The following is a 111865-nucleotide window of genomic DNA, read 5'->3' as shown; positions in this document are numbered from 1 at the left end:
CGGGCACGCTGCACGAGCAGCTCGCCGCCGGGAAGCTGGACCTCGTCCTGGCCAAGCGGCGGCCCGAGGATCCGCGCGGCGAGCTGGTCCGGCACGACAGGCTGGTGTGGATCGGCGCGGAGCGCCTCCGGCTCGACCCGGACCGTCCCGTGCCGCTCATCGTCTATCCGCCGCCGGGCATCACCCGCGCGCTCGCCCTGGAGGCACTGGAGCGGCAGGGCCGCGAGTGGCGGGTGGTGTGCACGAGCGGCTCTCTCAACGGCCTCGTCGCGGCGGCCCGGGCGGGGCTCGGCGTGATGGCCCACTCCCGCGGCCTCATCCCCCCGGGCCTGGTCCGGGTCCCGGACCGGGCGGGGCTGCCGGAGCTGGGACAGGTCGACTTCGTCGTCGTCCACGGCCGGCGGCGCCCCTCCGCCCAGGGGGCGGCGGACGCCCTGGCGGCGGCGATCCTGGCGGGCGGCGACCGACTGAACCGGAGTGACGAAATCCGCCTTCGGGGCGCTGACAGGAGAGGTGGCCGGACACCGCGCGCCGGCAGCGTCGGGCCGTAATCGGGTCGTACAGATTCAGTGGAGATTACGGCACCGAAACTTACTCAACCGTCAGGATTCTGTCCGACCCTTCCCCATGTGAGCGCATTTTCCCTCCCTGACCAGCACGGACAAGAGCGCTGCTCGCCTTCGTCGCCCCTCCCGCGGTCTGCCCGGTTGGGGTAGCTTTCACGGCGCTGTGCGGAGCGTCACTCAACCGAAGCGCTGAGGAGCGGGGAGCGGGGTTTGCGCGAGTTCACCAACCCTCCGTTGGCGTTGGCACCTCCGGTGGGCGGTCTGGCCGACGTGGTCTTCCAGCATGCCCAGGAAGACCCGCTGCGCATCGCGCTGGGCCGCAAGGACGAGTCCGGGCAGTGGCGGGACGTCACCAGCGCCGAGTTCCGCGACGAGGTGCTGGCCCTGGCCAAGGGCCTGCTGGCGAGCGGCATCCGGTTCGGCGACCGGGTCGCGATCATGTCCCGTACGCGCTACGAGTGGACGCTGTTCGACTACGCGCTGTGGACGATCGGCGCCCAGGTCGTGCCGGTCTACCCGACGTCCTCGGCCGAGCAGTGCTTCTGGATGCTGTACGACGCCGAGGTGACGGCCGCGGTCGTGGAGCACGAGGACCACGCGATGACGATCGCCACCGTCATCGACCGGCTGCCCCAGCTGCGCCGCCTGTGGCAGCTGGACTCCGGCGCCCTGCACGAGCTGTACGACGCCGGCGCGCACCTCGACGACGAGGTGGTGCACCGCCACCGGCAGGCCGTCACCCCCGACTCGGTCGCCACGATCATCTACACCTCGGGCACCACCGGCCGCCCCAAGGGCTGTGTCATCACGCACGGCAACTTCATGTACGAGGCGGACACCGTCATCGAGCGCTGGGAGCCGGTGTTCCACTCCAAGCGGGGCGACGAGGCCGCCACCCTGCTGTTCCTGCCGCTCGCCCACGTCTTCGGGCGGATGGTCCAGGTCGCCGGGATCCGCGGCAAGGTGAAGTTCGGCCATCAGCCGCAGCTGAACGCGGCGGCCCTGCTGCCCGACCTGGCCGCGTTCAAGCCGACGTTCTTCCTGGCCGTGCCGTACATCTTCGAGAAGGTGTTCAACGCGGCCCGCCGCAAGGCCGAGAAGGAGGGGCGCTCCGGCCCGTTCGAGAAGGCCGTCGACATCGCCATCAAGTACGCGGACGCGATGGAGGCGAAGGCCTGGGGAACCGGCCCCGGCCCCTCCGCGGGCCTGCGCATGCAGCACCAGCTGTTCGACAAGCTCGTCTACACCAAGATCCGCGCCGCGATGGGCGGCCGGATCAAGCACGCCATGTCGGGCGGCTCGGCGATGGACCGGCGGCTCGGCCTGTTCTTCGCCGGGGCGGGCGTGCACATCTACGAGGGCTACGGCCTGACCGAGTCCACGGCCGCCGCGACCGCCAACCCGCCCGGACGCACCCGGTTCGGCACGGTCGGGCAGCCCATCCCCGGCATGACCGTGCACATCGCGGACGACGGCGAGATCTGGCTGCACGGCCAGAACGTCTTCCAGGGGTACCTCAACAACCCCAAGGCGACCGACGAGACCCTGCACGACGGCTGGCTGGCGACCGGCGACCTCGGCGCGCTCGACGAGGACGGCTACCTCACCATCACCGGCCGCAAGAAGGAGATCCTGGTCACATCGGGCGGCAAGAGTGTTTCACCCGGCGTGCTGGAGGAACGCGTCCGTGACCATCCACTGGTCAACCAGTGCATCGTCGTCGGCAACGACCGCCCGTACATCGCCGCCCTCGTGACCCTCGACCAGGAGGCCGTGGAGCACTGGCTGACGATGCGGGGCAAGCCGCGGATGTCCGCGGCGGAGCTGGTGCGCGACGCGGATCTGGAGACGGAGGTGCGGCGCGCGGTGGTCGCGGCCAACACCCTTGTCTCGCAGGCCGAGTCGATCCGCACCTTCCGCATCCTGGCCCAGCCGTTCACGGAGGAGCACGGGTTGCTGACCCCGTCCCTGAAGCTGAAGCGGAAGGCGATCGAAAAGGCGTACGAGAACGAGGTCGAGGCGCTGTACCGGGCGTGAATGGCCGGGTAACGGATGAATCACACCTCTAATTCTCCCGTCAGGAATGCATCACGGCTCGTGATCGTTGACGATGGGAGGTACACCTGACCACAAACCGAAGGATCGAGAGCTCGTGAGCAAGGTCCCCCCGATCATCCTGAACAACGGCGTCGAGATGCCCCAGCTGGGCTTCGGTGTCTGGCAGGTGCCGGACGACGAGGCCGAGTCGGCCGTCACGACGGCGCTGGAGGCCGGGTACCGCAGCATCGACACAGCGGCGATCTACGGCAACGAGGAGGGCACCGGCAAGGCCATCGCCGCGTCCGGTCTGCCCCGCGAGGAGCTCTTCGTCACCACGAAGCTCTGGAACGCCGACCAGGGGTACGACTCCACGCTGCGCGCCTTCGACACGTCGCTGGACAAGCTCGGCCTGGACTTCGTCGACCTGTACCTGATCCACTGGCCGCTGCCGGCCCGGGGTACCTACGTCGACACGTACAAGGCGTTCGAGAAGCTGCACGCCGACGGCCGGATCCGGGCCATCGGTGTCTCCAACTTCCTTCCGGAGCACCTGGAGCGGCTGATCGGCGAGACGTCCGTCATCCCTGCCGTGAACCAGATCGAGCTGCACCCGCACCTCCAGCAGAGCGCCGCCCGTGAGTACCACGCGGAACAGGGCATCGCCACGGAGGCCTGGTCGCCGCTCGGCCAGGGCAAGGGCCTGCTGGAGGTCCCGGCGATCGTGGCCATCGCCCGCAAGCACAACCGGACTCCGGCCCAGGTCGTCCTGCGCTGGCACATCCAGCTGGGCAACGTGGTCATCCCCAAGTCCGTGACGCCGGCGCGGATCAAGGAGAACATCGAGGTCTTCGACTTCAGCCTGGACACGGAGGACCTGGCGGCCATCAGCGCCCTCAACGAGGACCGCCGCCTGGGCCCGGACCCGGCGACGTTCGACGGCGCCTGAGGAAGCCGGCCCCCGGCCATGCGCCCGACGCGCCCTGGTTCCGCCCCTGTGGGGAGTCCCGGAACCAGGGCGCGCTCTGCCTTCTCAGACCGGCTGCCCCACCGGTCGTACGACCACGGTGTTGATGTCGACGCCACTGGGCTGGTGGGTCGCCCAGACGACTGAGTCGGCGATCTGGTCGGGGGTGAGGAGGTGGCCGGGCGGGAGGCTGCCGTAGGTGTCCCAGAAGGGGGTTTCCACCCGGCCCGGGGCGATCAGGGTCACGCCCACGCCCCACTCGGTGACCTGCCGCCGCGTGTTCTCCGCGAGCCCCGTCACCGCCCACTTGGTCGCCCCGTACAGGTTGCCCGGCCCGTGCACGAACCCGGCGACGCTCCCGACGAGCACGATCCGACCCCGCGTCTCCTTCAACGCGTCGATGGACGCCCGTATCAGGAAAGCCGGCCCGAGGACGTTCGTCAGCACCATGTCGGTCCAGCCGGCCGGATCCCCCTCCGCAACCGTGTCGTGTGTGGCGAAACCGGCGTTGGCCACGACCGTGTCCAGCCGCCCGAACTCCTTGACGGTGGCGTCGACCGCCGCCCGGACGTCGTCGTACACGGTGGTGTCACCGACGAGCGTCAACAGCCCGTCGGGCCGCCCGAGTTCTTCGGTGAACCCGCGCAGCCGTTCCTCCCCCCGCCCGGTGACGGCGACCCGCTGCCCCGCGTCCAGCAACCGCCGCGCGACGGCGGCGCCGATTCCACTGCCGCCGCCGGTGATGAGTGCGACCCGAGAGTCGGACATGGATTCCCCCTTGGGATTCGGCCCGGCCCGGGATCCGGCCGGACGGTCGATGCCGGGGAGTCCATCACTTGAAGCACTCTCGAAGTCAAGGGCGAGCCGGGGCTACACGGGACGGACCGCCGTGTGCACCGTGTGCGCCTCCAGGACGAACACGTCCGGCCGACGGTGCAGACTCGCCTCGTCGTCAGGATCGAGCAGCCGGTCGAGAGTCGCGAGGTCTTCCGCGTCGAGCCCTTCCGTGAGCCGCTCCCTCATGTGCGACAGGGAGGCCACGACATAGGCACGGGCCCGCTCCGAGGCGGGTGCGGGGAGGTCGAGCAGGAACGTGTGCGTCCTGGTGTGCTTCAGGCCCGCGGCGGCCAGCAGGGCCGGCCAGTGCTCCGTCTCCGCGACATGGCCCGGCAGCTCCGCACGCATCCGTGTGAACCACTCCGTCTCCACCGCGTCGATCCGTGCCTGGAGCCCGGGCCGGCCGATGCCGATGTCGCGCGGCAGGAACCGCGGGGGCAGTCCGCCCTCCATGAGCGCGAGGGTGCCGCCGGGCGCCAGCCGCGCGGCGAACGCGGTGAGCGCGGCCCGCTGGTCGCCCAGGTGGTGCAGGCTGCGGCTCGCCCAGAGCAGGTCGGCGGGGTAGTCCAGCTCGTCGAGCACCTCCGGGAGTTCACCGGCGATCGTGCCGAAGCGGTCGGCGACGCCCAGCCGCCCGGCCCGTGCCCGCGCCCGCTCCAGCAGCGGCTCGGAGCCGTCCACCGCGACGATCCGCGCGCCCGGGAACGTCTCGGCGAACAGGCAGGACACGACGCCAGGCCCGCTGCCCGCGTCGACGATCAGGCCCGGCTCGGTCACCTCCTGCGCCAGCCAGGCCATGGCCCGCTCGTACAGGGACGCGAACAGCTCCGCCTGGGACTCGAGCCTCGGGCCCATCTCGGCCCAGTCGATGTCCGTCCCGCCGTGGTGGTGGCCATGGCCGTGCCCGGACCCGTGGTCGTGTTCGTGGTCGTGGTCGTGGTGGTGCGCCATGGTGGTCAGCCTCTCCCTCGGATGCTGCCAGCCTGCGCCGACGCACCGGGAGAAGGCCACTGCTCTTGCCGCTCCCGCAAAAATGATCCGCCGGGGCCGGAGCCCCGGCGGATCCGTGGGGACGGGGTGTCAGCGGGTCAGGACAGCGGCGGGTACGCGTTCTGCATCAGCTGCCGGAACTGGGCGGAGAACCAGTCCCCGGACAGCGGCGCGTCCGGCAGGGCACCCGACATGTTGTTGTTGTTGCGGGGGTTGCCCTCGTACGTCGGGTCGCACATCCGGTCGAAGCCCTTGCCGTCGGGGTTCGGGATCACCTTGCTCGCCCCGTCGGACTCGCCCGGGGGCTTCATCCACACGTACGCGTCGATCCCGGCGGCGGGGTTGGCCTGCGGACGCTCGCCGAGGCCGGCTCCGGACTGGTTGCACCAGTTGCCGGGGTTGATACGGCGGTCATAACGGCCCCCGTCGACGTAGGCGTCGACTGAGGTCTGGGGGCCGGGACCGGCGGGCCGGGCCGTGCCGCCCCAGCCGTTGCGGGAGGTGTCGATCAGCATGCCGATGCCGGAGTTGAAGCCGACCGAGATCAGCTGGTTGCGGAACGCCTGGGCGAAGGACAGCTCGTCGACGTAGCGGTTCCAGTCGACCCACTTCGACTCGCGGACGGACTTGCCGGCCACGTTGTCGCTGATGGAGAAGTGGTCCTCCTTCAGGGCGCTGTAGTTCGCCGTGTTGGTGATGAAGCCGTGGACGTCGCCCACGGTCGCGCCCTCGGCGGTCGCCGCCTCCTTGAACAGGGTCGCGGAGGGACCGAAGTTGTCGTCCCAGCCGATCCAGCCGTGGTGGCCGGCATCCACGTAGTTGTAGACGTTCGGCACGTCGCCGAGCTTGTTCAGCGCGTACCCGACGCCCTTGATGTAGTTGCCGTTGGCCTTCATCACGTCGCACTGCGGGGTGGCCGTCGGGCGGCTGCCGGTGTTGGTGACGAGGTTCGGCAGCGAGTCGATCTCGACGGTGGTGACGATCCGCAGCGAGGAGTACTTCGAGTCGGCGAGGATCGCCTTGATCGGGTCGATGTACTCCGTCTTGTAGCGGCCGATCTCGTCGGCCTTCAGCTCGCCGTTGGAGGCGAGGGCGGCGCAGTCACGGCCGGGCAGGTTGTAGATGACGAGCTGGACGACGAGCTGGCCGGAGCCCTTCTGGCGCAGCGCCTCGTCGAGGTGGGCGCGCAGGCCCATCTTGCCGCCCGCACCGTTGATCGCGGCGATCCGGTCCAGCCAGACACCGGTCGGCTGGTTGGAGACCCGGCTGCCGCCCGGCTCGGCCGCGGCCTTCGCGGACCACTCGGGGTTCACGTACACCTTGGCGCCGTCATAGGGGTTGTTGACCCGGTTGGCCGGGCCGCCCGGGTCCGGCGGATCCGTGGGGCCGCCGGGGCCGCCGCCGTCGACGTTGCAGGTCACGCCGTCGAGGGTAAAGGTGGCCGGGATCGCGTTGCTGCCGCTGTAGGAGCCCTGGAAGCCGAAGCTGACCGAACCGCCCGTCGCGAGCTGGGCGTTGTAGCTCTCGTTGGCCGCGGTGACGTCGGTACCGCTCTGGCTGATCTTGGCGTTCCAGCCGCTGGTGACCTTCTGGTTGCCCGCGTAGGACCACTTCAGCGACCACGAGGACTTCGCGGCGCTGTTGTTGGTGATGGTCACGGCGGCGGTGAAGCCGGTGCTCCACTGGTTCTGCACCTTGTAGTCGACGGTGCAGGGGACGGCGGCGGTGCCGATGCCGTCCGGATCGACGGCGAACGCCGTGCCGGTGGCTCCGGCCACCAGGGCCATGGCGGCCAGTAACGCTGTTCTCGTACGGCTCATGAGTGCGGGTTTCCCTTTCGGTGGTGGGGGTGTCAGCCGTTCAGGGCGCGCTCCGACAAGGACATGAGGAACCCGGCACCGGCACTCGCGCAGCCGGGGACGACCGCGAGGGCGGCGGCTCTAAGTACTGAACGCGAGGGGTGTCGCATGAGCGACTCCGTGCAGGTCGGGCCCGCCGTGACGGACGCGTCGACTGATGGAACCGCTCCCACTGGTGTCAAGGAAGGTAGCGCCAAGTGTCGGCAAAGAACAGGGGAGTCACTGACTTTCGCTCAACACACGGTGTCGAATCTTTTCGACTCTTCAAGGACCTTGACCGATACCACACCCGTCCTCACTATGGGAGCGCTCCCACTGGTTCAAGCCTTGACTTCTCCGAGCCGCAAGGAGGAACCAGCACCATGCATCCCCCACCCCGGAGGCGGAGAGCCGTGCGGCGTCTGTGGACCGCCGCACTCGCAGCTCTCGCGCTTCCGTTGACGATGCTCTCCTCAGGGTCGACCACCGCGCAGGCGGCCGCACTTCAGTGCAGTGTCGATTACAAGACCAACGACTGGGGCTCCGGCTTCACCGCGGACCTGACCCTCACCAACCGCGGCACGGACGCCATCGACGGCTGGACGCTGACCTACGCCTACTCCGGCAACCAGAAGCTGGGCAACGGCTGGAACGGCACCTGGTCGCAGTCCGGCCAGAACATCACCGTCAAGAACGCCGCCCACAACGCGCGGGTCGCCGCGGGCGCCGCCGTCTCCACCGGCGCCCAGTTCTCCTACAGCGGCAACAACACCGCGCCCACGTCCTTCGCGGTCAACGGCACGCCCTGCACGGGCGCGCACCAGCCGCCGATCGCCGTGCTGACCAGCCCGGCGGCCGGCGCCGTCTACACCCAGGGCCAGGCGGTCCCGCTGGCCGCCACCGCGGCCGCCGCGGACAACGCCACGATCAGCAAGGTGGAGTTCTACGACGACACCAAGCTGCTGGGCACGGACACCAGCGCGCCCTACGCGCTGTCCGTCTCAGATTTGACCGTGGGCAGTCATTCCCTGGTGGCGAAGGCCTACGACAGCATGGGCGCCTCCGCCGACTCCACCCCGGTCGGCATCACGGTCGCCTCGGGCCCGACTGTCGTCGCCTCGCCGCTCCAACTGGGCGTGCAGTCGGGCAAGTCGGGCACCTACGAGGTGAAGCTGTCCAAGCAGCCCGCGTCCGACGTGACGGTGACGTCGGCCCGCGCGAGCGGCAACTCGGGCCTGTCGGTCACGGGCGGCGCCTCGCTCGTCTTCACCCCGCAGAACTGGAACACCGCGCAGAAGGTGACCGTCACGGCGGCCGACTCCGGTACCGGCTCGGCCGTGTTCGAGTCGACGGCCGCGGGCCACGCCAAGGCCTCGGTCACCGTCACCCAGCTGGCGGCCACCAAGGCGTACGACGCCCGCTTCCTGGAGCTCTACGGGAAGATCACCAACCCGGCGAACGGCTACTTCTCCCCCGAGGGCATTCCCTACCACTCGGTCGAGACGCTGATCGTCGAGGCGCCGGACCACGGTCACGAGACCACCTCGGAGGCGTACAGCTACCTCCTGTGGCTCCAGGCCATGTACGGCAAGGTGACCGGTGACTGGTCCAAGTTCAACGGGGCGTGGGAGCTCATGGAGAAGTACATGATCCCCACCAAGGCCGACCAGCCGACCAACTCCTTCTACAACGCCTCCAAGCCGGCGACCTACGCACCCGAGCTGGACACCCCGGGCGAGTACCCGGCCAAGCTCGACACCGGCGTCTCGGTCGGCCGGGACCCGATCGCGGCCGAGCTGAAGAGCGCGTACGGCACGGACGACGTCTACGGCATGCACTGGCTCCAGGACGTCGACAACGTCTACGGCTACGGCAACTCGCCCGGCAAGTGCGAGGCGGGACCGTCGGACACCGGCCCGTCGTACATCAACACCTTCCAGCGCGGCCCGCAGGAGTCGGTGTGGGAGACGGTGCCGCAGCCGACCTGTGACGCCTTCAAGTACGGCGGCAAGAACGGCTATCTGGACCTGTTCACCGGTGACGCCTCCTACGCCAAGCAGTGGAAGTTCACCAACGCGCCGGACGCCGACGCGCGCGCCGTGCAGGCCGCCTACTGGGCGGACCTGTGGGCCAAGGAGCAGGGCAAGGGCGGGCAGGTCTCCGCGACGGTCGCCAAGGCGGCCAAGATGGGCGACTACCTGCGCTACTCCATGTTCGACAAGTACTTCAAGAAGATCGGCAACTGTGTCGGCCCCTCGGCCTGCCCGGCGGGCACCGGCAAGGACGCCTCGATGTACCTGATGTCCTGGTACTACGCCTGGGGCGGCGCCACCGACACCAGCGCCGGCTGGGCCTGGCGCATCGGCTCCAGCCACGCCCACGGCGGGTACCAGAACCCGCTCGCCGCGTACGCGCTGGCCAACTACGCCCCGCTGAAGCCCAAGTCGGCCACGGGCGCGGCGGACTGGGCCAAGTCCCTCGACCGGCAGCTCGAGTTCTACCGCTGGCTGCAGTCCGACGAGGGCGCCATCGCCGGCGGCGCGACCAACAGCTGGGCGGGCCGGTACGCGACCCCGCCTTCGGGCAAGTCGACGTTCTACGGCATGTACTACGACGAGAAGCCGGTCTACCACGACCCGCCGTCCAACCAGTGGTTCGGCTTCCAGGCGTGGTCCATGGAGCGGGTCGCCGAGCTGTACCAGCAGACGGGGAACGCGCAGGCCAAGACGGTCCTCGACAAGTGGGTCGACTGGGCGCTGTCCAAGACCACGTTCAACCCGGACGGCACGTTCCGTATCCCGTCGACGCTCCAGTGGTCGGGCCAGCCCGACACCTGGAACGCCTCCAGCCCCGGCTCCAACAGCGGGCTGCACGTCACCGTCGCCGACTACACCAACGACGTCGGTGTGGCGGCCTCGTACGCCAAGACGCTGACGTACTACGCCGACCGCTCCGGTGACACGGAGGCCGCGGCGGCCGCGAAGAAGCTGCTGGACGGTATGTGGGCCAACCACCAGGACGACATCGGGGTCGCCGTCCCGGAGAACCGCGCGGACTACAACCGGTTCGACGACTCGGTGTCCATCCCGAGTGGCTGGACGGGCACGATGCCGAACGGTGACGCGATCAACTCGTCGTCGACGTTCGACTCGATCCGGTCCTTCTACGAGGACGACCCGGCCTGGTCGAAGATCGAGAGTTATCTCGCGGGCGGTGCGGTGCCGTCGTTCACGTATCACCGGTTCTGGGCTCAGGCGGATATCGCGTTGGCCATGGGCTCGTACGCGGAGCTTCTCGAATAGTCCCCGCCGGGCGCTCCGCGGGTTGCGCGGTACTTCGACTGCCGGTCCGTTGTGGCTGGTCGCGCAGTTCCCCGCGCCCCTGAAAAACAAGGTGCGTCCGAAGCTCTGCGTTCGTGGTCCCGTCACCTGACGACGGGGCCGACCGGCCGGGCGGTCCCCACCCGCACTGGGGGCCGCCCGGCTCTCGCACGTTCCCCCTCCCACGGAAGGAACCCCACCGTGCGAAGAACCCGTATTCTCACGGCCGTGCTGGCGCTGGCGGCCGGGCTGTTGTCGGGCGCTCCCGCCGCCCTGGCCGCCGATCCGCCGTCGGTGAAGCTCGCCGCCGATACCTACTCCTGGAAGAACGCGCGGATCGACGGCGGCGGATTCGTCCCCGGCATCGTCTTCAACCGGTCCGAGAAGAACCTCGCCTACGCCCGTACCGACATCGGCGGTGCCTACCGGTGGCAGGAGGCCTCGAAGACCTGGACGCCGCTGCTGGACTCCGTCGGCTGGGACGACTGGGGGCACACGGGGGTCGTCAGCATCGCCTCCGACTCCGTCGATCCGGACAAGGTGTACGCGGCGGTCGGTACGTACACCAACAGCTGGGATCCGAAGAACGGTGCGGTCATGCGCTCCTCCAACCGGGGAGCGAGCTGGCAGAAGGCGAATCTGCCGTTCAAGCTGGGCGGCAACATGCCGGGGCGGGGCATGGGCGAGCGGCTGGCCGTCGACCCGAACCGGAACAGCGTGCTGTACCTGGGCGCACCGAGCGGCAAGGGGTTGTGGCGGTCGACGGACTCGGGGGTGACCTGGTCGCAGGTGTCGAACTTCCCCAACGTCGGCAACTACGCGCAGGATCCGAGCGACACGAGCGGCTACGCGTCCGACAACCAGGGCATCGTCTGGGTCACCTTCGACGAGTCCACGGGCACCTCGGGCAACGCCACGAAGACGATCTACGTGGGGGTCGCCGACAAGGACAACGCGGTGTACCGCTCGACGGACGCGGGCGCGACCTGGCAGCGGCTGGCCGGGCAGCCCACCGGCTACCTGGCCCACAAGGGCGTCCTGGACGCGAAGAACGGCCATCTGTACCTCGCCTACAGCGACAAGGGCGGACCGTACGACGGCGGCAAGGGACAGCTGTGGCGGTACGCGACCGCGACCGGTGCCTGGACGAACATCAGCCCGGTGGCGGAGGCCGACACGTTCTACGGCTTCAGCGGGCTGACGGTGGACCGGCAGAAGCCGGGCACCGTGATGGCGACCGCGTACAGCGCCTGGTGGCCGGACACTCAGATCTTCCGCTCCACGGACAGCGGCGCGACCTGGACCAAGGCGTGGGACTACACGTCGTACCCCGACCGCGAGAACCGCTACACGATGGACGTCTCGTCCTCGCCGTGGCTGACCTGGGGCGCGAACCCGCAGCCACCGGAGCAGACCCCGAAGCTCGGATGGATGACCGAGGCGCTGGAGATCGACCCGTTCAACTCGAACCGCATGATGTACGGGACGGGCGCGACCATCTACGGCACCGAGAACCTCACCAACTGGGACAGCGGCGGCAAGTTCGCCGTCAAGCCGATGGTGCAGGGGCTGGAGGAGACGGCGGTCAACGACCTCGCCTCTCCCCCGTCCGGGGCCCCGCTGCTCAGCGCGCTCGGTGACGTCGGCGGCTTCCGGCACACCGACCTGGCCAAGGTGCCGTCGATGATGTTCACCCAGCCGAACTTCACGACGACCACGAGCCTGGACTTCGCCGAGTCGAACCCGGACACGGTCGTCCGGGTCGGCAACCTCGACTCCGGTCCGCACATCTCGTTCTCCACCGACAACGGCGCCAACTGGTTCGCGGGGACCGACCCCTCGGGCGTGAGCGGCGGCGGCACGGTCGCGGCGGCGGCAGACGGCAGCCGGTTCGTGTGGAGCCCTGAGGGCGCCGGGGTCCACTACGCGACGGGCTTCGGCACGTCGTGGCAGGCGTCCGGCGGAATTCCCTCCGGCGCGATCGTCGAGTCGGACCGCGTCGACCCGAAGACCTTCTACGGCTTCAAGTCCGGGAAGTTCTACGTCAGTACGGACGGCGGGGCGACGTTCAAGGAGTCACCGGCGACGGGGCTGCCCGGCGGTGACAGCGTCCGCTTCAAAGCCCTGCCCGGCGGGAAGGGCGACGTCTGGCTGGCGGGCGGCGCGAGCGACGGGGCGTACGGCCTGTGGCACTCGACGGACGGCGGCACGAGCTTCACGAAGCTGCCGAACGTCGAGCAGGCCGACACCATCGGCTTCGGCAAGGCGGCCCCCGGCGCCTCCTACCAGGCGCTCTACACCAGCGCGAAGATCGGCGGCGTGCGCGGCATCTTCCGCTCCACGGACAAGGGCGCGAGCTGGACCCGGGTCAACGACGACGCCCACCAGTGGGGCTGGACGGGCGCGGCCATCACCGGTGACCCGAGGGTGTACGGCCGGGTGTACGTGTCGACCAACGGCCGTGGCGTCATCTACGGAGACAGCTCCGACGGAGGCACCACGGGTCCCGGGCCGGGCCCCGGGCCGGCCGGTGCCTGCAAGGTGACGTACAAGGTCACGAGCCAGTGGTCGGGCGGCTTCCAGGCGGACGTACAGCTCACCAACACCGGCACCAGCGCCTGGAACGGCTGGTCGCTCGGCTGGTCCTTCGCCGACGGCCAGAAGCTGGCCCAGGCGTGGAACGCCGAGGCCGCGCAGTCGGGTGCGGCGGTGACGGCGAAGAACGTCGGCTGGAATGCCGGTGTGGCGGCGGGCTCGTCGGTGAGCTTCGGCTTCACCGCCAACTCGTCGGGGACGAACACGAAACCGACCGCGTTCAAGCTCGGCGACCAGAACTGCACGGTCGCCTGACCGTGCCTTTGAGGGCGTATGCCTCGGACGGCATACGCCCTCGGCTTTCTCAGGGGGTGTAGACCGTCGGCCTGGGAGCCGTCGGCATGGCGTTGCCGATGAAGAAGCTCGGGTGCGGGGGCTGGTTGTAGGCGGTGTTCTGCCAGGCCAGCGCCGTGCGGTACTGCGTGTCGTGGAGCAGGGTCGTGATCTTCGTGCTGGTCTCGTGCGGGGTCGAGTAGATGCGCAGCGCGGTGTTGTCGCTGGTGCGCCAGACGACCTCCTCGCGCCAGTCGCCGAGGAGGTCGCCGGACAGGACGGGCGTGGACTTCGTGCCGTTGTTGGAGGAGACGCCGGATCCGGTCAGCAGGCGGGTGTCACCCGAGGTGCCGTACTTGTCGATGCGGGTGCCGTCGAGGAGTTCGCGGACCGGGTCGCCGTCCCACCAGGACAGGAAGTTGATGCTGGACGGCTCCCGGCCGAGCGACGCGCCGGTGGCCGAGCGCAGGGTCGTGTCGGCGGCGGACCAGGCCTCGGCGCCCGCGCTGCCCGCGTACACGTCGGCGGCGACGCCACGGCCGTTGTCGGAGCCCGACGCCGTCTGCCACAGGACCTGGCCGGTGCGGGCGTCGGCCATCCAGGAGCCGGGCTTGCTCGAGTCCTCGGAGACCTTGAAGTACTCCAGGCCGGCGCGGGAGGGGTTGAGGTCGCCGAGGTGCCCGGCGTCGCCGTGGCCCAGCTTGGTGGTCCACAGTCCGTTGCCGTTGTCGTCGACGGTCATGGCGCCGTAGACGATCTCGTCCTTGCCGTCGTTGTCGACGTCCGCGACGGACAGGCTGTGGTTGCCCTGGCCGTCGTAGCCCTTGCCGCTGTTGGTGGAGGAGTTGGTGTCGAAGGTCCAGCGGCGGGTGAAGGTGCCGTTCCGCCAGTCCCAGGCCGCGATCACCGTGCGCGTGTAGTAACCGCGCGCCATGATCAGGGAGGGGCGGGAGCCGTCCAGGTAGGCGGTTCCGGCCAGGAAGCGGTCGACGCGGTTGCCGTAGTTGTCGCCCCAGGAGGAGACGGTGCCCCGGCCCGGGACGTAGTCGACGCTCTGCATCGCCTTGCCGGTCTGGCCGTTGAACATGGTCAGGAACTCGGGGCCGGAGAGAACGTAGCCGCTGGAGTTGCGGTGGTCGGCCGAGGAGCTGCCGATGACCGCGCCGGTGCCGTCCCTGGTGCCGTCGGCGGTCTTCATGGCGACCTCGGCCTTGCCGTCGCCGTCGTAGTCGTACACCTGGAACTGCGTGTAGTGCGCCCCTGAGCGGATGTTGCGCCCCAGGTCGATACGCCACAGCCGGGTGCCGTCGAGCTTGATGCCGTCGACGATCGTGTTGCCGGTGTAGCCGGACTGGGAGTTGTCCTTGGCGTTGGTCGGCTGCCACTTGAGGACGATGTCCAGGGCGCCGTCGCCGTCGAGGTCGCCGAGGGAGGCGTCGTTGGCCTCGTAGGTGTACGCCGAGTTGCCCGGGGCCGTGCCGCCCGCGGGCGGGGAGATCGGGACGTCCTTGTAGCCGGTGCGGAACTGGATCGCGTGCACCGAGTCGCCCTGCTCCACGCCGTTCACGATCGCGCGGACCGTGTAGTCGGCGTGTGAGGGGGCGCCGGAGTGGAAGTAGTTCGTGGAGCCGGTGATCGGGCTCGCGTTGACCTTCGTACCGGCCCGGTACACGTTGAACGACACGTCGTTCGGGTCGGTGCCCAGCCAGCGCCAGCTGACCAGGTTGCCGCTGCCGGTGTGGACGCTGACCACGCCGCGGTCCAGCTTCTCCACCTGGCGGGCGGTGGCGGCAGCGGCGGTGTCGTCGGTGGCGAACGTGGTCAGGCCGGCGCCGACCAGCGCCGCCGTGGCGGCGGCGACGGGGAGGAGCAGGCGGCGTCTGCGGTGCCTGTGCGGGTGCTTCACGGGGCTGACCTCCTGGAAGGACGGGCGGGTTCCGCCTCTCAGTCGCCGCCGGGTGCCCGGGAGTTGCCGTACCGCTGCGCCAGTTCGGCCACGGTCCGGGCGATCCTCGACCGCAGTTCGTCCGGAGCCAGCACCTCGATGGCCGTGCCCAGGCGCAGGAACTCGGCGTGGGCGTGCTCGACCGACTCGATGGGAACCGTGGCGCGTGTCCAGCCGTCGTCGTCCGTACGCCCGTGGCGCCGTACGGCCTCCCCCGCCGGGCCGGTGAGCGTCGTCCCCGGGGCCAGCCGCACCACCGCCTCGCCGCGGTGCAGCCGTTCGTGGAAGCCGCGCTGGTACGCCGCCCAGTACGCGGCCAGGTCGAAGCCCCCGGGCCGGGTGAACTCCTCGTCCTGGGTGGCGAGTTCCAGGATCTGGTCGACCCGGTAGGTACGTGGACCGGGCCCGGCGACGACGTACCAGCGGCCCGCCTTCAGCACCAGACCGTAGGGCTCCAGGCGGCGCTCCACGTCGGTGGGCTCGCGCCAGCGGCGGTACAGGACGTGCAGCACGCGGCTGCTCCAGACGGCGTCCGCGACGGCCGGGAGGTGCGGGGTGTCGTCGGCGTCCGCGTACCAGCCGGGGGCGTCCAGGTGGAAGCGGCCGCTGATCCGGTCGGCGTGTGCGCGCAGCTCGGCCGGCAGGGCGGCACGCACCTTGAGCTGGGCGGCGGCGAGCACGGAGCCCAGACCGAGCTGCGCGGCGGGGCCGGGGGCGCCCGCAAGGAAGAGCGCCTCGGCCTCGTCGGCGGTGAGGCCCGTCAGACGCGTTCGGTAGCCGTCGAGCAGGCGGTAGCCGCCGGAGTGGCCCGCGTCGCCGTACAGCGGAACCCCGGCGGCGCCGAGGGCCTCCACGTCCCGGTAGACGGTACGGACCGAGACCTCCAGCTCCTCGGCGAGCTGCGCGGCGGTCATCCGGCCGCGGGTCTGGAGCAGCAGGAGGATCGAGACGAGTCGGCTGGACTTCACTGACACATGGTGGCAGTGAAGCGGCTTTAGCGTCCCGCCATGCCCTTCACGGAGAAGCTTCTGACCGTGCCGCCGCCGATCGAGGCGGCGGGCCGGTGGATCAAGCGCTACCACGTCACCGCCGACCCGGCGGGCATCGCGCCCGAGGTGGAGAAGGCGGCGTACGCGCTGCTGCCCGAGCTGCTGCCGGAGCCGGACGGGACCCCGCCGGCGACGTTCGTCGTGCTGCACCGGGGCGGCGACGACGGCGCCTACCTGAACGCGTACAGCTGGGTGTGGGACAACGTGCTGCACTTCGGCGGCGCGGCGGCGGGCCAGCCGGTCCTCGGCTGCCCGGACCGCGACCCCACGCACTTCGTCAGGCCCGGCCTGCCGTGGATCGGCTGCGTCTGGGAGCTGCCGCCGATCCTGCACGAACGCGACGCCTGGGTACGGCACATGCTCGCCCCGGACGTCCCCGACCTCGACGCCTATCTGGCCGACCGTCTGCCCGATGGAACCACTGGAGACCGCTCATGAGCAGCCCGCACGACTTCGACTTCTTCCACGGCACCTGGAACGTCCTGCACCGCCGCCGGACCGGCTTCCTCGACCCCGGCAGCGACTGGGAGGAGTTCCCCGGCCGGAGCGAGTGCCGGCCGCTGTTCGACGGTGCCGCGAACATCGACGAGATCGACATGCCGCACCTGGGCGCGAAGGGGCTGACGCTGCGGCTGTTCGACCCGGTCCGCGAGGAGTGGTCGCTGAACTGGGCGTCCAGCCGCAGCGGCACGCTGTTCCCGCCTGTCTTCGGCCGCTTCGAGGGCGAGACGGGCGCGTTCCACGGCGACGACACCCACGACGGCAAGGACGTGCGCGTGCGGTTCGTCTGGTCGGGGATCTCGCCGGCCACCGCCCGCTGGGAACAGGCGTTCTCCGTGGACGGCGAAGAGACCTGGCTGACGAACTGGGTCATGGAGTTCACCCGGGCCTGAGGCCCTTCACGGCTTCCGGAACGCCCTGAGCGTGAAGAACGGGTCGGGGCGGGGTCTGTCCTGGTCGGGGAGTTCCGCCAGACGGGTGGCGAAGCCGTCGGCGAGCGGGTGGCCGGGCGGCAGGGTGACGAACCAGCCGCGGCGCAGGTCGGCGATCGTGCGGCGCGGGCTGCGGCCCTGCCCGTGGCCGCGGAAGCGGGCCTGCCCGGCCGGGACCAGGCCGTGGCCGGCGGCGCAGGACTCGACGTCCGCCGCCGCGTCCCGGACCGGACTGGGCGGGCGGGAGGACAGGACGACATCGATGTCACTGCCCACGTTGTGGGAGGCGGCCTTGTCGACCGTGGTGACGTAGACGCCGCCGGGCCGCAGCACCCGGGCACACTCGCCGACGATGGTCCGGACGTCGGCGGGCCCGGCGGTCAGGTGCAGCAGCCACACGCTGCACACGGCGTCGAACTCGCCGTCCCGGAACGGCAGCCGGCGGCTGTCGGCGAGCACCACGGCCCCGGGCAGCCGGGCGGCGGCCTGCCGGGCCATCGCCGGGGCGAGGTCCACGCCGGTCACCCGCATGCCGCCGCGCGCGGCCGCGAGCCGGCGGGTCACGATGCCGGTGCCGCAGGCGACGTCGAGCAGGCCGCGCGCGTCCGGCGGCACGAGGCTCAGCACCGCCGCCGCGGCGGCGGCCGCCCTGGGCTCGCCGCCGCGCGAGGCGTCGTACCGCTCCGCTTCCTTGTCGTAGTCGAGCACCCGGTCAGTGTGCCCCGTGCCCGGGCGCCAGGTCCTCCACCCTGCGGGCGAGCTCGAAGTCCTTCTCGGTGACGGCGCCGCCCGCGCTGTGCGTGTGCACGGACAGGGACACCGTGTTGTACCCGAGCGTGAGGTCGGAGTGGTGGTCGAGCTCCTCCTGGACCTGGGCGATGTGCACGACCATCGCCGTCGCTGCGAAGTGCGAGCCGAGCCGGTAGGAGCGGGTGAGGCGGTCGGCGTCGAGCGACCAGCCCGGCAGCTCGGCCAGCCGGTCCTCGACCTCCTTCTGCGACAGCGGTTCGACGGGCATGGGCAGCGCTCCTTCCCTGACGCGGGAGTCCTCTTCTCCCTTCTCAGCCTGCCACAGCGGAACGCCCCAAGCCCTGGTCGGAGCGGTGTGCCTGTCCGGCGCGACCGGTTCTCGACTACGGTCCCGGCATGACCACTCATCCGTCCACCGCCGGCCAGGGCGTGGGTCCCCTGCTGCGGGCCTGGCGGGAGCAGCGCCGGGTCAGCCAACTGGAGCTGGCCCTGCGCGCGGACTCCTCGGCCCGGCACATCAGCTTCATCGAGACGGGCCGCTCCCGGCCGAGCGAGGAGATGGTGCTGCGGCTGGCCGAGCACCTGGACGTCCCCGTACGGGAGCGCAACGCGCTGCTGCTGGCGGCCGGTTACGCCCCGCGCTACCCCGAGACGCCGCTGGACGACCCGGCGCTGGGCGCGCTGCGCGAGGGCATCGAGCGGCTGATCGGGGGCTACGAGCCGTATCCGGCGCTGGTGGTGGACGCGGTGTACGACGTGGTGGCGGCCAACCGGGGGATCATGACGCTGGTCGACGGCGTCTGCGAGTCCCTGCTCGAACCGCCGCTGAACGCGATGCGGCTCGCCCTGCACCCGCGGGGGCTGGCGCCGCGCATCCGCAACCTGCGCGCCTGGCGCGGGCACCTGCTGGAGCAGATGGAGCGGCAGATCGCGCTGCACCGCTCCGAGCCGCTGCGGGCGTTGTACGAGGAGGTGGCGGCGTATCCGGTGCCCGCCGCGGATCCGGCGGAGGAGCCTTCGGAACCGGTGCCGTATTTCGCGCTGCCGCTGCGGATCGAGCACGAGGGGCGGACGCTGTCGTTCATCTCCTCGATCTCCACGTTCAACACACCGATGGACGTGACCGTCGCCGAGCTGGCCATCGAGACGCTCCTCCCGGCCGACCCGGCGACGGTCAAGTACCTTCAGTCGCTCATGCCCTGACGGCCCTCAGCGCCGTGTGCTGGAGGACGGCGAACCCGGCCACGACCAGGGCCTGGAGTACCGTCCACACGGCGCCCGCGGTGCTCGGCGTGAGCCACAGCGCCAGGGCCGCGAGGCTCACCGCCGTCCAGGCGAGGTTGGCCTCGACGACGGCCCGCACGCCGAGCACAGGCGGTTGCCGGCGGGCGGCCAGCAGGCCCACACCCGCCGCGTAGGCGGTGAGGAAGGCGCCCAGGGCGAGCAGCAGCGCGGCGTCCACGCCGAGGAAACGGCCGAGCGGGCCGGAGAACGCGAAGTAGGCGAGCGCGTTGGCGCCGGTCACGGCCGCGTCCAGGGCGAGGAAGCGGCGCAGCATCGACTGCGGCGCGCTGGTGCGGGCGAGTGTGGCGAGCTGGGTCGCGGACATGGTGCATCACCCTCCGTCGGGTCGTGGTGCGGCGGTCGGTGCCGGGCCCCGGGCCGGAGTGCGCCGGCCCGGGGCCTGGTGCGTTCACGATCCCGGCCCGTGCGCTTCCGGTCGATTACCCCCGGGGTAATGCCCCGGCGACATGTCCGTTTCCCGCGATCTCCTCCCCCGCGGCCCTGTGAGACCGGCAGCGGAACGTGACAGACTGATCGCAGGCTTGGGCACGTTGGGGAGGCGTGGCGTGAGTGAACGGCGGGCCGCACCCACCGTGGGCCAGGTGGTGCTGGGCAAGCGGCTGCAGGAACTGCGCGAGGCGGCGGGCCTCAGTCGTGACGAGGCCGCCCGCGTACTGCGCGTCGCCCCCGCGACGGTCCGGCGGATGGAGACCGCCGACGTCGCGCTCAAGATCCCCTACGTGCAGATCCTGCTCACCGCGTACGGTGTGCCCGATGACGAGGTGACCGCGTTCGTCGACCTCGCCGAGGAGGCGAACCGGCCGGGCTGGTGGCAGCGGTTCCACGACGTGCTGCCGGAGTGGTTCAGCCTGTACGTGAGCCTGGAGGGCGCCGCCCGGATCATCCGGTCCTACGAGCCGCACTTCGTGCCGGGGCTGTTGCAGACCGAGGGGTACGCGCGTGCGGTTCTGCAGGCCGGAACCATCGGGAACTCCGGGCCGAAGGCCGTGGAGCGGCACGTCTCGCTGCGCATGGAGCGGCAGCGGCTGCTGGACCGCCCGGACCCGCCGCACCTGTGGGTGATCATGGACGAGACGGTGCTGCGGCGGCCGGTGAGCGTCGACGGCCAGGTGATGCGGGACCAGCTGGACAAGCTGCTGGAGTACTCCGGGCGGGACCGCGTCACGCTCCAGATCGCCGAGTTCAAGGACGGCCCGCACCCGGGGACGTACGCGCCGTTCTCCCTGTTCCGCTTCGCCGAGCCCGAACTGCCCGACATGGTCTTCACCGAGTACCTGACCGGCGCGCTCTACCTGGACTCGCGCAAGGAGGTCTCCGCGCATCTGGAGGTCCTCGACCACATGACGGCGGGCGCCGCCTCCACGCAGCGCACAGAGAGGCTGCTGCGGGAGTACCGCGAGAGCTTCTGAGTCTGCGGCAGGCCGGTCGGGCACCGGCACCGAGGTGTGCTCGGTGTCGCCGTCGCGCCCGTCGACCCGGTCCGGCCACGGTGACCCGTACGGACCCCGCCGACGGGTGCGCCCCTCCGCCGGCCCCTACCGTCGGGATCGCGGGGCGCACGGGAAGGAGGTCGGATGCCTGGATTCGAGGTGCTGTACCAGGCGGCCGCGCTGTGCCTGATGTTCCCTGACGACGACTTCCGCGCCCGGCTGCCGCTGCTGCGGGAAGCCGCCCCGCAGCTGCGGGAGTTCGCGGACCACGCGGCGCTCAGCCCACCGCGTGAGCTGGCGGCGCACTACGTCGAGGTCTTCGAGGCGGAGCCGGAGCACAGCCTGTATCTCAGCGCCTGGCGCGAGGCGGCACCGACCCCCTCCGAGGAGCTGTACCGCGCGCACGGACTGGAGACGACCGGCGAGGAACCGCCGGACTTCCTCCCCGCGGTCCTCGAGTGCGCGGCCCGCACCGGCGACACCCGGCTCCTGACGGACCACCGCGACGGCCTGGACCGGCTTCGCTCCAGACTCACCCACTTCGGCACGCCGTACGCGACCGTTCTGGACGCGGTGTGCGTGACCCTGCCGCCCGACGCGCCGGGACGCTAGGACCCGCCGTCGTAGGCCTGCCGGGCCCGCTCGACCTCGCCCAGGTTGGTGTCCGCCCACTCGGCGAGGTGCGCGAAGAGCGGCGCGAGGCTGCGGCCGAGCCCACTGATCTCGTACTCGACCCTCGGGGGGACCTCCGGGTGGTACGTCCGCAGGACCAGGCCGTCCCGCTCCAGTTGCCGCAGCCGCTGGGTCAGCACCTTCGGCGTGATCGTGCCGATGCGCCGTTCCAGCTCGACGAAGCGCTGCCGGCCGTGCGTGTGGAGCGTCCACAGGATCGGTGTGGTCCACCGGCTGAAGACGATGTCCACGACCGGGGCGATGGGGCAGGCCAGTTCCGCTTCGGTCGCGGCCGGTTCCGTCCGGCTCCTCGCCTCGCCCGCCATGCGCTTCCCCTCAGGGCAGTCACTTTCCTCTAGGTACCTACTATATCGACGGTGTTAGCGTCCTGAGCCACGGCAACAGCACCGAAAAACAGAGGAGTTGCTCATGATCGTGGTGACGGGGGCGACGGGGAACGTGGGCCGGTCGCTCGTACGGATCCTGGTGGCGGACGGCGAGCGGGTGTCCGCGACATCCCGGGGGATCTCGGCCGCGGATGTGCCCGAGGGTGTGTCGCACCGGAGGGCGGACCTCACCGACGCGGAGACTCTCCGTCCCGTTCTCGACGGCGCCGACGCGCTGTTCCTGCAGAACGGCGGAGCCGACGCGCACCTGCTGGACCCCGGGCACATCCTCGACGCCGCCAAGGCCGGCGGGGTCGAACGCGTGGTCCTGCTGTCGTCCCAAGGAGTCGCGACGCGGCCGGAGTCGGCCTCGCACGGCGGCGTCGGAAGGGCTATCGAGGACGCCGTCAGACAGTCGGGCCTGGACTGGGTGATCCTGCGTCCCGGCGGCTTCGCCTCGAACGCGTTCGCCTGGGCCGAGTCCGTGCGGACCCGGTGGGAGGTCGCCGCGCCGTTCGGTGACGTCGGACTGCCGGTCATCGACCCGGAGGACATCGCCGGGGTCGCCGCCGTGTGCCTGCGCGAGCCGGGCCACTCCGGACAGACCTACGAGTTGACCGGCCCCGCCCTGAGCACGCCCCGGCAACGTGCCCAGGATCTCGGCGACGCGCTCGGCGAGCCGGTGCGCTTCGTCGAACAGCGGCGCGAGGAGGCCCGGGCCGAGATGCTGCGGTTCATGCCCGGGCCCGTCGTCGAGACGACCCTGTCCATCCTCGGGGAGCCCACGGCCGCGGAGCAGCGCGTCAGCCCCGACGCCGAGCGGGTCCTGGGCCGCGCGCCCCGCCCGTTCGCCGAGTGGGCCCGACGTCACGTCGCCGCGTTCCGCTGACACGAGACCGGAGCGACGCGTCCGGTCCCGTCCGCCCGGACCCTAGGCGGCGCCGCCCTTGTCGTCCCGGCGGTCCTTCTCCTCGTCCACGATCTCCGCGTCGACGACGCCCTCCTCGTCCCGCGGGGTGCCGGAGGGTTCCTCGGTGGGTGTCTGCTGGGCCTGGGCGTACATCGCCTGGCCCATCTTCTGGCTGACCGAGGCGAGCTTCTCCACGCCGGCGCGCAGAGCGGCGGTGTCCGCCTGCTGTTCCAGCTGTCCCTTCACTTCGGTGATGGCGGACTCGACCTCGGTCTTCGTGTCGGCAGGGATCCGGTCGCCGTTGTCGCGGAGGAACTTCTCGGTCTGGTAGACGAGTTGCTCGGCCTGGTTGCGGGTCTCGGCGGCCTCGCGGCGCTTGCGGTCCTCCTCCGCGTACTGCTCGGCCTCGCGCATCATGCGGTCGATGTCGTCCTTGGGCAGGGCGGAGCCGCCGGTGACGGTCATCTTCTGCTCGCGGCCGGTCGCCAGGTCCTTCGCGGAGACGTGCATGATGCCGTTGGCGTCGATGTCGAAGGCCACCTCGATCTGCGGCACGCCGCGCGGCGCCGGCGGCAGACCCGTCAGGTCGAAGACGCCGAGCTTCTTGTTGTACGCGGCGATCTCCCGCTCGCCCTGGTAGACCTGGATGCCGACCGAGGGCTGGTTGTCGGCGGCGGTGGTGAAGATCTCCGAACGCCGGGTGGGAATCGTCGTGTTGCGTTCGATGAGCTTGGTCATGATGCCGCCCTTGGTCTCGATGCCCAGGGACAGCGGGGTGACGTCGAGCAGCAGCACGTCCTTGACGTCGCCGCGGATGACGCCCGCCTGGAGCGCGGCGCCCACGGCCACGACCTCGTCGGGGTTGACGCCCTTGTGCGGCTCCTTGCCGGTGAGTTCCTTGACCAGGTCGGTCACCGCGGGCATCCGGGTCGAGCCGCCGACCAGGATCACGTGGTCGATCGCCGAGAGCTTCACCCCCGCGTCCTTGACCGCCTGGTGGAAGGGCGCCTTGCAGCGGTCGAGCAGGTCGGAGGTGAGCTCCTGGAACTGGGCCCGGGTCAGCTTCTCGTCGAGGTGCAGCGGCCCCTCGGCGGAGGCCGTGATGTAGGGCAGGTTGATCGTCGTCTCGGTGGAGCTGGACAGCTCGATCTTGGCCTTCTCGGCGCCCTCGCGCAGCCGCTGCACCGCCATCTTGTCGCCCGCGAGGTCGACGCCGTACTGGCCCTTGAAGCGCTTGACCAGGTACTCGACGATCCGCTGGTCCCAGTCGTCGCCGCCGAGGTGCGTGTCGCCGTTGGTGGCCTTCACCTCGATGACGCCCTCGCCCATCTCCAGCAGCGACACGTCGAAGGTGCCGCCGCCGAGGTCGAAGACGAGCACCGTCTGGTCGTTCTCCTTGTCCAGGCCGTACGCCAGCGCCGCCGCCGTCGGCTCGTTGATGATCCGCAGCACCTTCAGGCCCGCGATCTCCCCGGCCTCCTTGGTGGCCTGCCGCTGGCTGTCGTCGAAGTACGCCGGAACGGTGATCACCGCGTCCGTGACGTCCTCGCCGAGGTAGGACTCCGCGTCCCGCTTCAGCTTCTGCAGCACCCGCGCGGACAGCTCCTGCGCCCGGTAGCGGGTGCCGTCGATGTCGCCGTGGTCGGGGAAGCGCCAGTGCGCGTCACCCATGTGGCGTTTCACCGAGCGGGCGGTGCGATCCACGTTCGTCACGGCCTGCCGCTTCGCCACCTCCCCGACCAGCACCTCGCCGTTCTTGGCGAACGCCACGACCGAGGGTGTGGTCCTGGCCCCCTCCGCGTTGGCGATGACGGTGGGCTCGCCGCCTTCCAGCACGGCGACCACCGAGTTCGTGGTTCCGAGGTCGATCCCGACCGCACGTCCCATCGCTGTCCCCTTCCGCCAGGGCGCTCTCACTTTCCAGCACAAAACTTGAGTGCGCTGTTGTCAATGGCGCGAGGGGGTGACCGGTCCGCGCAGCGCCACGGCCCGCCGGGGCCGGTCGGTGACGAGCACGTCCACGCGCGGGTGGGCGAGGAAGGCCCGCATCAGGGTGTCGTCGTTGACCGTCCACACCATGGTGAACAGGCCGTGCCGGGTCGCCTCGCGCAGCACGGTGGTCCTGGCCAGCCGCTGGTGCACGGCCACTCCGTGGGCCCCGCAGGCCCGGATGCGGCGGACCGGGAACAGCTCGCTCAGCCGGGTCCCGGGCAGCCGGGCCAGGGCCAGCTCCCTGCGGTCGCGCCCCAGGGACAGCGCGGTACGCACCCCGGGGAAGCCTTGTGCGACGGCGGCCACGGAGCAGTCCTCCAGCGATGTCACGACGAGCCCGTCCACGCCGAGCAGGGCCACCGCCCGGTCGACCACCTCCCGCTCGTAGCCTGCCTCTTTCAGGTCCAGGTGCGCCACGAGCTTCCCGGCGATCAGCGCCATGACCTCGTCCACCACCGGCACGTCGTAGCCGGCCCGCTCGCTCAGCTCGGCGTGCGTGAGCGTGGCCAGCGGCGGTCCGGTGGGCCCGACCCGGGGGTCGTGGTAGACGACGAGGACGCCGTCCTTCGTGCGGCGGATGTCGAACTCGGCGTACTCCGCGCCGGACTCCAGCGCGTCCTCGTAGGCCTGCCAGGTGGCGGGTCCGGCGCGCTCGGAGCCGCCCCGGTGGGCGGAGACGGCGGGATGTGGCGTCATGGTCGTCGGCTCCCGGAGGGCGAGCGCGGAGGCGGGACGGGTACGGCGTCGTCGTCGGGCGCCGGCAGCAGCGAGCCGGAGCGGGTGCTGATCCGTCTGAGCAGGACGTAGCCGATCAGGACCAGGATCACGAAGGGGAGCCAGGCCAGCGCGTAGGCCGTGCCGTAGGCGCGCAGGTCGAGGATGGAGCGGTGATCGTCGACGTTCGTGCCGTTCACGCCGAAGAAGGCCAGCAGCAGGGTGGGCGGCAGGGCGATCAGCGTGGCGGCGGCGACCAGGCCGGAGACGGTGCGGTCCCGGCGGTCGTCGCGCTCGGCGAGTTCGGCGTCCAGGGCCGCGGAGCGGGCGCTGATCACCGAGGTCAGGCGCTCGACCATGCGGGCCGAGTTCTCCAGGCTGTCGCGGATGCCGAGCGCGTCGCGCAGCGAGGACTGGAACGCCTCCATGACCATCTCGGGGATCAGCAGGCTGTCGACGTAGGCCTCGACGCCGAAGGCGAGGTCCAGCTGGAGTTCGTTGACGCCTGCGGAGAGGCGGGAGATCAGGGAGCGGATCTCGGTGGGCGAGTCGGTCAGGGCCTGCTCGTTGGCCTTCATCGTCGCGAAGGCCGCGAGCCGGGTGCGCTGGAGCGCGGCCAGGGCGGAGATCATTCCGATCGCGACGAGCATCAGGCCGTTCTCGACGTGCGGGGCCCAGCCCGCCTGGACGGAGACGCCCCGGCCGAGGGCGGACAGGGTGACGCCGTGGTTCCTGAGGTGCGGTGCCAGGCTCGCGTCGTAGGGCGTGGCGGGGTTCCAGGGCATCCGGCCCCGGTAGACGATCTCGTTCAGCAGGATCGCCTTGCGGGCCTCGTCGGCGCTGAGCAGCTCGCGCTGTAACCGGCCGCCGGGGAAGACCAGTTGGTGCACGTTCTGGCCGAGGGCGAGCGGCCGGCCGCCGAGCTGCTCGGTCAGCGCCGTCAGGAGCGGGCGGTCGTCGAGTTCGATCCGCTCCCGGTCGAAGCAGGTGGTGGCCAGCCAGGCAGCGAGGTCGCCGGCCGTGGTCTCGCCGGCGAAGGCGCAGTCCACGACGAGGGTGGCGTCGCCGCGCGGGGTGGTGACGACGAGGATCCGCAGGGACGCCAGGCCCAGGCCGTGGTCGCCGCGCGGCAGCCGCAGCCGGCGTGGCGCGATCTGTTCGTCCAGCATCGGGACGGGGAGGACGTCCTGGCTGGTCATCAGGTGGGAGGCGAAGCGGCCGTAGTCGTAGCGGCCGACGAGGGCGCCGAGTGCGGTGTCCCGGGGGCGGAGCCGGCCGGAGAGGCTGAACAGGAGCAGGACCCGGGTCCGGTCACGGGTGGCGGAGTCGAGCGCCGTCGCGCTGGTGGACGTTCCCGGCAGCATCGCGTTCCTTCCGGACCGGCGGCAGAGCGTCTGGTTCATACCCCGGGCGCGGTCGCCGAACCGACGACGTCACGCGGGCCCGCCCTGGTGGGCGGGCCCGCGCGAGGTTGCTGGGGCCGGTCAGGCGAGCTTGGCGGTCAGGGTGATGGGCGTGGCCTTGAGAGCCTGGCTGACCGGGCAGCCGACCTTGGCCTCCTCGGCGGCGGCGAGGAACGCCGCCTCGTCCATACCGGGGACAGTGCCCTCGACGGTGAGGTGGATGCCGGTGATGCCCTCGCCGGGCTGGAAAGTGACGTCGGCGGAGGTCACCAGCTTGGTCGGCGGGGTGCCGGCCTTGTCGAGGATGTTGGAGAAAGCCATCGAGAAGCAGCTGGAGTGGGCCGCGGCGATCAGCTCCTCCGGGCTGGTCTTCCCGCCCGGCTCCTCGGTGCGGGCCGCCCAGGTGACCGGCTGCTCGGCGAGGATGCCGGAGGAGTCGAAGGTGACGACGCCGTTGCCCTTGAACAGGTTGCCTTCCCACACGGTGTGTGCGGAGCGCGTGGCTGCCATGACGCATCCTTTCGATGAGTATCCGGAACCGTGACCGGGTTCCTGGCCCCCATCCGATCACACTCCCGCTCGACGCACGCGGAAGACCAGCCCTCTGGACGGCGAACAGCAGCCGTCAGGCGGCGCGTTCCTCGCTGCTCTCCAGCGGCACCTGAGGGCCGTCCGACTCGCGCATCCAGCGGCGCAGTACGCGGTGGACGTGTTCGGCGCCGACGAGTTCCTCCCCCTCGTCGACCGGCGCGGAGAAGCCGAGCGGCGACAGCAGGAAGGGGTTGCCCTGTTCGCCGCCGAGGCCGCCGTGGGAGCCGATCTGCTCCTCGAAGGCGAGGACCTCGCCGTCGGCCGGGTCGTGGAAGGAGTTGACCATGATGTCGGCGGTGTGCGGGAAGGAGTGCGTACGGCGTACCGCGTCGGCGGCGCCCGGCCCGAACGCGGCGAGCGGGCCCGGATTGTCGTCGAGGTCGGCCAGCGGTATCTCGGCGCCGTACGCGCCGAGGACGACCCCGCCGTGCTCGTCGCTGCGGACCAGCAGGAAGCCGATGCCGGGGTGGTTGGCGAGGGTCGGCAGCAGCGCGGGGTGGCGGGCGTCGATCTCCTCCTTGCTCATGCGGTGCGTGACGTCCGGGAAGGAGACCAGGCCGAGGTTGCCGGAGGCCAGCACGATCGGCTCCGAGCGGCGCGTGGGGCGGTGCCGCTCGCCGCTCTCCTCGACCGGTATGCGCAGGGCGGCGCGCACGGCGGCACGGGCCTCCGTCCCGCTGCGGGTACGCTCCGCGCGGCGCGGCACGGGCAGTCCGCAGCCGGCCCGCACCAGGTCGCCGAGGGTGAGGCCGTAGCGGGAGCGGAACGTCTCGCCGGGGCTCTGGCCGTGGTCGGACAGCACGACGATCCGGTACGGGCGCGGGGCGTGCTCGGCGACGTTCTCGATCAGCGCGAGGGAGCGGTCGAGCCGTTCGAGGACCTTCCGCGCGTCGCGGCTCGCGGGGCCGGAGTGGTGGGCGACCTCGTCGTAGGCCACGAGGTCGGCGTAGACGGCGGTGCGGCCGGCGAGCATGTCGCCCATGACGGCGGCCACGACGACGTCCCGCTCGACGACGGTCGCGAAGGCCCTCACGAGCGGGTAGAGGCCGCCGCGGGAGACGCGAGGGCGTTGCTTGCCGAGGCGGGCCCGGGTGGACTGGCCGATCTCCCGGCCCACCTCGGCGACGAAGGACAGGGCCGTGCGCACGGCGTTGGCCGGGTCGGAGAAGTAGGCGAAGTAGCCCGCGCGGGAGCGGTTCTCCCGGCTGCGGCGGCGGGCGGCGATGGACAGCACGAGGGCCTGCTGTTCGGCGCCGCCGCTGAACAGGTTGCCGCGGCTGGCGCCGTCGACGGTGAGCAGGCCGCCGTGCCCGGCGTACCCGACGGCGCGGCGCTGGAGTTCGGCGGCGCTGGTCGGGCGGTTGCAGACGACGACCTCGCGGGTGTCCTTCTCGTACCAGCGGAACGCGGGGACGTCGTGGTTGCTGCCGTGCAGGATGCCGAGCTGGCTGGCGCCGGTCTGGCTGGACCAGTCGGTGCGCCAGGGGGTGAGCCGGTGGGTGGGGCGGCCGCTGTCGCCGATGTCGAGCCAGCGGGCGACGGTGGGCATCAGGCCCTGGCCGACCGCGTCGAGCAGGACGTCGTGGCCGACGCCGTCGAGTTGCAGGAAGACCGTGCCGGGGCTGGCCGGGGAGGGCGGTCCGGAGCGGCGGCGGCGGTCGGAGAGGCGGTACAGCCGGCGGCGGTAGGCGTCGTCGTCGCGCACGGCCAGGGCGGCGCCGGTGGCGGACGCCACGGCGGACATCACCGCGGCGACCACGACGGCGGTCTCCGGGGCGGCGGTGCCGCGCTCCCCGGGGTCGAGGCGCAGGGCGAGCAGCAGCAGCGCGCCGTTGAGGAAGAACACCAGCAGCCCGAGCACGAGCGCCGGTACGAGGAGCAGGAGCCGGACGAGCAGGGGCCAGACCACGGCCGACAGCAGACCGAAGGCGCCGGCGCCGAAGGCCGCCGTGACGGCGATGTCGGTGGCGCTGTCACCGTCGGCCGAGCGGAGCCGGAAGTCGGGCAGGATCCCGGCGAGCACGAGCAGGGTGAGGGTGGAGACCGCCCACACGGCGACGCTCCGCCCCACCTGACTGGCGACCCGCCGCCACCGCACGCCCCGCACGCCCCGCCACCTCACGTCCCGGCCCGTCGCCACCACGGGCCCTCACCCACAGTGCCACAACGCTCCGGGGGCGCCGGGTGTCCCCGGTACCGTCGCGTCAGCGCCCGTCGTAGCCGGCCGTGGGCATCGACAGCCGGCGGTGCACGCACGCCTTCATCGCCGCGTCGTACGCCGGCTCCGCGTGCCCGACCGTCTCGACCCGCACCCCGCGCCGCGCGCACTCCGCGGTGAACTCCTCGACGGAGGCGAGCGCGCTCTCCAGCACTCTCCGGCTGGGGGCCACGAACAGGTCCAGGCCGGGGCGGACGCCGTCCCACAGCGCGCAGTGGTCGGGGCGCAGCCCCCGGACCAGTAACTCCCGGCTGATCACATAGCCCCGCTCGGCGGCCCAGCGCGCGCACATCGCGTGCTGGCTGCGGGAGTCGACCAGGAACGGATCGTCGTCGAGCTCCTCCAGCGGCGTCAGACTCGCGATCGCCGTGACCCGGACCGGCACCATGGCGTCCCCCCTCACCTCCGGTTTCGCCGCCGACCCTACTCCTGCACGTAGGCTTCGGGGAGTCGCGCGAAGGGGGCAAAGAAGTGCCGGTGGAGATCACCTGGTGGGGTCACGCCACTTGCACGGTCGAGGACTCGAACGTACGCGTGCTCACCGATCCGCTGTTCGCACGCCGGCTCGCGCACCTGCGCCGCCGGCGCGGGGACCTGCCGCCTCCCGGCGCCCACCGGGCGGACGTCGCGCTGGTCTCGCATCTGCACGCCGACCACCTGCATGTGCCGTCGCTGATGCGGCTCGCTCCTGGCACGCGTCTGCTCGTGCCCCGGGGCGCGCGCCGGGCGGTGCCGGGACTGCGCCGGCTCGCGCACCTGCGGGTCAGCGAGGTGGCGCCCGGGGACGAGACCCCGGTCGGCGACATCGTCGTACGGGCCGTGCCCGCGCGGCACGACGGACGCCGGCTGCCGCTCGGACGGCACCGCTCCCCCGCGCTCGGCTACGTCATAGCCGGCGAGGCCCGGACGTACTTCGCCGGGGACACCGGGCTGTTCGACGACATGGCCGAGGAGGTCGGGCCGGTCGAGGTGGCGCTGCTGCCGGTGGGCGGCTGGGGGCCGTACCTGGGCGAGGGCCATCTGGACGCGGGCCGGGCGGCTCAGGCCCTGGCGCGGTTGGCGCCGCGCAGTGCGGTGCCGGTGCACTACGGCACGTACTGGCCGATCGGGATGGACGCCGTGCGCCCCCACGAGTTCCATGCGCCGGGCGACGAGTTCGTGCGGCTCGCGGCGCGGCACGCGCCCGGCGTGGCGGTGCACCGGCTCGGGCACGGGGAGAGCGTGCGCCTTGAGGTCGCGCGGTGATCTGGACCGCGCCGGTGGCGCAGGCCGCCGTACCTCTGCTCGCGGTGTCGGCCGTCACGCCGGCGTCCGTCGTGCCGGAGTCGACGCAGCAGGCGATCGGTTATCCGACGCTTTTCGTGCTGGTGCTGATCGGGGCGCTGGTGCCGGTGATTCCGACGGGCGCGCTGGTGAGTTCGGCGGCTGTGGTCGCCGTCCACCAGACGGCGCCGTTCTCGCTGGCGATGGTGTTCGTGACGGCGTCGCTGGCGGCGTTCCTCGGCGACGCGGCGCTGTACTGGCTGGGGCGGCGCGGGATGAAGTCGAAGAACGGCTCGCGCTGGCTGGAGGCGATCCGGGCGCGGGCACCGGAGGATCGGCTGGAGCAGGCGCAGACGAAACTCGCCGAGCACGGGGTGGCGGTGCTGGTGCTGTCCCGGCTGGTGCCGGCGGGCCGTATCCCGGTGATGCTGGCCTGCCTGCTGGCGAAGTGGCCGATGCGGAGGTTCTCTCGCGGGAACCTGCCGGCCTGTCTGGCCTGGGCCGTGACGTATCAGTTGATCGGGATTCTCGGGGGGTCGTTGTTCGATGAGCCGTGGGAGGGTGTGGTCGCGGCGATCGCGCTGACCTTGGTGATCAGCGCGGTGCCGAGTGTTGTACGGCGGGTTCGGTAGCGCCGTAGGGGCGGTGGCCGTCGTCGGACCGCGGGTTGTGGGGGTTGATCGCGCAGTTCCCCGCGCCCCTTGTATACCTACAGCACCTTTGAAGCGCCGACCGGCATGTCCCAGAGGTTTTCTCGGGGGAGGCCTGTCTTCTCCCAGGCGGCGCGGACCCGCGCGAGAGGTTCCAGGACCGGCTCCGCCGACAGGACGAAGGTGGCCCAGTGCATGGGGGCCATCCTGGTCGCTCCCAGGTCCTGGGCCGCGCGGACCGCCTCCTCCGGGTCGCAGTGGACGTCGCTGAGCCACCAGCGGGGCTCGTAGGCCCCGATGGGGAGGAGGGCGAGGTCGATGCCGGGGTAGCGGCGGCCGATGCGGGAGAACCAGTGGCCGTAGCCCGTGTCGCCCGCGAAGTAGACGCGCCGGCCCTCCTGGTCGGTCAGGACCCAGCCGCCCCACAGGCTGCGGCAGGTGTCGGTGAGGGTGCGCTTGGACCAGTGGTGGGACGGGACGAAGTCGAAGCGGACGCCGTCGAGTTCGGCCGCCTCCCACCAGTCGAGCTCCGTGACGCGGGTGAAGCGGCGGCGGTGGAACCAGCGGGCCAGACCGGCCGGGACGAACACGGGGGTGTCGCGCGGGAGCCTGCGCAGCGTGGGGGCGTCCAGGTGGTCGTAGTGGTTGTGGCTGATGACGACGGCGTCGACGCGCGGCAGTGCCTCCCAGGGGACGCCCACGGGGGTGATGCGGGCCGGGGTGCCGAGGATGCGGCGGGACCAGACCGGGTCGGTGAGGACCGTGAGCCCGCCGATGCGCAGGATCCAGCTGGCGTGTCCCGCCCATGTGACGGCGACCGTGCGGGCGTCCACGCGGGGCAGCGGGCCGGGGGCGTAGGGGAGCCGGGGGATGTCGGCGAGGCCTTCCGGGCCCGGTCTCACGGCGCCCTCGCGGGCGAAGCGGGCCATGGCCCTCAGGCCGGGGAGCGGGGCGGTCAGCCGGTCGTGGAACGTGCGCGGCCACACCCGGCGTTCGGCCAGTGGTCTCGGTTCGGCCAGCGGCGGGTAGGGGAGCGCGACGGGGGACGGGAGGGCCGCGTCGTCGGCTTCCCGAGTGGTCGTGCTCGTGGTCGACTCGGACTGCTGCGTCATCGAGGAGGCTCCCATCGCTGAGCGTCGTCGCGGAGATCGTCGAAGGCCGACTTCAGTTGGATCAACGCCCGCTGCACGTGTGGCAGTTCCAACGGCGTGGGTGAGGTGAGGCATTCCGCGCGTTCCGTGTCGGAGCCGGCCAGCAGTGCGCCGGTCGAGAGCCGCACGCGCGGGGCTTCGAGCTCGTCGCCGAAGCGGTGGCCGCCGGGTGCGGGCATGGCGAGGCGGGCGGTGAGGAAGTCCTCCAGTTCCTGGGCGTCGCCGACGTCGTGCGCGCGCAGCGCTGGGCCCAGCGGAGCGAGGTCGACGTACAGATGGCGGCCGGCCTGCGGGGGCCGCGCGAGGGCGCCGGCCGCGACGACGGCGGCGTGCGCTTCGGCGGCCAGGCGCGCGTGCAGGCGCACGGCGGTGGCGACGCGCGCGCTGACCGGTTCCGGTTCCCCCAGCGCGTAGGCGGCCGCCGCGGCGACGGGGGCGGCGACCCGGGCGTCGAGCGCGGTGAGCACGTCGAGCACGCGCGCGTGGAGGCCGTCGGCGTCCTCGCCGGCCGGGAAGCGGGCCACCGCAGCCGGCCAGCCGGGCGGGAGGAGGGCACCGGCCAGGTCGGTGACGACGGTGACCCGGCCGGGCAGCATCTCGGCGGGGCTGAGCAGCACGGTGTCGTGCGGGTCGTGCAAGGTGTCGCGCCAGGTCTCGTCGCTGACCAGGTGCAGGCCCTCGCCCTCGGCGGCCTCGACGGTCTCGTGCAGCAGCTCGGGAGGGACGACGGTGGCCGTGGGGTCGTCGGCTACGGACAGCACGAGCAGGCGCGGATCACCGCCCTCGGCGCGGACCCGGCGCACGGTCTCCAGCAGGGCGTAGGGGTCGGGCACACCGCCGCTCTCCGGCGGGGTCGGCACGTGGAAGACGGGGCGCCCCAGCAGGCGGGCGTACGGCGCCCACCAGGCGGCGCAGGGTCTCGGCACGAGGACGTCACCGCCGAGGGCGGCGGTCAGGGCGAGCAGCAGCGCGGGCGCGCCGGGTCCGGCGGCCACCCGGCCGGGGTCGCAGTGCAGTCCGCGCCGGTCCCAGTAGCCGCAGGCGGCCTCCCGCAGGGCAGGTCCCCCGCCGACGGGCTCGTGGTCGCCCCGGGACGCCGCGGCGGCGAGCACGGCGGACAGCTCCGGCAGTACGGGCAGTCCGTCCTCCGGGAGCGGGGGCCCGAACCGGACGGGGCCGTGACCTTCCGGGTCGGTCCGCCGCATCCGTACCTCCGCAGTGCCTGGTGCCGTGTCCTGTCGCCCTCGTCCGTGTCCTCGGCCACTGAGTACCCAGGGCGCCGCCGCTCCATGGGCGCCCGGCCGGGTTGTGACGGTCACAGCATGAGGGGGCCGGGCCGGGGAAAGCGGGGCTTCCGGGGCGGTGGTGCGCGCCGGGGCTCAGCGGTAGGGGTCGCTCTCCCGGTTGCGCAGCCGGTGCACGGCGGCACCGAACGCGCCCGCGATCAGGACCCCGCCCGCGACCAGGGCGGGCACGGAGTCGGAGAAGGCACCGCCGTCACCGGCGCGTACCCCGCGCTGGACGACCGCTCCCGCGCACTCGTCGGAGTGGTGCCACGCTTCGTGGCGCGGTTCGTCACGCGGTTCGTCGGGGCAGGGCTCGTGGGTGGGCCGGTGGGACGGCTCCTGAGACGGCTTGTGGTGTCCTCCGCCGTGGGCCACGGTGAAGGTCGCGCTCCACGGTTCGCCCTCGCCGCCGGGAGCGGCCGGGCAGGTGCCGTCGACGGTCCACGCCGAGTCCTCGCCGAGGGCGTCGGGATCACCCTCGAAGTTCTCCGCGGGAGCGATACGGGCCGTGCCCCGGTAGGCCGGGCCGGACACCTTGTCGTCGTTGCCGGTCACCTTGCGCAGCGGGACCGTGCCCTCGTCGAAGGCCTGCGAGGTGGCATCGATGCTGTCGGGCGGCGGCCCCCCGGTCGGTTCACAGCTGACCGAGATGGTGAGCGTGCCGCCGGGCTCCACGGTGGCCGGGCTGACCTCGGCGGCGGGTTCGGCGGACACGACCGGAGCGAACCCGACCAGGGCCGAGCCGGCCAGGACGGCGACGCAGAGTGCGTGGCGGGTGCGGCGCATGGGGCGAGCTCCTTCGGGCGACGGCAGGAAAGCCCTTCTGCCATCACAGCCAGCCCTTCACGACGCCGCGCGCGGCCGTGCCCCATTCGCCGGACAGCGCCACTCGACCGGGTGAAGTCGGAGGCCCAGGGCGCTAGGCGACATCCCGCATGACCTGCTCCCGGACCCGGCCGCAGCACCGGCTGATCAGCCGGGACACATGCATCTGCGAGATCCCCAGCTCCTCGGCGATCCGGCTCTGCGTCATGTCCCCGAAGAACCGCATGTACAGAATCGTCCGCTCCCGCTCCGGCAGCGCCGCCAGCCGCGATTTCACGGCCTCACGGTCCACGACCGTGTCCAGCGCCGGATCCGGCGACCCGAGGGCGTCGCTCAGGGAGTACCCGTCCTCACTGCCGGGCAGCTCCGCGTCCAGGGACAGGGCCGTGAAGCTCTCCAGGGCCTCCAGGCCGGTCTTGACGTCCTCCTCGCTCAGCTTCGTGTGCTCGGCGATCTCCGCCACGGTGGGCCGCCGGCCGGAGATGGTCTGGGACAGGTCCTGGGCGGCGAACCGGACGCGGTTGCGCAGGTCCTGGACACGGCGAGGTACGTGCAGGGTCCACATGTGGTCGCGGAAGTGCCGCTTGATCTCGCCGGTGATGGTGGGTACGGCGTAGCTCTCGAACGCGTTGCCGAGCTCGGGGTCGTAGCGGTCGACGGCCTTGACCAGGCCGAGGGCCGCGACCTGGCGCAGGTCCTCGAAGCTCTCGCCGCGGCTGCGGAAGCGTCCGGCGAGCCGGTCGGCCATGGGCAGCCAGGCCTCGACGATCTCGTCGCGGAGCGCGTCGCGCTCGGGTCCTGCGGGCAGTGTGGCGAGCCGGCGGAAGGCGTCGGCGGTGTCGGGGGCGTCGTCGTGGGGGTGCTGCTTCGCGCTGGTGTGGATCGGCATGATGCGTCGCAATTCCCTTGCAGGTGCTCTGGGTTGGACGGTCACCGTGGGAGCGCATCGACTGGGTGCGGACCAGGAGCACCGGTGGCGGCGCGATTCGCCGCTCCCACGGACGTGCCTCCTGTCCGAAGCACTGAGATGCGCCTGCCCCCGGCCCCCGCCCGCAAACCCGGAGAGGTTTTCCGCCGTCGCGCAGGGTGACTCGTACTGCTGGCTCTTGTCCCCATACGTCCGGGAGGTCGTACATGAGCACCAAGGTCTCCGACCACGTCCTTGAGCGGTTGCGCGAGTGGGGGGTCGAGCAGGTCTTCGGCTATCCGGGCGACGGCATCAATGGCCTGCTCGCCGCGTGGGGCCGGGCCGAGAACGAGCCCCGTTTCGTGCAGTCGCGGCACGAGGAGATGTCCGCGTTCCAGGCGGTCGGATACGCCAAGTTCAGCGGCCGTCTCGGGGTGTGCACGGCCACGTCCGGGCCGGGCGCGATCCATCTCCTGAACGGCCTGTACGACGCCAAGCTGGACCATGTTCCGGTGCTGGCGATCGTCGGCCAGACCCACCGCACCGCGATGGGCGGCTCCTACCAGCAGGAAGTGGATCTGCACACGCTGTACAAGGACGTCGCCTCCGACTTCGTGGAGACGGTGACCGTGCCGGAGCAGCTGCCGAACGTGCTGGACCGGGCGATCCGCACCGCGTACGCGCGCCGCTGTCCGACCGCCATCATCATCCCCGGCGATGTGCAGGAGCTCGACTACTCGCCGCCGACGCACGAGTTCAAGATGGTGCCCTCCAGCCTGGACCGCAGTTCGTGGACGGCCGTGCCGTCCGACGACTCGGTGCGGCGGGCCGCCGAGATCCTCAACTCCGGTGACAAGGTGGCGATCCTGGTCGGCCAGGGCGCGGCCGGCGCGCGGGCCGAGGTGGAGTCGATCGCCGAGCTGCTCGGCGCCGGTGTCGCCAAGGCGCTGCTCGGCAAGGACGTCCTCAGCGACGAACTGCCGTACGTCACCGGCTCCATCGGCCTGCTGGGCACGCGTCCGTCGTACGAGCTGATGCGGGACTGCGACACGCTGCTGACCATCGGGTCGTCGTTCCCGTACACCCAGTTCATGCCCGAGTTCGGCAAGGCGCGCGGCGTGCAGATCGACATCGATCCGCACATGGTCGGGATGCGCTACCCGTACGAGGTGAACCTGGTCGGCGACGCGAAGGCCACGCTGGAGCGGCTGATCCCGCTGATCCAGGAGGGACGCGGGCGCGAGTGGTACGACACGGTGTGCGCCAACGTGACGCGCTGGCGTGAGGTCATGGAGCGCCGGGCGGGACTCGACGCCGACCCGATCAATCCGGAGTACGTGGCCCGGGCCCTGGACCCGCTGCTGCCGGACAACGCGATAGTCGCCTCCGACTCGGGCTCGACGGCGAACTGGTACGCGCGGCACCTGACCATGCGGCCGGGCATGCGGGGCTCGCTCTCCGGCACGCTGGCGACGATGGGCTGCGGGGTGCCGTACGTGATCGGCGCGAAGTTCGCGCACCCGGACCGGCCCGCGATCGCGCTGGTGGGCGACGGGGCGATGCAGATGAACGGAATGGCGGAGCTGATCACGGCGGCGAAGTACCGCCACCAGTGGGAGGACCCGCGGCTGGTGATCGCCGTGTGGAACAACCAGGATCTGAATCAGGTCACGTGGGAGATGCGGGCCATGGAGGGCGCACCGCAGTTCCTGCCGTCGCAAGCGATCCCGGACGTGCAGTACGCCGCGTTCGCGCGTTCCCTGGGACTGACCGGCATCCGGGTGGAGAAGCCGGAGGACGTCGAGGCGGGCTGGCGTGCCGCGCTGGAGGCGGACGGTCCCGCGGTGGTCGAGTTCCTGACTGATCCGGCCGTCCCACCGATCCCGCCGCACGCCACCTGGGAGCAGATGGAGGCGACCGCCGCGTCGATCCTGAAGGGCGACGCGGACCGGGGATCGGTGGTCAAGCAGGGCTTCAAGGCGAAGATGCAGGAGTTCCTGCCGGGGCGCGAGAAGAAGTAGCGGTCGCCGCCGCGGGGGGCACGCCGGCCGGTTCGCGCCGGCCGGTGTCGTCGTCCTGCGGCAGCAGCAGCTCCTCGTAACGGCCGAGCAGCACCACCACTCCGAGCATGAGCAGCGGAAGCAGCACAGCGAGCATCGCCATGGCGTGTCCTTCCCCAGAGATGAGTGGGGGGTGTGATCCGGGTCTCCCGCAGGCCGTGGCGCAAACCAGTGCGGAGGGCACCGATCCGGGGTGCCGAACCCGTGTCGGCTCGCGGTGTTCGGGTACGCGGTGCGGACCCCCGAACGTCTGGAGGGAGACATGCAGCGAGGCAGCGACCGGCTGAGCGTCCACCGTGACGACGAGATGAAGCACGAACTCCAGGGGCTGCTCAGGTCCGGGCACCCCACCCGTAGTGAGGAGTGGCACGACCCGGAGCCGGCCGCCGAGGACGACCCCGAGGTCGCGCACGGGCCGGTGACGCCGAGCCGTGCGCCGACGTCCCTGGAGTCGGTGCGCCTTGAGCTGGCCCGGATCCTGGGCCGCAGGGCGTTCCCCGCGAGCGCGCGCGACCTGGTCCGCGAGCTGCGCGGCCACCAGGCGCCCGATGCCCTCGTCGAGGCCCTGGAGCGGCTGCCGCGCCAGGAGCGCTACGGCAATGTCCAGGAGCTGGCCCAGGCTCTGATCAGGGCCCGGGAGACCGGCCCTGAGGAGTACGCGTAGGGACCGTGCCGGGGGTGCCGCGGGCGGCTCGACCGCCCGGGTGCCCCCGTCGGCCGGGGAAACGGAGGGAGGGCCCCAGTGATGAACGAGTTGGTGAAGGACGTGATGACCCCGGGTGTGGTCGCCGTACGCCCGGACGCCTCGCTCGTCGAGGCGGCGCAGCTGATGCGCACCCAGAACATCGGCGACGTGGTGGTGGCCGAGGGGCAGGACGTGATCGGCGTGCTCACCGACCGTGACATCACGGTGCGGGCGGTGGCCGACGGTGCCGACCCGATGACGGTGAGCGTGCAGTCGGTGTGCACACCGGATCCGGTGACGGTGACGCCGGACGAGCGGGTGACGATCGCGGCCGCGCTGATGCGCGAGCACGCGGTGCGCCGGCTTCCGGTGGTGGAGAACGGGCTGCCGGTCGGGATGCTGAGCCTCAGCGACCTGGCCGAGGCCGAGGACCCCGCGTCGGCGCTCGCCGACATCAGCCGCGCCGAGCCGGACGCCCGAGGTGGTACGTGAGCACCGGACAGGCGAAGGAGATCAGTGCCACCGGCGTCACCGTCGACGTCGGTGACGCCACGACCCGCTACCTGCTGTACGGGCTGCTGCCCAGCTGGTTCGTGCCCGGGGTGGCCGACTGGGTGATGCACCGGCGGACCCGTATCGAGGAGACCGCGGGCACCAAGGAGTCGTTGATCCACTCGCTGATGATGGCCGAGGTCGGCATCCCGATCGCGCTGACGCTGCGCTACGAGGTCAACCCGCTGCTGCTGAGCGTGCAGCTGGGCGGGGCCGCGGTGCACGAGGCGACGGCGCTGTGGGACGTCCGTACGGCCGTCGAGAGCGAGCGGGAGGTCAAGCCCGTCGAGCAGCACATCCACAGCTTCCTGGAGTCGCTGCCGTTCGGGGCGCTGGCCTCCCTGATGTGTCTGCACGCCGACCAGGTGAAGTCGCTGTTGCGCGGCGGCCGCGGTGACCCCGACGCGTGGCGGCTGGTGCCGCGCCGGCGGCCGCTGTCGCGCGGCTATCTGGCGGGCATCGCCGCGGCGATCGGCACCTGTGTGCTGCTGCCGTACGGCGAGGAGTTGCTGCGGTGCGTGCGCACGGGCCGCAGGAACCGCAAGAAGGAGAAGAACACGAGGGGCGACGCGGCGCGGTGGAGCGCCGCGCGCTCCGGGGAAGGACGTTGAACATCATGCGCATCGCATTTCTGGTGGCACCCGAGGGCGTCGAGCAGGTCGAGCTGACCGATCCGTGGCAGGCCGCGAAGGACGCCGGGCACGAGCCCGTGCTGGTGTCGACGAAGCAGGGGAAGATCCAGGCGTTCAACCACCTCGACAAGGCGGACACCTTTCCGGTGGACGAGGTCGTGGGCGACACCGCGCCGGACTCGTTCGGCGCTCTCGTGCTGCCGGGCGGCGTGGCCAACCCGGACTTCCTGCGGATGGACGCCAAGGCCGTCTCGTTCGTACGGGACTTCTTCGAACACGGCCGCCCGGTGGCGGCGATCTGCCACGCGCCGTGGACGCTGGTCGAGGCGGACGTCGTACGCGGCCGGGTGCTGACCTCCTGGCCGAGCCTGCGGACCGACATCCGCAACGCGGGCGGCACCTGGGTCGACGAGCAGGTGAAGGTCTGTGACCACGGTGCCAACAAGCTGGTCACCAGCCGTAAGCCGGACGACCTGAAGGCGTTCTGCGAGACCTTCCTCGACGTCTTCGCCGAGGAGGCCGCCTGATGGCCTCTCCCGCCGACCGGAAACAGGAACAGCGCGAGGCCTTCAAGGCGGACGATCCGGCCGGCGGGCCGCTCACCACCGACCAGGGCGTCGAGGTCGACCACACCGACGACTCCCTGGCGGCGGGCGAGCGCGGGCCGACGCTGATGGAGGACTTCCACTTCCGGGAGAAGCTCACCCGCTTCGACCACGAGCGGATCCCGGAGCGGGTGGTGCACGCGCGGGGCGCGGGCGCGTACGGCTATTTCGAACCGTACGAGTCCTGCGCGGAGTTCACCCGCGCGGCGTTCCTCCAGGACCCGGCCGTGCGGACGCCGGTGTTCGTGCGGTTCTCGACCGTGCAGGGCCCGAAGGGCTCGGCGGACACCGTGCGGGACGTGCGCGGCTTCGCGACCAAGTTCTACACCTCGGAGGGCAACTACGACCTGGTCGGGAACAACTTCCCGGTCTTCTTCATCCAGGACGGGATCAAGTTCCCCGACTTCGTGCACGCCGTGAAGCCCGAGCCGCACAACGACATCCCGACGGGCGCGTCCGCGCACGACACCCTGTGGGACTTCGTGTCGCTCCAGCCCGAGACGCTGCACGCGATCATGTGGCTGATGTCGGACCGGGCGATCCCGCGCAGCTACCGCATGATGCAGGGCTTCGGTGTGCACACCTTCCGGTTCGTGAACGCTGACGGCAAGGGCACGTTCGTGAAGTTCCACTGGAAGCCGCGGCTCGGCGTGCACTCGCTGGTGTGGGACGAGGCGCAGGAGTGCCAGGGCCGCGACCCGGACTTCAACCGGCGTGACCTGTGGGACGCGATCGAGGCGGGCGAGTACCCCGAGTGGGAGCTGGGCGTGCAACTCGTGCCGGAGGAGGACGAGTTCGCGTTCGACTTCGATCTGCTCGACCCGACGAAGATCATCCCGGAGGAGCAGGTGCCGGTGCGGCCGATCGGCCGGATGGTGCTGGACCGCAACCCGGAGAACTTCTTCGCGGAGACCGAGCAGGTCGCCTTCCACACGGCGAACGTCGTCCCCGGCATCGACTTCACCAACGACCCGCTGCTCCAGGCGCGGAACTTCTCCTACCTGGACACTCAGCTGATCCGGCTCGGCGGGCCCAATTTCTCGCAGCTGCCGGTGAACCGGCCGGTCGCGCCGGTGCGCAACAACCAGCGCGACGGCTACCACCAGAGCGCGATCCACTCCGGCACGAACTACTTCCCGAATTCGCTCGGCGGGGGCTGCCCGGCCCACGCGGGCGCCGGCGGAAGTGCCTACACGCATTACGCCGAACGGGTGGACGGCCACAAGATCCGGCGCCGCAGCCCAAGCTTCCAGGACCACTACAGCCAGCCGGCGATGTTCTGGAACAGCATGGCGGACTGGGAGAAGCAGCACATCGTCGAGGCGTTCCGGTTCGAGCTCGGCAAGGTGGGCGCGATGACCGTGCGGGCACGTACGGTCGAGCACCTGGCCAAGGTCGACGGGGAGCTGGCGGCGCAGGTGGCGCGGGGTGTCGGGGTGCCGGAGCCGGCCGCCGCCGGGGCCGCGTCCAAGTCGGCCTCCCCCGCGCTCAGCCTGGAGTCGCTGCGCGGCGACGGTTCGATCCGGACCCGGCAGATCGCGGTGCTCGTCACGGACGGCGTGGACGCCGAGCAGATCACCTCCGTGCGGGAGCGGCTGGCCGCCGAGGGGGCGATCGTCGAGGCGCTGGCCGCGACGGACGGGACGATCAAGGGGTCCGACGGTGAGACGTACGCGGTCGACCGTGCGCTGCCGACCGTGGCGTCCGTGCTGTACGACGCCGTGCTGCTGCCCGGCGGGCCCGTCGGCACCCCGCCGACGGTTGCCGATCCGGACGCGGTGCGGTTCGTGCGGGACGCCTACCGGCACGGCAAGCCGGTGGGCGCGCTCGGCTCGGGCGTGGGCGTCCTGTCGGCGCTGGAGCCCGAGGGGCTGAGGCTGTCGACGGAGTTCCAGCGCGTGGTCGCGGATCAGGGCGTGGTGACGGACACGTCACCGGGCCCGGCGAGCGAGGAGTTCCTGAACGCGTTCTGCACCGCCATCGCGGCGCACCGGCATTGGGGGCGGGGGCCGGTGCGGCACTGAGCCGGGGGGCCGGGGGGCCTGAGCCGGGGGGCCGGGGGGCAGGGCCGGGCCGCGCTTGTGGGGGCGCGGCCCGGCTCGCTTCGTGGTGCGTAGGGGGCGGGCGCCTCGTGGTGTGCCGGTTGGGGGGCTCGGGCTGTGCGTCTGGTGTGCCGGCTGGGGGGCTCGGGCTGTGCGTCTGGTGTGCCGGCTGGGGCTCGGGCTGTGCGTCGTGACGGGCGGTGCCGACCCGCGCATGAAGCGCCGGTGGGGCCGGGATCCGCTTGTGTGGGGTGGGCCAGGTCGGGCTGTGCCGGTGTGCCCGTGCCGGCCCGGGTGCGATCTGCCGGTTCCGGCCGGGGCGCGTTGTGCCGCTGGCCGCCGGGGTGCGTCGCTCGGGTGCTGGGCTGCCAGGGCTCAGGTGCCGGGGGTCGTGGGGGTCGTCGACTCCCCGCTGCCCCGCTCCCGGGCCCCTTCGCGGGTGCGGCCCGCGGCCACCGGGCGGCTCGGGTTGCGGCGCAGGAACTCGCCCTCCAGCTGCGCCATGCGTTCGCTGTGGGCACGCAGCGCGTCGTTCGAACCGTAGAGCAGCGTGTCGTGGCGCGTGCGGTGGATGGTCTCCAGCTCTTTCATGAGCTGCTGGTCGTCCAGCCGGTCAGGGTCCACTCCGGTCATGGTGTTGCCCCGCTCGTCGTGTTCGTTCATGTGGTCCGGGTACCCGCCCGGGGAGCAACTGAGCACTACCCCCGAGCGGCATCCGGGAGGGAGCCATGGATCTCGCCTTTCTGCACCCACTGTACGAACACCCCGGGCCCTGGGCCTCGGTGTACGTCGACACCTCCCGGCATACGGAGGCCACCCCCCACGAGCGGCAGCTCACGGCCCAGGCGATGGCCAGGCAGCTGGCCGACCAGGGCGCGGACGAGGCGACCTGCCGGGCCGTGCAGAGCGCGATCGAGGACCTGCGGCACTCTTCCGAACCGCACGGCCGGGCCCTGTTCGCCCGCGCCGGCGAGGTGGTCCTCGACCCGCCGCTGGCCCGTCCCCCGCAGGGCGGCGACTGGGCCGAATGGGCCCCGCTGCCGCGTGTGACGCCACTGCTGGAACTGGCCGGCGAGGACCCGGTGTGCGTGGTGGCGTACGTCGACCGCAAGGGCGCCGACTTCGAGCTGCGCAGCGCCCTGGGCAGCGAGGGCGCCGGAAGCGTCACCGGGCGCCAGTGGCCGGTGCACCGGACGAGCTCCGTGGACTGGTCCGAGCGGCATTTCCAGCTGCGGGTGGAGAACACCTGGGAGCACAACGCGGCGGAGATCGCCGACGCGCTCGCCGTGTGCCAGGAGGAGACCCGCGCCGACCTGCTGATTCTCGTCGGCGACGACCGGGAGCGACGGTCCGTGCACGAGCGGCTGCCCAAGCGGCTGCACGACCTCGTCGTCGAGGCGCCGCACGGCAGCGGCAGCCGGCTCCTCGACGAGGACGTGGAGCGGGCCCGCGCCGAGCACGTGGCGCGGCAGGCCGAGGCGGAGCTGGAGCGGTTCCGGGCCGCCCGGAATCCGGACGACGAGGGCCGTTCCGGAGCCGTGGAGGGCGTGCCCGCGCTGATCGAGGCGGCGCGTGAGCACCGCATCGACGAGCTGCTGATCAGGCCGGACGGGCCGGACGCGCACCGCGAGGTGTGGATCGGCGAGGATCCGGACCAGGTCGCGGTGCGGCGTACGGATCTGAAGATCCTCGGCGAGCAGCACTCCTGGCCGGCCCGGGCGGACGACGCGCTGATCCGGTCGGCCGTGGCCACGGACGCCGCGGCACTCGCCGTTGCGGAGCGTGAGGTTCCGGCCGGCGGCCTGGGGGCGCTGCTCCGCTGGAAGTGAGCGGGGAGCCGGGCGTCCTACGAGCCGGGCCCTAGCGGGCCCGTTCCACCCTGCGTTCGTCCCAGACCGGGTCCGGGGTCTCCCGGACCCGGCCGTCGCTGCCGAAGACCAGGTAGCGGTCGAAGGAGCGGGCGAACCAGCGGTCGTGCGTGACCGCGAGGACCGTGCCGTCGAAGGCCTCCAGGCCCTCCTGGAGTGCCTCCGCGGATTCCAGGTCCAGGTTGTCGGTCGGCTCGTCGAGCAGTAGCGCCGTCACGCCCTGGAGCTCCAGGAGAAGGATCTGGAAGCGGGCCTGCTGGCCGCCGGACAGGCGGTCGAACGTCTGCTCGGCCTGGTTCGTCAGCTCGTAGCGGCGCAGCCTGGACATCGCCGCGCCGCGGTCCTGTGCGTGTTCCTTCCACAGGATGTCGAGCAGCGTGCGGCCCTCCAGTTCCGGGTGCGCGTGCGTCTGCGCGAAGTGGCCGGGGACGACCCGGGCTCCCAGTTTCCAGGTGCCCGTGTGCGCCACGTCGCCGCCGGCGAGCAGGCGCAGGAAGTGGGACTTGCCGGAGCCGTTGGAGCCGAGGACGGCGACGCGTTCGCCGTAGAAGACCTCCAGGTCGAAGGGCTTCATCAGACCGGTGAGTTCGAGTCCTTCGCAGGTGACGGCCCGGACGCCGGTGCGGCCGCCCTTGAGCCGCATCCTGATGTCCTGCTCGCGGGGCGGCTCGGGCGGCGGGCCGGCCTCCTCGAACTTGCGCAGCCGGGTCTGGGCGGCGGCGTATCGAGAAGCCATCTCATGGCTCACGGCGGCGGCTTGTCGGAGTGTCAGCACCAGCTTCTTCAGCTGGGCGTGTTTCTCGTCCCAGCGCCTGCGCAGTTCCTCGAAGCGCTCGAACCGCTGTCGGCGGGCGTCGTGGTACGTGCCGAAACCACCGCCGTGCACCCAGGCGTCGGCACCCGCGGGGCCGGGTTCCAGGGAGATGATCCGCTGGGCGGCGCGGGCGAGGAGTTCGCGGTCGTGGGAGACGAAGAGGACGGTCTTGCGGGTCTCGGCGAGCCGTTCCTCCAGCCAGCGTTTGCCGGGGACGTCGAGGTAGTTGTCGGGCTCGTCGAGGAGGAGCACCTCGTCGGTGCCACGCAGGAGGGCCTCCAGGACGAGCCGCTTCTGCTCGCCGCCGGAGAGGGTGCGGACCTGACGCCACTGTGCCTTCTCGTAGGGAATGCCGAGCGCGGCCGTGGTGCACATGTCCCACAGCGTCTCGGCCTCGTAGCCGCGGGCCTCCGCCCAGTCGGAGAGGGCTTGGGCGTACTTCAGCTGGGCGGCCTCGTCGTCGACGGTCATGATGGCGTGCTCGGCGGTGTCCACGGCGTGGGCCGCCTCGCGGAGGCGGGGGGTGGCGACGGATACGAGCAGGTCCCGTACGGTCGTCTCGTCGCGTACGGATCCGACGAACTGCCGCATCACGCCGAGTCCGCCGCCGACGGTGACGGTTCCGCCGTGCGGCTTGACCTCGCCGGCGAGCATGCGGAGCAGGGTCGTCTTCCCGGCCCCGTTGGGTCCCACGAGGGCGACGACGGCCCCCTCCCCGACCCGGAACGACACATCACCCAGCAGCGCCCTTCCGTCAGGCAGGTAGTACTCCAGATGCGCGGCTTCGAGGTGACCCATGGGCGTGATTCTGTGCGCCGGGCGACGCGCTGGGCAAACGCATTTCCGGTGGGGGTGCGCGCTTGCGCCTGCTCGCCGGTGGTGGGTCGGGGCCGCGTCGGGGGGTGTCCGTCCCGGCTCAGCACCCGCTCCGCCGGGCTGGGGACCCACCCCTCAGCGGCGCCAACGCCGACACCTGGAAGGCAGCGGGTCAGACCCGCTCCAGCGGTCGGTGCGGCCCCGTGGGGAGTTCTGCCTCTATCGGATCGCCGGGGCGCACCACGCCCCCGTCCCGCACTACGCTCATGATCCCGGCCTTGCGCACGACGTTCCCCGCCTCGTCGCGCCCCACGACCCGCTTGAGCAGGCCGTCCTGGAAGTTGTCGATCTGGAGGCAGGGATTGCGCAGGCCGGCCACCTCCACGACCGCGGTGTCGCCGATGCGCAGCAGCGTGCCGACCGGCAGACCGAGCAGATCGATGCCCTGCGTCGTGATGTTCTCGCCGAGTTCGCCGGGCGCCACCTTGAACCCCTCCTCACCGACCTCCTCGAAGAGTTCCTCGTGGATGAGGTGCACCTGGCGCAGGTTCGGCTGGGTGGGATCCTGCGCCACGCGCGACCGGTGCTTGACCGTCACGCCGGCGTGCACGTCCCCCTCCACCCCGAGACCGGCGAGCAGCGTGATGCTGTCCCGGTTGGGCTTGGTGAACGAGTACTCCCCGTTGCTGCTGACCGCCGTCACTCGCCCGCTCATACCTCGGATCCCCCTCTTCGGTCGCGATGATCACCCCTGAGCCTGCCCGGGGACGGTCGGTGTGTCCACCCCCCTCCGGGTACCCGCACCCCATGACGCCCCCCGTCCTGCCCCGCCTGAGCCGTGGCGCGAACGACGGCATCCTGTGGTTCGCGGCCGCCGCCGCCCTCGCGGCGACCCGCACTCCCCGTGCCCGCCGCGCGGCGACCCGTGGACTGGCCTCACTCGGCCTCGCCTCCCTCACCGTCAGCGCCCTCGGCAAGCGCACCGTCCCAACGGTGTGGCGGCCGGCCTCCACCGCGTTCCCCTCCGGGCACGCCGCCTCGGCCGCCGCCTTCGCGACCGGTGTCGCCCTGGAGTCCCCCGCCTGGGGCACGGTCGTCGCCCCGGTGGCCGCCTCCGTCGCCCTCGCTCGCGTCCGCGGCGGCGCGCACCTCCCGAGCGACGTCCTGACGGGCACCGCCCTGGGCGTGGGTGCCGCGTTCGCCGTACGGGGCATGGTGCCTACGCGCGGTCAGGTCGCCCCGCCGGCCCGGCCCCGCGCCGAGGTCCCGGCGCTGCCGGACGGCGAGGGACTCGTGCTGGTGGCGAACACCGGCGCGGGGAGCGCCGAGCGGGGCCGTGCCCTGCGGGACGCCCTCCCCCGGGCCGAGGTCGTCGAGTGCGAACCGGGGGACGTGCCCGCCGAGTTGGAGAAGGCGGCCACCCGTGCCCGGGTCCTCGGCGTGTGCGGCGGGGACGGCACCGTGAACGCAGCCGCCCGTGTCGCGCTCCGCTCCGGCCTGCCCCTCGCTGTGCTGCCGGGCGGTACCCTCAACCACTTCGCCTACGACCTGGGCATCGAGGGGGTACGCGATCTCGCCCGCGCGCTGCGTGCGGGCGACGCCGTGCGCGTGGACGTGGGCCGGTACTCCTGCGGCGGGAAGCACGGCGTCTTCCTCAACACGTGCAGTGTCGGCGTCTACCCGGAACTCGTGCGCGAGCGGGAGCGCTGGTCGCCCCGGATCGGCGGCTGGCCCGCCGGCGTGCTCGCGGCCCTGCGCGTGCTGCGGGCCGACCGGCACCCGCTGGAGGCCGAGATCCGGGGCCGTACGCATCCGCTGTGGCTGCTGTTCGCCGGGAACGGCACCTATCACCGCATGGGGCTGGCGTCCGGGCGCCGGCTGGACATGGCGGACGGGCAGTTGGACGTGCGGGTCGTGCACGGCGGGCGCAGGCCGGCGGTCCGGCTGCTCGCCGCCGCCCTCGCGGGGCCGCTGACCCGCTCCCCCGCCCACGCCGCCGTCCAGGTGGGACGGCTGCGCCTGGACCACGTGGCGCCCGGCACGCTCCTCGCCTACGACGGTGAAGTCACCGAGGTGGAGGGCCGCGTGACGCTGGAGAAGCTGCCCGAGGCGCTGACCGTCTACCGGCCGATCCCGTCTGACTGACGACCGTTTACTGACATTCCGTCAGTCCATATGGCGGGAATGCGGTCTCACAATGCGGCGGATCTGCGTACGGTGATCCCCTGCCGACCCGACACGAAGGGGTGGGGATCCGCCATGCCGGAGCCACGAGAGACCGCCGTCTACACGCACGGGCATCATGAGTCGGTGCTGCGTTCGCACACCTGGCGGACCGCCGCCAACTCGGCCGCCTACCTGGTGCCGTCGCTCCGCCCCGACATGAAGATCCTGGACGTCGGGTGCGGGCCGGGCACCATCACCGCCGACCTGGCCGGGCTGGTGCCCGACGGTCATGTCACCGGCGTCGACCGGGAGCCGGAGATCCTGGAGCGGGCACGGGCCACGGCTGCCGGACGGGGGCTGACCAACGTCGACTTCGCGGTCGCCGACGTGCACGCCCTCGACTACCCGGACGACACGTTCTGTGTGGTGCACGCCCACCAGGTGCTCCAGCACGTGGGGGATCCGGTGGGGGCGCTGCGCGAGATGCGGCGGGTGCTGAAGCCCGGGGGCGTGGTCGCCGTGCGGGACGCCGACTACGAGGCCATGACCTGGTTCCCGGCGTCCGAGGGGCTCGATGACTGGCTGGACCTCTACCGCCGGGTCGCCCGGGCCAACGGCGGGGAGCCGGACGCCGGGCGCCGGCTGAAGGCGTGGGCGCTGCGGGCCGGGTTCACGGACGTCACGGCGACCTCCGGCACCTGGACCTTCGCCACGCCGGAGGAGCGGTCCTGGTGGAGCGGGCTGTGGGCCGACCGGACGCTGGCGTCGGCGTACGCGGACCGGGCCCGGCAGGGCGGGCACGCGAGCGAGGCGGAACTGCGGGCCGTGGCCGACGCCTGGCTGGAGTGGGGGAAACGGGAGGACGGCTGGTTCAGCGTCCTGCACGGAGAAATTCTCTGCCGAAAGGACGCCTGAAACACCGATTCGGGGACACCCTAAAAGCAGGAGGTTCGAATTATGGTTCCCATCCTGCTGGTACTGCTTCTGGCATTGGTCCTGTTCGGCGCCGGATTTGCAGTAAAGGTTCTCTGGTGGATCGCTCTGGCGGTTCTCGTACTGTGGCTGCTGGGATTCTTCGTCCGTGGTACGTCGGCGGCCGGAGGCAGGGGCCGCTGGTACAGGTGGTGAATTAGCCCCCGTCGCGGGGCAGCAGCGGTCCGAGCGGCCCGAGGTCCAGATTGAGGTCCTCGGGCCGCAGTCCGTAGCGGTCGCGCAGTTCCGCCATCCGCTCCTCCAGCAGCATGAGCGTGAGGCCGATCCGCTCCTCCTGGTCCTCGCTCAGATCCCCCACGTCGAAGCGGCGCAGCGCCTGGCGCTCCATGAGCTGGCGCAGCAACTCCACCACCGTGAGCACGAGTTTGACCAGGTCACGCTCGACGGTGTCGGGTTCCAGGTCCAGCCGGTTGCGACGCGGCCGCGGGTTCTGCGCGGGCTGGTCGGACGACGTCACAGCAACTCCTCGAACGGGGAGGGCACCTGGGCGTTCACCGAGCTGATGAGCGCGTTGAGGTCGATACGGACGAGGTCGACGTCGGCGATGCGCAGCGTGATGTCCCCCGTGATCACGACACCGCCGGCGAGCAGCCGGTCGAGCAGATCCACGAGGGCGACTTCACGGCGTTCCACTACGGTCACGGATTCTTCCCGTCGGTCATGTGGCCTCCCCGGCGAACGAATAGGCCGCCCAGGGGCCGGTGAGTTCGACACGCATTCCGGGCACCTCGCCCTTCGTACGGTCCACCATTTCCACGAATTCTTCGGAATGCGCGCGCGGCACGAGATAGGCGGCGTTCAGTACGTTCCGCCCGCTCACTTTGGAAAGCGCGGGGTTCTGCGGGGGATGCAGCCGGGAATCCTCCGCGAATTCGGAAAGCTTCTCGTGCAGCCGGGTCGCAAAGCTTTCCGCTTTCTGCCACATCTCCTCGTGCGACCGGGTCTGCATACGCCGCTGCCGCAGGTAGTCGCGGCCCGACGCGGCTTTCTGCGCGGGCCGGGCGCTCTCCTGCGGTTCGGACTCGGCGTACACCTTCACGCCCCACTCGACCCGCCCCTCCAGCCGGTCGAGGGTGCGCCGGAAGTCCTCTTCACGGGCCTCCATCATCGTGCGTACGCCACTGTCGTCCCGGAAGACGGTGCCGAGCCGCAGCGGGAGCGGGGTCGTGACGGTGGTGAGCGCGTCGATGACCCCCTGGTGGGCGCGGGCGGTCTCGGTGAGCCAGTCCAGGTCCTCCAGATGGGCGCGGAGCGGTTCCTCCGCGAAGTCCCGCTCCGGTACGTGGCTGACCACGGCCACGAGGCCGTGGTGGGTCAGCGCTCTGGGCGGATCGCCCGCCACCCCCGACAGCTGGGACTGGAGCGGCGTGCCGAAGGGGCGGCAGACGGCGTAGACGTACCGCAGTCCGGTCACGGTGCCTCCTTCTTCTGCGCGCGGCCGGGCTCCAGTTCCTCCAGCCGGGCCAGCCTCTCGCGCAACTCGGCGTTCTCACGGGTCAGTTCATCACGGCGGGCCCGCGAGCTCAGTGCCGGGTCGGTCTCCCACCAGTCGATGCCCATCTCCTTCGCCTTGTCCACCGAGGCGACGATCAAACGCAGCTTGATGGTGAGGAGTTCGATGTCGAGCAGGTTGATGCGGATGTCGCCCGCGATGACGATGCCCTTGTCGAGCACCCGCTCCAGGATGTCAGCGAGGTTGGCGCTGCTTCCATGGCCGTAGGGTTCGGGCATCCTGCTGGGCGTTGTCATCGACGGCTCCCGACTTCGGCGTCCTCGGCCTCGTCGGCCTCCTCGTCCTCGTCTTCCTCGTACTCCCCTTCAGCCTCTTCCTCGGGCTCTTCCTCGTCGTACTCGGCCTCGGCTTCGTCCTCGTACTCGCCCTCGGGCTCCTCCTCGCCCTCCTCTTCCTCGTCCTCGGCGTACTCGTCCTCGGGTTCCTCGTCCTCGGGGCGCTCGTCCTCGGACTCCTCCTCGGCGAGCGCGTCCTCGTGGCTGCGGACGACCTCGCCGTCGCGGATCTCGCCACGCCAGGCGTCCTCCGCCTCGCCCTTGATCGTGATGAAGCGGACGAAGTTCTTCAGGTCGAGCCGGGCGCGGCGGCCCTGGGCACGCCAGATGTTGCCGGTCTTCTCGAAGAGGCCGGAGGGGTAGTACTCGATGACCAGCAGGACACGCGTGAGGTCGTCGGTGAGCCGATGGAAGGAGACGACGCCCTTCGTGGTGCCCTTGGCGCCTTCGGAGGACCAGGCGATGCGGTTGTCCGGCACCTGCTCGGTCGTGTGCGCCTTCCAGCTTCGGTTGGACCAGAAGACCTTCAGCTGCCAGTCGGAGTGGGTGTCGTCGTCGCGGCTCGCGCTCTTGACGCCCTTCGCGAAGGTGCTGAAGTCCTGGTACTGCGTCCACTGGTCGTAGGCGGTGCGCACGGGCACGCCGACATCGATGTGCTCGATGATGACCGTCGGCTTGTTGCCGGAACGGCCCTTGCCCTTTCCCTTGCCGCCGCCCAGGTTCTTGAAGGCACCCGTGACCTTGTCCTTGAGGCGCGAGCCACCGGTCTCCAGCGCGGCACGCAGTGGACCCTTGCCCTCGGCGAGCTTACGGCCGCCGTCGAGGGCGAGTTTGGCGAAGCCGGGGCTTCTGCCCTCGGCGATGTCGTTCAGCTTGCCCGTGGTCTCGCCGAGCTTACGGCCCACACCCGTCAGCATGCGGGTGGCCTGCGCGGCGACATACTCCTGCAACTCGGCCTTCAGCCGGTCGGCGGCCTCGCTGTGGGCCACGTCGGTGAGCGGGTTCTTCGTCGCTCCGTTTGCGGCGGAGGTCGCGGATCCGAGTGTGTCGGTCATCGCTCACCGCCTCCCTTCGGCAGCCGGGTCCGGGAACTGCCGCCCCCGGCGGAGGTCGCCTTCTTCGCGGCCGTGGCCTTCTTGGCCGCCGTCTTCCGGCCCGCCGCCTTCTTGGCGGGGGCCTTCCTGGCCGGGGCCTTCTTCGCCGTCTTCTTGGCGGGGGCCTTCTTGGCCGGGGCCTTCTTCGCCGCCTCCTTCGGGGCCGGCTCGGGCTCCTCGTCGTCCTCGGGACCGGAGTCCTCTGCCTCCTCGGCCTCGGGCTCCTCGTCCTCGGCGTCCTCGGCCTCGGCGTCGCCCACGCCGGGCACCGCGCCCGAGAGCTGGTCGCGCACCTGGGCGGTACGCCCGTGCAGCCGGTCGGCGAAGGCGTCGAGCTGCCGTTCGACCATGGCCCCGGAGGCCGCCTTGCCGACACCTCGCAGGTCCTGCCGCAGCTGGTCCCCGATCTCCTTGAACTGCGGGTTGTCCCGCAGCTGCTGCTGGACCAGGTCCGCGACCATGCGCGGACTCAGGTTCAGCTTCTTCCCGGCCACCAGGCCGCCGACGGCCACCGCCATCTTCAGTTTCTTGGTCCGTCCCAGGAGGTATCCGGCCCCCACGGCGAGACCCAGTCCCACTCGGTTCATGGTGTTGTCCCGTTGCCCGTTCCCGCGCTCCCGCGCGAAGCGATCTCCAACCGGTCGAGGAGGTCGTCCTCAAGGCGGTCGAACTCCTCCTCCGTGATCTCTCCGGCCTCCAACTGCTCCTCGAGACGGCCCAGTTCGGCCCGGATCGTGGAGGGGTCGTAGTAGATCCGCTCGGCCTCCTGGACTACCTGTCTGATGGCCCAGGCGCTGCCGCGCACGGGTGCGAACGGCAGCAGCAGTACCTCCGAGATCAGGCCCACGTCGTCACCCCGCTCCGGTGCCCGTGCCGCTCGCCACGGTGCCCGCCGGCTCGGTCGGGCCGGGCTCGACGAAGCTGTACGGCGGCAGCGGCCCGTTGATCCGCACCTCCAGGTGCGGCAGCTCCTTGCGGGCCTCTTCGACGGCCGCCAGGAAGTTCTCGGCGGACTCCCGGTCCACCAGGAACGACACGTTGGCCAGCCAGCCGGTGGACTCGGGGCCCACGCTCACGGCCTCGGCAGCCGGTTCCAGGACGCGCTGGAGCGCGGCGGCGTCCTCGGCCTCCCGGGCCTTGACGGCGGCCGCGACCATCTCGCCGAGCCGGATCTTGTCGTCGTAACTGCCGCCGCCCGCCTGCCGGTTGGCCTCGGCGAGACCGCGGATGTCCGGGTTCTCGGCCATCACCTGGTGCAGTACGGCCTCTTCGACGTGGTTGGCCTTGACGTTGTACTCGACCCGGCCGTCGAGGGCCCGCAGGCGCTCCTTGTAGTGCTCGGCGCGCTCGGCTAGGACCGCGGTGATCGAGTTGTCGTCCGGGGCGACGCTGCCGAACCGCATGGGCAGCACACACCCGGCCGCGCCCGCCTCGCTGAGCACGTTCTGGTGGGCGAGCAGGTCCTTGCGCTTGGGCCGCAGCCCTTCGGGCGCCTCGCTGACGACGGCCGCCAGGTCGCCCTCGCGCAGGATGCGCACCGGGCGCGGCGGATCGCCGACGCCGCCCATGCCCTCGGGGAGCCCGGGGTGCGAACTCGCCGCGATGCCGTAGACGTAGGTGCTCACTCCTGCTCCTCCTTCCGGCGGGCGGACGTGCTCTTGCGGGCCCGCGGACGCGACTCGGTCTCACGCTCGGAGCCTTCGGAACGCGCCTGCTTGAAGGCGTCGGAGATGGTTTCGGCGGCGCCGGACAGCGCCCCCTTGGACTTGCCGCGCGCGCCGGACTCGGTCATCTCCCCGACCAGGTCGGGCAGGCCCGGGTCCTTGCGCGGCCCGGCCTCCAGGTCGAGCCGGTTGCACGCCTCGGCGAAGCGCAGATAGGTGTCGACGCTGGCGACGACGACGCGAACGTCGATCTTGAGGATCTCGATGCCGACCAGGGAGACTCGCACGAATGCGTCGATGACGAGCCCCCTGTCCAGAACAAGTTCAAGCACGTCGTAGAGACCGCTGCTGCCGCCTCCGCCGCCGGTCTGCTGTGCCGGTACGACTGTCATGCCGGATGTCCCTCCTTGTCTGTGGGTGCGGGTCCGGTCGGGCGGCCTAGTGACCGCCGGTCCTTCGCGGGTCGGACCGCCCCCGCTCGTAGCGGCGGACGCGGCGATAACCCGTGAGCTGTCCCTGGGCGTCGAGCTCCACCTGGTAGCTCGCCATCAGGCTCATCGTGTCGGGCACCCGCTCGAGTTCGAGGACCTCGACCTCGAGCGCCCAGCCCTGCTCGGTCTGCTCGAAGGACGACACGGACTCGGCGGTCATGCCGGTGAGCTCCGCGAGCTGGCCGCGCGCCTGGCGCAGCACCTCCATGGGGCTCGGCCGGTCGTCGGCCGTGTTGTCAGTCGGTTTACGCGAATTCTGGGAGTTCTGAGATTTCTGTGAACCCTGCGACTCTTGCGTGTTTTTTGTGTTCGACATGGCCACCTCCCCCTCCGTGTGGCCGCAAGAGTGTTCGCCAAACCTCTACGGGCGCATGCATCTGCCACCCGCCGCGGGACGCGGGCGTGGCTCAGCCGCGGAGGGCGTTCAGCCTCCGCCGGGCCGGTCCCAGTGCCCGGCCGCGGGTCAGCAGTCCCGACCAGGGGTTGGTGCGGGCCTGCTCGACGGCGTCGGCGATGGTCCAGCGACGGGCATGCAGCTCCGGGTCGTCCAGCTGGTCCCAGGTGATCGGGGTGGCCACGGGCGCGCCCGGCCGGGGCCGGACCGTGAACGGCGCGACGGCGGTCTGCGCGTAGGCGTTGCGCTGCACGTCGAGGTAGAGCCGTTCGCCGCGGTCCTTCTTGCGGGCGGCGGTGGTCAGCCGGTCGGGGTGGGCGTCGGCGAGGGTGCCGGCGACGTCGTGGGCGAAGGAGCGCACCTCGTCGAAGTCGTGCCGGCCGTTCAACGGCACGATCACGTGCAGCCCGCGCGATCCGGTGGTCATCAGCGCCGAGGGCAGCTCCAGCTCGTCCAGCAGCTCTCCCAGCAGCCGGGCGGCCTCGCGCACGGCGTCGAAGTCGTCCCCCGCCGGGTCGAGGTCGAAGACCAGCCGGTCGGGGTGGTCGACGCTGTCCGCGCGGGACAGCCAGCGGTGCAGCGTGATGCCGGCCTGGTCGGCCAGGTAGAGGAGGGTGGCCGTGTCGTCGCAGACGACGTGGCGGACGGTGCCGCCCTCCTTGGCCACCTCGACGCGGGTGATCCACTCCGGGTAGTGGTCCGGGGTGTTCTTCTGCATGAACATGGGCCCGTCGAGCCCGTCCGGGTGCCGCTCCAGCATCAGCGGACGGCCGCGCAGGTGCGGCAGCATGAAGGGCGCGACGGCCCGGTGGTAGTCCACCAGGTCGCCCTTGGTGTACTCCTTGGCGTCCCCGCCGCCGGGGAAGAGCACCTTGTCCGGCCGGTGGACCTCCACGGTGCGGCGGCCCGCCCGCACCCTGCGCGTGCCGTCGCCGCCGCTCACGGCACGACCGCCTCCTCCACCAGCAGCCGCCCGGCCGCCGCGATCGACTCGGCGTCGATGCCCGCGGCGTGCAACTGCTCGTCCGGGGAGGCGGAACCCGGCATACTCCGCACGGCGAGCCGTGCCAGACGCGGTACGGGGCGTCCGTCGGCGAAGGCCTCCAGGACCGCGTCGCCGATGCCGCCCTCCGGGTGGTGGTCCTCCACGGTCACCAGGCAGCCGGTCTCCTCGGCGGCCCGGCGCAGGGTGGCCCGGTCGACGGGCTTCACCGAGTACAGGTCGATCACCCGCGCCTGGATGCCCTCCCGCTCCAGGGCGTCGGCGGCGGCCAGCGCCTCGTGCACGGTGACGCCCGCCGCGACGAGGGTCAGCCGGTCGCGGTCGGAGGAGCGCAGGACCTTGCTCCCGCCGACCGGGAAGTCCTCGTCCGGGCCGTAGATCACCGGGCTCTCGCCGCGCGAGGTGCGCAGGTAGCGGACGCCCTCCAGGCCGGCCATCGCGCCGACGAGCCGCGCGGTCTGGTTGGCGTCGCAGGGGTACAGCACGGTCGAGCCGTGCACCGCCCGCATCATCGCCAGGTCCTCCAGGCCCATCTGGCTGGGCCCGTCCTGGCCGATGGCGACGCCCGCGTGCGAGCCGACGAGGTTGATGCCGGAGCCGCTGATGGACGCCATCCGGACGAAGTCGTAGGCCCGGGTCAGGAAGGCGGCGAAGGTGGCGGCGTACGGCACCCAGCCGCGTGCCGCGAGGCCGACCGCCGAGGCGACCAGCTGCTGCTCGGCGATGTAGCACTCGAAGTAGCGGTCGGGGTGCTCCTTGGCGAAGAACTCGGCGCGGGTGGAGTCGCCGACCTCGCCGTCCAGGGCGACGATGTCGCCGCGGCCGGTCCCGAGGGCGGCCAGCGCCTCGCCGAAGGCGTTACGGGTGGCGACCTCCTCGCCCTCGTTCCACGTCGGGAGGTCGAAGTTCCCGGTGTGGACGGAGTGCAGCATGCGGGCGGCGGGCGGTTCCTGCACCCGGACGCGGATGTCGCGCGGGCCGCCGAGTTCGGCGATCGCCTCGTCGGCCTCGGGGAGCGGCTTGCCGTGCAGGCCCTCGCGGTCCTGTACGCCTTCGACGCCCTTGCCCTTGAGGGTGCGGGCGAGGATCGCCGTGGGCTGGCCCTTGGTGGACAGGGCCTCCCCGTAGGCGCGGTCGATCGCGTCCACGTCGTGCCCGTCGACCTCGATGGTGTGCCAGTCGAAGGCCTGGAAGCGGCGGGCGTAGGCGTCCAGGTCGTGTCCGTGCCGGGTCGGGCCGCGCTGGCCGAGCCGGTTCACGTCGACGATCACGGTGAGGTTGTCCAGGTGCTCGTACCCGGCGTGCTCGGCGGCTTCCCACACGGATCCCTCGGCCAGTTCGCTGTCGCCGCACAGCACCCAGGTGCGGTAGCCGGTGCGGTCGAGCCGCTTGCCGGCCAGCGCGATGCCGACCCCGACCGGCAGGCCCTGCCCGAGCGAGCCGGTGGCCGTCTCGACCCAGGGCAGCCGCTGCGGCGTCGGGTGCCCTTCCAGGCGGCTGCCCAGCTTGCGGAAGGTGAGCAGCTCCTCGTCGTCGATGGCGCCGGCCGCCTTGTACGCGGAGTACAGCAGCGGGGAGGCGTGTCCCTTGGAGAGGACGAAGCGGTCGTTGCCGGGGTGGGCCGGGCGGTCGAAGTCGTAGCGGAGGTGGTGCGCGAGCAGGACGGCCATCAGGTCGGCCGCGGACATGGAGGACGTCGGGTGCCCGGAGCCCGCGGCGGCGGCAGCGCGGACACTGTCCACGCGCAGCTGCTGTCCGAGGTCGGTGAGTTCACCGGTGTTCATGAGTCTCCTTTCGCGGAGTCGTCCGGGACGACGTCGGATCGCTTGACGGGGCCGGGGGCGGTGCCGGGTCCGGGGGGCGGCTGATCGGGCGGGGGCTGCGGATCGGGCTCGGGCTGGTTCTCGGCGTCTTCACGGCCGGGCTGGCTCTTGGCGGGCTCGCCACCGGGCTGATTCTTGGCGGGCTCACCACCGGGCTGATTCTTGGCGGGCTCGCCGCCGGGCTGGCTCTTGGCGGGCTCACCACCGGACTGATTCTTGGCAGGCTCACCACCGGACTGACTCCCGGCGGACTCGCCACCGGGCTGGCTCCTGGACGGCTCGCCACCAGGCTGCCCCTTCACCGACTCACCCGCGGCCCGACCCCTGGCCGACCCACCGCCGGGCCGGCCCCCGGACGCCTCACCACCCGGCTGCCCCTTCGTCGACTCGCCGCCCAGCGGCCCCTTGACCGGCTCATCAGCCGGCCAGTTCCTGGACCGCTCGCCACCCGGCTGCCCCGTCACCGACTCACCCGCGGCCCGACCCCTGGCCGACCCACCGCCGGGCCGGCCCCCGGACGCCTCACCACCCGGCTGCCCCTTCGTCGACTCACCACCCAGCGGCCCCTTGACCGGCTCATCAGCCGGCCAGTTCCTGGACGGCTCGCCGCCGGGCAGGCCCCCGGCGGCGTCACCACGCGGCCGCCCCTTCGACGGCTCGCCGCCTAGCTGCCCCTTCGCGGACCCGCCCCCTAGCGGTCCCTTGGCAGGTTCGTCGGTCGGCCAGTTCCTGGTTGGTCCAGGGCCGGGGCGGCCCTTGGCCAGTTCCTCCTCCGAGCGGCGCTGCGCGGTCCCGGATCCGGGCTGGTGCCGCGTCGCCCTGGATCCGGGCTGCCCCTTCGCGGGTTCGTCTCCGGCCCGGCCCTGCACGGACCCGGCGCCGCTCCCCCCGTCGTACGTGTCGGCCGCGATCGCCGCCCCAGGCCCCGACCGGGCGCTCGCCTCCTGCCGCTGCTCCGGACCGCCCGGCACCCGGGCCAGCTCGGGCGACGACGTGTCCAGCGGCACGGACCAGGACCGGACGAGCCCCAACTGCACGGCCTGGCGCGGCAGTACCGCGTCCAGCAGCCAGTCGGCGGCGACCCGGACGCGGTTGCCGGGCATCGCGGCGAGGTGGTAGCCCCGCGTCACCGCACCGGCCGGCACCCCGGACAGGGGCACGCCGAGCGGATTGGCGGCGGCCTTCGCACCACCCAGGTCGACGACGAAGCCCAGGTCGCGATGGCGGTAGGGCTTGCGCTCGCCGCCCAGGCCGAGCGAGGCGGCGACGTTCTGCGCCGCGACCTTGCCGTGCCGCCAGGCGTGCTGCGCGGTCATCGGCGTATAGCTCCCCGGCTTCTCCAGATCCGGCACCGCGGCCACGTCACCGCAAGCGAACAGCTCCGGCCGGCCCGGCACCTGGAGGTGCGGGTCGACGAGCAGCCGACCCTTCTCCATCGGCAGCCCGAGGGACTCGACCAGCGGATCGGGCCGTACGCCCACGCACCACACCAGGGTCCGGGTCTCGACGAACTCGCCGTCGGTCAGCACGACCCCGTCGGGCGTGGCCTCCTTCACGGAGGTGCCCATCCGCACGTCCACGCCCCGCTGCCGCAACACCCGGTCGGCGGTGGTGGACAGCTTCTCGTCCATCTCGGGCAGCACCCGCGGCGCCACGTCCAGCAGCATCCAGCGCGGCCGCATGCCCTGCCGCAGCGGGTGCTTGCGGACCTGCGCGTCGGTGAACATCTGCCCGTGCGCCGCGACCTCCGTACCGGTGTATCCGGCGCCGACCACGACGAAGGTGCACCGGGCGGCGCAGGTCTTGGGGTCGTCGGCCGCGGCTGCCAGTTCCACCTGCCGGGTCACGTGGTCGCGCAGGTACAGCGCCTCCGGCAGCCCCCGGAAGCCGTGCGCGTGCTCGGCGACGCCAGGGATCGGCAGCAGCTTGTTGACGCTGCCGGCGGCGAGCACCAGCCGGTCGTAGGCGAGCGTGCCGCCGTCGCCCTCGGGCCCGGTGTAGTGCAGGGTCCGCCCGTCGAGGTCGATCCGGTCGGCCTCGCCCAGCACCAGCCGTACGTCCGGCAGCGTGTCCGAGAGGGAGACCGTGACCCGGCGCGGCTCCAGGACACCGGCCGCGACCTGGGGCAGCAGGGGCAGGTACAAGAAGTAGTCGGTCGGGTTCAGCAGGGTGATGTGCGCCCGGCCCCTGGTTTCCCGGGACAGGGTGCGGGCCGTGCGGTACCCGGCGAAACCGGCACCGACGATCACGATGCGGGGTCGACTCACGGTTCGCTCGCCTCCGGCGCTGTCGCTTGGCTCGGGAGCCTTCCGCGTCCCCCTGGCCAGGGCACCCAAACGTCCGGCGGGGCCCTCTCGGCCGAGTGTCGCCGGTTTCCGGACCGGCGGCCGGGTACCCGGTGCGGGATACGGACCGCCGATGTCGCGGAGGCACTCCCCCATGCCCGAGTACGGTTATTTCCTGTCGTGCGAGCAGTACGGCCCCGCCGAACTGATCGACCAGGCGCGGATGGCCGAGCAGGCCGGATTCCAGGCGCTGTGGATCTCCGACCACTACCACCCGTGGAACGACGAGCAGGGCCAGAGCCCGTTCGTGTGGTCCGTGATCGGCGCGCTGTCCGAGGCGGTGTCCCTGCCGGTCGAGACGGCGGTGACCTGCCCGACCGTGCGGATGCACCCGGCGGTGGTGGCGCAGGCCGCGGCGACCAGCGCGGTGATGACGGAGAACCGCTTCCGGCTGGGTGTCGGCTCCGGTGAGGCGCTCAACGAGCACATCCTGGGTGACCACTGGCCACCGGCCCACGTCCGTCTGGACATGCTGGAGGAGGCCATCCAGGTGATGCGCCGGCTGTTCACCGGCGAGGAGGTCAACCACCACGGCCCGCACTACACGGTGGAGAACGCCCGCCTCTACACGGTCCCGGACGAGCCGATCCCGATCGACATCTCCGGCTTCGGCCCGGCGGCCACGCAGCTGGCGTCCCGCGTCGGCGACGGCTACATCACCATCCAGCCGGACGAGGCCATGGTGGAGCAGTACCGCAAGGGCGGAGGCGGCGGAAAGCTCGTCAGCGGCGGCACCAAGGTCTGCTACGACACCGACAAGGACGAGGCCGTACGGACCGTCCACCGGCTCTGGGCGAACGAGCAGCTGCCCGGCGAGCTGGGCCAGGTGCTGCCCTCGCCGAAGCACTTCGAGCAGGCGCAGCAGCTGGTCACCGAGGACATGGTGCGGGAGAACCGGGTGTGCGGCGACGACGTGGACGAGCACGTGGCCGAGCTGAAGCAGTTCGCGGACGCGGGCTTCGACCGGGTCTACGTCAACCAGATCGGCCCGGACCTGCGAGGCTTCTTCGACTTCTACCGCACGAAGGTCCTGCCGCAGCTCCAGCAGGCCGTCTGAGGGAAGGTGTGGGCGCGCCTGATTCCCTACTGGGCCCAGGCCAGAATCGCCAGGCCCAGTAGGGAATCAGGCGCGCCTATCGGTTATCGGCCCTATCGGCGGGCCTGCCCGGCCAGCTTGCGTGCGGCCAGGGCGCCCGCCGCCCCCACGGTCAGGACCGCGCCCATCCGGCGCCGGTTCCGTGAGACCCACTGCTGCGGGCTGTCGTGGACGGCCTCGTCGTCGAACCGCCCGTGCGCGCCGAAGTCGTGGCCCCGCGGCCCGTCCGCCGGAGCCCACAGGTTGGCCGGCTCATCGTGCCGCTCCTCGTCCTGCTGCGACGAGAAGCCCGTGCGCGCCAGATAACGGTCCAGCAGCCCGGGGACGACGGCGTTGGCGAGAAGTGTGGCGGCCGTGGAGGCGCCCACCCAGTACTCCCGGCGCCCCGCGTGCGACGCCGCGTACACGATCGCCCGGGCCGCGACCTCCGGCTGGTACACGGGCGCGACCGGCCGGGCGCGGCCCCGCATGCGGTTCAGCACCCACTCGAACTGCGGGGTGTTGACGGCGGGCAGCTGCACCATCGTCGTACGCACCCCGCTGCGCGTGTGCAGCAGTTCGCAGCGCAGGGACTCGTTGAACCCCTGGATGGCGTGCTTGGCCCCGCAGTACGCCGACTGGAGCGGGATGCCCCGGTAGGCGAGCGCGGAGCCGACCTGCACGATCGTGCCGCGGTCGCGCGGCAGCATGTGGCGCAGGGCTGCCCGGGTGCCGAACACGTAGCCCAGGTAGGTCACTTCGGTCACGCGGCGGAACTCGTCGGGGCCGATCTCCGTGAACGGCGCGAAGACCCCGGTGAAGGCGTTGTTGACCCAGACGTCGATGGGGCCGAAGGTGTCGACGACCTGCTGGGCGGCGTTGTCGACGGCCTTGGCGTCGGAGATGTCCACGCCGATGACGAGGGGCTCGCCCCCGGCGCTCCGCACCTCGTCGGCCGCGGCGGCGAGCCCTTCACTTCCCCTGGCCAGCAGGGCGACCCGGTCTCCCCCGGCGGCGAAGGCCCGGGCCGTGGCCCGTCCCACGCCGCCGCTGGCTCCGGTCACCACGACGACGCGGCCGTGCGGTGTGTCTGTGGTGCGCATGCAGTATCACGCCCTGTGGGGAGGCACGTCGGGGTCGTCCGCGGGCCGCGGGGGCACCACGCCGGGGGCGGGCCCGCCGGCGGCTCCGGCGACGGGTCCGGCGGCGGGCGGGGCCGGCGGCACGGGCGGCACACCACCGGGCATCGCGGTGCCCGGGCCGGTGCTCTCGTGTCCCGGCGTCATGCCGGCCGCGTGCGCCGGGCCCGGGCGGGACGCGGACGGGCGGGCCATGCCGCGCAGCACGTACGCCAGGGCGCCCAGGATCGCGGCGGTGATCAGGGCGGCGGCCCAGTCGGGCAGGCCGAGGGCGAGGGCCAGTCCCACGGCGAGCGCGAGGGCCGCGCCCGCGTACAGGGCGAGCGCGCCGGACGCGGCGTACAGCATCGCCTTGCGGCGCTGCCTGCGCGTCTGCTCACGCAGTTCGTCCCGGACGGTCTCGCGCGCCACCTGTGCCAGCTCGTCGACCAGATGCTTGTCCAGATGCTCCAGGTGATCCAGCGGCTTCATACCCGGCCGGGTACCCTGGCCCCCTCGCGCGTAACTAGGCTCGTCCCCATGGAGATTCTGGGTGCCACACTGCGCGTCTGCGTCGACGACCTCGAGACCGCGATTCCCTTCTACGAGCGGCTGGCGGGCGGCAGAGCCCAGCGCTTCGAACGGGGCGGTGTCCAGGTGGCGGCGATCGGCTGCTTCCTGCTGATGAGCGGGCCCCCGGCCGAACTGGAGGTGCTGCGCAAGGTGGCCGCGACGATCGCCGTGACGGACGTCGAGGAGACGCACAAGGTGCTGACCGAGCTGGGCGCCCACATCGTCGCGGGGCCTATCGCCTCACCGGCGGGCCGCAACCTGATCGCCCTTCATCCGGACGGGTCGGTCTACGAGTACGTGGACCGTCAGGCGTGATCCCGGCCGGGGCCCGGTTCAGCGCCGCCCCGGCTCCGTGATCATCTCGGTGGTGATCGCCCAGCGCTCGTGGTCGCGCCAGGCCCCGTCGACGAAGAGCATGTTCGGCGAGAAGCCCTCCAGGCGGAATCCGCGGCTGCGGGCCAGGGCGATCGACGCGGCGTTCCCGGGCTGGACGTTGATTTCCAGCCGGTGCAGCCTCATCGGCCCGAACGCGTACCGCACCACGAGGTCGAGCCCTTCGCGCATCAGCCCCCGCCCTGCGGCGTGCGCGAAGGCGCCGTAGCCCAGCGTCCCGGACTGGAAGCCGCCCTCGACGATGTTGTTGATGTTGATGAACCCGGCGATGGACCCGTCGCCCTTCTCGCAGACCAGGAAGCCGGCCTTGGCGGGGTCCTCGATCAGCCGGGACGCGTACGCGCCGTACGCCGGTGCGCTGTCGGGCGGGAAGAGCCACGGCTGGTGCAGGTCCTTGCTCTCCCGGGCGCGGGCGGTGAACTCGGCGCCGTCCTCGTAGCTGAAGTGGCGTATGCCCACCCGGGGGCCTTCGGCGAGGTAGCGGGATGCGTTGTGCGGCACCCCGCCACAGTAACCGCGCCGGCCGTGTCTTTCAGGACCCGACGACCGGCAGCCGGAGCACGCCGGGCTCGCGCGGTCCGCTGACCACGGTCACCGGCTTGATCCCCCGGTTTCCGAAGTAGGCGTCGTCGCTCGCCGCGATCACGAACCGCAGCCGGTGCCCGGTCTCGTACCGGTGCACGATGCCGGGCAGGGTGACGGTGAAGCTCTTCGTCACGTCCGGTACCCGGACCGGCGCGGCCAGGCGGCGCACGAGGGTGCGGGTGCCGTCGGGGGCGACGTCGTAGATCTTGGCGAAGAGGACGAGCTTGTCGGCCGCGTCGCCGGAGTTCTGCGTGCGCTCGGCCTTCGGGGAGTGCACCTTGAGCGTGGCCCGGGGCGCGCCGACGACGTCGAGGGGGCGTTCCAGCGGATCGCTGGTCCAGTCGAGGTAGGTGCCCTTCGTATCGTGTGGGGGTGGGTCCTTCAGCCCGATGAGTCCGGCCAGCGAGCTCTCCGAATGGCTCGTGGGGATCATCCGGTTGGCGTAACCGCGAGTGCCGCGGGCCACCTTGTTGCGGTTGTCGACGAGCTTGCCGTCCCCGGAGAGGTACAGCGTGCGGTTGGGCGTGGGGACGCGGTCGGCGGTGGCGTAGGCGCGGTTCGGGTCGGTCACCCAGTCGCGGTGGTAGGCGAAGGCCGGTCCGGTGTCAGCGTGTGTCTGCTTCCGCAGGTGGCGGTCGAACCAGGCGAGGACGCGCCGGCCGACGTAGCTGGTCTCCAGGTTGCCCCGGGCGAGGTCGAGTTCACCGGTGGCCGGGCCGGTGAGGCCGCCGCTGTGGCCCCAGGACTGCCAGATCATCTTCACGGGGGTGCCCTGGGCCCGGAGCGTCCGGTACGTCGCCGTGGCCTCGTTGAGGTTGAAGAGGGTGTCGGCCTGCCCCTGGACCAGCAGGGTGGGCGCCTTGACGCGGTGCAGGTACGACACCGGGGAGACGCGGCGCGCGAAGGCGAGCAGCTCGGCGGTCCGGTCGGCGGGGTAGCTGCCGGAGTTGAGGGTGTGGATGGTCCGGCAGGCCTGGGTGACGAAGTGCAGGCAGGCCAGGTTGTTGATGCGGGTGGGGTCGAGGCTGGGCTGGAGCAGGGGCTGGCCTTCGCCGATGAGGTAGAAGCCGTTGGTCCACTGCCACTTGAACGCGCCGGGCACGGAGGGGGCGCCGGCGGCGTTGTTGGGGTCCAGCGAATAGGCCAGGTCGTGCCAGGTGATCATCGGGACGAGTGCGTCGAGGCGGTGGTCGACGGAGGCCGTCGCGAGCTGGACGGCGCCGCCGTAGGAGCCGCCGATCATGCCGACGCGCGGGTCGCCGGGGGCGTCGAGGGTGACGAAGTCGGCGGTGCTGCCGTCGTCGGCGGCCCGTTTGCCGCCCAGGAAGTCGACGAGCTGTGAGGCGGCGGCGCCGTCGATGTCCGGGTCGTCGAGGGAGACGAGGCAGCCGCTGCGGCCGAAGCCGAGCCCGGAGTAGACGAGGGAGACGTAGCCGCGCCGGGCGAAGGCCTTGCCGATGGCGTCCGTCGAACCGTCCGACTTGCTGCCGCCGAAGCCGTTCGTGCCGAGCACGGCGGGTGCCGGGTGGCCCCGGTCCACGCCCGTGGGACGGTACAGGTCGGCGTCGACCGTGCAGGAGCGGCCGCCGGCCCGGACGGTGAACTTCAGCGGGGTGACGGTGTAGGGGTCGGCCGCGGATGCGGGTGGGGTGAGGGCGAGGGGGGCTGCCAGGGCGGCGCCCAGAGCGAGAGCGAGGGGTGCGCGGGATCTGGGCACGCGTCGGGACACACGGACCTCCACGGTGAGGGGTGACGGCAACGACGACAACTTGGACAACCCGGATACCGACCAGTAGGTACTGGTCGGTAGTCATGTTGTGACACGTGTCAGGGGGCGTCAATCACCGAAACGGGGGTTTCTTGACAGGGTTTCAGTAGCGGCGGGCTCAGCTCAGGGCCGGCACGTCGAGCGTCAACGTGCCTATCTCGGCGTCCAGTTCGGCCGGAACACCGAGGGGCATCGTCAGTGCGCCCTCGCCGTGCCCGAACCCGAACTCCTCCACGACCGGGACGCCGAGGCCGCCGAGCCGGTCGGCGAGCACCGCGCGCAGCTCCTCGTACGGGCCGCACGCCGCCCAGGAGCCGAGCACGATCCCGGCGACTCCGTCCAGCCAGCCGGCGCGCAGGAGTTGGGTCAGATACCGGTCGACGCGGTAAGGGCGCTCGCCCACGTCCTCGATCAGCAGCAGCCCGCCCCGGGCGCCGGCGAGGGCGTGCGGGGTGCCGAGGTCGCTCGCGAGCAGGCTGAGGCAGCCGCCCAGCGTGACGCCCCGGGCCCGCCCGGGCACCAGCGCGGTGCCGCCCGGGGGCACCGCGGTGACGGTCCGCACGGACTCGGGCTCGAAGAGGGTCGACCGGAGGTGTTCCTGCGCCCGGGCGTTCTTGAGGAAGTCGACACCGGCCGCCGCCGGGCCGTACAGGGTGACCAGTCCCAGGCGGGTGGCGAACGCCTGGTGCAGGACGGTGATGTCGCTGAACCCGGCGAACACCTTCGGGCCCGCCGCCCGCATCGCGTCCCAGTCGAGCAGGTCCACCATGCGCTGCGCCCCGTATCCGCCCCGGGCGCACAGCACGGCGGCGACGGCCGGGTCGCACCAGGCGTTCTGGAGGTCGGCGGCCCGCTGGGCGTCCGTACCGGCCAGATAGTCGAACTCCCGGTGGCGGCCGAGCACATGGGGCGCCACCACCGGGTCGAGGTCCCAGCCGCGCAGGACGTCGAGCCCGGCCTGGAGCCGCTCCTCGGGCACGGGCCCGCTGGGCGCGACGACGGCCACGCGGGCGCCGGGGGCGAGTCGGGGCGGTCGCAGCAGGGGTCTCACTTCTTGAGCTCCAGTCTCGGGACGCCGGGCGGCTTCAGTCCGAACACCTGGGCGTACAGGGAGAGTTCGGCTTCCAGGGCGCGCACCATGGTCTCCGCCCGCCGGAACCCGTGCCCCTCCCCCTCGAAGGCGAGGTAGGCGTGCGGCACCGGCCGGTTGCCGAGCCGGGCCAGGAACCGCTCGCACTGGACGGGCGGGCAGATCACGTCGTCCAGGCCCTGGAGCAGCAGGAACGGCACGTGCAGGCGGTCTGCGTGGGTGGCGGGCGAGCGCTCCGTGTAGCGCGCGGGCACGTCGGCGAGCGGCCCGATCAGGCTCTCCAGGTACCGCGACTCGAAGTCGTGCGTCTCGCCCGTGCCCCAGCCGGTGAGGTCGAGGATGGGGTACTTGATCGTGCCGCAGGCGTAGACGCCGGTCGTGGTGAGCGAGGCGGCCGCGGTCCAGCCGCCCGCGCTGCCGCCCCGGACGGCGAGCCGGTCGCGGTCGGCGGTGCCCTCGTCGGCGAGGGCCAGGGCGACGGCCGCGCAGTCCTCGACGTCGACCACGCCCCACTGCTCGCGCAGCCGTTCGCGGTACGCGCGGCCGTATCCCGTGGAGCCGCCGTAGTCGACCTCGGCGACGCCGATGCCGCGCGAGGTGAAGTAGGCGATCTCCAGGTCGAGCACGAGCGGCGCGCGACTGGTGGGCCCGCCGTGCGCCCAGACGACGTACGGCGGCAGCTCGTCGGCGGGGGCGACGCAGCCGGGGTGGTGCGGCGGGTAGATGTGGGCGTGGATGTCGCGTCCGTCGGGTCCGGTGAAGGTGCGGATCTGCGGCTCGGGGTAGTACGCGGGATCCACTGCGTCGTCGTGCTCGGCGCCGACGACCCGGGCGTGGCCGGTGCGTGCGTCCAGCTCGACGACCTCGTAGGCGCTGCGCGGGCTGGCCCCGACGGCCACGACCCGCTCGCCGTGCGCCGCGAGGGTGGCGGCGAACTCGGTCCAGGGCCCGGCCGCGTCGACGACCTCGCCGGTCTCCGGGTCCAGGATGCCGAGGGCGGTGGCGCCCCGGCCGTGCACGACGGCGATCAGGCCGCTGTCGAGCGGCGCGAACCATCGCATGCCCAGTTTCCACAGCGCCCCGCCGAACTCCTCCTCGCGTGGGCACAGCGGGTCCCCGTCGAGGTGGAGGTTCCACCAGCCACTGCGGTCGCTCGCGTACAGCAGGCGCCCGTCGTGGGTGAAGTCGGCCTGCGCGATGGACTCGCCGGGCCCGCCCGCCACGGTCCGGGCGCCGTGCAGGGTGCCGTCGGGGCCGACGTCGGCGAGGAGCAGTTCGGTGCCGTCCCACGGCATGCGCGGATGGTCCCAGGCGAGCCAGGCCGCCCGCCGCCCGTCGGGTGACAGCCGCGCTCCGGTCACGAACCGGTGCCGGTCGTCGGTGAGTTCGCGTACGGCCGCCCGGTCCCGGGCGGCGGAGCCGTCCAGCGGTACGGCGGCCAGGACGCGGCGCACATCGGTGGGTCCGGCGCCGGTGAACTCCTCCAGCACACACCACACCTCGCCCCGCTCGGGCCGCAGTCGCGGCTCGGCCCAGCGCAGGCCCGCGCCCACGTCGGACACGGGCGTGAGCGGGCGCGGCTCGCCGCCCGGCTCGTACCGGTACAGCCGCTGGTCGGCGTGGTTCACGAACACCACCAGCGGGTCGTTCTCCTGCGGGAGTGCGGCCCAGGGATGTCCGCCGTACTCGATGACCCGGCTGCGCACGTTCCACGGCGCGGGCAGCAGCGACTCCTCCGTGCCGTCGGCGTGCCGCCGCACCAGGGTGCGCCGTCCGCCCTCGGCCGGGCGCGGCTCGGTCCACCACACCTCGTCGCCGACGAACCCCACGTACTCCGGATGCCCGTCGTGCGCGGCGGCCAGGGCCGCGTCGATGGGCGAGGGCCACGCCCCGTACGGCAGTGTCCGCACCGTCTTCGCCACTCCCCTAGGCCGTCCGCAGGAACCGGTCGAGCACGCGGACGCCGAAGTGCAGCGCCTCGACCGGGACCCGCTCGTCGACGCCGTGGAACATGCCCCAGTAGTCGAAGCCCTCCGGCAGCTTCAGCGGTGTGAAGCCGTAGCCGGTGATGCCGAGGCGGGAGAACTGCTTGGCGTCCGTGCCGCCGGGCATGCAGAACGGCACCACGTGTCCCTCCGGGGCGAACTCCTCGACGGCGGCCCGCATCCGGGCGAAGGTCGCCGAGTCCACGGGCGCCTGGAGGGCCACCTCGTGGTGGTGGAACTCCCAGTCCACGTCCGGCCCGGTGAGCCGGTCGAGGGTGGCGCGGAACTCGTCCTCCCCGCCGGGCAGATAACGGCCGTCCACGTGCGCCACCGCCTCCCCCGGAATCACGTTGATCTTGTAACCGGCGTCCAGCATGGTCGGGTTGGCGCTGTTGCGGATGGTCGACTCGACGAGCCCGGCGGCCGGTCCGAGCTTGTCGAGCAGCCGGTCCACGTCGGTCAGGTCGGGCTCGATGCCGTACAGCGCGGCGAGTTCGGTGAGCGCGGCGCGCACGGTCGGGGTCAGCCGCGGCGGCCACTCGTGCTCGCCGATCCGGGTGATCGCGGCGGCGAGGCGGGTGACCGCGTTGTCCTTGTTCACCTTGGAGCCGTGCCCGGCCCGGCCGCGCGCGGTGAGCTTGAGCCAGGCGGTGCCCCGCTCACCGGCCGAGAGGGGGTAGATCTGCCGTCCGGCGCCGTCGTGGAAGGTGAAGGCGCCCGATTCGCTGATGCCCTCGGTGCAGCCCTCGAACAGCGCGGCGTGTTCGTCGGCGAGGAATCCGGAGCCGTCCTCGGCGCTGGCCTCCTCGTCGGCGGTGAACGCGATGACGACGTCCCGCCGGGGGCGGACACCCTGGCGTGCCCAGCCGCGGAGCACGGCGAGGATCATCGCGTCCATGTTCTTCATGTCGACGGCGCCGCGTCCCCAGACGACCCCGTCGCGGATCTCCCCGGAGAACGGGTGCACGCTCCAGTCGGCGGCCGCGGCGGGTACGACGTCCAGATGGCCGTGGAGCAGCAGCGCGTCGGCCGAGGGGTCGGTGCCCTCGACGCGGGCGACGACGTTGGTGCGGCCCTTGGTGCGCTCCAGGAGCGTCGGCTCGATGCCGGCCTCGGCGAGCCGCGCGGCGGCGTACTCGGCGGCGGGCCGCTCCTGGCAGTCGCCCCCGCCCCGGTTGGTGGTGTCGATCCGGATCAGGTCGGACGTGAACGTCACGACCTCGTCCAGCGCCTGCCCGTCCGGCTGCTCAGCCATACTGCTCCTCCACCGCGGCCGAGACGATCGTGGTGACCGCCTTGAAGGCGCGGATGCCCTCGTACATGGTCTCGCTGGTGTAGGCCACCTTCCGCTGCCCGATCCGCTCGACACCCGGCACGACGGTGGCGGCCATGGCCAGGTGCTCGGCGTCGAACTCGACGGCGACGGTGAACGGGCCGCCGCGCACGGGTTCGTGACGCACGGCCAGTGAAGCCGCCTCCTTGGCCGCCGCCCGGATGTCGGCCGCGGTCCTGGCGGGCGTGCGGCACACCGCCGCGTACCGCGAGACGTGGTCCTTCACGGCGACCTTCAGCGCCTCGGGCGCGTACCCGAGCGCGTCCTCGCAGGTGACGTCGTCCCCGGTGACCAGCACGACCGGCACCCCGAACTCGGCGACGACACCGGCGTTGAGCAGGCCCTCGCTCGCCGGTACGTCGTTCAGCCACACGCCGGTGATCTGGTTCGCGAGGTAGGTGTGCGCGAGGACGCCCTCCATGCCGGCGCCCGCGTGGTAGCCGACGAACGCGATGCCGTCCACGTCGCCGTGCTGCACGCCCTCCACCATGGACAGCGCCTTGTGCCGCCCGGTGAGCAGCTGGGCCCGTTCGTCCAGCTGCTCCAGCAGCAGATTGCGCATGGTCGAGTGCGCCTCGTTGACGATCACCTCGTCCGCGCCGCCGTCGTAGAAGCCGAGCACGGCGGCGTTGACGTCCGAGGTGAAGAGCGAACGGCAGCGTTCCCACTGCGAGGCGCCCGGCAGCACGTCGTCGGGCCAGGTGACGCCGGTGGCGCCCTCCATGTCGGCGCTGATGAGGATTCTCATGACGAGCCGTCCCCCCGGATGGAGATCTTCATGGTTCGTCACGTTACGCGCTGCGGGCGCAACCGGCTACGACATGTCACCACCGTATCGGCAGGTCGGTGACGAACGAGGTGAGACGGTCGGCGAGCAGCCGGTCGTCTCGGGCCGAGTAGTGCCAGTGGCAGCCCGTGTAGTCCAGGCCCGTGTCGTCGAGGCGCCAGTAGCGGACCCGGCGGTCGCCCGCGCCCGTGCGTTCCTCGACCACCTGCTGGACGTGTCCGGCGAACGGGCCGGCGCCGACGGCCAGGATGGTCGTCCCCGGCCCGTAGCGCGTCCGGAGCTTGTGGAGGAAGCCGCTGTAGGCGCTCCGGTAGGCGGCGGCGAGGCTTTCGCCGGTCCACGGCTCGCCGGGGTTGACGGGGGTCGAGAAGTCGTTGGTGCCGAGGTGGACCACCACCAGTTGCGGCCGCCAGGTGCCCGGGTTCTGCCAGACGTCGCCGGGCACGTTCAGCAGGGCACGGTCGTAGAAGCTGCGGTAGTTCACCTCCGGCGTCCCGCCGTTGTAGTTGCGGACCATGCCCAGGCCCGAGTACGCGTTGATCTGGTAGTCGGCGCGCAGCCGCCGGGCGGTGAGGGCGCCGTAGCTCACGTCGGCGTTCGTGGTGCGCTTGAGCTGCTCGCTGGTGCAGTCGCGGGAGGCCGAGAGGTTGCCGTAGCCCACGGTGAGGGAGTCGCCGATGAACTCGATCTGGCGGCTGCGCGCGGCCGGCCCGGTGAGGACGGCGCCGCCGGGCGCGGCGACGAAGCCGCCGAAGGAGCTGGTGCTCCAGGGGGTGTCGTTGCGTTTGACGAGCCGGACGGTGTGCACGCCGTCGCGCAGGCCGTTGACCCAGTGGGTGGTTCTGCCCGGCGTGACGAGGGTCGCGACGGTTGCTCCGTCGATCTGGACGTCGTAGTCAGCGGCCGGGTCGTCGAGCACGACGCCGACGCCGGTGCCGCGGAACCGGCCTTCGAAGTACACGCCGGGCCAGCTGTACTGGAGCGCGTCTCCGGTGTCCTTGACCCGCCCGGCGGTGTGCACGCTCGCGCGCACGGCGTCCTCGTCCGGTGGGGCGGCGGTGGCGACCGCGGGCGGGCCGGCCAGCGCCAGCGCCGCCGTCGACGCGAGAAGCATCCGTAACCAGGGCAACGGCATGACTGTCCTCCGGGGGACGAGGCAGGTGCACGGACCGGGCATGGGTGACCGTACACCGACAAAAACCCCGCCCACCAGACCGCGGCGCGCTCAGCTCCGCAGCCGGTCGAAGCCGAAGGGCACGAGGGCCTCGGGCCGCCGTCCGGTGACGACGTACTCGGCGAGCCGGTGCCCGGTGACCGGGCCCAGGGTGACCCCCAGCATGCCGTGGCCGGTCGCCGCGAACGCGTTGTCGTGCCCCGGGACGCGGTCGATTACCGGGAGCCCGTCGGGGAGGAACGGCCGTCCGCCGACCCATGGGTCCCGGATCAGGCCGACCAGGTCGTCCGGGTCGTCGAACCAGCGGCCCAGGTAGTGCCGGCTCGCGAGGGCGACCGCGACGATGCGGCGCCAGTCGAGGCGGTTGTTGTTGCCGCTGAGCTCCATCGTGCCGCCGATCCGCGTGGTGCCGCCGATCGGCGAGGCGACGGCCCGGCGCTCGCCGAAATACAGCGTGTGCCGGGGCGCCGGATCCAGGTCCACCGAGAAGCTGTAGCCCTTGCCCGCCTGGAGGGGCAGACGGTGCCCCAGGAACCCGAGCAGATCCGGCGAGCGCATGCCGGCGGCGACGACGACCGCCCCGCAGGGCAGCTCGGTGTCGGCGGTGCGCAGGGCGGTGACCCGGCCGCCAGCCGTCCGGAACCCGGTGACCTCGGCGTTCTCATGGATCTTCACACCCGAGGCGGCCAGTGCCTCGCCGAGGGCACGCGCGAACGCCTCCGGGTCGACCACCCCCTCCCCCGCGACGAGGTAGGCCGCGCGCACGGCCGGTGACAGCGCCTCGTCCAGCAGGTGCGCCTCGGTGCCCGTGACGATGTCGTCGGGCACGGGGTAGTGCCCGTCCGCCATCTCCCGCTGCAGCGCGAGGTGGTGGCGGGCCTCGGCCGGCGACAGGAAGGCGTGCACCATCCCGGGCCGGGTCAGCGTGGTGTCCACACCGGCCTCGCGCAGCCCGTCGAACAGGGGGAAGGTGTCGCGGTTCAGCTCGGCGATCGCCCCGTAGCCGCGCCGGAAGACGGCCGGGGTGCTGCTGCGCCAGAACCGCCACAGCCACCGTACGAACGCCGGGTCCGGAAGCGGCCGCAGGTAGAGCGGGGAGTCGGGGCGGCCGAGCGAGCGCAGGGCGTAGCGCACCACGCCCGGGGCCGGCACCGGCGTCGAGTGGCTGAGGCAGACCCAGCCGGCGTTGCCCCGCGACGCCCCGGACCCGAGCCGGCGCCGCTCGACCACCTCCACCGGCAGCCCCGCGGCGGCCAGGTAGTACGCCGTGCACAGCCCCACGACACCGCCGCCCACGACCACGACCGGGTCCGCCGTGGCCGACACGGCGCTCACGACGCGTTCCCGTACGACGCGAGGAACTCCCTGGTCCGGGCCTCGGCAGGGGTGTCCAGGACGTCTTCGGGCCGGCCCTCCTCCACGATCCGGCCGCCGTCGACGAACACGACGTGGTCGGACACCTCCCGGGCGAAGGGCAGTTCGTGGGTGACGAGCAGCATCGTCATCCCGTCGGCGGCCAGTTCGCGCATCACGCTCAGCACCTCCCGGGTCGCCTCGGGGTCCAGGGAGGAGGTGGGCTCGTCGAAGAGCAGCACCTCGGGCCTGAGGGCGAGGGCCCGCGCGATGGCGACGCGCTGCTGTTCACCGCCGGAGAGCTGCTCTGGCTGGGCGAGGGCACGGTGGGCCACCCCGACCCGGCGCAGCAGCGCCACGGCCCGCTCCAGGGCCTGCGGTTCGGGCACGCCCGCCTTGCGCTGCGCGAGCACCACGTTCTCCACGGCGGTCAGGTGCGGGAACAGATGGAACCGCTGGAAGACCATGCCGACCGTGCGGCGCAGCCGGGGAAGGTCGCGGCAGACCATGCGGCCGTCCTGATGGACGGTCTCCCCGGCGACTTCGACGGTGCCCCGGTCGGGGCGTTCCAGCAGGTTCACGCAGCGCATCAGGGTCGTCTTGCCGCCCCCGCTCTGCCCGATGACGCTGACGATGCTGCCCCGGCCGACCTCCAGGTGTACCCGGTCGAGGACGAGCCGGCCGTCGAAGGACTTGCACAGCCCCTCGATCCGTATGACGGCCTGGGCGGAGGCCCGGGCGGCGGGCGTCGCCGCGGCCACTGACTCGGTCATGCGGAAACCTCCTTCACGGGAACGGCGGCGGCCGGCTCGGCGGCCAGCAGGGCACGGGCCGCCCGCAGCCGCCGCCGTCGCCACGGCGACAGGGGCACTCCGGACCGGACCTTGCGCTCCAGGAGCAGCAGCAGCTGGGACAGCGGGTAGCACAGGGCGAAGTAGATCGCCGCGATGACCAGGTACACCTCCAGGGCCCGGAAGGTGGCCGAGGTGATGAGCCGCCCCTCGGACATCAGCTCGGCGGCGGAGACGGTGACCAGCAGCGAGGTGGACTTGAGCAGGTCGACCAGCATGGTGTTGGTGCCGGGCAGGGCCAGCCGGAGGGCCTGCGGCAGCACGATGTGGCCGAAGATGCCGGTCCTGCCGATCCCCAGGGCCTCACCGGCCTCGGTCTGCCCGGCGTGCACGCCGCTGATCGCGGCGCGGAAGATCTCGGACAGGTAGGCGGCGTAGAAGACGACCAGGCTGAGGCAGCCGGCCGTGAAGACGTCGAGCCGGATCCCGGCCGAGGCGAGACCGAAGTAGGTCAGGAAGATGATGGCGAGCAGCGGGACGTTCTTGAACACCTCGGTGTAGACGGCGGCGAGGGCGCGCGCCGGCCAGGCCCTGCTGAGCCGCAGCAGCGCCACGGCCAGGCCGAGCAGCACCGCCCCAGCGAAGCCGGCGGCCGTGTAGGACACGGTGCGTCCGAGCGCGGCGATCAGATCGGGCCGGTAGTCGGACCAGGGAACCTCGAAGAGACCGGACATGGCGGCTGCTTTCACTGGGCTTTCACTGGGCGATGGACGGGGGCGTCCAGTCCTTGGGCCGGTCCACGCCGCGGCGTGCCGTGGCGACGTCGGCGGCGGGCACGAGGAACTGTTCCGGGTCACCGCCGTACTTGCGGACGAGCTTGTCCAGCTCGCCGTTCTCGTACATGGCGTCGATCTGCGCGGAGATCGCCCGCTCCAGCTTGGTGGCCTTCTTCGGCAGGTAGAAGCCGGTCTGGTACGGCTGGAAGTACGCGTAGGCGGGCTTGGCCTTCACCTGCGCGGCGGTCGGCGGCGTCAGGTACTGGGTGTCGATCTTCAGCTCCGGACGCTGTTTCTGCGCCGCGATGATGATCAGCGGGTCGAGGAAGCCGACGTCGACCCGGCCCGCGCCCAGGTCGTCGAAGACGCCGTTGGCGTCGGGGTAGGCGTGCAGCTCGGCTCCTGGCACGGCCTGGATGGACTTGACCCAGACGTAGCCCTCGACGGTGCCCAGGTTCAGGCCCTCCAGGTCACCGACCGTCTTGTACGACTTGCCGCTGCGGACGGCCATCGCCGGGGGCGAGTAGTAGGGCGGGTCGGTGAACAGCCCCTGTTGCTGCCGGTCGGCGGACCAGGCGACGCCGCCGATGGTGATGTCGACCCGGCGGGACTGCACCCCGGCGAGCATGCCGGCGAAGTCGGTCACCTCGGGCTCGACCTTCAGGCCCAGCTTCTTGGCGGCGTAGGCGAGGATGTCGCCGTCGAGTCCGACGACTCTGCCCCCCTGGACGCTGGTGTAGGGGGCGTAGGGCTGGACGGCGACCTTGAGGACGCCGGGCGTGAGCGTGCCCAGTGCGGCGGTCTCGGCGGACACGTTCTTCGGGGCGTCGTCCCCGCCCGAGCCGCAGGCGGCGGTGGACATCAGGAGCATCGCGGACAAAGCGAGAGCGAGCGAGCGCACACGGATCATCGGCTCGGGCCTTCCGTCTCGGTGCTGAAGGATCCCGCCGATTCACCGGACACCGTGCACCCGGCGGGGAGGTGGTGAGGCCCATACGCTAGGCACAGGCCCGCCGCGCGTCACCGTTCACTTCGTACGAACTTGTCGCATGAATCCCCGCCTCCCCTGTACGGTGCGTCCAACCCGGACCGCCCCTGGCGGGAGGAATCGCCCATGCTGAGCCCGTCACTCGCGCAGGAGATCGCCGGGGACACCTCCGCGGTCATCGGCTTCAACGTGCTGATCACCGACGCGGAGGGCATGGTCATCGGCAGCGGCGACAGCAGCCGCGTCGGCACCTTCCACGAGGCGTCCGTCGAGGTCGTCCGCACCAAGGAACCGGCCACGCACAATGCGTCACAGGCCCAGTCGCTGCGCGGGGTCCGGCCCGGGATCACCCTGCCCCTGGTCACGGACGGGCGGGCGGTGGGGACCGTCGGGATCACCGGCACCCCCGCGCAGGTGGGCCGCTTCGGGCTGCTGGTGAAGCGGCAGACGGAGATCCTGATCCGGGAGTCGGTGATGCTGCGCTCCCGGCTGCTCGCCGAGCGGGCGGCCGAGAAACTGCTCACCGACATCGCCGCGTACGACCCGCTGGTCGTGGAGGGCGACCTCCTGCTGTTCCGGGCCGCCGACCTCGGCTTCGACCTGCGGCTGCGCCGGGTCGCGGTGGCCTTCGAGGTGACCGTGCCGGACCCGGGTGCGCGCCGGGGCGGCCGGGCGCGGGACGTGGCACTGGTCCGCTCGGAGCTGCTGCGTACGGTCCGCGACGTCTTCGCCGACCCGCAGGACATCGTCGCGGGCACGGCTCCCGGCTGGATCGGTGTCCTGCACCGGCTGCCGGCCCGGGCCCCGGCGGACGCTCCGGCCGCCGACTGCCGCCGCGTCACGGACGTCATCGCCGCCCAGGACGGGCTCACCGCCCGCGCCGGCATCGGCGAACCGGCCACGTCCGTCGGCGGTCTGCACGACTCCTACCAGGACGCCTGCGACGCGCTGCGCCTGGGCGCCCGGGTGGACGGCGGCTCCACCGTCCACTCGATCGGCGATCTGCGGGTCCACCAGCTCCTGGCGGCGGTGAGCCAGTCCGCCCGCACCCGGCTGCTGGACCTGACCGCCGCACGGTTGCGGCAGCAGCCGGACTGGCCGGTCCTGCGCGACACGATCACCGCCTGGTGCGAGAGCGGCTTCAACCTCGTACGGGCCTCCGCCGCGCTGCACATCCACCGCAACACCGTCGTCTACCGCATGAACAAGATCGAGCAGCTCACCGGCCGCCCGCTGCGCGAGCACCGGACGGCCATGGCCCTGTACCTGGCGTGCCTGGCCGACCGGCTGGGCGGCCCGGACCGCTGACCGTCCGCCTCAGGCCGTACGCCCCGCCACCAGCCACCTCGACGGCAGCTCGATACGCCTGCCGTCGGAGTGGAACTCCGTGGTCACCAGGGGCAGTTCGCCGCCCGCCAGGACGGCGAGACCGGCCGAGCGCAGGTATTCGGGTACGGCCTCGTCGGAGACCTCACCGGGTGCGAGGCCGTGCCGGAACACGGGCGCGAGCTTGGGCGGCGGACCGGCCGGACCGCTCGCCAGCCCCGTCAGCACGGACTTGGCCGCCCCCGAGAGCTCCACGAGGAAGGCCCGGCCCCGGTCGCCGACCAGTGTGGCGATCCCGTCCACCAGCGGCTGCCGGTCGTCCGGCTCGCACTGGTGCAGGACGCCCCGCATGTAGACGTTGGTGTCGCCGAGCTCCGCGTGCAGGGCCTGCGCCGCGCTCTTGTCGGCGGCGTCCAGCTGCCGGTACGCCGCCTGCCCCGCCGGGTCGGCCCGCCGGGCGTGGTCGAGGGCCGCGGCGGACAGGTCGGCGCCCACGACCCGGGGGAAGCGGTCGGCGAGGAAGCGGGTCTGGGTGCCGTTGCCGCAGCCGAGATCCACCAGCGGCAGCGCGGGATCGGCCAGGTGCGGTTCGAACAGGGCGAGATGCGGGCCGACGGTCACGGCCGGCTCGGCGTCCCACATCACCGCCCCCGGTTCGTCGGACGCCTCCCGCCAGAACCCCTCCCAGGCCGCCCGGTACCGACTCGTCACGCTCATTGCCCAACTCCCCAGGGTGTCGACGCGGTGGTGTTCAGCGGCGCGGCAGGGTGAGCTCGAACCAGACCGTCTTGCCGGCCTTGGTCCGGCTGGTGCCCCACTCGCGGGACAGCGTGCTGACGACCCGCAGACCGCGCCCGACGTCGTCGAGCGGGCCCGTGCCGAGCAGCGTCGGCAGCTCGTGGTCGTCGTCGTCCACCTCGCACAGCAGGGTGTCGCCGCGGACCAGGCGCAGTTCGACGGGGCGGGCGTGCGCGTACCGTACGGCGTTGGTGACGAGTTCGCTGACCATCAGCTCGGCGGGCGCGACCAGCTTCGCCAGGCCCCAGTCGTGCAGTTGCTCGCGGACCACCGCGCGGGCCCGGCCGACCTCGGACGGGTCGAGGGCGAGCCGCCACTCGGCCACGTCGTCCGGTTCGATGCCGTTCAGGCGGGCCATCAGCAGCGCCACGTCGTCCTTGCGGCCGCCACACGTGTTGAGGGACCTGATGATCGTGTCGCAGGCGTCGTCCATCGAGGCGGCCGGGTGGGCGGCGGATGCGCACAGGGTCGCGAGACCCACGCCGATGTCCTCGCCGCGCACCTCGACCAGCCCGTCGGTGCACATCACCAGCCGGTCGCCGGGCCCCACGCGCACCCGTACCGCCTCGAAGGGCACCCCGCCGACGCCGATGGGCGCTCCGGTGGGCAGGTCGAGCAGTTCGCTGCGCCCGTCGTCGGCGCGGACCAGGACGGGCGGGATGTGACCGGCGTTGGCGAGGTGCAGTTCGCTCGCGATCGGGTCGTACACGGCGTACAGGCAGGTCGCGAGGTAGGTGTCGCCGAGGCGCTGGGCGAGGTCGTCGAGGTTGCGCAGCAGCTGGGCGGGCGGCAGGTCGAGCCCGGCCATGGTCTGCACGGCCGTGCGCAACTGGCCCATCATGGCGGCCGAGTTCAGCCCGTGGCCCATGACGTCGCCGACGACGAACGCGGTGCGGCCGCCGGGCAGCTTCACCGCGTCGAACCAGTCGCCGCCGATCCGCCCGAGCAGCGTGCCCGGCAGATAGCGGGTGGCGATGTCACAGCCGGCCATGCGGGGCGGGATGTGCGGCAGCATGCTGTCCTGGAGCGTCTCGGCGACGTTCTCCTGGTAGGTGTACATGCGCGCGTTGTCGAGCACGAGGCCGGCGCGGGCGGCGAGTTCGGCGCCGGTGACACGGTCCATGTCGTTGAAGACCGGCCGTTCCGGGTGCCGCAGCAGGATCATGAAGCCCAGCACGACGTGGCGGGCCTTCAGGGGGACGATCAGCATGGAGCGGCCCGTGATGAGCGGCCGGATGTCGCGCTTCTCGAACTGCGCGGCGATGGCGTGGCCCATCTCCTCGCTGATGCGCGGCACGAGCACGGGCTCGCCGGTCGTCATGCACTGGAAGAACGGCGTGTGCGCCGGGAACGGCATGGCCTCGCCGACGGGCACGACGTCGTCCCAGCGGCCGGGTTCGTCGGTGTGCTCGACGGCGACCCGGTGCCACATGGTCGTCGTGTCGGGCACGCCCTCGGGGAACCCCTCGCCGGCGACGACCTGTTCGCGCAGGTAGGTCCCGGCGACGTCGGTGAAGCGGGGCACGACGGCCCTGCTGACCTCGAGGATCGTGCGGGACAGGTCGAGGGAGGTGCCGATGCGGCCGCTGACCTCGTTGAGGAACTCCAGGCGCTCGCGGACGGCGGCGTACTCGAGGTCCTCGCCCTCGTCCCGCAGCTCCTGCGGGACGGGCTCGCCGGCGGCCAGGGCCCGCGCGGCCCGTTCCCGGCGTGCCTTGCGCTCGGCGCGCCGGGCGACGCCCCAGTCGGGCGTGACGGGCACCCGCTCGTTCTTGCTGAACTCCAGGACGGGGTAACCGAGTTCGAGGACCTGCGCGACGATGCGGGCGCTCTCGCCGACGCTCATGCTGGGCAGGATCTCGGGGAGCCGGCGGGCGAGGTCCTCCGACCCGGGGAAGTCGGTGTGCAGCGCGAAGCCGGGCGCGATCCGCTCGACCGCCCCGTCGGTGCCGCCGGCGCGCAGCCCGTCCGCGTCGGCGGCCAGCACGAGCAGCCGCTCGGGTCCGGGGCCGACCAAGGGGTAGGCCCACCACAGGACGTCGACCCGGTCGCTGCCGGGTGCGGTGAGCCGGGCGCGGCCCGCCGCCGGGTAGGACAGCCCGCCGTCGAGGGACGCTCCGAGGCCGGGGCCGAGTCCGTCGTGGGCCCCGTGAAGGGCGGTGTCCTGGTCCTCGGGGAGTGCGCCGGAGACGGGGAGCAGGTCGAGGGCCGGGCGGCCGATGGCCTCGTCCTTGGGGACGCCGAACAGGCGCCGTGCGCCGGTGCTCCAGTGCGACACGAGGCCTTCGCGGTCGATGACGACCACGGCCAGGGGGACCCGGCCGGGCTCGCCGGCTTCCGTCACCGTGCGGTGCCCGGCTGCGGGGGCGGCGGGTTGGTCCCTCTCGGTGTCACGGTCCATGGCCCAGGCCCTCTCTCCCCACGGATCCGCAAGATCTGTGCCGGCGTCACCACCGTACGGCGACCGCCGGTTGCCATGTGCGGCAATGGGGGAATTCCTCGCGCGGGGTTCGCACCGGCGTGCGACCCCGCGCGCCGGTGCGGTTCAGTCCTCGTGTCCCAGCTGGAGGTCCCGCTCCGTGCGGCCGCCTCCGGCCACCTGGAGCACGGTGGCGACGGGCGGGTAACCGGCCGCGATGACGGTGTACTCGCCGGAGGACAGGTCGACGAACCGGTACGTGCCGTCAGGCCCGGTGGTGAGGGTGTCGACGACGTTGCCCGCCACGTCGAGCAGCGTCACCCGCGCGTCCTCCACAGGCCGGCCGCCGCCCGCCCGGACGGTGCCGCGCAGGACGGCGCCGCCGGCCAGTTCGATGTCCCGGCGGGTCTCGCGGGCGGCCTGCACGGTGACGGGCAGTGCGGCCGGGCGGAACGCGGGGGCGCTGGCGGCGAGGGTGTACTCGCCGGCCACCAGATCGGTGATGACGTAGCCGCCCTCGCGGCCGCTGCGGGTGGTGGCCACGACCTCGCCGTGCGCATTGGTGAGGGTGACGCCGGCGTCCCGTACCGGCGTGCCGTCGGCGGTGACCACGCTGCCCACGAGGTTCCCGGCGCCGCCGAGGACGATGTCCAGTTCGACGGGGCGCTCGCCGACGGTCACGGAGACCGCCTGCGGCTGGTGGCCGCCCGCGGCGGCGATCAGCACGTAGGCGCCGGGGCCCGGTGTGGCCAGCGCGTAGCGTCCGTCCTCGCCGCTCGCGCCGCGTCCGGTCTGCTGCCCGGTGACGTCGATGAGAGTGAGGGCGGCGCGGGGCACGACGGTCCCGTCGTGGTGCTGCACCGAGCCGCACACGGGGACGCCGGGGGCGTACGCGGCGCGCGCCTGCGGGATCGAGGTGGTCCCCGGCGCCGTGTCCGGGTCGGTGGCGGAGGCGTTGTGGGACACCAGGGGTTTCTCCTTGAGGAAGAAGGCGATGACCAGCCCGAGGACCAGCACCGGCACCAGGTAGAGGAAGATCCGCGGCATGGCGTCGGCGTGCGCCCGGATGTAGCCGTCGCGCAGCTCCGGGGGCAGGGCGTGCACGAGCTGCGGGGTGATGGACTCGGTGTCCGGCAGTCCGGTGCGCGCACGCCCGGGAAGGCTCTCGGTCAGGGCGTCGGCGAGCCGGTCGGCGAGGAGCGCGCCGAAGACGGCGGCTCCGGCACTGCCGCCGATCTGCCGGAAGTAGTTGTTGGCGCTGGTGGCGGTGCCGAGGTCGGCGGGGCGCACGGAGTTCTGCACGGCGAGGATCAGGACCGGCATCACCATGCCGATGCCCGCGCCGAGGACGGCCGTCCAGATGCTGTAGTGCAGCCGGGGCGTGTCGGCGTCGAGGCGGGACAGCAGCCACATGCCGGCGACGGAGAGGGCGCAGCCGAGGATCGGGTAGGCCTTGTAGCGGCCGGTGTGGCTGATGAGCTGCCCGGCGATGACCGAGGCGCCGACGATGCCCGCCGTCATGGGCAGCATGAGCAGGCCCGACTCGGTGGCGGAGGCCCCGTCGACCATCTGGAGGTAGGTCGGCAGATAGCTGGCGGCGCCGAACAGCCCGGCTCCGATCACCAGGCCCACCAGGCCGGTGACGTTGAACACGGAGTCCCTGAACAGCCGCAGCGGGATGAGGGGTTCGGCGGCGAAGTGCTCGGTGACGAGAAAGAGGACGGCCGCCACGGCCGCCCCCGCGCCGAGGCCGAGGATCATGCGCGAGTCCCAGGCGTACTCCGTGCCGCCCCAGCTGGTCAGCAGGACCAGGCAGGTGGAGGCGGCGGTCAGCAGCAGCGCGCCGAGGAGGTCCAGCCGGGCCTTGCGTGCCGGTTTCGGCAACTTCAGCGCGATGGCGACGACGACCAGGGTGACCAGGCCGAAGGGCACGTTGACGTAGAAGCACCAGCGCCAGGAGAGGTGGTCGGTGAAGTAGCCGCCGAGCAGGGGTCCGGCCACGGACGCGAGGCCGAAGGCGGCGCCGATCAGGCCCATGTAGCGGCCGCGCTGCCGGGCGGGCACGATGTCCGCGATGATCGCCTGAACACCGATCATGAGCCCGCCCGCGCCGACGCCCTGGAGGGCGCGGAAGGCGATGAGCTGGTCCATGGTCTGCGCCCGGCCCGCGAGCGCGGAGCCGACGACGAAGACGACGATCGCGAACTGGAAGACGCCCTTGCGGCCGAGCAGGTCGCCCAGCTTGCCGTAGACCGGCAGTCCGACGGTCGCGGTGAGCAGGTAGGCGGTGATCGCCCAGGACATCCGGTCCAGGCCGTGCAGCTCACCGACGATCTTCGGGAGCGCGGTGGCGACGATCATCTGCTCCAGGGCGGCCAGGAGCAGGGCCAGAAGGAGCGCGAGGAAGACCAACCGCACCCGGCGCGGGCTCAGTTCGGCGGCCGGGGCTTGTGGTGGCGCGGGAGGTCCGGGAGGTGCCACCGCCGGTTCGTCCTGCGCCAGAGTGATCCCGCCCACCTACCGCTCCCCTCGTCGCGCTGCCGCACAATTCCCACGTAAAAGCGACAACTACGAGCAAGCGCGACGAGTTACGGCACAGGAGCGAGCCGTACGGAGATCACTCGAACCGGTGAGGGGCACAACGGCCCCTGGGCGTTTGAGCCTTGGGGAGGCTACTTCTCGACCTCGGCGGCGAGCCGGGCGAGCAGCGCGTCGTAGATCCGGCCGAGACCCTTGGGCGCGAAGGTCTTCTCGAAGAAGCCGCCGATGCCGCCGGCGCCGGTCCAGGTGGTGGTCACGACCACCCGGGACTTGCCGTCGCCGGCCGGAGTGACCCGCCAGGTGGTGACCATGGAGGAGTTGCGGTCCTTCTCGACCAGCTCGCCGTCGGTGGGCTCGCTGACCTCCAGGAGGCAGTCGCGCACCCGCTTGCTGGTGGCCTGGAGCTTCCAGTGGACGAGGGTGCCCTCGCCGTCACCGCCCTCCCGGACCTCGTACTCGCTGAACTGCTCGGGCAGCAGCTTCGCGCGCGTGCCGCTGTAGTCGGCGAGGGCGTCGAACACCGTCTCCGCGTCCGCCGCGACGATCCGCTCCGTAGTGGCCTCGACCTGCGCCATCGCTTTCCTCCAGGACATGGGTTCTCGGGGGTTGGGGGCAAGCCAACCACCCCGCTGCCCGGCCCCCCAAATCGGGGTCGCCCAACCCGGTCGAACACGTTCGGAAAACACCCTCGCACGATCAAGGGAACATGTGTTCTATTCTGTGGGCAGTGCTACCGAGGAGGCGTCATGCGCTGGGACAACCTCACCGAGGACTCCGAACACAGCCGGGCCGACGCCGCGCTGTTCGGCGCGGACGCCGTGACCACCCGCACCTTCGACACGCCGGAGTTCCGTGGGATCACCTTCCACGAGGTCCGGGCCCGCTCGATCATCAACCGGGTGCCGGCGGTCTCCCGGATGTCGTTCCAGTGGACGGTCAACCCCTATCGCGGCTGCTCACACGCGTGTGTGTACTGCTTCGCACGCAAGACGCACAGCTATCTCGACCTCGACACGGGCCTGGGCTTCGACTCCCAGATCGTGGTCAAGATCAACGCGCCCGAGCTGCTGCGCCGCCAGCTCGGCTCGCGCCGCTGGCAGGGCGAGCACATCGCGATGGGCACGAACGTGGACTGCTACCAGCGCGCCGAGGGCCGCTACCGCCTGATGCCGGGCATCATCTCGGCCCTGCGCGACCACGCGAACCCCTTCTCGATCCTGACCAAGGGCACGCTCATCCTGCGCGACCTGGACCTGATCAAGCAGGCCGCGGAGGTGACCGACGTCGGCATCTCCGTCTCGGTCGGCTTCACGGACCAGGAGCTTTGGCGCACCGTCGAGCCGGGCACGCCCGCGCCCGAGCGGCGCCTGGAGGTCGTACGGACCTTCGGCGAGCACGGCATCGGCTGCGGTGTACTGATGGCACCGGTGATCCCGTTCCTGAGCGACCAGCCGGCCCAACTGCGGGCCGCCGTGCGGGCGATCGCGGCCTCCGGCGCCACCTCCGTCACCCCGCTGGTGCTGCATCTGCGGCCCGGCGCCCGCGAGTGGTTCATGGCCTGGCTGGAGCAGCACCACCCGCACCTGGTGCCTCGCTATCAGCGGCTGTACGCGGAGGGCTCCTACGCCCCGAAGTGGTACCAGCGCCGGATCACCCGTCAGGTGCACGAGCTGGCTGAGGAGTACGGCATCGGGCCCTCGCGCGCGCAGACGCCGCGCCGGATCCGGCCGCCCGAACCGGCCGAGCCACCGACGTCCGAGCCGACCCAACTGTCGCTCATATAGGAGCGTTCGAGCGCATCCAGCGACCCAATCGGGTCAAGTCTTGACGGAACACGTTCTTCCAGAGCCGCTTGCCGGGACGAATCGGCGAGGACCGTGAACCCCGCGGCCCGCGCCCTCCGTCCTGGAAGGACTCCATGAGAACACGCGCAGCCGTGCTGTGCGGCGCCGCCGTCGCGCTGGCCGGGAGCCTTACGGCCGTGCCCGCCGAGGCGAGCGCACCGCACTCCGCAAAGACCTTTCGCCCTGTGAAACCCACCTGGAAGAAGTGCGGCACCACCGACTATCCGATGCTCCAGTGCGCGTCCCTCAAGGTGCCGCTCGACCACGCGAACCCGCGCGGTCGGCAGATCACCCTCGCGCTGTCCCGTGTCCCGCACACCGCCGCGAAGTTCCAGGGCCCGCTGCTGGTCAACCCCGGCGGTCCCGGCGGCGACGGTCTGACGCTCGCCGGTTTCGTCGCGAACTCGCTGCCCAAGGAGGTCGCGGCTCAGTACGACATCATCGGCTTCGACCCGCGCGGAGTGGGCGCGAGCAAGCCCGCCCTCGACTGCAAGCCGGGCCACTTCGGCCCCGTGCGCCCGGACTCCGTACCGGCCACGCCCGAGGCCGAGCGGGCCAACCTCGCCCGCGCCAAGTCCTTCGCCGCCGCCTGCACCAAGAAGTACGGGCATCTGCTGCCGCACATCAATACGGTCAGCGCCGCGCACGACATCGATGCGATCCGGCAGGCACTGGGCGCCAGGAAGATCAACTACTTCGGCTACTCGTACGGCACCTACCTGGGCTCGGTCTACGCCAAGCTGTACCCGCAGCGGGTCCGGCGCCTGGTCCTGGACTCGATCGCCGACCCCACCGACGTGTGGTACGCCGCCAACCTCAACCAGGACCACGCCTTCAACGACCGCCACCGCGCCTTCATGGCCTGGGTCGCCAAGTACGACGCGCGATACAGGCTCGGCACCGATCCGGAGAAGATCGAAGCCGCCTGGTACGCGATGCGGGCGGCCCTCGCCAGGAATCCGGCGGGTGGCAAGGTAGGCGCCTCGGAGCTGGAGGACACCTTCGTCCCGGGCAGCTACTACAACGGCTACTGGCCCTACCTGGCGGAGGCGTTCGCGGCGTACGTGAACCACAAGAACACCGGCCCGCTGGTCGAGGTGTACAAGCACTTCGGCGCGGTCGACGCCGCCGACGACAACAGCTACAGCATCTACACCTCGGTGCAGTGCCGGGACGCCTTCTGGCCGCGCGACTGGCACCAGTGGCGCAAGGACAACTGGGCGGCGTACGAGAAGGCGCCGTTCATGACCTGGAACAACGCCTGGTACAACGCGCCGTGCGCGTTCTGGCCGACCGACTCGGCCCAGCCGATGAGCATCGCCAACGGCAAGCTGCCGCCGGCACTGCTCTTCCAGGCGACGAACGACGCGGCCACTCCCTACGAGGGCGGCGTCACCGTCCACGAGCTGCTCGCGGGCTCCAGCCTGGTGGTCGAGCAGGGCGGTGGCAACCACGGCATCACGCTGAGCGGGAACGCCTGCCTGGACAAGTACCTGGCGGCCTACCTGTCCGACGGCACCGTGCCGCGCGGCCTCGGCACGCGGGATGCGGTGTGCGACGCCCTGCCGGACCCCAAGCCGCTGACGTCGAAGGCGGCGTCGATGTCCGCCCGCGGCTCGACACTGCACCGCCTGCTCGGCTTCCGCGGCTGAGAGCACGGGTGCGGCCGGGGAAACCTCCGTCGCGCAGCCTTCGATTGCCTGATGGCGGAGGCGATCTCGGCCGTGGCCCACCATGGGCCCATGAATGAGTCGACCAGAACACGGAAGCTCCTGATACGGGAGATGACGCTCGCCGACTGCGACCGCGTCGCGGAGATCCGCGTCCGCGGCTGGCAGAGCGCGTACCGGGGGCTGATACCGCAGTCCCACCTGGACGGGCTCAGCGTCGCGGAGGACGCCGAGCGTCATCGCGTGCACCTGGCCCAGGCCGACGGGAGCGTGGTGAACCTGGTCGCCGAGGACACCGGCGGCGATGTCGTGGGCTGGGCCTGCCACGGGCCGTACCGGGACGGTGAACTCCGCACCGCCGACGCCGAGTTGTATGCCGTCTACGTCCACCCCGGGCAGGTGGGACGCGGCGCGGGGCAGGCCCTCCTCGCGGAGTCCGTCGCGCGCTGCGCGGCCGCGGGCCACGGCCGTCTGCTCCTGTGGGTCCTCAAGGAGAACGGCCGGGCTCGCCGCTTCTACGAACGGGCCGGCTTCCACGCGGACGGCGCCGAGGAACCCTTCGAGGTGGACGGTGTCGTGGTCCCGGAGGTGCGGTACGCGCGCGCACTCCCCCGCTGATCTCACCTCTGTTTCGGAATCCGCCCCAGCGCCCGCACCGCCGCCTCCGCCAGCACCGGATGCGCGAGGGCCTCGTTCAGTACGGGTCTGGCCCGGCCGTCGCCCAGCGTGCCGAGCCCGTCCACGCAGGCGAGGGCCACCCGGCGGTACGGGTCGTGCGGGCGCAGCCGTCGCTGGAGGGTGGTGATCAGGGCGGGCACGGCCTCCGGGGCGCGCAGTTCGACCAGGAGCCGGACCGGCTGCAGGGCGTAGGCGACCCGCAGTTCGTTGGTGGCGAGGGCGGCGGCCGCGCGGGCGGTGCGCGGGTCGCCGAGGCGGGCGAGGGCGTAGGCGGCGGAGGCGCAGCGCGGCGGATCGCGGTGGTTGAGCAGCAGCACCAGGGACTCGAAGGACCGCCGGTCCTCGGCGAGCCCGAGCCGGAAGGCGGCCAGCTCCCTCGCCCACAAGGGCTGCCCGGGTTCGGTCAGCACCGCGGCCAGGGCGTCGAGGTCGTCGGTCGCCACGAGCCGCTCGAAGGCGGGCGACGCCCCCGACTCCTGCCGTAAGCGCTCCGTGAGTGATCGCAACTCTTCGTCCATGAGTGAGAGATTAGAGGCGCCCCGAGCTGCGCGGGACGTACATCACAAACACGAGGGCTGGCGTGCTCGTTACCCGCCAGTTAAGCTCAGACGAGCGAGTTACCCACTCGTATCTCCTCGCGGCGGTCTGGTGACGCGGCCACCGCGAGAGCAGTCGGTTCGGTGCCTCAGGTACCGCAGTACGACTCGGCCCCGGGACAGGGCCGGTCGGAACAGCCGCTCGCCCCGGGCGTGTGCACGCCCGCGGAGACGGCACCGGGCGTGTGCGCTCAGCAGCCCGGCCAACACCCGCACTTCACACGCACCCGGTGCGCCCGGGACCCCGGCTCCTGCCGGGCCGTACTCGGCGTACCCGGGACGCGTTCCCCGTCGTCACCCTCATTCCTGGAGTCCCGCGATGGCCACTCCCCTTTCCGACCCGTCCCTGTCCCCGCTGCGCACCATCGCAGTCGTCGGCCTCGGCACGATGGGCACCGGCATCGCCGAGGTCCTCGCCAAGGCCGGCCGCGAGGTCGTCGGCATCGACATCAGCGAGGCCCAGGCCGCGAAGTGCGTCGCCGCCCTGGAGTCCTCCACCGCCCGCGGCGTCGAGCGCGGCCGGCTGACCGAGCAGGACCGCGCGGAGATCCTGGACCGCGTCCGTACCTCCACCGACCTGCGGGCCGCGGCCGACGCCGACCTGGTCATCGAGGTGGCGCCGGAGTCGTACGAGGTCAAGCACCAGATCTTCCGGGAACTCGACGGGATCGTGCGCCCCGAGACGATCATGGCGACCGGCACCAACGCCCTGTCCGTCACCCGGCTCGCCGCCGACTCGGCCCGTCCGGAGCGGGTGCTGGGCCTGCACTTCTTCAACCCGGCCCCGGCGATGCGGCTGGTCGAGGTCGTCTCCTCGGTGCTGACCGCCCCGGCCGCCGTCGCGGCGGTCACCGATCTCGCCCTGGACCTGGGCAAGGAGCCCGTCGCCGTCGGCGACCGCCCCGGCTTCGTCGCCGACGGCCTGCTGTTCGGCTACCTCAACCAGGCCGCCGCGATGTACGAGGCGAAGTACGCCTCCCGTGAGGACATCGACGCCGCGATGCGGCTGGGCTGCGGCCTGCCGATGGGCCCGCTGGCACTGCTCGACCTGATCGGCGTCGACACCGCCCGCACCGTCCTGGAGGCCATGTACGCCGCGTCCCGCGACCGGCTGCACGCCCCGGCGCCGATCCTCAAGCAGCTGAGCGAGGCGGGCCTGACCGGCCGCAAGGCGGGACGCGGGTTCTACACCTACGAGGCGCCGGGCAGCGGCACCGTCGTGCCGGACGCTCTGACCCCGCTGGAGGGCGGGAACCCGGCCCCGGGCCGGGAGGTCCGCTCGGTGGGTGTCGCGGGCTCGGGGACCATGGCTTCCGGTATCGCCGAGGTGTTCGCCAAGGCCGGGTACGAGGTGGTCCTCGCCGCCCGCAGCGAGGAGAAGGCCCAGGCCGCGAAGACCCGCATCGGCAAGTCCCTGTCCCGCTCGGTCGACAAGGGCCGGATGACCGCCGAGGCCGCCGCGCAGACCCTGGACCGGATAACTCCGGCGGGCTCCTACGACGCCTTCGCCGAGGTCGACCTGGCCGTGGAGGCCGTCGCCGAAGACCTGGAGGTCAAGCGGCAGTTGTTCGCGGCGCTGGACAAGGTCTGCAAGCCGGGCGCGGTCCTGGCCACCACCACCTCGTCCCTGCCGGTCGTGGCCTGCGCCCGGGCCACCTCGCGCCCGCAGGACGTGATCGGCATGCACTTCTTCAACCCGGCGCCGGCCATGAAGCTGGTCGAGGTCGTCCGTACGGTCCTGACGGCCGACGACGTGCACGCGACGGTCCGCGAGGTCTGCGGCCGGATCAGGAAGCACGCGGTCGACTGCGGCGACCGGGCGGGCTTCATCGTGAACGCGCTGCTCTTCCCGTACCTGAACAACGCGATCAAGATGGTGCAGGAGCACTACGCGTCGCTCGACGACATCGACGCGGCGATGAAGCTGGGCGGCGGTTACCCGATGGGCCCGTTCGAACTGCTGGACGTGGTCGGGCTCGACGTCTCGCTCGCCATCGAGAAGGTCCTGCACCGCGAGTTCCGCGACCCGGGGCTCGCCCCGGCGCCGCTCCTGGAGCACCTGGTGGCCGCGGGCTGCCTCGGCCGCAAGACCGGCCGTGGCTTCCGCGAATATGCCAAGCGCTGAGGGTCCCGGCGACTGGTTCCGGTCCGGCGGGCGGTGGGGCGGTCTGCTCGGACCGGACCGGTCCCCGCCGCCCCCGGGCGGCGGCGGAGCACCAGGTCATGCGCAGCGAGCTGCGCACATGCAGTACGTTCAGGGCATGTCCCAGCCCGCCAAGTCCTCACGTACACCAGCTGCGACCGACGCGCCGGAAACCGCCGCAGGCTCTCGCGCCGCCGCCCAGCGGCTCAAGATGCGCCGGGAACTGGCGGCCGCCGCGATGGAGCTGTTCGCGACCAAGGGGTACGAGGCGACCACCGTCGACGAGATCGCGGCCCAGGCCGGGGTCGCCCGCCGCACCTTCTTCCGCCACTTCCGTTCCAAGGAAGAGGCGATCTTCCCCGACCACGACGACACCCTGGTCCGGGCCGAGGCGGTGCTCAACGCCGCGCCCGCGCACGAGCATCCGCTCGACACGGTGTGCCGCGGCATCAAGGAAGTCATGAAGATGTACGCGGCCCGGCCGGAGATCTCGGTCGCCCGCTACAAGCTGACGCGCGAGGTGCCCACGCTCCGCGAGGCGGAGATCGCGTCGGTGGCCCGCTACGAGCGCCTGTTCACCCGCTATCTCCTCGGCCACTTCGACGAGCGCGCGCACGCCGACGACGCCAATGACGACCCGCTGCTCGCGGAGGTCGCCGCGTCCGCCGTCGTCACCGCCCACAACCACGTCCTGCGGCGCTGGCTGCGGGCGGGCGGGCAGGGTGACGTGGAGGCGCAGCTGGACCACGCCTTCGCGATCGTGCGCAAGACGTTCGGCACGGGGATCGGGGCCGGGCGCTCCACGGAGTCGCAGCCGGCCGCGGCCACGGCTTCGGCGCAGGGCGAGGTGCTGGTGACCGTCGCCCGTACCGACGCCCCGCTGGACGAGGTCATGCGGACGATCGAGCAGGCACTCAAGGAGCGCTGAGCTCCCTTCGCCCGTGTGATGACGGCCACCCTTCGGGGTGGCCGTTTTGGCATGTCAGGGATGGTTTTGCAGGCCCTTGACGAGGCCGTTCGATCGATCATCGCTCATTTGTTACGTAAAGATTTCATCTGAGAGAAACTTCTGGCACTCAGTGCCTTGCGAGGTGACACGCGGTGTCATACGTTGAAGAGGTCCGGGCGATGTCCCAGCAAGCCCAGCGCCTGCCCGTCCGGACGCCTGCGTCACAGGCAACCTCCCGCGCCACCAGCGCTGCCGAACAGCACCACCGCCGAACCGACGGCACACCCTCAACCCTCAGCAGCACCGACGTAACCATCGGCGCCCCTCCCTCAGGGCGCTCACCGCCGGAGGCAACACCGTGACCGTTAAGGACATCCTGGCCGCGATCCAGTCGCCCGACTCCACGTCGGAGGACTTCGCCGCCCTCCCGCTCCCCGAGTCGTACCGCGCGATCACCGTGCACAAGGACGAGACGGAGATGTTCGCCGGGCTCTCCACGCGCGACAAGGACCCCCGCAAGTCGATCCACCTGGACGAGGTGCCGCTGCCCGAGCTCGGCCCGGGCGAGGCGCTGGTCGCCGTGATGGCCTCGTCGGTCAACTACAACTCGGTGTGGACGTCGATCTTCGAGCCGCTGTCCACGTTCGGGTTCCTGGAGCGCTACGGCCGCACCAGTGAGCTGGCCAAGCGCCACGACCTGCCCTACCACATCATCGGCTCCGACCTCGCGGGCGTCGTCCTGCGCACCGGCCCGGGCGTCAACGCCTGGCACCCCGGCGACGAGGTCGTCGCGCACTGCCTCAGCGTGGAGCTGGAGTCCAGCGACGGCCACAACGACACGATGCTCGACCCCGAACAGCGCATCTGGGGCTTCGAGACGAACTTCGGCGGCCTCGCCGAGATCGCCCTGGTCAAGTCCAACCAGCTGATGCCCAAGCCCGACCACCTCAGCTGGGAGGAGGCCGCCGCCCCCGGCCTGGTCAACTCCACCGCCTACCGCCAGCTGGTCTCCCGCAACGGCGCCGGCATGAAGCAGGGCGACAACGTGCTGATCTGGGGCGCGAGCGGCGGACTCGGCAGTTACGCCACGCAGTTCGCGCTGGCCGGCGGCGCCAACCCCATCTGTGTCGTGTCCTCGCCGCAGAAGGCCGAGATCTGCCGGGCGATGGGCGCCGAGGCGATCATCGACCGCAACGCCGAGGGCTACAAGTTCTGGAAGGACGAGAACACCCAGGACCCGAAGGAGTGGAAGCGCTTCGGCAAGCGCATCCGCGAGCTCACCGGCGGGGAGGACATCGACATCGTCTTCGAGCACCCCGGCCGCGAGACCTTCGGCGCGAGCGTCTTCGTGACCCGCAAGGGCGGCACCATCACCACCTGCGCCTCCACCTCGGGCTACATGCACGAGTACGACAACCGCTACCTGTGGATGTCGCTGAAGCGCATCATCGGCTCGCACTTCGCCAACTACCGCGAGGCCTGGGAGGCCAACCGGCTCATCGCGAAGGGAAAGATCCACCCGACCCTGTCGAAGGTGTACTCCCTGGAGGACACCGGGCAGGCCGCCTTCGACGTGCACCGCAACCTCCACCAGGGCAAGGTCGGCGTGCTCTGCATGGCCCCCGAGGAGGGCCTGGGCGTGCGCGACCAGGACAAGCGCGCCCAGCACATCGACGCCATCAACCGCTTCCGGAACATCTGAGGGCTGCTGGATGACAGAGCGTCAGAAGGACCGTCCGTGGCTCATGCGGACCTACGCCGGTCACTCCACGGCCGAGGCGTCCAACGAGCTGTACCGGCGCAACCTCGCCAAGGGCCAGACGGGTCTGTCGGTGGCGTTCGACCTGCCGACGCAGACCGGCTACGACTCCGACCACATCCTCGCCCGCGGCGAGGTCGGCCGGGTCGGTGTGCCGATCGCCCACGTCGGTGACATGCGCCGGCTGTTCCAGGACATCCCCCTGGAGCAGATGAACACCTCGATGACCATCAACGCCACGGCCATGTGGCTGCTGGCGCTCTACCAGGTCGTCGCCGAGGAGCAGGGCGCGGACATCACCAAGCTCCAGGGCACGACCCAGAACGACATCGTCAAGGAGTACCTGTCCCGCGGCACGCACGTGTTCCCGCCGGGGCCGAGCCTCCGTCTGACGACGGACATGATCGCGTACACGGTCTCCCACATCCCGAAGTGGAACCCGATCAACATCTGCAGCTACCACCTGCAGGAGGCGGGCGCCACGCCGGTCCAGGAGATCGCGTACGCGATGTCCACCGCGATCGCCGTGCTGGACGCGGTCCGTGACTCCGGCCAGGTGCCGCAGGAGCGCATGGGCGATGTCGTCGGACGGATCTCCTTCTTCGTGAACGCGGGCGTCCGCTTCATCGAGGAGATGTGCAAGATGCGGGCGTTCGGCCGCATCTGGGACAGGATCACCCGCGAGCGGTACGGCATCGAGAACCCCAAGCACCGCCGCTTCCGCTACGGCGTCCAGGTCAACTCCCTGGGCCTGACGGAGGCACAGCCGGAGAACAACGTCCAGCGGATCGTCCTGGAGATGCTGGCCGTGACGCTCTCCAAGGACGCACGCGCGCGTGCCGTGCAGCTCCCCGCCTGGAACGAGGCCCTCGGCCTGCCCCGCCCCTGGGACCAGCAGTGGTCGCTGCGCATCCAGCAGGTGCTGGCCTACGAGAGCGATCTGCTGGAGTACGAGGACATCTTCGAGGGCTCGAAGGTCATCGAGGCGAAGGTGGGCGAACTGGTCGAGGCCTCGCTCGCGGAGATCGACCGCATCCAGGAGATGGGCGGCGCGATGGCGGCCGTCGAGTCCGGCTACCTCAAGTCGCAGCTGGTCGCCTCGCATGCGGAGCGCCGGGGCCGGATCGAGTCCGGGCAGGAGAAGATCATCGGTGTCAACGCCTTCGAGGGCACCGAGCCGAACCCGCTGACGGCCGACCTGGACACCGCGATCCAGACGGTCGACCCGGAGGTCGAGGCCCGTGTCATCGCCTCGCTCCAGCAGTGGCGCGACAGCCGCTACCAGCCGCCCTTCAACCACCCGCGGCCCTGCAAGGCGCTGGAGCGGCTGAAGGAGGCCGCGCGCGGCACCGAGAACCTCATGGAGGCCACCCTGGAGTGCGCCCGCGCCGGGGTCACGACCGGCGAGTGGGCGGGGGCCCTGCGCGAGGTGTTCGGCGAGTTCAGGGCGCCCACGGGTGTTTCCTCGGCGCCCGTGGCCGTGCCCGCCGAGGAGGGCAGCACGCTGGCCCTGGTGCGCCGCAAGGTGGATCTGACGGCCAAGGACCTGGGCGTGGGCAAGCTGCGCTTCCTGGTCGGCAAGCCGGGCCTGGACGGACACTCCAACGGCGCCGAGCAGATCGCCGTGCGCGCACGGGACGCCGGCTTCGAGGTGGTCTACCAGGGCATCCGGCTCACCCCCGAGCAGATCGTGGACGCGGCCCTCGCCGAGGACGTGCACGCGGTCGGCCTGTCCATCCTGTCCGGCTCGCACGCCCAGCTGGTGCCGGACGTACTCGAACGGCTGCGTGTGGCCGGTGCCACAGACATCCCGGTGATCGCCGGTGGCATCATCCCGAACGGGGATGCCGAGCAGCTCAGGGCAGCCGGAGTGGCCGCGGTCTTCACCCCGAAGGACTTCGACATCACCGGAATCATCGGCCGCATCGTCGACGAGATCCGGAAAGCGAACAAGCTCGACCCCCTGGAGGTCTCCGCATGACCACGGTCAACCGCCTTCGCCCCCGGCGTTCCTGCCTGGCGGTACCGGGCTCGAACCCCCGCTTCCTGGAGAAGGCGCAGGGCCTCCCCGCCGACCAGGTCTTCCTCGACCTGGAGGACGCGTGCGCCCCGCTCGCGAAGCCCGAGGCGCGGCACACCATCGTCAAGTTCCTCAACGAGGGCGACTGGACGGGCAAGACGCGCGTCGTGCGCGTCAACGACTGGACGACCAAGTGGACGTACCGCGACGTCGTCACCGTCGTCGAGGGCGCCGGCCAGAACCTCGACTGCATCATGCTGCCGAAGGTGCAGACGGCTGAGCAGATCGTCGCCCTGGACCTCCTCCTCACCCAGATCGAGAAGACGATGGGCTTCGAGGTCGGCAAGATCGGCATCGAGGCGCAGATCGAGAACGCCCAGGGCCTGAACAACGTCAACGAGATCGCGACGGCCTCCCAGCGCGTCGAGACGATCATCTTCGGCCCGGCCGACTTCATGGCGTCGATCAACATGAAGTCGCTGGTCGTGGGCGAGCAGCCGCCCGGCTACCCGGCGGACGCCTACCACTACATCCTGATGAAGATCCTGATGGCCGCCCGCGCCAACAACCTCCAGGCGATCGACGGCCCCTACCTGCAGATCCGCAACATCGACGGCTACCGCGAGGTCGCCCAGCGCGCCGCCGCCCTCGGCTTCGACGGCAAGTGGGTGCTGCACCCGGGCCAGGTCGAGGCGTCCAACGAGATCTTCTCGCCGTCGCAGGAGGACTACGACCACGCCGAGCTGATCCTGGACGCGTACGACTACTACACGTCCGAGGCGGGCGGCAAGAAGGGCTCGGCGATGCTCGGCGACGAGATGATCGACGAGGCCAGCCGCAAGATGGCCCTGGTCATCTCCGGCAAGGGCCGTGCCGCCGGCATGCAGCGCACCAGCAAGTTCGAGATCCCGGAGGGCTGAGCGCGATGCAGTTCGGACGCACCTACGAGGAGTTCGAGGTCGGGGCGACGTACAAGCACTGGCCGGGCAAGACGGTCACCGAGTACGACGACCACCTCTTCTGTCTCCTCACCATGAACCACCACCCGCTCCACATGGACACGAACTATGCGGAGAAGACGACGGACTTCGGCAAGAACGTCGTCGTCGGGAACTACGTCTACTCGCTCCTGCTCGGCATGAGCGTGCCGGACATCTCCGGCAAGGCGATCGCCAACCTGGAGATCGAGTCGCTCAAGCACGTGGCGCCGACCTTCCACGGCGACACGATCTACGGCCAGACGACCGTGCTCGACAAGTGGCCGTCGAAGTCGAAGAACGACCGCGGCATCGTGCACGTCGAGACCAAGGGCTACAAGCAGGACGGCACGCTGGTCTGCGTGTTCCGCCGCAAGGTCATGGTGCCGACCGAGACGTACATCAAGGAGCGCGGCGGCGAGCAGCCGGGCCGCCCCGAGCTCAAGGAGCAGGAGAAGTAGCCATGGCGCGACTCGCCCAGACCGCCGGTCTGACGGACATCCAGCAGGAGATCCTGTCCACCGTCCGGGACTTCGTGGACAAGGAGATCATCCCGGTCGCGACCGAGCTGGAGCACCGCGACGAGTACCCGCAAGCGATCGTCGACGGGCTGAAGGAGTTGGGCCTGTTCGGCCTGATGATCCCCGAGGAGTACGGGGGTCTGGGCGAGTCGCTCCTGACGTACGCGCTGTGCGTGGAGGAGATCGCCCGCGGGTGGATGTCGGTGTCCGGCATCATCAACACGCACTTCATCGTGGCGTACATGCTCAAGCAGCACGGCACGCAGGAGCAGAAGGACCACTTCCTGCCGAGGATGGCGGCCGGCGACATCCGGGGCGCCTTCTCGATGTCGGAGCCGGCCCTCGGCTCGGACGTGTCGGCGATCACGTCGAAGGCGGTGAAGGACGGCGACGAGTACGTCCTGAACGGCCAGAAGATGTGGCTGACCAACGGCGGGACGTCGTCCCTGGTGGCCGTTCTGGTGCGAAGTGACGAAGGTCACCCCGAGGGCACCGCGCCCCACAAGTCGATGACGACCTTCCTGGTCGAGAAGGAGCCCGGCTTCGGCGAGGTCCGCCCCGGCCTCACCATCCCCGGCAAGATCGACAAGATGGGTTACAAGGGTGTCGACACCACCGAACTCATCATGGATGGCCTGCGGATTCCTGCGGATCGTGTGCTCGGCGGGGTCACGGGCCGTGGTTTCTACCAGATGATGGACGGCGTCGAGGTCGGCCGCGTCAACGTGGCGGCGCGTGGCTGCGGCGTCGCTCAGCGTGCGTTCGAACTCGGCGTCCAGTACGCGCAGCAGCGTCACACCTTCGGGAAGCCGATCGCCCAGCACCAGGCGATCCAGTTCAAGCTGGCCGAGATGGCTACCAAGGTCGAGGCCGCGCATGCGATGATGGTGAACGCGGCACGCAAAAAGGACTCCGGTGAGCGAAACGACCTTGAGGCTGGGATGGCGAAGTACCTCGCCTCCGAGTACTGCAAGGAGGTCGTGGAAGACGCCTTCCGGATCCACGGCGGCTACGGCTTCTCCAAGGAGTACGAGATCGAGCGCCTCTATCGTGAGGCACCGATGCTGCTGATCGGTGAAGGTACCGCCGAGATCCAGAAAATGATCATCGGTCGGCGGCTGCTCGAGGAGTATCGATTCCAGGGCTAGATGTCCGGATACGGGGTGTTTTCTTGGAGAAGAAGATCACACCCCGTCAGCACTCTTCGGCCGCCGACTCGGCTGCCTGGCTTACCCAGTTAGGGCCCCGAGCCGCTACGATCGCCGGAAAGCCGCCGTCCCCCGTCAGAGTGCGGCATCATCCGCTACGAAGGTCATCCATGCCCCACAGCCAAACCTCTGCACCTCGCGACAGCCGGGCCGGCGTACGCCTCGCGCGCGGAGCATCGCCGTGGCTCCTTCCTACCGTCGCCACCGCAGCCCTCAGCCTGGCCCGCGCCCGCCGCTCCGGCGCCGCCAAGGCCGTCGCCGTTCCCGCCACCGCGCTCGCGGCGGGGATGCTGTGGTTCTTCCGCGACCCCGAGCGCGAGATCACCCAGGGCCGGGTCATCTCGCCGGCAGACGGTGTGGTGCAGAGCATCATGCCGTGGAAGGACGGCCGCACCCGCGTCGCGATCTTCATGAGCCCGCTCAACGTCCACGTCAACCGCGCGCCGCTGGCCGGCACGGTGACGTCGGTCGAGCACGTGCCCGGTGGCTTCGTTCCCGCCTTCAACAAGGAGAGCGAGAACAACGAGCGTGTCGTCTGGCACTTCGACACCGAGCTCGGCGACATCGAGATGATCCAGATCGCCGGCGCGGTCGCCCGCCGCATCGTTCCCTACGTGCCCCAGGGCACCAAGGTCGAGCAGGGCGAGCGGATCGGCCTGATCCGCTTCGGTTCGCGGGTCGACCTCTACCTGCCCGAGGGTGTGGAGGTCGCGGTCGAGGTGGGACAGAAGACCGTGGCTGGGGTGACTCGCATTGACCGTGATTGATCCTGACACCAAGGCCGGCTGGGTCCCGGAGGCCGACGAGGTCGACGAAGAAGAGGAGATGCCCCTCTCTCTTCGCCTCTCCATAGCGGACACCCTGACGCTCGGCAACGCCACGTGCGGCTTCATGGCGGTGTACTTCACCACCACCGGCATCCTGATCCCGCACCTCACGGGCAGCCAGGAGACCGGCATGGCCCGCCACAGCGCGGCCACGGCGGTCATCCTCATGCTCTGCGCGGCGGTCTTCGACCTCTTCGACGGCCTGGTGGCGCGCAAGCTGCGCTCCTCCCCCATGGGCGCGGAGCTGGACAATCTGTCCGACCTGATCAGCTTCGGTCTGGCACCGGCGTACTTCGTCCTGGTGTACGGCATGGTCGCGGACGACGCGCATCAGCGGGTGGCGGCGGTCGGGGCGATCGTCGTGCTGCTGGCGGTGGTGCTGCGGCTTGCGAGGTTCTCGTGCGTCACGGTGAAGGACGGCACCTTCCAGGGCATGCCATCACCGTTCGGCGCGCTGACGGTCGTGTCGATCGTGCTGCTGGAGCTGCCGTTCGTGGCGACGCTGCTGGCGATCCTGGGTACGGCGTGGCTCATGGTGAGCCGGGTCGAGTACCCGAAGCCGCGGGGGCGGCTCGCGGTGGCGATGCTGTCGTGGATCGTGCTGGGCATGGGCCTGATGGCGGCCTGGGCCTTCGACGCGCCGAGCGGGCAGCTGCTGCTGCAGACGGGATGCGCGCTGCAGCTGGTCATGGGGGCGGTGATCCCGCTGTTCGCCACGGCCCGGCGAGTGAACAACTTCCGCGACAACCGGCGGGAGGCGCGGGCGGCGCAGCTGCCCTGACCTCCTCCCACCACTGACGGGTGTGGCCCGGGCCTCAAGGCTCGGGCCACACCCGTTTTCGCGTGTCGGAGCAGTGGTTCGAGAACGGCAAGGTGGAGGGCGCCGTGACGGCTCAGGTCAGGAAGTCCCGCCCGATCCGCTCCGCCACCCGCTCCAGGATCGGCCCGGCCTCGGCGATGCACTTCGCCACGTCCGGCTCCGCGTCCGTCAGGGGGTAGACCCGGCGGAAACCGGCCCGGCCCAGGGTCTCCGGGGGCAGGGCCAGGCGGCCGCAGACCGCGACGACCTCCTTGTCCGCCGCACGGGCCGCCGCGGCGACGCCCGCCGGGGCCTTGCCGTGAAGGGTCTGCTCGTCCAGGGAGCCCTCGCCGGTGATCACCAGGTCGGCGCGCTCCAGGGCGGGGGCGAAGCCCAGGACGTCGAGCATGACCTCGATGCCGGGGCGGAAGCGGGCGCCGAGCAGCAGGGCGCCGTAGCCGATGCCGCCCGCCGCGCCCGCGCCCGGCGAGGCGGCGTAATGGGTGGCCTTCGGTCCGGCCGACTCCTCCAGCACCTTGGCGAAGTGCGCGAGGGCGGCGTCCAGGGCCGCCACGTCGTCAGGCGATGCGCCCTTCTGGGGGCCGTAGACCGCGGGCGCTCCCTTCGGGCCGGTCAGCGGGTTGTCCACGTCGCTCGCGAGGACCAGTTCGATCTCGGTGAGGCGGGGGTCGAGGCCGGACAGGTCGGCGGTGGCCAGATCGGCCAGGCCGCCGCCGCCCGGGGGGACCGGCTCGCCGTGCCCGTCCAGGAAGCGCGCGCCCAGCGCGGACAGCATCCCGGCACCGCCGTCCGTGGTGGCGCTGCCGCCGACGCCGAAGACGATCGTGCGGGCACCCGCGTCCAGCGCGGCCCGCAGCAGCTCGCCGGAGCCGTACGTGGAGGCTGTGAGCGGTGCGAAGACCCCGGCGGGCAGCCGCTGCAGTCCGCTGGCCTCGGCCATCTCGACGACCGCGGTGCCCTCGCGCAGCGCGAAGGCCGCCGTCACCTCCTCGCCGAGCGGACCGGCGACCCGTACCTCCCGGCGCTCGAACCCGGCCGCGACCGCCGCGGCCACGGTTCCGTCACCGCCGTCGGCCACGGGCAGCGCCTCGACCTCGACGTCCGGTACGGCCCGGCGCAGCCCGGCCGTCACCCGCCCGGCGACCTCCACGGCCGTCAGCGACCCCTTGAACTTGTCCGCGGCGACGAGCACCCGCCGTGCCTTCCGGGTATCGCTCACTGCAGCGTCCGCCACTTGCACTCCCCTTGCTCTCCGGGCCCTCACGCACGTCAAGGCCAGTCGCGCCGCTGCGACCTTAACCGGAGGAAGTCCCCGTCGTCAGCCTCCGCCCATCCTGTGGACCGGGCTGAAACGGGTAGACCTCAACCATGCCCCCTGCGCACACCCGGACAGACCTCCCCGATCGCATCCTCGGCGGCTGGCAGGGCCGCATCGCCGGCAACATGCTCGGCAAACCGGTCGAGCAGGGCGAGGTGTGGACCCGCGACCGCATCGACCGCTACCTGCGCCAGGCCGCCGCCCTGCCGCTGACCGACTACCTCCCCGAGCCGATCAGCGAACACGACGGCTTCGAGCTGCGCCCCGAATGGCGCCAGTGCGTGCGCGGCCGTATCCACGGCAGCTGCCGTGACGACGACGTCGACTACGCGATCCTCGGCCTGGACCTGCTGGAGACCCACGGCTTCGGCTTCAGCACCGAACAGGTGGGCGACCTGTGGCTGCTGCGGCTGCCGTACCTCCAGACGTTCACCGCCGAGCGGGCCGCGTACCGCAACCTCGCGAACGGGCTGAAGCCGCCGCTGACGGCGACGTACGACAATCCCTACCAGGAGTGGATCGGGGCGCTGATCAGGGCCGACATCCACGGCTGGACCTGCCCGGGCGTGCCGCGCCGGGCCGCCTCGCTGGCCCGGCGGGACGCGGTGCTGTCGCACACCGGCAACGGGGTCTACGGGGCGATGTGGGCGGCGGCGCTGATCGCGGCGGCGTTCACGGCGCCCACCGTGCGGCACGCGATCGACGAGGCCCTGGCCGTGATCCCGGCGAGCAGCCGGCTGGCCCGCACGGTGCGCCGGGTCGTCTCCCTGCACGACACCCGGATGTCCTGGGAGGACACGCTCACCACGCTCACCGAGGAGACGGCCGGGATGGGCTGGATCCACACCGTCCCGAACGCCGCTGTCCTCACCGCCGGCCTGCTCTACGGCGACGGCGACTTCACCCGCACCATCGCCCTGACCGTGCGCGGCGGCCTGGACACGGACTCCAACGGCGCGACGGCGGGGTCGGTGGCCGGGGTGTTCGGCGGGGCGGCGGCCATTCCGGAGCAGTGGACGGTCCCGCTGGAGGACACGGTCCGCAGCGCGGTGTTCGGCTTCGACGGGGTACGCATCAGCGAGCTGGCCGAGCGGACGCTGCGGCTGGCGGAGCAGCAGGCCTGACCGGATCGAACCGGCCATTCCCCGCCCGGGCGGAGTGCCCGAGCGGCTGTTTCCGGCCACGTGGCCGCAGTCCGACTATGTCGATGAAAACCGAACGTAAGGTGATCTGGCTATTGGCTCGTCCGATCAGTTTGCGTCACCTGGTTCGCGTCCTCGCGCCTGACAGAAAGCGTCTGCTTGTCATGTCTCGTCTCAGAACTGCTCTTCGTGCCACCGCCACCGCGACCGTCCTGACCGCCGCCGTGCTCACCGCGCCGGGGGCCGTCGCCGCCGAGCAGTCCGCGGCCTCGGCCTCCGCCACCGTGTGCGGCAGCGGCTACACGCTGCGCAAGGCGATCCCGCTCCCCCTCGGCGTCGACCCCTCCGTGCGCAAGGCGACCCTCTTCGCCTACGAGAACGGCGGCAAGGGCTGCGTCATCCTCGACAACAACGTCGGCCGGGCGCAGTACATGTCCGTGCAGATCTGCAAGGTGGACGGCACGGCCTGCGACCCCGACACGGGCACCTTCAGCGAGTACGCGGGCCCGGTGTACGTCTCCAGCTTCGCCTGCGCCCCGGTGACCGCCAAGATGGGCTCGTCCTCCACGAGCCTCTACGTCAACTACAAGTCCAGCTACGTCTTCCCCTGCGGCTGAGCCGTCGTTCCGGTGGTTACCCTGCCCCAATGACCACCTCTTCCGACTTCGCCGCCTACATCGCGTCCCTGCCCCGCGTCCTGGCCGGCGCCGCCGCGCTGTTCCGGGACGGCGAGGGCCGGGTGCTGCTCGTCGAGCCCAACTACCGGGAGGGCTGGACGCTGCCCGGCGGCACGATCGAGTCCGACGACGGCGAGACGCCCCGGCAGGGCGCGCGGCGCGAGACGGCGGAGGAGATCGGGCTGGACCGTGAGCTCGGCCGGCTGCTGGCGGTGGACTGGGCGCACGGCCCGGGGCGTCCGCCGCTGGTGGTGTACCTGTACGACGGCGGGGTGCTCGGCGATGACGAGTTCAAGGCGATCCGCCTCCAGGAGGAGGAACTGCTGTCCTGGCGGCTGGTCGCGCGCGAGGAGCTGACCGAGTATCTGCCGGGCGCCCTCGGCCGCCGCGTCCTGGCCGGCCTGGACGTCCTGGCGGACGGCTCGGGCACGGCGGAGCTGGAGGACGGGCACCGGGTGTCCTGACCGGCTCCGCCCGTTCACCCGTCGGCGTCCTGTTCGATAACCGCTCGCCGGTGTCGTACGGCGCGGCCTACCCTCGGTGACATGGCCAAGCCCCTCGTCGCGCTCCTCACCGGTGCCGGTATCAGCACGGACTCCGGGATCCCGGACTACCGCGGGCCGAACGGGCTCTGGCGGCGGGACCCGGAGGCCGAGAAGCTCGTCACGTACGAGTACTACATGGGCGACCCGGAGATCCGCCGCCGCTCCTGGCAGATGCGGCGCGAGAACCGGGCACTTGAGGCGGAGCCCAACGCCGCGCACCGGGCGGTGGCCGGACTCGAGCGGTCCGGGGTGCCCGTCCGGGTGATCACGCAGAACGTGGACGGGCTGCACCAGCTCGCCGGGATGCCCGACCGCAAGGTCCTCGAACTGCACGGCACGGCCCGGAGTGTCGTCTGCACCGGCTGCCACGCCCGCGGCTCGATGGAGGACGCGCTCGCACGGGTCGAAGCCGGTGAGGACGACCCGCCGTGTCTGGAGTGCGGCGGCGTCCTGAAGTCGGCGACGGTGATGTTCGGCGAGCGGCTCGACCCCGTCGTCCTCGGTGAGGCGGCCGCCGTCAGCAAGGCCTGCACGGTGTTCGTCGCCGTCGGTACGAGCCTGCAGGTCCAGCCCGCCGCCGGTCTCGCCGGTGTCGCCGCGGACCACGGCGCCCGCCTGATCATCGTCAACGCCGAGCCGACGCCGTACGACGACCGTGCCGACGAGATCGTCCGCGAACCCATCGGCACGGCGCTGCCGGAGCTGCTGCGCGGTCTCACGGCCGACGGGGGCCCTGCAGGTCCTCCAGGCGCGTGAGTGCGTCCCGGCCCAGGTCGCGCTCGGCGTCGGTGAGGCGGAGCGCGGCGGCCCGGGCGAGGGCGGTCGCCGCCGCGTCCTCGTCGCCGAGCCGTCCCGCGATGTCCGCGCGCAGGACGAGGAGCTGAAGCAGCTGTACGGGCGTCGGCGTCTCGTCCGTCAGGCGCAGGACGCGGTCGACGACCTTGGCGGCGCCCGCCGCGTCCCCCTTGGAGTCCGCCAGGAGCGACGCGTGGTGCAGGGCCCGCGCGAAGGTCTCCTCGGGGGCCGGCCCGTGGTGCCGGTCCTCGCCCGTGCGCTGCCCGACCCGGACGCAGTTGCCGCCCGGGTCGGTCATGAGGAACTGCCGCACGCCGTACGACATGTCCTTGAGCGGCCCGACCCGCGGCAGGCCCCGGGTGGGGATCCTGCCGTACGCCGCCTTGAGCCCGGCGCGGAACGCCGCGTAGAGGCCGTCGACATCGTCCGTCATGACGTAGCAGGTGCTGACCGAGTCGGTCGGCTCGTAGTGCTTCATCACGAAGAACTGGAGCTCGACACCGCCGCGTTCCACGACCGCGTACGGGTTGGGGCTGCGCTGTTCGTACGTCACCTCGAAGCCGAGGGCGGTGTAGAACTCGAGGACGGGAGGGAGGGTCCGGCACGGCAGGATCGGGATCGTCTTCTCCGGCATGACCCCACTCTAGTCAAATTTGACCAGGCGGTCGCCTAGAAGAGTGCGGCCCCTCGTTCGAAGTCCAGCAGGCGCTGTTTGCGCTCCAGGCCGCCGCCGTAGCCCGTGAGGCCGCCGTTCGCGCCGATGACGCGGTGGCAGGGGACGATGATGCCGATCGGGTTGCGGCCGTTGGCGAGGCCGACCGCGCGCGAGGCCGTGGGGGTGCCGAGGGCGTCGGCGAGCTGGCCGTAGGTGCGGGTCTCGCCGTACGGGATGCGGCGCAGTCGGTCCCAGACGCCGCACTGGAACGGGGTGCCGGTCAGGCGGAGTTCGACGCTGAACTCCTTGAGCTCCCCCGCGAAGTAGGCCTTCAGTTGCTCCTCCGTCTGCGCGAACAGGGTGTCGTCGCGGGGGCCGAAGGTCTCCTCCGGCGGGCGGTGGCGCTGGCCGGTCATGTAGAGGCCGCACAGGACACCGTCGTCGGCGACGAGGGTGAGGGGGCCGTAGGGGCTGTCGGTCACGGTGTGGTGCTTCATCGAACGTCCCTATACCGGTAGGAAGTTGATCGGGTGGCTGTCGGTCGCCCAGAGGTACTGGACGGCGTAGGCACGCCAGGGGCGCCAGGCCGCCGCGCGGGCGGTGAGCGCGGCGGGCGTGGCCGGCATGCCGAGTTCCCGGGCGGCGCGGCGGATGCCGAGATCGGTGGGGAGGAAGGCGTCCGGGTCGCCGAGGGCGCGCATGGCGATGACGTCGGCCGTCCAGGGGCCGAAACCGGGCAGGGCGAGGAGCTGGGCGCGGGTGCGCGGCCAGTCGCTCTCCACGCCGAGGTGGAGATCGCCGTCGGCGAGGGCGCGGACCAGGGTGGTGAAGGTCGTCCGGCGGGTGCGAGGCATCGCCAGGGTCTCCGGGTCGAGCGCCGCGAGGGCCTCGGGGGCCGGGAAGAGATGGGTGAGACCGCCCTCGGGGTCGTCGACCGGTTCACCGTGCGCGGTGACCAGGCGGGCCGCGTGGGTGCGGGCGGCGGCGGTGGAGACCTGCTGGCCGAGCACGGCCCGGACGGCGAACTCCGCCTCGTCCACCGTGCGCGGCACGCGCCGGCCGGGCGCCTTGTCGACCAGCGGCGCCAGGACCGGGTCCGTGCGCAGTTGCTCGTCGATCGCCACCGGGTCGGCGTCCAGGTCGAGCAGCCTGCGGCAGCGGCTGATGGCGACGGTCAGGTCGCGCAGGTCGCTGAGGGTGAGGCGGCAGGCGATGTGGTCGGGAGTGGGAGTGAGGGACACGATGCCGTGGCCGTAGGGCAGCCGGAGCGTGCGCCGGTAGGAGCCGTCGCGCCACTCCTCCACGCCGGGTACGGCCGTGGCGGCGAGGTGGCCGAAGAGGTTGTCGGGGTTGAGCGGGGTACGGAACGGCAGCCGCAGGGACAGCGCGCCGGGGGTGCTCGCGCCCTGCCGCTTCGGGGCGCGGGCGCGCAGCTCGCTCGGGGAGAGGGCGAAGACCTCGCGGACGGTGTCGTTGAAGGTGCGGATCGAGGCGAAGCCGGCGGCGAAGGCGATCCGGGCCATCGGCAGGGCCGTCGTCTCGATGAGCAGCCGGGCCGTCTGGGCGCGCTGGGCGCGGGCGAGCGCGAGCGGGCCCGCACCCAGTTCGGCGAGCAGCTGGCGCTCGACCTGCCGCGCGCTGTAACCGAGGCGGGCGGCGAGGCCCGGCACGCCCTCGCGGTCCACGACGCCGTCGGCGATCAGCCGCATGGCGCGGGCCACGAGGTCGGCGCGCTGGTTCCACTCCGGGGAGCCGGGGCTGGTGTCGGGCCGGCAGCGCTTGCAGGCCCGGAATCCGGCCTGCTGGCAGGCCGCCGCGCTCGGGTGGAAGACCATGTTCTCCGGCTTGGGCGGCACGACCGGGCAACTGGGACGGCAGTAGATGCCGGTCGTCAGGACGGCCGTGAAGAACCATCCGTCGAACCGCGCGTCCTTGGACCGGACGGCGCGCACGCAGCGCTCGGTGTCGGTGTGCATCCCCATCTGCATGCGTCCAGCATCGGGCACCGGGCGGGACAGGGCTGGCGAGAATCCGACATCGACGTGCTCGGGCGGCGCCCGGCGGAGACCGCCGCGGCCGGGACAGATGAAGATTCATTCATGTGTTCGTGTGCGACCGGTACGATGACGTCATGGGTCATGGAGCCGTCATCCCCGCGCAGGACGCCACCGAGCGCGTACGCCTGGACGCGGACAACGTCGCGAAGGTCGCCACCACGCTCCAGGCCCTGTCCACACCCTCCCGGCTGCTGATCCTGGCGCGGCTGCGGGAAGGCCCGCTGCCGGCCACCGAGTTGGCCGCCGAGGTGGGCATGGAGCAGTCGGCCTGCTCGCACCAGCTGCGGCTGCTGCGCAATCTGGGCCTGGTCGTCGGCGAACGGCAGGGGCGTTCGGTCGTCTACGCGCTGCACGACCACCATGTCGCCGAGCTGCTCGACCAGGCCGTCTACCACGTGGAGCATCTTCGCCTGGGCATCAGCGACGCCGCCGACTGAGGCGGCGCCGCCGTCCCGCCCCGCGTCTATTCGGTGGCCGTCGGCCGTCGCGAGGCCGCCATCGCCTCGCTCACGCGCGTCAGCGGACGCAGCCGGTAGGTGTACTCGTAGTCGCGGTTGGCGAAGAGCTTGAACTCGTCATGGGTGTGGGCGCCCCAGCTGTTGTCGCCGCCCACGCCCATCTGACGGTGGTTGACCCGGAGGACCACAGCGTCCCTGGGGTCGAGCTGGTAGTCGTGGCGGGCGCCGACCGACAGGTCCTCGGGGGTGAAGCGCGAGGCGTTGACCTCCAGCAGCGGCTCACCGCAGACGAGCAGTCCGCGTCCGCCGCCGTCCGTCAGCGCGGCCCAGCGGACGTCGGTCTTGTTGCCGTTCTCCTGGGGACGCAGGTAGGAGGTCCACTGCCCTTCGACGGTGCCGGAGTACAGGCCGACGTCGGTGGCGTTGTTGCGGTCCCACATGTTCTCCTCCGGGCCCCGGCCGTAGTAGTGCAGCCGGTCCAGGCGTCGGGGCAGGAACAGCAGGGTGCCGACCTCGGGGATGTACGGCAGGTTCGACGCTCCCGGGTGCAGGGTGTTGCCGACCTTGATCTCGCCGTTGCCGAAGACCGTGTACGTGGTGCTGTACGTGGACTGCGCGCTGGTGGGCAGCGTGCCGGTGACCGTGACCTCGACGGCTCGGTCGTCCAGTGGCCGGACTTGTACGTCCGCCACCTTCCGCCTGGCTCCCGCGTCGCGCCACGTCTGGTTGCGGGTGTGGTGGCCGTTGCCCCGGTCGTTGTCGGTGGGCGCCCGCCAGAAGTTCGGGACGGGGCCGGAGGTGATGAGCCGGGTGCCGCCCGCCTCGTACGACGTGATGGTGCCGGTGCTCTTGTCGACGGTGACCGAGAAGCCCTTGCCCTTGACGGTGACGTCCTCGTCCCGGTCGGTGTACCGCAGGGCGGGGACGCTGCGCAGCGGCAGGGGCGTCACGGCCGGGCTGTCGGTGTCGAGGGCGAGTTGCTGCTTGGCCACCTCGAAGCCGGCCTTCGCCCACTGGGTGGACTCTTTGGTGGTGAAGGAGAGCTGGAGGAAGTACTCCGTGCCCGGTTCGGGCTTCGCCGGCAGCCGCACCGGCACCTTGACGTCCTTGCTGGAGAGCGGCGCGACGTTCAGCTGGTCGCGGGTCAGCCGGCCGCGCTGGACGACCTTGCCGTCGGCGAGCAGGGACCAACGTCCGTCGAACTCACGGAGGTTGGTGAAGAGGTACTCGTTGGTGAGGGTGACGGCGCCGGGGCCGCCGGAGGCCGGGGCGGCGTTGATCGCCTGGTAGATCTGCTTGACCTCGGCGGACTTGCCGGTGAGGGTGCGGTCGGGCAGGACGATGCCGTCACCGGCGAAGGCGCCGTCGTTGGGGTTGTCGCCCCAGTCGCCGCCGTAGGCGTAGAACGTCTTGTCGCGCGGGCGCTGCTCGGTGAAGCCGACGGTGGCGGCGTCGAACCAGAAGCGCACGCCCTCGTCGCCCGGACCGCGGCTGTCGGAGGCCAGTTCGGTGGCGCTCAGGGCGCGGGCGTAGACGCGGGCCCGCCGGATGGTTCCGCTGAACTCCCGGGTCGGGTTGTCGATGTCGGTGGCGAGTGACAGGGACGCGGTGTTGTCGGCGGGGCGACGGGTGGTGGTCCTGGTGCCGCGCACCTGGCCGTCGACGTACAGGGTGAGCGTCCCGGCGTCGGCGTCGAAGACACCGGCGATGTGGTGCTCCTTGCCCGTCCAGCCGTCGGGCAGCGCCCAGCTCGCGGTGACCCACTGACCGCCGCCGTGGATGAAGAACTCCAGGTTCTTGTCGGTCTGTTTGAGGGCGTACTGGGTGTCGCCCTTGGCGAGGATGGGCTGGTGGCCGTAGGGCACGTCCGGGGTGACCCAGGCCTCCAGCGTGAGGGAGCCGGTGAGGTCCAGCCGGGGGTCGCGCGGGAAGACGGTGCCGCCGGAGACGCCCTTGGCGCGGTCGAAGGTGCCGGCGGGCGCGATGATCTCGCCGCGCAGTGCGCCGGGTCCTGACTCGGTCAGCAGCTTGCGGGTGGGGGTCGGCCAGCTCAGGGCCTGGTCGACGAAGTCCCAGATCCAGCCGCCCTGGAGGACGTCGTAGCGGCGGACGATGTCCCAGTACTTCTTGAAGTTGCCGTTGGAGTTCCCCATCCCGTGCGAGTACTCGATCATCACGTACGGGCGGGTGTCGTTCGTGTCCTTGGCGCGCTGCTCGACCCGCTGCGGGCTGTCGTACATCTCGGAGCGGATGTCGCTGATGCCCGGGCGGTCGTCGCCCTCGTACTGGATGACACGGGTGGGGTCGTAGGAGCGGATCCAGTCGTACATGGCGTTGAACGTCGTGCCGCCGCCCGCCTCGTTGCCGAGGGACCAGATGACCACCGAGGCGTGGTTCTTGTCGCGGTGGACCATGTTCTGGGCGCGGACCACGCACGCCTCGGTCCACTCGGGGTGGCCGCTGCCGGGGAACCTGTCGCGGATGCCGTGGGTTTCGAGGTTGGTCTCGCCCACGAGGTACAGGCCGTACTCGTCGGCGAGTTCCAGCCACAGCGGGTTGTTGGGGTAGTGCGAGGTGCGGACGCTGTTGATGTTGAGCCGCTTGATGATCTCGATGTCCTCGACCATCTGCGCACGGGTGAGCGCCGAGCCGGTTTCGGGGTGCATCTCGTGCCGGTTGGTGCCGCGGAAGGAGACCGGCTTGCCGTTGATGCGCATCAGGCCGTCCTTGAGCGCGAACTCGCGGAAGCCGACCCGGTGCGAGAGCGTCTCGACGACCTTGCCGGCCGGGTCACGCAGTCGCAGCACGGCGGTGTAGAGGTTCGGGTGCTCGGCCGACCAGAGCTTCGGCGAGGGGACGGCTCTGGACGCCTCGGCGGTGGCCTCCTCGCCGTCCGGGACGTCGACGGGCTGGTTCAGGGGCCGCGGCCAGACCGCGTGGCCGCGCGCGTCGTACAGCTGGGTCTCGACCGTGTAGCGGCCCGCGCCCTTGCCGCCGTAGTCGCGGACGTGCGCGGTGACCTTGAGTTCGGCGGAGGCGTAGTCGTCGCCGAGCGGGGTGTCCAGTTTGAAGTCGCGCAGGTGCACGTTCGGCGTGGAGTACAGGTGGACCGAGCGGAAGATGCCGCTCAGCCGGATCATGTCCTGGTCCTCCAGCCACTCCGCGTCGGAGTAGCGGTACACCTCGACGGCGATCTGGTTGGTGCCCGGCTTGAGGTGGGGGGTGATGTCGTACTCGGCGGAGGTGTAGGAGTCCTCGTGGTAGCCCACCAGCTCGCCGTTGATCCACACGTAGTGGGCGGACTTGACGCCCTCGAAGTGCAGGAAGGTGCGCCGGCCCTTCCAGTCGCGGGGGACGGTGAACGTACGGCGGTACTGGCCGACGGGGTTGTAGCGGGTCGGGGCGGCCGGCGGCTGGGCCTCCTCGCCGCCGCCGTTGGGGCCCCACCAGGGGTAGGTGATGTTGACGTAGATCGGGAAGTCGTAGCCGTGCATCTGCCAGGCCGAGGGCACGGGGATGGTGTCCCAGCCGGAGTCGTCGACGTCGGTGCGGTAGAAGTCGGCGTCCCGGTCGTCGGGGCGGTCGGCGTAGGCGAACTTCCACTTGCCGTCGAGGCTCAGCCGGTACGGCGAGCGGGTGCGGTCGCCGTCGAGTGCCTGCTCCAGGTTCGCGTACGGCATGAGCGTGGTGTGCGGCGGCTCGGTGCCCACGCGGTACACGGCCAGGCCGTCGTTCCACTCCGGCGGGCCGTCCGCCGCCGGGCGCCGGCCGGCCGCGTGCGCGACGGCGGGCGACGCGGACAGGGCGAGCGCGCCGAGCACGGCGGCGCCCCCTTCGAGCAGGCGGCGACGGCTGACGACGGGCCGGTCGGCGGGGGACGAGAGCGGGTGCGGCATGACCGTGGCCTTCCTCGGTTCGACAGGGTGCTGCACGGACTGAGGGCACGTCAGATGTGGTCCCCAACTCCCGTGATGGGCGTTTCTGTTGGGACTCGTGCAACTGACGGTGACGGAGCAACTGCTGAGCAGGCACACCCTAGGACTCGAACACAACCGAAGCAATGACCCCGTCGGACTTTGTGCGGTCCTGATGGTTCTCTGGTGTCAGGCGCCTTCAGGTCGCTTCAGGCCTCTTCTAGGCCTCTTCAGGCCCCGAGGAAGGTGAGCACCTCGCTCGTCAGCCGGGCGGGGGCATCCAGCGGGACGAGGTGGCCGGCCTCCGGGACGGGCACCAGCCGCGCGCCCGGGATCAGGGCGGCAAGCTCCTGCCCCTTGGCGAAGGGGATCCAGGTGTCCTCGGTGCCCCAGCAGACCGTCACCGGCAGGTCGAGGGTGGGATACAGCGGCTGGATGTCGTCGGTGTAGCGCTGGTCGGCCTGCGCGATCTGGCGGTAGAAGGCGGCCTGGCCCCGCTCCCCCGTCCACGGCCCGACCAGGGCGTCCAGCGTGGCGGGCCGCAGGCCGAGGTGGCTCGCGGACGTGACGTACTCGCGCACCAGCGCCTCGTGCAGCGCTGCCGGCAGCTGCTCGAAGACGTGGCTGTGCTCCCCGACCAGCCGGAAGAAGGGGGAACCCCAGGGGTCCAGGGCCACCGGGTCGACCAGCGCGAGCCGCCGGTAGCGGGCCCCGTGCAGCAGATGGGCGCGCAGTGCCACGCAGCCGCCGAAGTCGTGCGCGACGACGGACGGCTCCTGAAGCCCCCAGTGCGCGAGCAGCTCGGCGAAGATCCGGCCCTGCCTCCCCAGCGAGACGTCCTGGTCCGGGTGCATGTCGGAGGCGCCGTAGCCCGCCATGTCCCACACGTGCACGTGGTGCCCGGCGGCGGCGAGCGCCGGAGCGATCTCGTGCCACACGTACGAGGAGAAGGGCGTCCCGTGCAGCAGCACGACCGGCTCGCCGCCGGGATCCCCGAACCGGTCCCAGCGCACGGTCCCCGATGTGGTGGCCAGGCTCTCCCGCAGCGTCCAGTCAGCCAAGATTCCCGCTCCCTCTCTCTCCGAGCACCGACCCGCGATTATTTGTCATTTCGGCGCGACAGTGTCGCGCCTCCGACCGTAATGTGACCTCATCGGACAGCCTGCGCAACGGATCTTGGCCGGACCTTTTGCCGCGCCGGAAGGAGCGGCTCGCATGAACGGGTATGCGCCATCGGACCGGGACGCCGTCACGGCCGCGCCCGGCGGGCTGCTGGACCTGCTGAAGGTCGCGGCCGTGGTCCTGGACGGCGGCGGGCACATCGCCCTGTGGAGCCCCGAGATCGGGCAACTGCTCGGCTACACCGCCGAGGAGGCCCTGCGGCAGCGCGCCGACACACTCCTGGTCGCGCCCGAGAACCGCTCCAAGGGCAGGGAGCTGTTCGCCCAGGTCAGGTCGGGGGACCGCTGGGCCGGCGTCTTCCCGCTGCGGCACCGCGACGGCACGGAACGCGCCGTGGAGTTCCGCACGATGCGGCTCCTCGACAGCGAGGGCCAGCCCCACCTGCTGGGACTCGCCACGGACGCGACGACCGTACGGAGAGTGGAGCGCGACCTCGCCCTCTCGCACAGCCTCGTCCACCAGACGCCGCTCGGCATCGCCGTCTTCGACAACGACCTGCGCTGGGTCGGGGTCAACCCCGCGCTGGAGCGGATGAACGGCGTGCCCGAGGAGGCCGTGCTGGGCCGCCGGGTCGGCGAGGTGCTGCCCGGCCTGGACGTC

At 71.6% G+C, this 111865-nt stretch carries 104 protein-coding genes (2 of these 104 running past the window's edge); 44 read left to right on the top strand and 60 right to left on the bottom strand.

The window, feature by feature from the left end:
* The 3 genes from ACH4G3_RS04250 to ACH4G3_RS04240 all read left to right on the top strand — a co-directional run.
* Positions 1–551, top strand: the 3' portion of a protein-coding gene (locus ACH4G3_RS04250) for a LysR substrate-binding domain-containing protein (RefSeq protein ID WP_397622996.1). It extends 382 nt beyond the left edge of the window; 551 of the gene's 933 nt are visible here — the last part of the coding sequence; the start codon falls outside the window, past its left edge; the stop codon is at positions 549–551.
* Positions 552–776: 225 nt separating this feature from the next.
* A complete protein-coding gene (locus tag ACH4G3_RS04245) occupies positions 777–2603 on the top strand; it encodes an AMP-dependent synthetase/ligase (protein ID WP_397622995.1) in 1827 nt (608 codons plus the stop codon).
* Between the two features lie 157 nt (positions 2604–2760).
* Positions 2761–3552: an aldo/keto reductase gene (locus ACH4G3_RS04240; protein WP_397623377.1), complete on the top strand. Its 792-nt coding sequence runs from the start codon at positions 2761–2763 to the stop codon at positions 3550–3552.
* A gap of 84 nt (positions 3553–3636) precedes the next feature.
* Here the strand turns inward: ACH4G3_RS04240 and ACH4G3_RS04235 are convergent, their stop codons facing one another.
* From ACH4G3_RS04235 to ACH4G3_RS04225, 3 genes are all read right to left on the bottom strand, one after another.
* Positions 3637–4338, bottom strand: a complete 702-nt coding sequence (locus tag ACH4G3_RS04235; protein ID WP_397622994.1) for an SDR family oxidoreductase — start codon at positions 4336–4338, stop codon at positions 3637–3639.
* A gap of 102 nt (positions 4339–4440) precedes the next feature.
* The gene (locus ACH4G3_RS04230) at positions 4441–5358 is read right to left on the bottom strand and encodes a class I SAM-dependent methyltransferase (RefSeq protein ID WP_397622993.1); all 918 of its coding nucleotides are present in this window, start codon (positions 5356–5358) and stop codon (positions 4441–4443) included.
* 137 nt (positions 5359–5495) lie between these two features.
* Positions 5496–7217, bottom strand: a complete 1722-nt coding sequence (locus tag ACH4G3_RS04225) for a glycoside hydrolase family 6 protein (RefSeq protein ID WP_397622992.1) — start codon at positions 7215–7217, stop codon at positions 5496–5498.
* 401 nt (positions 7218–7618) lie between these two features.
* Between ACH4G3_RS04225 and ACH4G3_RS04220 the strand changes: the two genes are divergently transcribed.
* Positions 7619–10537: a glycoside hydrolase family 48 protein gene (locus ACH4G3_RS04220; RefSeq protein WP_397622991.1), complete on the top strand. Its 2919-nt coding sequence runs from the start codon at positions 7619–7621 to the stop codon at positions 10535–10537.
* A 219-nt stretch (positions 10538–10756) separates the two neighbouring features.
* Positions 10757–13405 (top strand): cellulose binding domain-containing protein, encoded by a 2649-nt coding sequence (locus tag ACH4G3_RS04215; RefSeq protein WP_397622990.1) that lies wholly within the window; start codon positions 10757–10759, stop codon positions 13403–13405.
* Between the two features lie 49 nt (positions 13406–13454).
* On the opposite strand, the gene ACH4G3_RS04210 is transcribed toward ACH4G3_RS04215, so the two are convergent.
* Positions 13455–15329, bottom strand: coding sequence for a rhamnogalacturonan lyase (locus ACH4G3_RS04210; RefSeq protein ID WP_397622989.1), 1875 nt, complete (start codon positions 15327–15329; stop codon positions 13455–13457).
* A 38-nt stretch (positions 15330–15367) separates the two neighbouring features.
* Positions 15368–16336, bottom strand: coding sequence for a helix-turn-helix transcriptional regulator (locus tag ACH4G3_RS04205; protein ID WP_397622988.1), 969 nt, complete (start codon positions 16334–16336; stop codon positions 15368–15370).
* Between the two features lie 39 nt (positions 16337–16375).
* On the opposite strand from ACH4G3_RS04205, the gene ACH4G3_RS04200 reads away from it, so the two are divergent.
* Together ACH4G3_RS04200 and ACH4G3_RS04195 are read left to right on the top strand one after the other, a co-directional pair.
* A complete protein-coding gene (locus tag ACH4G3_RS04200; RefSeq protein WP_397622987.1) occupies positions 16376–16855 on the top strand; it encodes a hypothetical protein in 480 nt (159 codons plus the stop codon).
* Positions 16852–17310: a hypothetical protein gene (locus tag ACH4G3_RS04195; protein ID WP_397622986.1), complete on the top strand. Its 459-nt coding sequence runs from the start codon at positions 16852–16854 to the stop codon at positions 17308–17310. Before ACH4G3_RS04200 ends, ACH4G3_RS04195 begins: the two co-directional genes overlap by 4 nt.
* 6 nt (positions 17311–17316) lie before the next feature.
* Here the strand turns inward: ACH4G3_RS04195 and ACH4G3_RS04190 are convergent, their stop codons facing one another.
* Complete coding sequence (locus tag ACH4G3_RS04190) at positions 17317–18057, bottom strand: class I SAM-dependent methyltransferase (protein ID WP_397622985.1); 741 nt, start codon at positions 18055–18057, stop codon at positions 17317–17319.
* 4 nt (positions 18058–18061) lie between these two features.
* Positions 18062–18367 carry a 4a-hydroxytetrahydrobiopterin dehydratase gene (locus tag ACH4G3_RS04185; protein WP_354746088.1) on the bottom strand — a complete coding sequence of 102 codons (306 nt, stop codon included), beginning with the start codon at positions 18365–18367 and terminating at the stop codon, positions 18062–18064.
* A gap of 128 nt (positions 18368–18495) precedes the next feature.
* On the opposite strand from ACH4G3_RS04185, the gene ACH4G3_RS04180 reads away from it, so the two are divergent.
* Positions 18496–19302, top strand: a complete 807-nt coding sequence (locus ACH4G3_RS04180; RefSeq protein WP_397622984.1) for a helix-turn-helix domain-containing protein — start codon at positions 18496–18498, stop codon at positions 19300–19302.
* On the opposite strand, the gene ACH4G3_RS04175 is transcribed toward ACH4G3_RS04180, so the two are convergent.
* Positions 19292–19708, bottom strand: a complete 417-nt coding sequence (locus ACH4G3_RS04175) for a hypothetical protein (RefSeq protein WP_397622983.1) — start codon at positions 19706–19708, stop codon at positions 19292–19294. The two genes, ACH4G3_RS04180 and ACH4G3_RS04175, sit on opposite strands and share 11 nt — an antisense overlap.
* 241 nt (positions 19709–19949) lie before the next feature.
* Between ACH4G3_RS04175 and ACH4G3_RS04170 the strand changes: the two genes are divergently transcribed.
* Both ACH4G3_RS04170 and ACH4G3_RS04165 read left to right on the top strand, forming a co-directional pair.
* Entirely contained in the window at positions 19950–20813 is an 864-nt protein-coding gene (locus ACH4G3_RS04170; RefSeq protein ID WP_397622982.1) for a helix-turn-helix domain-containing protein, read from the top strand.
* A gap of 165 nt (positions 20814–20978) precedes the next feature.
* On the top strand, positions 20979–21446 hold the full coding sequence (locus ACH4G3_RS04165; RefSeq protein ID WP_397622981.1) for a nitrate reductase molybdenum cofactor assembly chaperone: 468 nt from the start codon (positions 20979–20981) through the stop codon (positions 21444–21446).
* Here ACH4G3_RS04165 and ACH4G3_RS04160 read toward each other — a convergent pair.
* A complete protein-coding gene (locus ACH4G3_RS04160) occupies positions 21443–21832 on the bottom strand; it encodes a winged helix-turn-helix transcriptional regulator (RefSeq protein ID WP_397622980.1) in 390 nt (129 codons plus the stop codon). The genes ACH4G3_RS04165 and ACH4G3_RS04160 overlap by 4 nt on opposite strands.
* Positions 21833–21935: 103 nt before the next feature.
* Here ACH4G3_RS04160 and ACH4G3_RS04155 point away from each other — a divergent pair, with 103 nt between their 5' ends.
* The gene (locus tag ACH4G3_RS04155) at positions 21936–22781 is read left to right on the top strand and encodes an NAD(P)H-binding protein (RefSeq protein ID WP_397622979.1); all 846 of its coding nucleotides are present in this window, start codon (positions 21936–21938) and stop codon (positions 22779–22781) included.
* Between the two features lie 42 nt (positions 22782–22823).
* On the opposite strand, the gene dnaK is transcribed toward ACH4G3_RS04155, so the two are convergent.
* From dnaK to ACH4G3_RS04125, 6 genes are all read right to left on the bottom strand, one after another.
* The gene (gene dnaK, locus ACH4G3_RS04150; protein ID WP_397622978.1) at positions 22824–24689 is read right to left on the bottom strand and encodes a molecular chaperone DnaK; all 1866 of its coding nucleotides are present in this window, start codon (positions 24687–24689) and stop codon (positions 22824–22826) included.
* A gap of 60 nt (positions 24690–24749) precedes the next feature.
* Entirely contained in the window at positions 24750–25490 is a 741-nt protein-coding gene (locus ACH4G3_RS04145; protein WP_397622977.1) for a glycerophosphodiester phosphodiesterase family protein, read from the bottom strand.
* Complete coding sequence (locus ACH4G3_RS04140) at positions 25487–26872, bottom strand: hypothetical protein (protein ID WP_397622976.1); 1386 nt, start codon at positions 26870–26872, stop codon at positions 25487–25489. Before ACH4G3_RS04140 ends, ACH4G3_RS04145 begins: the two co-directional genes overlap by 4 nt.
* A gap of 120 nt (positions 26873–26992) precedes the next feature.
* Positions 26993–27421 carry an OsmC family peroxiredoxin gene (locus ACH4G3_RS04135; protein ID WP_010049193.1) on the bottom strand — a complete coding sequence of 143 codons (429 nt, stop codon included), beginning with the start codon at positions 27419–27421 and terminating at the stop codon, positions 26993–26995.
* Positions 27422–27536: 115 nt separating this feature from the next.
* Positions 27537–29609, bottom strand: a complete 2073-nt coding sequence (locus tag ACH4G3_RS04130; RefSeq protein WP_397622975.1) for a phage holin family protein — start codon at positions 29607–29609, stop codon at positions 27537–27539.
* Positions 29610–29706: 97 nt separating this feature from the next.
* Positions 29707–30108, bottom strand: a complete 402-nt coding sequence (locus ACH4G3_RS04125; RefSeq protein WP_086599425.1) for a hypothetical protein — start codon at positions 30106–30108, stop codon at positions 29707–29709.
* Positions 30109–30191: 83 nt separating this feature from the next.
* Here ACH4G3_RS04125 and ACH4G3_RS04120 point away from each other — a divergent pair, with 83 nt between their 5' ends.
* Both ACH4G3_RS04120 and ACH4G3_RS04115 read left to right on the top strand, forming a co-directional pair.
* The gene (locus tag ACH4G3_RS04120; RefSeq protein WP_397622974.1) at positions 30192–30965 is read left to right on the top strand and encodes an MBL fold metallo-hydrolase; all 774 of its coding nucleotides are present in this window, start codon (positions 30192–30194) and stop codon (positions 30963–30965) included.
* Between the two features lie 35 nt (positions 30966–31000).
* Complete coding sequence (locus ACH4G3_RS04115; RefSeq protein WP_397623376.1) at positions 31001–31615, top strand: DedA family protein; 615 nt, start codon at positions 31001–31003, stop codon at positions 31613–31615.
* A 77-nt stretch (positions 31616–31692) separates the two neighbouring features.
* On the opposite strand, the gene ACH4G3_RS04110 is transcribed toward ACH4G3_RS04115, so the two are convergent.
* From ACH4G3_RS04110 to ACH4G3_RS04095, 4 genes are all read right to left on the bottom strand, one after another.
* Positions 31693–32745, bottom strand: a complete 1053-nt coding sequence (locus tag ACH4G3_RS04110) for an MBL fold metallo-hydrolase (RefSeq protein ID WP_397622973.1) — start codon at positions 32743–32745, stop codon at positions 31693–31695.
* Positions 32742–33989 carry an aminotransferase class I/II-fold pyridoxal phosphate-dependent enzyme gene (locus ACH4G3_RS04105; protein ID WP_397622972.1) on the bottom strand — a complete coding sequence of 416 codons (1248 nt, stop codon included), beginning with the start codon at positions 33987–33989 and terminating at the stop codon, positions 32742–32744. The genes ACH4G3_RS04110 and ACH4G3_RS04105 overlap by 4 nt, the downstream gene beginning before the upstream one ends.
* Before the next feature lie 174 nt (positions 33990–34163).
* Positions 34164–34856 carry a hypothetical protein gene (locus ACH4G3_RS04100; RefSeq protein WP_397622971.1) on the bottom strand — a complete coding sequence of 231 codons (693 nt, stop codon included), beginning with the start codon at positions 34854–34856 and terminating at the stop codon, positions 34164–34166.
* 133 nt (positions 34857–34989) lie between these two features.
* Positions 34990–35784: an RNA polymerase sigma factor SigF gene (locus ACH4G3_RS04095; RefSeq protein WP_397622970.1), complete on the bottom strand. Its 795-nt coding sequence runs from the start codon at positions 35782–35784 to the stop codon at positions 34990–34992.
* A gap of 245 nt (positions 35785–36029) precedes the next feature.
* Between ACH4G3_RS04095 and ACH4G3_RS04090 the strand changes: the two genes are divergently transcribed.
* On the top strand, positions 36030–37823 hold the full coding sequence (locus tag ACH4G3_RS04090) for a thiamine pyrophosphate-requiring protein (protein WP_397622969.1): 1794 nt from the start codon (positions 36030–36032) through the stop codon (positions 37821–37823).
* Here the strand turns inward: ACH4G3_RS04090 and ACH4G3_RS04085 are convergent.
* Positions 37777–37965, bottom strand: a complete 189-nt coding sequence (locus tag ACH4G3_RS04085; protein WP_397622968.1) for a hypothetical protein — start codon at positions 37963–37965, stop codon at positions 37777–37779. The two genes, ACH4G3_RS04090 and ACH4G3_RS04085, sit on opposite strands and share 47 nt — an antisense overlap.
* 159 nt (positions 37966–38124) lie before the next feature.
* Here ACH4G3_RS04085 and ACH4G3_RS04080 point away from each other — a divergent pair, with 159 nt between their 5' ends.
* The 5 genes from ACH4G3_RS04080 to ACH4G3_RS04060 all read left to right on the top strand — a co-directional run bounded on the left by ACH4G3_RS04080 (position 38125) and on the right by ACH4G3_RS04060 (position 42360).
* Positions 38125–38526 carry a DUF2795 domain-containing protein gene (locus ACH4G3_RS04080; protein ID WP_397622967.1) on the top strand — a complete coding sequence of 134 codons (402 nt, stop codon included), beginning with the start codon at positions 38125–38127 and terminating at the stop codon, positions 38524–38526.
* Positions 38527–38607: 81 nt separating this feature from the next.
* On the top strand, positions 38608–39039 hold the full coding sequence (locus ACH4G3_RS04075; RefSeq protein WP_397622966.1) for a CBS domain-containing protein: 432 nt from the start codon (positions 38608–38610) through the stop codon (positions 39037–39039).
* On the top strand, positions 39036–39710 hold the full coding sequence (locus ACH4G3_RS04070; protein WP_397622965.1) for a diguanylate cyclase: 675 nt from the start codon (positions 39036–39038) through the stop codon (positions 39708–39710). The genes ACH4G3_RS04075 and ACH4G3_RS04070 overlap by 4 nt, the downstream gene beginning before the upstream one ends.
* A 5-nt stretch (positions 39711–39715) precedes the next feature.
* Entirely contained in the window at positions 39716–40258 is a 543-nt protein-coding gene (locus ACH4G3_RS04065; RefSeq protein WP_397622964.1) for a type 1 glutamine amidotransferase domain-containing protein, read from the top strand.
* The gene (locus ACH4G3_RS04060) at positions 40258–42360 is read left to right on the top strand and encodes a catalase (RefSeq protein ID WP_397622963.1); all 2103 of its coding nucleotides are present in this window, start codon (positions 40258–40260) and stop codon (positions 42358–42360) included. Before ACH4G3_RS04065 ends, ACH4G3_RS04060 begins: the two co-directional genes overlap by 1 nt.
* 393 nt (positions 42361–42753) lie before the next feature.
* Here ACH4G3_RS04060 and ACH4G3_RS04055 read toward each other — a convergent pair whose 3' ends face one another.
* Entirely contained in the window at positions 42754–43041 is a 288-nt protein-coding gene (locus ACH4G3_RS04055; protein WP_397622962.1) for a DUF6158 family protein, read from the bottom strand.
* Positions 43042–43106: 65 nt separating this feature from the next.
* On the opposite strand from ACH4G3_RS04055, the gene ACH4G3_RS04050 reads away from it, so the two are divergent.
* On the top strand, positions 43107–44207 hold the full coding sequence (locus ACH4G3_RS04050) for a baeRF2 domain-containing protein (RefSeq protein WP_397622961.1): 1101 nt from the start codon (positions 43107–43109) through the stop codon (positions 44205–44207).
* Between the two features lie 31 nt (positions 44208–44238).
* Here the strand turns inward: ACH4G3_RS04050 and ACH4G3_RS04045 are convergent, their stop codons facing one another.
* Together ACH4G3_RS04045 and ACH4G3_RS04040 are read right to left on the bottom strand one after the other, a co-directional pair.
* On the bottom strand, positions 44239–45858 hold the full coding sequence (locus ACH4G3_RS04045; protein WP_397622960.1) for an ATP-binding cassette domain-containing protein: 1620 nt from the start codon (positions 45856–45858) through the stop codon (positions 44239–44241).
* Between the two features lie 190 nt (positions 45859–46048).
* Positions 46049–46591, bottom strand: coding sequence for an MOSC domain-containing protein (locus tag ACH4G3_RS04040; protein ID WP_397622959.1), 543 nt, complete (start codon positions 46589–46591; stop codon positions 46049–46051).
* A gap of 26 nt (positions 46592–46617) precedes the next feature.
* On the opposite strand from ACH4G3_RS04040, the gene ACH4G3_RS04035 reads away from it, so the two are divergent.
* The 3 genes from ACH4G3_RS04035 to ACH4G3_RS04025 all read left to right on the top strand — a co-directional run bounded on the left by ACH4G3_RS04035 (position 46618) and on the right by ACH4G3_RS04025 (position 49170).
* Positions 46618–48021, top strand: coding sequence for a bifunctional phosphatase PAP2/diacylglycerol kinase family protein (locus tag ACH4G3_RS04035; RefSeq protein ID WP_397622958.1), 1404 nt, complete (start codon positions 46618–46620; stop codon positions 48019–48021).
* 114 nt (positions 48022–48135) lie between these two features.
* Complete coding sequence (locus ACH4G3_RS04030; RefSeq protein WP_397622957.1) at positions 48136–48957, top strand: class I SAM-dependent methyltransferase; 822 nt, start codon at positions 48136–48138, stop codon at positions 48955–48957.
* A gap of 42 nt (positions 48958–48999) precedes the next feature.
* Complete coding sequence (locus ACH4G3_RS04025; protein ID WP_020270859.1) at positions 49000–49170, top strand: hypothetical protein; 171 nt, start codon at positions 49000–49002, stop codon at positions 49168–49170.
* A 1-nt stretch (position 49171) separates the two neighbouring features.
* Here ACH4G3_RS04025 and ACH4G3_RS04020 read toward each other — a convergent pair whose 3' ends face one another.
* The 13 genes from ACH4G3_RS04020 to ACH4G3_RS03960 form a co-directional block, all read right to left on the bottom strand.
* Positions 49172–49492, bottom strand: coding sequence for a gas vesicle protein K (locus ACH4G3_RS04020; protein ID WP_306961607.1), 321 nt, complete (start codon positions 49490–49492; stop codon positions 49172–49174).
* Positions 49489–49677, bottom strand: coding sequence for a gas vesicle protein (locus ACH4G3_RS04015; protein WP_003994122.1), 189 nt, complete (start codon positions 49675–49677; stop codon positions 49489–49491). The genes ACH4G3_RS04020 and ACH4G3_RS04015 overlap by 4 nt, the downstream gene beginning before the upstream one ends.
* A gap of 16 nt (positions 49678–49693) precedes the next feature.
* On the bottom strand, positions 49694–50449 hold the full coding sequence (locus tag ACH4G3_RS04010) for a GvpL/GvpF family gas vesicle protein (RefSeq protein ID WP_397622956.1): 756 nt from the start codon (positions 50447–50449) through the stop codon (positions 49694–49696).
* Positions 50446–50784 carry a gas vesicle protein gene (locus tag ACH4G3_RS04005; RefSeq protein ID WP_397622955.1) on the bottom strand — a complete coding sequence of 113 codons (339 nt, stop codon included), beginning with the start codon at positions 50782–50784 and terminating at the stop codon, positions 50446–50448. Before ACH4G3_RS04005 ends, ACH4G3_RS04010 begins: the two co-directional genes overlap by 4 nt.
* Entirely contained in the window at positions 50781–51878 is a 1098-nt protein-coding gene (locus ACH4G3_RS04000) for an SRPBCC family protein (RefSeq protein ID WP_397622954.1), read from the bottom strand. Before ACH4G3_RS04000 ends, ACH4G3_RS04005 begins: the two co-directional genes overlap by 4 nt.
* Entirely contained in the window at positions 51875–52504 is a 630-nt protein-coding gene (locus tag ACH4G3_RS03995) for a DNA primase (protein ID WP_397622953.1), read from the bottom strand. Before ACH4G3_RS03995 ends, ACH4G3_RS04000 begins: the two co-directional genes overlap by 4 nt.
* Positions 52501–52764 (bottom strand): gas vesicle protein GvpG, encoded by a 264-nt coding sequence (locus tag ACH4G3_RS03990; RefSeq protein ID WP_397622952.1) that lies wholly within the window; start codon positions 52762–52764, stop codon positions 52501–52503. Before ACH4G3_RS03990 ends, ACH4G3_RS03995 begins: the two co-directional genes overlap by 4 nt.
* Before the next feature lie 4 nt (positions 52765–52768).
* Complete coding sequence (locus tag ACH4G3_RS03985) at positions 52769–53542, bottom strand: GvpL/GvpF family gas vesicle protein (RefSeq protein WP_397622951.1); 774 nt, start codon at positions 53540–53542, stop codon at positions 52769–52771.
* Complete coding sequence (locus ACH4G3_RS03980; protein ID WP_114256334.1) at positions 53539–53973, bottom strand: gas vesicle structural protein GvpA; 435 nt, start codon at positions 53971–53973, stop codon at positions 53539–53541. Before ACH4G3_RS03980 ends, ACH4G3_RS03985 begins: the two co-directional genes overlap by 4 nt.
* Positions 53974–54019: 46 nt before the next feature.
* Positions 54020–54388 carry a gas vesicle protein GvpO gene (locus ACH4G3_RS03975; protein ID WP_397623375.1) on the bottom strand — a complete coding sequence of 123 codons (369 nt, stop codon included), beginning with the start codon at positions 54386–54388 and terminating at the stop codon, positions 54020–54022.
* Between the two features lie 91 nt (positions 54389–54479).
* Complete coding sequence (gene ligD / locus ACH4G3_RS03970; RefSeq protein ID WP_397622950.1) at positions 54480–55409, bottom strand: non-homologous end-joining DNA ligase; 930 nt, start codon at positions 55407–55409, stop codon at positions 54480–54482.
* Positions 55406–57253, bottom strand: a complete 1848-nt coding sequence (locus ACH4G3_RS03965; RefSeq protein ID WP_397622949.1) for a transketolase — start codon at positions 57251–57253, stop codon at positions 55406–55408. The genes ligD and ACH4G3_RS03965 overlap by 4 nt, the downstream gene beginning before the upstream one ends.
* Positions 57250–59559 (bottom strand): FAD-dependent oxidoreductase, encoded by a 2310-nt coding sequence (locus ACH4G3_RS03960; protein ID WP_397622948.1) that lies wholly within the window; start codon positions 59557–59559, stop codon positions 57250–57252. Before ACH4G3_RS03960 ends, ACH4G3_RS03965 begins: the two co-directional genes overlap by 4 nt.
* A gap of 172 nt (positions 59560–59731) precedes the next feature.
* Between ACH4G3_RS03960 and ACH4G3_RS03955 the strand changes: the two genes are divergently transcribed.
* Positions 59732–60694, top strand: coding sequence for an LLM class F420-dependent oxidoreductase (locus ACH4G3_RS03955; RefSeq protein ID WP_397622947.1), 963 nt, complete (start codon positions 59732–59734; stop codon positions 60692–60694).
* A gap of 92 nt (positions 60695–60786) precedes the next feature.
* Here ACH4G3_RS03955 and ACH4G3_RS03950 read toward each other — a convergent pair whose 3' ends face one another.
* Positions 60787–61815, bottom strand: coding sequence for an SDR family oxidoreductase (locus ACH4G3_RS03950; RefSeq protein ID WP_397622946.1), 1029 nt, complete (start codon positions 61813–61815; stop codon positions 60787–60789).
* Between the two features lie 6 nt (positions 61816–61821).
* Positions 61822–62322 (bottom strand): phage holin family protein, encoded by a 501-nt coding sequence (locus ACH4G3_RS03945; protein WP_397622945.1) that lies wholly within the window; start codon positions 62320–62322, stop codon positions 61822–61824.
* Between the two features lie 48 nt (positions 62323–62370).
* Here ACH4G3_RS03945 and ACH4G3_RS03940 point away from each other — a divergent pair, with 48 nt between their 5' ends.
* A complete protein-coding gene (locus ACH4G3_RS03940) occupies positions 62371–62718 on the top strand; it encodes a VOC family protein (RefSeq protein WP_184907755.1) in 348 nt (115 codons plus the stop codon).
* Positions 62719–62736: 18 nt separating this feature from the next.
* Here the strand turns inward: ACH4G3_RS03940 and ACH4G3_RS03935 are convergent, their stop codons facing one another.
* From ACH4G3_RS03935 to ACH4G3_RS03885, 11 genes are all read right to left on the bottom strand, one after another.
* On the bottom strand, positions 62737–63297 hold the full coding sequence (locus tag ACH4G3_RS03935; RefSeq protein WP_397622944.1) for a GNAT family N-acetyltransferase: 561 nt from the start codon (positions 63295–63297) through the stop codon (positions 62737–62739).
* A gap of 31 nt (positions 63298–63328) precedes the next feature.
* Positions 63329–65110, bottom strand: coding sequence for a CocE/NonD family hydrolase (locus ACH4G3_RS03930; protein WP_397622943.1), 1782 nt, complete (start codon positions 65108–65110; stop codon positions 63329–63331).
* A 157-nt stretch (positions 65111–65267) separates the two neighbouring features.
* A complete protein-coding gene (locus tag ACH4G3_RS03925) occupies positions 65268–66200 on the bottom strand; it encodes a S66 peptidase family protein (RefSeq protein WP_397622942.1) in 933 nt (310 codons plus the stop codon).
* On the bottom strand, positions 66197–68161 hold the full coding sequence (locus ACH4G3_RS03920; protein WP_397622941.1) for a S9 family peptidase: 1965 nt from the start codon (positions 68159–68161) through the stop codon (positions 66197–66199). The genes ACH4G3_RS03925 and ACH4G3_RS03920 overlap by 4 nt, the downstream gene beginning before the upstream one ends.
* A gap of 4 nt (positions 68162–68165) precedes the next feature.
* A complete protein-coding gene (locus tag ACH4G3_RS03915; protein ID WP_397622940.1) occupies positions 68166–69479 on the bottom strand; it encodes a M20/M25/M40 family metallo-hydrolase in 1314 nt (437 codons plus the stop codon).
* Complete coding sequence (locus ACH4G3_RS03910) at positions 69472–70305, bottom strand: M55 family metallopeptidase (RefSeq protein WP_397622939.1); 834 nt, start codon at positions 70303–70305, stop codon at positions 69472–69474. Before ACH4G3_RS03910 ends, ACH4G3_RS03915 begins: the two co-directional genes overlap by 8 nt.
* Before the next feature lie 76 nt (positions 70306–70381).
* Positions 70382–71479, bottom strand: coding sequence for an SGNH/GDSL hydrolase family protein (locus ACH4G3_RS03905; RefSeq protein WP_397622938.1), 1098 nt, complete (start codon positions 71477–71479; stop codon positions 70382–70384).
* A gap of 90 nt (positions 71480–71569) precedes the next feature.
* A complete protein-coding gene (locus ACH4G3_RS03900) occupies positions 71570–72853 on the bottom strand; it encodes an NAD(P)/FAD-dependent oxidoreductase (protein WP_397622937.1) in 1284 nt (427 codons plus the stop codon).
* Complete coding sequence (locus ACH4G3_RS03895) at positions 72850–73644, bottom strand: amino acid ABC transporter ATP-binding protein (protein WP_397622936.1); 795 nt, start codon at positions 73642–73644, stop codon at positions 72850–72852. The genes ACH4G3_RS03900 and ACH4G3_RS03895 overlap by 4 nt, the downstream gene beginning before the upstream one ends.
* Positions 73641–74396, bottom strand: coding sequence for an amino acid ABC transporter permease (locus ACH4G3_RS03890; protein ID WP_397622935.1), 756 nt, complete (start codon positions 74394–74396; stop codon positions 73641–73643). Before ACH4G3_RS03890 ends, ACH4G3_RS03895 begins: the two co-directional genes overlap by 4 nt.
* 22 nt (positions 74397–74418) lie before the next feature.
* Positions 74419–75348: a substrate-binding periplasmic protein gene (locus ACH4G3_RS03885; protein ID WP_397622934.1), complete on the bottom strand. Its 930-nt coding sequence runs from the start codon at positions 75346–75348 to the stop codon at positions 74419–74421.
* 204 nt (positions 75349–75552) lie between these two features.
* Between ACH4G3_RS03885 and ACH4G3_RS03880 the strand changes: the two genes are divergently transcribed.
* Positions 75553–76734, top strand: a complete 1182-nt coding sequence (locus ACH4G3_RS03880) for a CdaR family transcriptional regulator (protein ID WP_397622933.1) — start codon at positions 75553–75555, stop codon at positions 76732–76734.
* A 9-nt stretch (positions 76735–76743) separates the two neighbouring features.
* On the opposite strand, the gene ACH4G3_RS03875 is transcribed toward ACH4G3_RS03880, so the two are convergent.
* The 4 genes from ACH4G3_RS03875 to ACH4G3_RS03860 form a co-directional block, all read right to left on the bottom strand.
* A complete protein-coding gene (locus ACH4G3_RS03875; RefSeq protein ID WP_397622932.1) occupies positions 76744–77469 on the bottom strand; it encodes a class I SAM-dependent methyltransferase in 726 nt (241 codons plus the stop codon).
* A 34-nt stretch (positions 77470–77503) separates the two neighbouring features.
* Positions 77504–79951 carry an ATP-binding SpoIIE family protein phosphatase gene (locus tag ACH4G3_RS03870; protein WP_397622931.1) on the bottom strand — a complete coding sequence of 816 codons (2448 nt, stop codon included), beginning with the start codon at positions 79949–79951 and terminating at the stop codon, positions 77504–77506.
* Between the two features lie 144 nt (positions 79952–80095).
* Positions 80096–82486: an MFS transporter gene (locus ACH4G3_RS03865; RefSeq protein ID WP_397622930.1), complete on the bottom strand. Its 2391-nt coding sequence runs from the start codon at positions 82484–82486 to the stop codon at positions 80096–80098.
* Between the two features lie 155 nt (positions 82487–82641).
* The gene (locus tag ACH4G3_RS03860) at positions 82642–83085 is read right to left on the bottom strand and encodes an SRPBCC family protein (protein WP_020276619.1); all 444 of its coding nucleotides are present in this window, start codon (positions 83083–83085) and stop codon (positions 82642–82644) included.
* 171 nt (positions 83086–83256) lie between these two features.
* Here ACH4G3_RS03860 and ACH4G3_RS03855 point away from each other — a divergent pair, with 171 nt between their 5' ends.
* From ACH4G3_RS03855 to ACH4G3_RS03845, 3 genes are all read left to right on the top strand, one after another.
* Positions 83257–84294, top strand: a complete 1038-nt coding sequence (locus ACH4G3_RS03855; protein WP_020276618.1) for an Rv2578c family radical SAM protein — start codon at positions 83257–83259, stop codon at positions 84292–84294.
* Positions 84295–84428: 134 nt separating this feature from the next.
* Complete coding sequence (locus ACH4G3_RS03850) at positions 84429–86006, top strand: alpha/beta hydrolase (protein WP_397622929.1); 1578 nt, start codon at positions 84429–84431, stop codon at positions 86004–86006.
* Between the two features lie 90 nt (positions 86007–86096).
* Positions 86097–86642, top strand: a complete 546-nt coding sequence (locus ACH4G3_RS03845) for a GNAT family N-acetyltransferase (protein ID WP_397622928.1) — start codon at positions 86097–86099, stop codon at positions 86640–86642.
* A 2-nt stretch (positions 86643–86644) separates the two neighbouring features.
* Here ACH4G3_RS03845 and ACH4G3_RS03840 read toward each other — a convergent pair whose 3' ends face one another.
* Positions 86645–87220, bottom strand: a complete 576-nt coding sequence (locus ACH4G3_RS03840) for an adenylosuccinate lyase (protein WP_397622927.1) — start codon at positions 87218–87220, stop codon at positions 86645–86647.
* A 397-nt stretch (positions 87221–87617) separates the two neighbouring features.
* On the opposite strand from ACH4G3_RS03840, the gene ACH4G3_RS03835 reads away from it, so the two are divergent.
* The 9 genes from ACH4G3_RS03835 (at position 87618) to pssA (ending at position 98483) form a co-directional block, all read left to right on the top strand.
* Complete coding sequence (locus tag ACH4G3_RS03835; RefSeq protein WP_397622926.1) at positions 87618–89423, top strand: 3-hydroxyacyl-CoA dehydrogenase family protein; 1806 nt, start codon at positions 87618–87620, stop codon at positions 89421–89423.
* A 136-nt stretch (positions 89424–89559) separates the two neighbouring features.
* Positions 89560–90369, top strand: a complete 810-nt coding sequence (locus ACH4G3_RS03830; protein WP_354746202.1) for a TetR family transcriptional regulator — start codon at positions 89560–89562, stop codon at positions 90367–90369.
* A gap of 379 nt (positions 90370–90748) precedes the next feature.
* Positions 90749–92092 (top strand): crotonyl-CoA carboxylase/reductase, encoded by a 1344-nt coding sequence (gene ccrA / locus ACH4G3_RS03825; RefSeq protein WP_397622925.1) that lies wholly within the window; start codon positions 90749–90751, stop codon positions 92090–92092.
* 10 nt (positions 92093–92102) lie between these two features.
* The gene (locus tag ACH4G3_RS03820) at positions 92103–94130 is read left to right on the top strand and encodes a protein meaA (protein WP_397622924.1); all 2028 of its coding nucleotides are present in this window, start codon (positions 92103–92105) and stop codon (positions 94128–94130) included.
* Positions 94127–95089 carry an HpcH/HpaI aldolase/citrate lyase family protein gene (locus tag ACH4G3_RS03815; protein WP_397622923.1) on the top strand — a complete coding sequence of 321 codons (963 nt, stop codon included), beginning with the start codon at positions 94127–94129 and terminating at the stop codon, positions 95087–95089. The genes ACH4G3_RS03820 and ACH4G3_RS03815 overlap by 4 nt, the downstream gene beginning before the upstream one ends.
* A gap of 5 nt (positions 95090–95094) precedes the next feature.
* A complete protein-coding gene (locus ACH4G3_RS03810; RefSeq protein WP_003994084.1) occupies positions 95095–95607 on the top strand; it encodes a MaoC family dehydratase in 513 nt (170 codons plus the stop codon).
* 2 nt (positions 95608–95609) lie between these two features.
* Entirely contained in the window at positions 95610–96815 is a 1206-nt protein-coding gene (locus ACH4G3_RS03805; protein ID WP_279544832.1) for an acyl-CoA dehydrogenase family protein, read from the top strand.
* A 170-nt stretch (positions 96816–96985) separates the two neighbouring features.
* Entirely contained in the window at positions 96986–97642 is a 657-nt protein-coding gene (locus ACH4G3_RS03800; protein ID WP_010038789.1) for a phosphatidylserine decarboxylase, read from the top strand.
* A gap of 58 nt (positions 97643–97700) precedes the next feature.
* Entirely contained in the window at positions 97701–98483 is a 783-nt protein-coding gene (gene pssA, locus ACH4G3_RS03795; protein WP_051185636.1) for a CDP-diacylglycerol--serine O-phosphatidyltransferase, read from the top strand.
* A 112-nt stretch (positions 98484–98595) separates the two neighbouring features.
* Here pssA and ACH4G3_RS03790 read toward each other — a convergent pair whose 3' ends face one another.
* Positions 98596–99714 carry a glycerate kinase gene (locus ACH4G3_RS03790; protein WP_397623374.1) on the bottom strand — a complete coding sequence of 373 codons (1119 nt, stop codon included), beginning with the start codon at positions 99712–99714 and terminating at the stop codon, positions 98596–98598.
* A gap of 176 nt (positions 99715–99890) precedes the next feature.
* On the opposite strand from ACH4G3_RS03790, the gene ACH4G3_RS03785 reads away from it, so the two are divergent.
* From ACH4G3_RS03785 to ACH4G3_RS03770, 4 genes are all read left to right on the top strand, one after another.
* A complete protein-coding gene (locus tag ACH4G3_RS03785; protein ID WP_397622922.1) occupies positions 99891–100964 on the top strand; it encodes an ADP-ribosylglycohydrolase family protein in 1074 nt (357 codons plus the stop codon).
* A gap of 182 nt (positions 100965–101146) precedes the next feature.
* Positions 101147–101599, top strand: coding sequence for a hypothetical protein (locus ACH4G3_RS03780; protein ID WP_397622921.1), 453 nt, complete (start codon positions 101147–101149; stop codon positions 101597–101599).
* A gap of 29 nt (positions 101600–101628) precedes the next feature.
* Positions 101629–102123 carry an NUDIX domain-containing protein gene (locus tag ACH4G3_RS03775; protein ID WP_397622920.1) on the top strand — a complete coding sequence of 165 codons (495 nt, stop codon included), beginning with the start codon at positions 101629–101631 and terminating at the stop codon, positions 102121–102123.
* A gap of 81 nt (positions 102124–102204) precedes the next feature.
* Positions 102205–102960, top strand: coding sequence for an SIR2 family NAD-dependent protein deacylase (locus tag ACH4G3_RS03770; RefSeq protein WP_397622919.1), 756 nt, complete (start codon positions 102205–102207; stop codon positions 102958–102960).
* On the opposite strand, the gene ACH4G3_RS03765 is transcribed toward ACH4G3_RS03770, so the two are convergent.
* The 3 genes from ACH4G3_RS03765 to ACH4G3_RS03755 are packed head-to-tail and all read right to left on the bottom strand — an operon-like array spanning position 102920 to position 105642.
* On the bottom strand, positions 102920–103633 hold the full coding sequence (locus ACH4G3_RS03765) for a bleomycin resistance protein (protein WP_397622918.1): 714 nt from the start codon (positions 103631–103633) through the stop codon (positions 102920–102922). The two genes, ACH4G3_RS03770 and ACH4G3_RS03765, sit on opposite strands and share 41 nt — an antisense overlap.
* Before the next feature lie 35 nt (positions 103634–103668).
* Positions 103669–104151, bottom strand: coding sequence for a methylated-DNA--[protein]-cysteine S-methyltransferase (locus tag ACH4G3_RS03760; RefSeq protein WP_397622917.1), 483 nt, complete (start codon positions 104149–104151; stop codon positions 103669–103671).
* Between the two features lie 9 nt (positions 104152–104160).
* Positions 104161–105642, bottom strand: a complete 1482-nt coding sequence (locus tag ACH4G3_RS03755; RefSeq protein WP_397622916.1) for an AlkA N-terminal domain-containing protein — start codon at positions 105640–105642, stop codon at positions 104161–104163.
* A 143-nt stretch (positions 105643–105785) separates the two neighbouring features.
* Here ACH4G3_RS03755 and ACH4G3_RS03750 point away from each other — a divergent pair, with 143 nt between their 5' ends.
* Complete coding sequence (locus ACH4G3_RS03750; protein ID WP_020274584.1) at positions 105786–106148, top strand: ArsR/SmtB family transcription factor; 363 nt, start codon at positions 105786–105788, stop codon at positions 106146–106148.
* 26 nt (positions 106149–106174) lie between these two features.
* Here the strand turns inward: ACH4G3_RS03750 and ACH4G3_RS03745 are convergent, their stop codons facing one another.
* Together ACH4G3_RS03745 and ACH4G3_RS03740 are read right to left on the bottom strand one after the other, a co-directional pair.
* Complete coding sequence (locus ACH4G3_RS03745) at positions 106175–110065, bottom strand: glycoside hydrolase family 2 TIM barrel-domain containing protein (protein WP_397622915.1); 3891 nt, start codon at positions 110063–110065, stop codon at positions 106175–106177.
* A gap of 248 nt (positions 110066–110313) precedes the next feature.
* Positions 110314–111144: an alpha/beta fold hydrolase gene (locus tag ACH4G3_RS03740; RefSeq protein ID WP_397622914.1), complete on the bottom strand. Its 831-nt coding sequence runs from the start codon at positions 111142–111144 to the stop codon at positions 110314–110316.
* Between the two features lie 154 nt (positions 111145–111298).
* Here ACH4G3_RS03740 and ACH4G3_RS03735 point away from each other — a divergent pair, with 154 nt between their 5' ends.
* Positions 111299–111865: the 5' portion of a SpoIIE family protein phosphatase gene (locus ACH4G3_RS03735; protein ID WP_397622913.1), read on the top strand. The gene runs 1479 nt beyond the window's last position; the window shows 567 of its 2046 coding nt (coding positions 1–567); the start codon lies at positions 111299–111301; its stop codon lies off the right edge, out of view.

This window comes from Streptomyces afghaniensis (assembly GCF_044327915.1).
Classification (GTDB): domain Bacteria; phylum Actinomycetota; class Actinomycetes; order Streptomycetales; family Streptomycetaceae; genus Streptomyces; species Streptomyces afghaniensis.
This window is presented reverse-complemented; position numbering and strand designations above follow the sequence as displayed.

Excerpts from the sequence above, each read along its gene's own strand:
- ACH4G3_RS04000 (WP_397622954.1), bottom strand. The coding sequence starts at position 51,878 with ATGACCGACACACTCGGATCCGCGACCTCCGCCGCAAACGGAGCGACG.
- ACH4G3_RS03915 (WP_397622940.1), bottom strand. The coding sequence starts at position 69,479 with ATGGCTGAGCAGCCGGACGGGCAGGCGCTGGACGAGGTCGTGACGTTC.
- ACH4G3_RS03850 (WP_397622929.1), top strand. The coding sequence starts at position 84,429 with ATGAGAACACGCGCAGCCGTGCTGTGCGGCGCCGCCGTCGCGCTGGCC.
- ACH4G3_RS03950 (WP_397622946.1), bottom strand. The coding sequence starts at position 61,815 with ATGCGCACCACAGACACACCGCACGGCCGCGTCGTCGTGGTGACCGGA.
- ACH4G3_RS03785 (WP_397622922.1), top strand. The coding sequence starts at position 99,891 with ATGCCCCCTGCGCACACCCGGACAGACCTCCCCGATCGCATCCTCGGC.
- ACH4G3_RS03980 (WP_114256334.1), bottom strand. The coding sequence starts at position 53,973 with ATGACAGTCGTACCGGCACAGCAGACCGGCGGCGGAGGCGGCAGCAGC.
- ACH4G3_RS03940 (WP_184907755.1), top strand. The coding sequence starts at position 62,371 with ATGGAGATTCTGGGTGCCACACTGCGCGTCTGCGTCGACGACCTCGAG.
- ACH4G3_RS04035 (WP_397622958.1), top strand. The coding sequence starts at position 46,618 with ATGATCACCCCTGAGCCTGCCCGGGGACGGTCGGTGTGTCCACCCCCC.
- ACH4G3_RS03800 (WP_010038789.1), top strand. The coding sequence starts at position 96,986 with ATGCCCCACAGCCAAACCTCTGCACCTCGCGACAGCCGGGCCGGCGTA.
- ACH4G3_RS04185 (WP_354746088.1), bottom strand. The coding sequence starts at position 18,367 with ATGCCCGTCGAACCGCTGTCGCAGAAGGAGGTCGAGGACCGGCTGGCC.
- ACH4G3_RS04125 (WP_086599425.1), bottom strand. The coding sequence starts at position 30,108 with ATGGTGCCGGTCCGGGTCACGGCGATCGCGAGTCTGACGCCGCTGGAG.
- ACH4G3_RS03870 (WP_397622931.1), bottom strand. The coding sequence starts at position 79,951 with ATGGACCGTGACACCGAGAGGGACCAACCCGCCGCCCCCGCAGCCGGG.
- ACH4G3_RS03745 (WP_397622915.1), bottom strand. The coding sequence starts at position 110,065 with ATGCCGCACCCGCTCTCGTCCCCCGCCGACCGGCCCGTCGTCAGCCGT.
- ACH4G3_RS04135 (WP_010049193.1), bottom strand. The coding sequence starts at position 27,421 with ATGGCAGCCACGCGCTCCGCACACACCGTGTGGGAAGGCAACCTGTTC.
- ACH4G3_RS04080 (WP_397622967.1), top strand. The coding sequence starts at position 38,125 with ATGCAGCGAGGCAGCGACCGGCTGAGCGTCCACCGTGACGACGAGATG.
- ACH4G3_RS04065 (WP_397622964.1), top strand. The coding sequence starts at position 39,716 with ATGCGCATCGCATTTCTGGTGGCACCCGAGGGCGTCGAGCAGGTCGAG.
- ACH4G3_RS03885 (WP_397622934.1), bottom strand. The coding sequence starts at position 75,348 with ATGATCCGTGTGCGCTCGCTCGCTCTCGCTTTGTCCGCGATGCTCCTG.
- ACH4G3_RS03815 (WP_397622923.1), top strand. The coding sequence starts at position 94,127 with ATGACCACGGTCAACCGCCTTCGCCCCCGGCGTTCCTGCCTGGCGGTA.
- ACH4G3_RS03890 (WP_397622935.1), bottom strand. The coding sequence starts at position 74,396 with ATGTCCGGTCTCTTCGAGGTTCCCTGGTCCGACTACCGGCCCGATCTG.
- ACH4G3_RS03880 (WP_397622933.1), top strand. The coding sequence starts at position 75,553 with ATGCTGAGCCCGTCACTCGCGCAGGAGATCGCCGGGGACACCTCCGCG.
- pssA (WP_051185636.1), top strand. The coding sequence starts at position 97,701 with ATGCCCCTCTCTCTTCGCCTCTCCATAGCGGACACCCTGACGCTCGGC.
- ACH4G3_RS03975 (WP_397623375.1), bottom strand. The coding sequence starts at position 54,388 with ATGTCGAACACAAAAAACACGCAAGAGTCGCAGGGTTCACAGAAATCT.
- ACH4G3_RS04085 (WP_397622968.1), bottom strand. The coding sequence starts at position 37,965 with ATGGCGATGCTCGCTGTGCTGCTTCCGCTGCTCATGCTCGGAGTGGTG.
- ACH4G3_RS04225 (WP_397622992.1), bottom strand. The coding sequence starts at position 7,217 with ATGAGCCGTACGAGAACAGCGTTACTGGCCGCCATGGCCCTGGTGGCC.
- ACH4G3_RS03840 (WP_397622927.1), bottom strand. The coding sequence starts at position 87,220 with ATGGACGAAGAGTTGCGATCACTCACGGAGCGCTTACGGCAGGAGTCG.
- ACH4G3_RS04155 (WP_397622979.1), top strand. The coding sequence starts at position 21,936 with ATGATCGTGGTGACGGGGGCGACGGGGAACGTGGGCCGGTCGCTCGTA.
- ACH4G3_RS03955 (WP_397622947.1), top strand. The coding sequence starts at position 59,732 with ATGCCCGAGTACGGTTATTTCCTGTCGTGCGAGCAGTACGGCCCCGCC.
- ACH4G3_RS04030 (WP_397622957.1), top strand. The coding sequence starts at position 48,136 with ATGCCGGAGCCACGAGAGACCGCCGTCTACACGCACGGGCATCATGAG.
- dnaK (WP_397622978.1), bottom strand. The coding sequence starts at position 24,689 with ATGGGACGTGCGGTCGGGATCGACCTCGGAACCACGAACTCGGTGGTC.
- ACH4G3_RS03875 (WP_397622932.1), bottom strand. The coding sequence starts at position 77,469 with ATGAGCGTGACGAGTCGGTACCGGGCGGCCTGGGAGGGGTTCTGGCGG.
- ACH4G3_RS04025 (WP_020270859.1), top strand. The coding sequence starts at position 49,000 with ATGGTTCCCATCCTGCTGGTACTGCTTCTGGCATTGGTCCTGTTCGGC.
- ACH4G3_RS04235 (WP_397622994.1), bottom strand. The coding sequence starts at position 4,338 with ATGTCCGACTCTCGGGTCGCACTCATCACCGGCGGCGGCAGTGGAATC.
- ACH4G3_RS03855 (WP_020276618.1), top strand. The coding sequence starts at position 83,257 with ATGCGCTGGGACAACCTCACCGAGGACTCCGAACACAGCCGGGCCGAC.
- ACH4G3_RS04040 (WP_397622959.1), bottom strand. The coding sequence starts at position 46,591 with ATGAGCGGGCGAGTGACGGCGGTCAGCAGCAACGGGGAGTACTCGTTC.
- ACH4G3_RS03805 (WP_279544832.1), top strand. The coding sequence starts at position 95,610 with ATGGCGCGACTCGCCCAGACCGCCGGTCTGACGGACATCCAGCAGGAG.
- ACH4G3_RS04220 (WP_397622991.1), top strand. The coding sequence starts at position 7,619 with ATGCATCCCCCACCCCGGAGGCGGAGAGCCGTGCGGCGTCTGTGGACC.
- ACH4G3_RS04045 (WP_397622960.1), bottom strand. The coding sequence starts at position 45,858 with ATGGGTCACCTCGAAGCCGCGCATCTGGAGTACTACCTGCCTGACGGA.
- ACH4G3_RS04195 (WP_397622986.1), top strand. The coding sequence starts at position 16,852 with ATGAGCAGCCCGCACGACTTCGACTTCTTCCACGGCACCTGGAACGTC.
- ACH4G3_RS04005 (WP_397622955.1), bottom strand. The coding sequence starts at position 50,784 with ATGACAACGCCCAGCAGGATGCCCGAACCCTACGGCCATGGAAGCAGC.
- ACH4G3_RS04075 (WP_397622966.1), top strand. The coding sequence starts at position 38,608 with ATGAACGAGTTGGTGAAGGACGTGATGACCCCGGGTGTGGTCGCCGTA.
- ACH4G3_RS03835 (WP_397622926.1), top strand. The coding sequence starts at position 87,618 with ATGGCCACTCCCCTTTCCGACCCGTCCCTGTCCCCGCTGCGCACCATC.
- ACH4G3_RS03770 (WP_397622919.1), top strand. The coding sequence starts at position 102,205 with ATGGCCAAGCCCCTCGTCGCGCTCCTCACCGGTGCCGGTATCAGCACG.
- ACH4G3_RS04060 (WP_397622963.1), top strand. The coding sequence starts at position 40,258 with ATGGCCTCTCCCGCCGACCGGAAACAGGAACAGCGCGAGGCCTTCAAG.
- ACH4G3_RS04110 (WP_397622973.1), bottom strand. The coding sequence starts at position 32,745 with ATGACGCAGCAGTCCGAGTCGACCACGAGCACGACCACTCGGGAAGCC.
- ACH4G3_RS04240 (WP_397623377.1), top strand. The coding sequence starts at position 2,761 with ATGCCCCAGCTGGGCTTCGGTGTCTGGCAGGTGCCGGACGACGAGGCC.
- ACH4G3_RS04100 (WP_397622971.1), bottom strand. The coding sequence starts at position 34,856 with ATGCGCCGCACCCGCCACGCACTCTGCGTCGCCGTCCTGGCCGGCTCG.
- ACH4G3_RS04095 (WP_397622970.1), bottom strand. The coding sequence starts at position 35,784 with ATGCCGATCCACACCAGCGCGAAGCAGCACCCCCACGACGACGCCCCC.
- ACH4G3_RS04090 (WP_397622969.1), top strand. The coding sequence starts at position 36,030 with ATGAGCACCAAGGTCTCCGACCACGTCCTTGAGCGGTTGCGCGAGTGG.
- ACH4G3_RS03965 (WP_397622949.1), bottom strand. The coding sequence starts at position 57,253 with ATGAACACCGGTGAACTCACCGACCTCGGACAGCAGCTGCGCGTGGAC.
- ACH4G3_RS03780 (WP_397622921.1), top strand. The coding sequence starts at position 101,147 with ATGTCTCGTCTCAGAACTGCTCTTCGTGCCACCGCCACCGCGACCGTC.
- ACH4G3_RS04140 (WP_397622976.1), bottom strand. The coding sequence starts at position 26,872 with ATGCTGCCGGGAACGTCCACCAGCGCGACGGCGCTCGACTCCGCCACC.
- ACH4G3_RS04230 (WP_397622993.1), bottom strand. The coding sequence starts at position 5,358 with ATGGCGCACCACCACGACCACGACCACGAACACGACCACGGGTCCGGG.
- ACH4G3_RS03750 (WP_020274584.1), top strand. The coding sequence starts at position 105,786 with ATGGGTCATGGAGCCGTCATCCCCGCGCAGGACGCCACCGAGCGCGTA.
- ACH4G3_RS03775 (WP_397622920.1), top strand. The coding sequence starts at position 101,629 with ATGACCACCTCTTCCGACTTCGCCGCCTACATCGCGTCCCTGCCCCGC.
- ACH4G3_RS03945 (WP_397622945.1), bottom strand. The coding sequence starts at position 62,322 with ATGAAGCCGCTGGATCACCTGGAGCATCTGGACAAGCATCTGGTCGAC.
- ACH4G3_RS03910 (WP_397622939.1), bottom strand. The coding sequence starts at position 70,305 with ATGAGAATCCTCATCAGCGCCGACATGGAGGGCGCCACCGGCGTCACC.
- ACH4G3_RS04105 (WP_397622972.1), bottom strand. The coding sequence starts at position 33,989 with ATGCGGCGGACCGACCCGGAAGGTCACGGCCCCGTCCGGTTCGGGCCC.
- ACH4G3_RS03830 (WP_354746202.1), top strand. The coding sequence starts at position 89,560 with ATGTCCCAGCCCGCCAAGTCCTCACGTACACCAGCTGCGACCGACGCG.
- ACH4G3_RS04160 (WP_397622980.1), bottom strand. The coding sequence starts at position 21,832 with ATGGCGGGCGAGGCGAGGAGCCGGACGGAACCGGCCGCGACCGAAGCG.
- ACH4G3_RS04180 (WP_397622984.1), top strand. The coding sequence starts at position 18,496 with ATGACCACTCATCCGTCCACCGCCGGCCAGGGCGTGGGTCCCCTGCTG.
- ACH4G3_RS03905 (WP_397622938.1), bottom strand. The coding sequence starts at position 71,479 with ATGCCGTTGCCCTGGTTACGGATGCTTCTCGCGTCGACGGCGGCGCTG.
- ACH4G3_RS04050 (WP_397622961.1), top strand. The coding sequence starts at position 43,107 with ATGGATCTCGCCTTTCTGCACCCACTGTACGAACACCCCGGGCCCTGG.
- ACH4G3_RS03845 (WP_397622928.1), top strand. The coding sequence starts at position 86,097 with ATGAATGAGTCGACCAGAACACGGAAGCTCCTGATACGGGAGATGACG.
- ACH4G3_RS04175 (WP_397622983.1), bottom strand. The coding sequence starts at position 19,708 with ATGTCCGCGACCCAGCTCGCCACACTCGCCCGCACCAGCGCGCCGCAG.
- ACH4G3_RS03810 (WP_003994084.1), top strand. The coding sequence starts at position 95,095 with ATGCAGTTCGGACGCACCTACGAGGAGTTCGAGGTCGGGGCGACGTAC.
- ACH4G3_RS03755 (WP_397622916.1), bottom strand. The coding sequence starts at position 105,642 with ATGCAGATGGGGATGCACACCGACACCGAGCGCTGCGTGCGCGCCGTC.
- ACH4G3_RS03895 (WP_397622936.1), bottom strand. The coding sequence starts at position 73,644 with ATGACCGAGTCAGTGGCCGCGGCGACGCCCGCCGCCCGGGCCTCCGCC.
- ACH4G3_RS03820 (WP_397622924.1), top strand. The coding sequence starts at position 92,103 with ATGACAGAGCGTCAGAAGGACCGTCCGTGGCTCATGCGGACCTACGCC.
- ACH4G3_RS03765 (WP_397622918.1), bottom strand. The coding sequence starts at position 103,633 with ATGCCGGAGAAGACGATCCCGATCCTGCCGTGCCGGACCCTCCCTCCC.
- ACH4G3_RS03760 (WP_397622917.1), bottom strand. The coding sequence starts at position 104,151 with ATGAAGCACCACACCGTGACCGACAGCCCCTACGGCCCCCTCACCCTC.
- ACH4G3_RS03860 (WP_020276619.1), bottom strand. The coding sequence starts at position 83,085 with ATGGCGCAGGTCGAGGCCACTACGGAGCGGATCGTCGCGGCGGACGCG.
- ACH4G3_RS04145 (WP_397622977.1), bottom strand. The coding sequence starts at position 25,490 with ATGACGCCACATCCCGCCGTCTCCGCCCACCGGGGCGGCTCCGAGCGC.
- ACH4G3_RS04165 (WP_397622981.1), top strand. The coding sequence starts at position 20,979 with ATGCCTGGATTCGAGGTGCTGTACCAGGCGGCCGCGCTGTGCCTGATG.
- ACH4G3_RS03995 (WP_397622953.1), bottom strand. The coding sequence starts at position 52,504 with ATGAACCGAGTGGGACTGGGTCTCGCCGTGGGGGCCGGATACCTCCTG.
- ACH4G3_RS04055 (WP_397622962.1), bottom strand. The coding sequence starts at position 43,041 with ATGAACGAACACGACGAGCGGGGCAACACCATGACCGGAGTGGACCCT.
- ACH4G3_RS04200 (WP_397622987.1), top strand. The coding sequence starts at position 16,376 with ATGCCCTTCACGGAGAAGCTTCTGACCGTGCCGCCGCCGATCGAGGCG.